The sequence below is a fragment of the Methylobacterium sp. TK26 genome (genome assembly GCF_055361565.1).
Genome location: NZ_CM143965.1, coordinates 1304843 through 1415593 on the forward strand (window position 1 = coordinate 1304843; position 110751 = coordinate 1415593).

Annotated in this window: 112 protein-coding genes (1 of these 112 running past the window's edge); 65 read left to right on the top strand and 47 right to left on the bottom strand. The window is 70.0% G+C overall.

Annotated features, from left to right (window positions below; genetic code table 11):
* Window positions 1–469: 469 nt before the first annotated feature.
* From rfbF to ACXJ1Y_RS06445, 11 genes are all read left to right on the top strand, one after another.
* Window positions 470–1261: a glucose-1-phosphate cytidylyltransferase gene (gene rfbF, locus ACXJ1Y_RS06395; RefSeq protein ID WP_463849271.1), complete on the top strand. Its 792-nt coding sequence runs from the start codon at window positions 470–472 to the stop codon at window positions 1259–1261.
* Window positions 1258–1830 carry a dTDP-4-dehydrorhamnose 3,5-epimerase family protein gene (locus ACXJ1Y_RS06400; protein WP_463849272.1) on the top strand — a complete coding sequence of 191 codons (573 nt, stop codon included), beginning with the start codon at window positions 1258–1260 and terminating at the stop codon, window positions 1828–1830. Before rfbF ends, ACXJ1Y_RS06400 begins: the two co-directional genes overlap by 4 nt.
* On the top strand, window positions 1827–3134 hold the full coding sequence (locus tag ACXJ1Y_RS06405) for a DUF4910 domain-containing protein (RefSeq protein ID WP_463849273.1): 1308 nt from the start codon (window positions 1827–1829) through the stop codon (window positions 3132–3134). The genes ACXJ1Y_RS06400 and ACXJ1Y_RS06405 overlap by 4 nt, the downstream gene beginning before the upstream one ends.
* Window positions 3131–4414 carry a methyltransferase domain-containing protein gene (locus tag ACXJ1Y_RS06410; RefSeq protein WP_463849274.1) on the top strand — a complete coding sequence of 428 codons (1284 nt, stop codon included), beginning with the start codon at window positions 3131–3133 and terminating at the stop codon, window positions 4412–4414. Before ACXJ1Y_RS06405 ends, ACXJ1Y_RS06410 begins: the two co-directional genes overlap by 4 nt.
* Window positions 4411–5358, top strand: coding sequence for a DUF707 domain-containing protein (locus ACXJ1Y_RS06415; protein WP_463849275.1), 948 nt, complete (start codon window positions 4411–4413; stop codon window positions 5356–5358). Before ACXJ1Y_RS06410 ends, ACXJ1Y_RS06415 begins: the two co-directional genes overlap by 4 nt.
* A 15-nt stretch (window positions 5359–5373) precedes the next feature.
* Entirely contained in the window at window positions 5374–6465 is a 1092-nt protein-coding gene (locus tag ACXJ1Y_RS06420; protein ID WP_463849276.1) for an NAD-dependent epimerase/dehydratase family protein, read from the top strand.
* Between the two features lie 31 nt (window positions 6466–6496).
* Window positions 6497–7828 carry a protoporphyrinogen/coproporphyrinogen oxidase gene (locus ACXJ1Y_RS06425; protein WP_463849277.1) on the top strand — a complete coding sequence of 444 codons (1332 nt, stop codon included), beginning with the start codon at window positions 6497–6499 and terminating at the stop codon, window positions 7826–7828.
* 1678 nt (window positions 7829–9506) lie between these two features.
* Window positions 9507–10823, top strand: coding sequence for an oxalate/formate MFS antiporter (oxlT, locus tag ACXJ1Y_RS06430; protein WP_463849278.1), 1317 nt, complete (start codon window positions 9507–9509; stop codon window positions 10821–10823).
* Between the two features lie 99 nt (window positions 10824–10922).
* Entirely contained in the window at window positions 10923–11105 is a 183-nt protein-coding gene (locus ACXJ1Y_RS06435; protein WP_463849279.1) for a hypothetical protein, read from the top strand.
* A gap of 128 nt (window positions 11106–11233) precedes the next feature.
* Entirely contained in the window at window positions 11234–12937 is a 1704-nt protein-coding gene (locus tag ACXJ1Y_RS06440; RefSeq protein WP_463849280.1) for a porin, read from the top strand.
* 222 nt (window positions 12938–13159) lie between these two features.
* A complete protein-coding gene (locus tag ACXJ1Y_RS06445) occupies window positions 13160–15130 on the top strand; it encodes a methyl-accepting chemotaxis protein (protein WP_463849281.1) in 1971 nt (656 codons plus the stop codon).
* Between the two features lie 33 nt (window positions 15131–15163).
* On the opposite strand, the gene ACXJ1Y_RS06450 is transcribed toward ACXJ1Y_RS06445, so the two are convergent.
* The 3 genes from ACXJ1Y_RS06450 to ACXJ1Y_RS06460 all read right to left on the bottom strand — a co-directional run bounded on the left by ACXJ1Y_RS06450 (window position 15164) and on the right by ACXJ1Y_RS06460 (window position 19015).
* Window positions 15164–15358 (bottom strand): hypothetical protein, encoded by a 195-nt coding sequence (locus ACXJ1Y_RS06450; RefSeq protein ID WP_243954180.1) that lies wholly within the window; start codon window positions 15356–15358, stop codon window positions 15164–15166.
* 148 nt (window positions 15359–15506) lie between these two features.
* Window positions 15507–17180 (bottom strand): putative bifunctional diguanylate cyclase/phosphodiesterase, encoded by a 1674-nt coding sequence (locus ACXJ1Y_RS06455; protein ID WP_463849282.1) that lies wholly within the window; start codon window positions 17178–17180, stop codon window positions 15507–15509.
* Between the two features lie 2 nt (window positions 17181–17182).
* Window positions 17183–19015, bottom strand: a complete 1833-nt coding sequence (locus ACXJ1Y_RS06460) for an ATP-binding protein (RefSeq protein WP_463849283.1) — start codon at window positions 19013–19015, stop codon at window positions 17183–17185.
* Window positions 19016–19307: 292 nt separating this feature from the next.
* Between ACXJ1Y_RS06460 and ACXJ1Y_RS06465 the strand changes: the two genes are divergently transcribed.
* From ACXJ1Y_RS06465 to ACXJ1Y_RS06480, 4 genes are all read left to right on the top strand, one after another.
* Entirely contained in the window at window positions 19308–19694 is a 387-nt protein-coding gene (locus ACXJ1Y_RS06465) for a hypothetical protein (RefSeq protein WP_463849284.1), read from the top strand.
* Window positions 19695–19786: 92 nt separating this feature from the next.
* A complete protein-coding gene (locus ACXJ1Y_RS06470; protein WP_463849285.1) occupies window positions 19787–21025 on the top strand; it encodes an efflux RND transporter periplasmic adaptor subunit in 1239 nt (412 codons plus the stop codon).
* Between the two features lie 11 nt (window positions 21026–21036).
* Window positions 21037–24285 (top strand): efflux RND transporter permease subunit, encoded by a 3249-nt coding sequence (locus ACXJ1Y_RS06475; protein WP_463849286.1) that lies wholly within the window; start codon window positions 21037–21039, stop codon window positions 24283–24285.
* 88 nt (window positions 24286–24373) lie between these two features.
* Entirely contained in the window at window positions 24374–25861 is a 1488-nt protein-coding gene (locus ACXJ1Y_RS06480) for a sensor domain-containing diguanylate cyclase (RefSeq protein WP_463849287.1), read from the top strand.
* 3 nt (window positions 25862–25864) lie between these two features.
* On the opposite strand, the gene ACXJ1Y_RS06485 is transcribed toward ACXJ1Y_RS06480, so the two are convergent.
* Complete coding sequence (locus ACXJ1Y_RS06485; protein ID WP_463849288.1) at window positions 25865–26611, bottom strand: Crp/Fnr family transcriptional regulator; 747 nt, start codon at window positions 26609–26611, stop codon at window positions 25865–25867.
* 164 nt (window positions 26612–26775) lie between these two features.
* Here ACXJ1Y_RS06485 and ccoN point away from each other — a divergent pair, with 164 nt between their 5' ends.
* The 15 genes from ccoN (at window position 26776) to ACXJ1Y_RS06560 (ending at window position 43792) form a co-directional block, all read left to right on the top strand.
* On the top strand, window positions 26776–28437 hold the full coding sequence (ccoN, locus tag ACXJ1Y_RS06490) for a cytochrome-c oxidase, cbb3-type subunit I (RefSeq protein ID WP_463849289.1): 1662 nt from the start codon (window positions 26776–26778) through the stop codon (window positions 28435–28437).
* Between the two features lie 62 nt (window positions 28438–28499).
* Window positions 28500–29246, top strand: a complete 747-nt coding sequence (gene ccoO, locus ACXJ1Y_RS06495) for a cytochrome-c oxidase, cbb3-type subunit II (protein WP_463849290.1) — start codon at window positions 28500–28502, stop codon at window positions 29244–29246.
* A 5-nt stretch (window positions 29247–29251) separates the two neighbouring features.
* The gene (locus ACXJ1Y_RS06500) at window positions 29252–29401 is read left to right on the top strand and encodes a cbb3-type cytochrome c oxidase subunit 3 (protein WP_463849291.1); all 150 of its coding nucleotides are present in this window, start codon (window positions 29252–29254) and stop codon (window positions 29399–29401) included.
* 3 nt (window positions 29402–29404) lie between these two features.
* Window positions 29405–30283 (top strand): cytochrome-c oxidase, cbb3-type subunit III, encoded by an 879-nt coding sequence (gene ccoP, locus ACXJ1Y_RS06505; protein WP_463849292.1) that lies wholly within the window; start codon window positions 29405–29407, stop codon window positions 30281–30283.
* A gap of 60 nt (window positions 30284–30343) precedes the next feature.
* The gene (locus ACXJ1Y_RS06510) at window positions 30344–30598 is read left to right on the top strand and encodes a type II toxin-antitoxin system Phd/YefM family antitoxin (protein WP_463849293.1); all 255 of its coding nucleotides are present in this window, start codon (window positions 30344–30346) and stop codon (window positions 30596–30598) included.
* A 22-nt stretch (window positions 30599–30620) separates the two neighbouring features.
* Window positions 30621–30740 (top strand): type II toxin-antitoxin system YoeB family toxin, encoded by a 120-nt coding sequence (locus ACXJ1Y_RS06515; protein WP_463850052.1) that lies wholly within the window; start codon window positions 30621–30623, stop codon window positions 30738–30740.
* Window positions 30741–30869: 129 nt separating this feature from the next.
* Complete coding sequence (gene ccoG, locus ACXJ1Y_RS06520; RefSeq protein WP_463849294.1) at window positions 30870–32354, top strand: cytochrome c oxidase accessory protein CcoG; 1485 nt, start codon at window positions 30870–30872, stop codon at window positions 32352–32354.
* A 2-nt stretch (window positions 32355–32356) separates the two neighbouring features.
* Window positions 32357–32839: a FixH family protein gene (locus tag ACXJ1Y_RS06525; protein WP_463849295.1), complete on the top strand. Its 483-nt coding sequence runs from the start codon at window positions 32357–32359 to the stop codon at window positions 32837–32839.
* A 12-nt stretch (window positions 32840–32851) separates the two neighbouring features.
* Window positions 32852–35092, top strand: coding sequence for a heavy metal translocating P-type ATPase (locus ACXJ1Y_RS06530; protein WP_463849296.1), 2241 nt, complete (start codon window positions 32852–32854; stop codon window positions 35090–35092).
* Window positions 35089–35226, top strand: coding sequence for a cbb3-type cytochrome oxidase assembly protein CcoS (gene ccoS / locus ACXJ1Y_RS06535; protein WP_463849297.1), 138 nt, complete (start codon window positions 35089–35091; stop codon window positions 35224–35226). Before ACXJ1Y_RS06530 ends, ccoS begins: the two co-directional genes overlap by 4 nt.
* 32 nt (window positions 35227–35258) lie before the next feature.
* Window positions 35259–36611: an oxygen-independent coproporphyrinogen III oxidase gene (hemN, locus tag ACXJ1Y_RS06540; protein WP_463849298.1), complete on the top strand. Its 1353-nt coding sequence runs from the start codon at window positions 35259–35261 to the stop codon at window positions 36609–36611.
* 103 nt (window positions 36612–36714) lie between these two features.
* Window positions 36715–37398, top strand: a complete 684-nt coding sequence (locus ACXJ1Y_RS06545) for an OmpW/AlkL family protein (protein ID WP_463849299.1) — start codon at window positions 36715–36717, stop codon at window positions 37396–37398.
* Window positions 37399–37645: 247 nt separating this feature from the next.
* A complete protein-coding gene (locus ACXJ1Y_RS06550; protein WP_463849300.1) occupies window positions 37646–39604 on the top strand; it encodes a putative bifunctional diguanylate cyclase/phosphodiesterase in 1959 nt (652 codons plus the stop codon).
* Window positions 39605–39777: 173 nt separating this feature from the next.
* On the top strand, window positions 39778–40338 hold the full coding sequence (locus tag ACXJ1Y_RS06555) for a PAS domain-containing protein (RefSeq protein WP_463849301.1): 561 nt from the start codon (window positions 39778–39780) through the stop codon (window positions 40336–40338).
* Window positions 40319–43792, top strand: a complete 3474-nt coding sequence (locus tag ACXJ1Y_RS06560; protein ID WP_463849302.1) for a CheR family methyltransferase — start codon at window positions 40319–40321, stop codon at window positions 43790–43792. The genes ACXJ1Y_RS06555 and ACXJ1Y_RS06560 overlap by 20 nt, the downstream gene beginning before the upstream one ends.
* Here ACXJ1Y_RS06560 and ACXJ1Y_RS06565 read toward each other — a convergent pair.
* The 9 genes from ACXJ1Y_RS06565 to ACXJ1Y_RS06605 form a co-directional block, all read right to left on the bottom strand.
* Window positions 43779–44717 (bottom strand): NAD(P)/FAD-dependent oxidoreductase, encoded by a 939-nt coding sequence (locus ACXJ1Y_RS06565; RefSeq protein WP_463849303.1) that lies wholly within the window; start codon window positions 44715–44717, stop codon window positions 43779–43781. The two genes, ACXJ1Y_RS06560 and ACXJ1Y_RS06565, sit on opposite strands and share 14 nt — an antisense overlap.
* A 17-nt stretch (window positions 44718–44734) precedes the next feature.
* Window positions 44735–45865: an FAD-binding domain-containing protein gene (locus tag ACXJ1Y_RS06570; RefSeq protein WP_463849304.1), complete on the bottom strand. Its 1131-nt coding sequence runs from the start codon at window positions 45863–45865 to the stop codon at window positions 44735–44737.
* Between the two features lie 33 nt (window positions 45866–45898).
* Entirely contained in the window at window positions 45899–47056 is a 1158-nt protein-coding gene (locus ACXJ1Y_RS06575) for a M20 aminoacylase family protein (RefSeq protein ID WP_463849305.1), read from the bottom strand.
* A 34-nt stretch (window positions 47057–47090) separates the two neighbouring features.
* Window positions 47091–48443 carry a DUF3100 domain-containing protein gene (locus ACXJ1Y_RS06580; protein WP_463849306.1) on the bottom strand — a complete coding sequence of 451 codons (1353 nt, stop codon included), beginning with the start codon at window positions 48441–48443 and terminating at the stop codon, window positions 47091–47093.
* A gap of 24 nt (window positions 48444–48467) precedes the next feature.
* Window positions 48468–50006, bottom strand: a complete 1539-nt coding sequence (locus tag ACXJ1Y_RS06585) for an aldehyde dehydrogenase family protein (RefSeq protein ID WP_463849307.1) — start codon at window positions 50004–50006, stop codon at window positions 48468–48470.
* Window positions 50006–50890 (bottom strand): NAD(P)-dependent oxidoreductase, encoded by an 885-nt coding sequence (locus ACXJ1Y_RS06590; RefSeq protein WP_463849308.1) that lies wholly within the window; start codon window positions 50888–50890, stop codon window positions 50006–50008. Before ACXJ1Y_RS06590 ends, ACXJ1Y_RS06585 begins: the two co-directional genes overlap by 1 nt.
* Before the next feature lie 100 nt (window positions 50891–50990).
* Complete coding sequence (locus ACXJ1Y_RS06595) at window positions 50991–51902, bottom strand: LysR family transcriptional regulator (protein ID WP_463849309.1); 912 nt, start codon at window positions 51900–51902, stop codon at window positions 50991–50993.
* The gene (locus ACXJ1Y_RS06600; protein ID WP_463849310.1) at window positions 51899–53086 is read right to left on the bottom strand and encodes an amidohydrolase; all 1188 of its coding nucleotides are present in this window, start codon (window positions 53084–53086) and stop codon (window positions 51899–51901) included. Before ACXJ1Y_RS06600 ends, ACXJ1Y_RS06595 begins: the two co-directional genes overlap by 4 nt.
* Entirely contained in the window at window positions 53083–53529 is a 447-nt protein-coding gene (locus tag ACXJ1Y_RS06605) for an Lrp/AsnC family transcriptional regulator (RefSeq protein ID WP_243954161.1), read from the bottom strand. The genes ACXJ1Y_RS06600 and ACXJ1Y_RS06605 overlap by 4 nt, the downstream gene beginning before the upstream one ends.
* A 126-nt stretch (window positions 53530–53655) precedes the next feature.
* On the opposite strand from ACXJ1Y_RS06605, the gene alr reads away from it, so the two are divergent.
* Together alr and ACXJ1Y_RS06615 are read left to right on the top strand one after the other, a co-directional pair.
* Window positions 53656–54780: an alanine racemase gene (gene alr, locus ACXJ1Y_RS06610; protein ID WP_463849311.1), complete on the top strand. Its 1125-nt coding sequence runs from the start codon at window positions 53656–53658 to the stop codon at window positions 54778–54780.
* A gap of 8 nt (window positions 54781–54788) precedes the next feature.
* Window positions 54789–56048 (top strand): D-amino acid dehydrogenase, encoded by a 1260-nt coding sequence (locus ACXJ1Y_RS06615; RefSeq protein ID WP_463849312.1) that lies wholly within the window; start codon window positions 54789–54791, stop codon window positions 56046–56048.
* Window positions 56049–56075: 27 nt separating this feature from the next.
* Here the strand turns inward: ACXJ1Y_RS06615 and ACXJ1Y_RS06620 are convergent, their stop codons facing one another.
* On the bottom strand, window positions 56076–56237 hold the full coding sequence (locus ACXJ1Y_RS06620; protein WP_463849313.1) for a hypothetical protein: 162 nt from the start codon (window positions 56235–56237) through the stop codon (window positions 56076–56078).
* Between the two features lie 209 nt (window positions 56238–56446).
* Between ACXJ1Y_RS06620 and ACXJ1Y_RS06625 the strand changes: the two genes are divergently transcribed.
* Entirely contained in the window at window positions 56447–56944 is a 498-nt protein-coding gene (locus tag ACXJ1Y_RS06625) for a peptide deformylase (protein WP_463849314.1), read from the top strand.
* A 13-nt stretch (window positions 56945–56957) separates the two neighbouring features.
* Here the strand turns inward: ACXJ1Y_RS06625 and ACXJ1Y_RS06630 are convergent, their stop codons facing one another.
* From ACXJ1Y_RS06630 to ACXJ1Y_RS06645, 4 genes are all read right to left on the bottom strand, one after another.
* Window positions 56958–57623 (bottom strand): response regulator transcription factor, encoded by a 666-nt coding sequence (locus tag ACXJ1Y_RS06630; protein ID WP_463849315.1) that lies wholly within the window; start codon window positions 57621–57623, stop codon window positions 56958–56960.
* A 17-nt stretch (window positions 57624–57640) separates the two neighbouring features.
* A complete protein-coding gene (locus tag ACXJ1Y_RS06635; RefSeq protein WP_463849316.1) occupies window positions 57641–59710 on the bottom strand; it encodes a sensor histidine kinase in 2070 nt (689 codons plus the stop codon).
* 69 nt (window positions 59711–59779) lie between these two features.
* Complete coding sequence (locus ACXJ1Y_RS06640) at window positions 59780–59980, bottom strand: ribosome modulation factor (RefSeq protein ID WP_463849317.1); 201 nt, start codon at window positions 59978–59980, stop codon at window positions 59780–59782.
* A gap of 181 nt (window positions 59981–60161) precedes the next feature.
* Window positions 60162–60413 (bottom strand): hypothetical protein, encoded by a 252-nt coding sequence (locus ACXJ1Y_RS06645; protein ID WP_463849318.1) that lies wholly within the window; start codon window positions 60411–60413, stop codon window positions 60162–60164.
* A gap of 204 nt (window positions 60414–60617) precedes the next feature.
* Between ACXJ1Y_RS06645 and ACXJ1Y_RS06650 the strand changes: the two genes are divergently transcribed.
* The 3 genes from ACXJ1Y_RS06650 (at window position 60618) to ACXJ1Y_RS06660 (ending at window position 63377) form a co-directional block, all read left to right on the top strand.
* Window positions 60618–60863, top strand: coding sequence for a hypothetical protein (locus tag ACXJ1Y_RS06650; protein ID WP_463849319.1), 246 nt, complete (start codon window positions 60618–60620; stop codon window positions 60861–60863).
* Entirely contained in the window at window positions 60841–61017 is a 177-nt protein-coding gene (locus ACXJ1Y_RS06655; RefSeq protein ID WP_463849320.1) for a hypothetical protein, read from the top strand. Before ACXJ1Y_RS06650 ends, ACXJ1Y_RS06655 begins: the two co-directional genes overlap by 23 nt.
* Window positions 61018–61214: 197 nt before the next feature.
* Entirely contained in the window at window positions 61215–63377 is a 2163-nt protein-coding gene (locus ACXJ1Y_RS06660) for a malate synthase G (RefSeq protein ID WP_463849321.1), read from the top strand.
* A 22-nt stretch (window positions 63378–63399) separates the two neighbouring features.
* On the opposite strand, the gene ACXJ1Y_RS06665 is transcribed toward ACXJ1Y_RS06660, so the two are convergent.
* On the bottom strand, window positions 63400–63792 hold the full coding sequence (locus tag ACXJ1Y_RS06665; RefSeq protein WP_463849322.1) for an ArsR/SmtB family transcription factor: 393 nt from the start codon (window positions 63790–63792) through the stop codon (window positions 63400–63402).
* On the bottom strand, window positions 63789–64382 hold the full coding sequence (locus tag ACXJ1Y_RS06670; protein WP_463850053.1) for a peroxiredoxin: 594 nt from the start codon (window positions 64380–64382) through the stop codon (window positions 63789–63791). The genes ACXJ1Y_RS06665 and ACXJ1Y_RS06670 overlap by 4 nt, the downstream gene beginning before the upstream one ends.
* Before the next feature lie 244 nt (window positions 64383–64626).
* On the opposite strand from ACXJ1Y_RS06670, the gene ACXJ1Y_RS06675 reads away from it, so the two are divergent.
* The 3 genes from ACXJ1Y_RS06675 to ACXJ1Y_RS06685 are packed head-to-tail and all read left to right on the top strand — an operon-like array spanning window position 64627 to window position 67150.
* Window positions 64627–66030, top strand: a complete 1404-nt coding sequence (locus ACXJ1Y_RS06675; RefSeq protein WP_463849323.1) for a cytochrome ubiquinol oxidase subunit I — start codon at window positions 64627–64629, stop codon at window positions 66028–66030.
* A gap of 11 nt (window positions 66031–66041) precedes the next feature.
* Window positions 66042–67052, top strand: coding sequence for a cytochrome d ubiquinol oxidase subunit II (cydB, locus tag ACXJ1Y_RS06680; protein WP_463849324.1), 1011 nt, complete (start codon window positions 66042–66044; stop codon window positions 67050–67052).
* Window positions 67052–67150 (top strand): DUF2474 family protein, encoded by a 99-nt coding sequence (locus tag ACXJ1Y_RS06685; RefSeq protein WP_243954145.1) that lies wholly within the window; start codon window positions 67052–67054, stop codon window positions 67148–67150. Before cydB ends, ACXJ1Y_RS06685 begins: the two co-directional genes overlap by 1 nt.
* A 299-nt stretch (window positions 67151–67449) precedes the next feature.
* Here the strand turns inward: ACXJ1Y_RS06685 and ACXJ1Y_RS06690 are convergent, their stop codons facing one another.
* From ACXJ1Y_RS06690 to ACXJ1Y_RS06710, 5 genes are all read right to left on the bottom strand, one after another.
* Window positions 67450–67833, bottom strand: a complete 384-nt coding sequence (locus ACXJ1Y_RS06690) for a CsbD family protein (RefSeq protein ID WP_342166409.1) — start codon at window positions 67831–67833, stop codon at window positions 67450–67452.
* Window positions 67834–67889: 56 nt separating this feature from the next.
* Window positions 67890–68093, bottom strand: a complete 204-nt coding sequence (locus tag ACXJ1Y_RS06695; protein WP_463849325.1) for a CsbD family protein — start codon at window positions 68091–68093, stop codon at window positions 67890–67892.
* Window positions 68094–68179: 86 nt separating this feature from the next.
* Window positions 68180–69106, bottom strand: a complete 927-nt coding sequence (locus tag ACXJ1Y_RS06700) for a PhnA-like protein (RefSeq protein ID WP_463849326.1) — start codon at window positions 69104–69106, stop codon at window positions 68180–68182.
* 47 nt (window positions 69107–69153) lie between these two features.
* Entirely contained in the window at window positions 69154–69654 is a 501-nt protein-coding gene (locus tag ACXJ1Y_RS06705) for a CsbD family protein (protein ID WP_463849327.1), read from the bottom strand.
* Between the two features lie 37 nt (window positions 69655–69691).
* The gene (locus ACXJ1Y_RS06710; protein WP_463849328.1) at window positions 69692–69865 is read right to left on the bottom strand and encodes a CsbD family protein; all 174 of its coding nucleotides are present in this window, start codon (window positions 69863–69865) and stop codon (window positions 69692–69694) included.
* 356 nt (window positions 69866–70221) lie between these two features.
* Between ACXJ1Y_RS06710 and ACXJ1Y_RS06715 the strand changes: the two genes are divergently transcribed.
* Both ACXJ1Y_RS06715 and ACXJ1Y_RS06720 read left to right on the top strand, forming a co-directional pair.
* Window positions 70222–70473 (top strand): hypothetical protein, encoded by a 252-nt coding sequence (locus ACXJ1Y_RS06715; RefSeq protein ID WP_463849329.1) that lies wholly within the window; start codon window positions 70222–70224, stop codon window positions 70471–70473.
* A gap of 91 nt (window positions 70474–70564) precedes the next feature.
* Window positions 70565–70771 (top strand): hypothetical protein, encoded by a 207-nt coding sequence (locus ACXJ1Y_RS06720; RefSeq protein ID WP_463849330.1) that lies wholly within the window; start codon window positions 70565–70567, stop codon window positions 70769–70771.
* Between the two features lie 50 nt (window positions 70772–70821).
* Here the strand turns inward: ACXJ1Y_RS06720 and ACXJ1Y_RS06725 are convergent, their stop codons facing one another.
* From ACXJ1Y_RS06725 to ACXJ1Y_RS06740, 4 genes are all read right to left on the bottom strand, one after another.
* Window positions 70822–70977: a hypothetical protein gene (locus ACXJ1Y_RS06725; protein WP_243953481.1), complete on the bottom strand. Its 156-nt coding sequence runs from the start codon at window positions 70975–70977 to the stop codon at window positions 70822–70824.
* Window positions 70978–71154: 177 nt separating this feature from the next.
* Window positions 71155–71391, bottom strand: a complete 237-nt coding sequence (locus ACXJ1Y_RS06730; RefSeq protein ID WP_463849331.1) for a hypothetical protein — start codon at window positions 71389–71391, stop codon at window positions 71155–71157.
* Between the two features lie 49 nt (window positions 71392–71440).
* Window positions 71441–73474: an ATP-binding protein gene (locus ACXJ1Y_RS06735; RefSeq protein ID WP_463849332.1), complete on the bottom strand. Its 2034-nt coding sequence runs from the start codon at window positions 73472–73474 to the stop codon at window positions 71441–71443.
* The gene (locus ACXJ1Y_RS06740) at window positions 73474–75000 is read right to left on the bottom strand and encodes an ATPase domain-containing protein (protein WP_463849333.1); all 1527 of its coding nucleotides are present in this window, start codon (window positions 74998–75000) and stop codon (window positions 73474–73476) included. Before ACXJ1Y_RS06740 ends, ACXJ1Y_RS06735 begins: the two co-directional genes overlap by 1 nt.
* A 258-nt stretch (window positions 75001–75258) precedes the next feature.
* Between ACXJ1Y_RS06740 and ACXJ1Y_RS06745 the strand changes: the two genes are divergently transcribed.
* Complete coding sequence (locus ACXJ1Y_RS06745) at window positions 75259–75519, top strand: hypothetical protein (RefSeq protein WP_463849334.1); 261 nt, start codon at window positions 75259–75261, stop codon at window positions 75517–75519.
* Between the two features lie 313 nt (window positions 75520–75832).
* Here ACXJ1Y_RS06745 and ACXJ1Y_RS06750 read toward each other — a convergent pair whose 3' ends face one another.
* From ACXJ1Y_RS06750 to ACXJ1Y_RS06760, 3 genes are all read right to left on the bottom strand, one after another.
* Window positions 75833–76255, bottom strand: coding sequence for a response regulator (locus ACXJ1Y_RS06750; RefSeq protein WP_463849335.1), 423 nt, complete (start codon window positions 76253–76255; stop codon window positions 75833–75835).
* Complete coding sequence (locus ACXJ1Y_RS06755; protein ID WP_463849336.1) at window positions 76252–76416, bottom strand: DUF3606 domain-containing protein; 165 nt, start codon at window positions 76414–76416, stop codon at window positions 76252–76254. Before ACXJ1Y_RS06755 ends, ACXJ1Y_RS06750 begins: the two co-directional genes overlap by 4 nt.
* 140 nt (window positions 76417–76556) lie before the next feature.
* Window positions 76557–76967: a response regulator gene (locus ACXJ1Y_RS06760; RefSeq protein WP_463850054.1), complete on the bottom strand. Its 411-nt coding sequence runs from the start codon at window positions 76965–76967 to the stop codon at window positions 76557–76559.
* A 168-nt stretch (window positions 76968–77135) separates the two neighbouring features.
* Here ACXJ1Y_RS06760 and ACXJ1Y_RS06765 point away from each other — a divergent pair, with 168 nt between their 5' ends.
* The 8 genes from ACXJ1Y_RS06765 (at window position 77136) to ACXJ1Y_RS06800 (ending at window position 82193) form a co-directional block, all read left to right on the top strand.
* The gene (locus tag ACXJ1Y_RS06765; protein ID WP_463849337.1) at window positions 77136–77996 is read left to right on the top strand and encodes a transglutaminase family protein; all 861 of its coding nucleotides are present in this window, start codon (window positions 77136–77138) and stop codon (window positions 77994–77996) included.
* Between the two features lie 123 nt (window positions 77997–78119).
* On the top strand, window positions 78120–79652 hold the full coding sequence (locus ACXJ1Y_RS06770) for a sensor histidine kinase (RefSeq protein WP_463849338.1): 1533 nt from the start codon (window positions 78120–78122) through the stop codon (window positions 79650–79652).
* Window positions 79653–79684: 32 nt separating this feature from the next.
* Window positions 79685–80056 carry a response regulator gene (locus ACXJ1Y_RS06775; protein WP_463849339.1) on the top strand — a complete coding sequence of 124 codons (372 nt, stop codon included), beginning with the start codon at window positions 79685–79687 and terminating at the stop codon, window positions 80054–80056.
* A 336-nt stretch (window positions 80057–80392) separates the two neighbouring features.
* Window positions 80393–80602: a cold-shock protein gene (locus ACXJ1Y_RS06780; RefSeq protein WP_243953490.1), complete on the top strand. Its 210-nt coding sequence runs from the start codon at window positions 80393–80395 to the stop codon at window positions 80600–80602.
* 104 nt (window positions 80603–80706) lie between these two features.
* The gene (locus ACXJ1Y_RS06785; RefSeq protein WP_463849340.1) at window positions 80707–81069 is read left to right on the top strand and encodes a DUF6481 family protein; all 363 of its coding nucleotides are present in this window, start codon (window positions 80707–80709) and stop codon (window positions 81067–81069) included.
* A 41-nt stretch (window positions 81070–81110) separates the two neighbouring features.
* Window positions 81111–81308 (top strand): hypothetical protein, encoded by a 198-nt coding sequence (locus tag ACXJ1Y_RS06790; protein WP_463849341.1) that lies wholly within the window; start codon window positions 81111–81113, stop codon window positions 81306–81308.
* 261 nt (window positions 81309–81569) lie between these two features.
* Window positions 81570–81782 carry a hypothetical protein gene (locus ACXJ1Y_RS06795; protein WP_463849342.1) on the top strand — a complete coding sequence of 71 codons (213 nt, stop codon included), beginning with the start codon at window positions 81570–81572 and terminating at the stop codon, window positions 81780–81782.
* A gap of 42 nt (window positions 81783–81824) precedes the next feature.
* Window positions 81825–82193 (top strand): hypothetical protein, encoded by a 369-nt coding sequence (locus tag ACXJ1Y_RS06800; protein ID WP_463849343.1) that lies wholly within the window; start codon window positions 81825–81827, stop codon window positions 82191–82193.
* Window positions 82194–82215: 22 nt separating this feature from the next.
* Here ACXJ1Y_RS06800 and ACXJ1Y_RS06805 read toward each other — a convergent pair whose 3' ends face one another.
* The 4 genes from ACXJ1Y_RS06805 to ACXJ1Y_RS06820 are packed head-to-tail and all read right to left on the bottom strand — an operon-like array spanning window position 82216 to window position 83230.
* Window positions 82216–82488 carry a hypothetical protein gene (locus ACXJ1Y_RS06805; RefSeq protein WP_463849344.1) on the bottom strand — a complete coding sequence of 91 codons (273 nt, stop codon included), beginning with the start codon at window positions 82486–82488 and terminating at the stop codon, window positions 82216–82218.
* 11 nt (window positions 82489–82499) lie between these two features.
* Window positions 82500–82745 (bottom strand): hypothetical protein, encoded by a 246-nt coding sequence (locus ACXJ1Y_RS06810; RefSeq protein ID WP_463849345.1) that lies wholly within the window; start codon window positions 82743–82745, stop codon window positions 82500–82502.
* Window positions 82746–82775: 30 nt separating this feature from the next.
* On the bottom strand, window positions 82776–82907 hold the full coding sequence (locus ACXJ1Y_RS06815; protein ID WP_463849346.1) for a hypothetical protein: 132 nt from the start codon (window positions 82905–82907) through the stop codon (window positions 82776–82778).
* A gap of 44 nt (window positions 82908–82951) precedes the next feature.
* Window positions 82952–83230: a hypothetical protein gene (locus ACXJ1Y_RS06820; protein WP_463849347.1), complete on the bottom strand. Its 279-nt coding sequence runs from the start codon at window positions 83228–83230 to the stop codon at window positions 82952–82954.
* A 306-nt stretch (window positions 83231–83536) separates the two neighbouring features.
* Between ACXJ1Y_RS06820 and ACXJ1Y_RS06825 the strand changes: the two genes are divergently transcribed.
* The 10 genes from ACXJ1Y_RS06825 to ACXJ1Y_RS06870 all read left to right on the top strand — a co-directional run bounded on the left by ACXJ1Y_RS06825 (window position 83537) and on the right by ACXJ1Y_RS06870 (window position 92371).
* Window positions 83537–83782: a DUF6894 family protein gene (locus ACXJ1Y_RS06825; protein WP_463849348.1), complete on the top strand. Its 246-nt coding sequence runs from the start codon at window positions 83537–83539 to the stop codon at window positions 83780–83782.
* Between the two features lie 192 nt (window positions 83783–83974).
* Window positions 83975–84694 (top strand): cytochrome c biogenesis CcdA family protein, encoded by a 720-nt coding sequence (locus ACXJ1Y_RS06830; protein ID WP_463849349.1) that lies wholly within the window; start codon window positions 83975–83977, stop codon window positions 84692–84694.
* A 199-nt stretch (window positions 84695–84893) separates the two neighbouring features.
* Window positions 84894–85763, top strand: coding sequence for a cobalamin B12-binding domain-containing protein (locus ACXJ1Y_RS06835; protein WP_463849350.1), 870 nt, complete (start codon window positions 84894–84896; stop codon window positions 85761–85763).
* A gap of 70 nt (window positions 85764–85833) precedes the next feature.
* The gene (locus tag ACXJ1Y_RS06840; RefSeq protein ID WP_463849351.1) at window positions 85834–86037 is read left to right on the top strand and encodes a hypothetical protein; all 204 of its coding nucleotides are present in this window, start codon (window positions 85834–85836) and stop codon (window positions 86035–86037) included.
* Between the two features lie 16 nt (window positions 86038–86053).
* Window positions 86054–87481, top strand: a complete 1428-nt coding sequence (locus ACXJ1Y_RS06845; protein WP_463849352.1) for an 8'-apo-carotenoid 13,14-cleaving dioxygenase — start codon at window positions 86054–86056, stop codon at window positions 87479–87481.
* 236 nt (window positions 87482–87717) lie between these two features.
* The gene (locus tag ACXJ1Y_RS06850) at window positions 87718–88410 is read left to right on the top strand and encodes an MgtC/SapB family protein (protein WP_463849353.1); all 693 of its coding nucleotides are present in this window, start codon (window positions 87718–87720) and stop codon (window positions 88408–88410) included.
* 222 nt (window positions 88411–88632) lie between these two features.
* A complete protein-coding gene (locus ACXJ1Y_RS06855; protein WP_463849354.1) occupies window positions 88633–88953 on the top strand; it encodes a hypothetical protein in 321 nt (106 codons plus the stop codon).
* Between the two features lie 33 nt (window positions 88954–88986).
* Window positions 88987–89241, top strand: coding sequence for a hypothetical protein (locus ACXJ1Y_RS06860; protein ID WP_463849355.1), 255 nt, complete (start codon window positions 88987–88989; stop codon window positions 89239–89241).
* A 91-nt stretch (window positions 89242–89332) separates the two neighbouring features.
* Window positions 89333–91846 (top strand): CheR family methyltransferase, encoded by a 2514-nt coding sequence (locus ACXJ1Y_RS06865; protein WP_463849356.1) that lies wholly within the window; start codon window positions 89333–89335, stop codon window positions 91844–91846.
* A gap of 246 nt (window positions 91847–92092) precedes the next feature.
* Window positions 92093–92371, top strand: a complete 279-nt coding sequence (locus ACXJ1Y_RS06870) for a DUF6894 family protein (RefSeq protein WP_463849357.1) — start codon at window positions 92093–92095, stop codon at window positions 92369–92371.
* Between the two features lie 10 nt (window positions 92372–92381).
* Here ACXJ1Y_RS06870 and ACXJ1Y_RS06875 read toward each other — a convergent pair whose 3' ends face one another.
* The 4 genes from ACXJ1Y_RS06875 to ACXJ1Y_RS06890 all read right to left on the bottom strand — a co-directional run bounded on the left by ACXJ1Y_RS06875 (window position 92382) and on the right by ACXJ1Y_RS06890 (window position 95671).
* Complete coding sequence (locus ACXJ1Y_RS06875) at window positions 92382–93251, bottom strand: Crp/Fnr family transcriptional regulator (RefSeq protein ID WP_463849358.1); 870 nt, start codon at window positions 93249–93251, stop codon at window positions 92382–92384.
* A 295-nt stretch (window positions 93252–93546) separates the two neighbouring features.
* The gene (locus ACXJ1Y_RS06880; protein WP_463849359.1) at window positions 93547–94842 is read right to left on the bottom strand and encodes an arsenic transporter; all 1296 of its coding nucleotides are present in this window, start codon (window positions 94840–94842) and stop codon (window positions 93547–93549) included.
* Window positions 94843–94881: 39 nt separating this feature from the next.
* On the bottom strand, window positions 94882–95319 hold the full coding sequence (arsC, locus tag ACXJ1Y_RS06885; RefSeq protein ID WP_463849360.1) for an arsenate reductase (glutaredoxin): 438 nt from the start codon (window positions 95317–95319) through the stop codon (window positions 94882–94884).
* Window positions 95312–95671: an ArsR/SmtB family transcription factor gene (locus ACXJ1Y_RS06890; RefSeq protein ID WP_463849361.1), complete on the bottom strand. Its 360-nt coding sequence runs from the start codon at window positions 95669–95671 to the stop codon at window positions 95312–95314. The genes arsC and ACXJ1Y_RS06890 overlap by 8 nt, the downstream gene beginning before the upstream one ends.
* Before the next feature lie 50 nt (window positions 95672–95721).
* Here ACXJ1Y_RS06890 and arsH point away from each other — a divergent pair, with 50 nt between their 5' ends.
* From arsH to ACXJ1Y_RS06905, 3 genes are all read left to right on the top strand, one after another.
* Window positions 95722–96456 (top strand): arsenical resistance protein ArsH, encoded by a 735-nt coding sequence (arsH, locus tag ACXJ1Y_RS06895; protein WP_463849362.1) that lies wholly within the window; start codon window positions 95722–95724, stop codon window positions 96454–96456.
* An 80-nt stretch (window positions 96457–96536) separates the two neighbouring features.
* The gene (locus ACXJ1Y_RS06900; protein WP_463849363.1) at window positions 96537–98624 is read left to right on the top strand and encodes a catalase; all 2088 of its coding nucleotides are present in this window, start codon (window positions 96537–96539) and stop codon (window positions 98622–98624) included.
* A gap of 125 nt (window positions 98625–98749) precedes the next feature.
* The gene (locus ACXJ1Y_RS06905) at window positions 98750–101287 is read left to right on the top strand and encodes an HWE histidine kinase domain-containing protein (RefSeq protein WP_463849364.1); all 2538 of its coding nucleotides are present in this window, start codon (window positions 98750–98752) and stop codon (window positions 101285–101287) included.
* Between the two features lie 70 nt (window positions 101288–101357).
* Here ACXJ1Y_RS06905 and ACXJ1Y_RS06910 read toward each other — a convergent pair whose 3' ends face one another.
* The 5 genes from ACXJ1Y_RS06910 to ACXJ1Y_RS06930 all read right to left on the bottom strand — a co-directional run bounded on the left by ACXJ1Y_RS06910 (window position 101358) and on the right by ACXJ1Y_RS06930 (window position 105240).
* A complete protein-coding gene (locus ACXJ1Y_RS06910) occupies window positions 101358–102218 on the bottom strand; it encodes a flagellar motor protein MotB (RefSeq protein WP_463849365.1) in 861 nt (286 codons plus the stop codon).
* 29 nt (window positions 102219–102247) lie between these two features.
* The gene (gene motA / locus ACXJ1Y_RS06915; RefSeq protein WP_463849366.1) at window positions 102248–103105 is read right to left on the bottom strand and encodes a flagellar motor stator protein MotA; all 858 of its coding nucleotides are present in this window, start codon (window positions 103103–103105) and stop codon (window positions 102248–102250) included.
* Window positions 103106–103454: 349 nt separating this feature from the next.
* Entirely contained in the window at window positions 103455–104219 is a 765-nt protein-coding gene (locus tag ACXJ1Y_RS06920) for a Crp/Fnr family transcriptional regulator (RefSeq protein WP_463849367.1), read from the bottom strand.
* A 2-nt stretch (window positions 104220–104221) separates the two neighbouring features.
* Window positions 104222–104467, bottom strand: a complete 246-nt coding sequence (locus ACXJ1Y_RS06925) for a DUF6894 family protein (protein WP_463849368.1) — start codon at window positions 104465–104467, stop codon at window positions 104222–104224.
* A gap of 74 nt (window positions 104468–104541) precedes the next feature.
* A complete protein-coding gene (locus ACXJ1Y_RS06930) occupies window positions 104542–105240 on the bottom strand; it encodes a cobalamin B12-binding domain-containing protein (RefSeq protein WP_463849369.1) in 699 nt (232 codons plus the stop codon).
* A 372-nt stretch (window positions 105241–105612) separates the two neighbouring features.
* Between ACXJ1Y_RS06930 and ACXJ1Y_RS06935 the strand changes: the two genes are divergently transcribed.
* Both ACXJ1Y_RS06935 and ACXJ1Y_RS06940 read left to right on the top strand, forming a co-directional pair.
* Window positions 105613–107241 carry an inorganic phosphate transporter gene (locus ACXJ1Y_RS06935; RefSeq protein WP_463849370.1) on the top strand — a complete coding sequence of 543 codons (1629 nt, stop codon included), beginning with the start codon at window positions 105613–105615 and terminating at the stop codon, window positions 107239–107241.
* 5 nt (window positions 107242–107246) lie between these two features.
* The gene (locus tag ACXJ1Y_RS06940; protein ID WP_463849371.1) at window positions 107247–108284 is read left to right on the top strand and encodes a CorA family divalent cation transporter; all 1038 of its coding nucleotides are present in this window, start codon (window positions 107247–107249) and stop codon (window positions 108282–108284) included.
* 9 nt (window positions 108285–108293) lie between these two features.
* Here the strand turns inward: ACXJ1Y_RS06940 and ACXJ1Y_RS06945 are convergent, their stop codons facing one another.
* Window positions 108294–109763 carry a carbohydrate porin gene (locus tag ACXJ1Y_RS06945; RefSeq protein ID WP_463849372.1) on the bottom strand — a complete coding sequence of 490 codons (1470 nt, stop codon included), beginning with the start codon at window positions 109761–109763 and terminating at the stop codon, window positions 108294–108296.
* A gap of 137 nt (window positions 109764–109900) precedes the next feature.
* Window positions 109901–110751: the 3' portion of an ATP-binding protein gene (locus tag ACXJ1Y_RS06950; RefSeq protein ID WP_463849373.1), read on the bottom strand. Its footprint extends 499 nt past the window's final position; the window shows 851 of its 1350 coding nt (coding positions 500–1350); the start codon falls outside the window, past its right edge — the gene reads right to left on this strand; the stop codon is at window positions 109901–109903.

The window sequence follows — 110751 nt, forward strand, 5'->3', positions numbered from 1 at the left end:
GTGCAATGACTGCGCCGAATGGTGACGCAACCCGGCAATGGAAGCACCCTTGGCGATCTAAATCCAAAATATAGAGTACATAATCTACACAAAATCAGCGCTAGTGGCGCGAGCAGCCCGCCATTTCAGGCGTATCTTTCGAATATTCTCTGAGCTAATTATCATTTCTCTCAACTAAGCAAATTGGGCAAATAACCTAAAAATACACAGGCCCATCACTATTATCTATTTTTGTATTATACAAATAAATCCAGGTTCGTTTTGCTTATTTCACGTGTAATATATGTTAATATTGTAAATAATGCTTGATTTTATGGCACGGTTCGGTGTAGAATATTATTTAGTCGGAATTATCTAAGTATATTTATCATATCGGGGCATGCGCTATCGCCGCCAATTCCGATGATATCGTGTTCTGAGCGCGCTTTTTTGTCGATCGGGAGTACACTTGTAACTGTGGGGTTTTGACATGAAGGCGGTGATCCTCGCAGGGGGGCTCGGAACGCGTTTGTCCGAGGAAACCTCCCTGACCCCGAAACCTCTGATCGAGATCGGCCAGGAGCCGATTCTCTGGCACATCATGAAGATATTTGCCTCACATGGGGTTACCGATTTCATCGTCTGTTGCGGTTATAGGGGCCACCTGATCAAAGAATACTTTCGAGACTATCGACAGCGACACTCAAGCGTGACTTTTGATGTCTCTTCATCGGAGGCTAAGTACTTTAATTATCGCGGCGAGAATTGGCGTGTCACGCTGCTAGATACCGGCTACGACACGATGACTGGCGGCCGACTCAAACGCGCCGCGCCGCTAATCGGCAACGAGCCGTTCTTCATGACCTATGGCGACGGCGTCGGCGACATTGACCTCAATGCCCTCCGCAAGTTCCACGAGAGTCACGGCAAGCTCGCCACCGTCACCGCGGTGCAGCCGACTGGACGCTTCGGGGCGATGTTCCTGACGGAGGAGGACCCCACCGTCACCTCTTTCAACGAGAAGCCCGAGGGTGACGGCGCCTGGATCAGTGGCGGGTACTTCCTGCTCGATCCAGCGACCCTCGACCTGATCGACGGCGATCACACAGTTTGGGAGCGCGGGCCGATGGTGACGCTGGCCGAGAGCGGGCAGCTCGTCGCCCACCGCCACCACGGTTTCTGGCATCCGATGGACACGCTGCGCGACAAGACCGTGCTCAACACACTCTGGGAGCAAGGCAAAGCGCCCTGGAAGATCTGGTCACTGGCGGACCACCGATGATGATCGAGGTCCTGGCTGATACGGATGCACGGTTGATCCATCCGGTCGTCCATCGCGACGAGCGAGGCAGCTTCGCGCGGACGTGGTGCGCCGGGACCTTCGCCTCAGCGGGCATCGCCTTCGTTCCCGCGCAGGGCAACAGCAGCCAAAGCACGGCGCGGGGTACGGTCCGCGGCATGCACTTCCAACGGGCGCCGAAGGCGGATGCCAAAATCGTGCGCTGCAGCCGGGGAAGCATCTACGACGTGATCGTGGACCTGCGCCCAGGCTCCCCCACCCGGGGGAGGGCCTACGCCTTGGAACTGACCGCCGCCACGGGCGCCATGCTCTACATCCCCAGCGGCTTCGCGCACGGCTTCCAGACCCTGGCCGACGACACCCTCGTTGAGTACCTGATGGGGGAGGCCTACGACGCAGACCTCTACGACGGCTTTCGCTTCGACGACCCGGCGCTGCCGGTTGCCTGGCCCGAACCGGTCAGCGCCATCTCCGACCGGGACCGGGACTGGCCCCATCTCGCGCCTCGCATGCCCTGGCTTGCCGACGCGGCGCGGGCAGGTGCCCCGTGAGTGGGGGCGACCCCCGCCCGGCGGAAGCTCCGCCCTTCGATCTGCATGCCTTCATCCGGCACATCTTCCCGTTCGCCCGCAGTCTGACCGGCAACGGGGTCCGCGAAACCCTTGCCGCGGTAGCCGCGCTCGCTCCTCTCGAAATCGTCGAAGTAGCCAGCGGCACCCCCGTCCTCGACTGGGAGGTGCCGGACGAGTGGACCATCCGCGGGGCTACGATCCGCAGTCTCGCGGGTGAGACCCTCGTCGACTTCGCCAAGAACAACCTCCACGTCCTAGGCTACAGCCAGCCTGTTCGGGGGATCTTCCTGCGCGAGGAATTGGCCGCCCACGTTCACACGCTGCCCGAGCAGCCGGACGCGATTCCCTACCGCACCGGGTACTATGCCCGGGACTGGGGCTTCTGCCTTGCCCACGACGTCTGGTCGCGGATGAGGGATGAGGCCTATCTGGTCGATATCGACACTACCCTCGCCCCCGGATTCCTGACCTACGGGGAGGCGTTCCTACCGGGAACCGGCGAAGGCGAGATCCTGATCTCGGTGCACGTCTGCCACCCGAGCCTCGCCAACGACAACCTCTCAGGAATCGCTCTCGCCACTGCGCTGGCGAACTGGGCGGCCCGGTCGCCCAGTCGTCGCCTCGGCCTCCGGTTCCTGTTCCTTCCCGCGACGATCGGGGCGATCACGTGGCTGGCGCGGAACGAGGAGCGCCTCGGCCGCATCCGGCACGGGCTTGTGCTAACCTGCCTCGGGGATGCGGGGCCGTTCCACTACAAGAGTAGCCGCAGCGGGGCACCCATTGACCGGGCCGTCGCCCATGTCCTGCGGGGGGCAGGCCATCCCTTCGCGGTGCTGCCGTTCTCGCCTTACGGCTACGACGAGCGCCAGTACGCCTCGCCGGGTTTCGACCTGCCGGTCGGCTGCCTGATGCGAGCAGTCCACGGGACGTTCCCGGAGTACCACACCTCTCGCGATGACCTCAATTTCGTCCAACCCGAGGCCCTCGATGCCAGCTTCGGCGTGCTCTGCGCACTCCTCGACCTCCTCGACGCGGACCGCGTCTACCGGCGCGTCGATGGGCGTGGGGAGCCTCAGCTCGGGCGGCGCGGCCTCTATCGGGCGATCGCCGGCCAGACAGAGGCGGGCGGCGCGAGCCAGCTCGACCTTCTCTGGTTCCTCAATCTTGCTGACGGCCGGCACAGCCTGCTCGACATGGCCGAACGTGCCAACATCCCCTTCCACCGCATCGCGGCCGCCGCCAGGCTCGCCCGCGAGGCCCATCTCGTCCAGGAGGCTCCGTGACCCCGCTGCCTTTGAACGATTCCTCGTCTGCGCCCAGGCTCGCCGGTGGCCAGCGGTTGACCGCCTGCCGCTCCTGCGGTGGGACCGACCTCGCGCTAGTCCTGGACCTTGGGCACCAGCCCATCGCCAACGCTTTGCTCAGCGCCGAGGAGCTTGACCGGCCACAGCCAGTCTTCCCCCTGGAGGTTATGGTCTGCGAGGCGTGCGGTCTCGCCCAGGTCAGCGAGACCATCCCCCCCGACGTCCTGTTCAGTGACGACTATCCCTACTTCTCCTCGTTCATCCCCACCCTGCTGCGCCACAGCCGGGAGCACGCGCTGATGCTCATCGAGGAGCGTCGGCTCGGGCAGGACGACCTCGTCGTCGAGGTAGCGAGCAACGACGGTTACCTGCTGCGCAACTTCGTGGATGCGGGCATCCCCGCCCTCGGCATCGATCCCGCGGCCGGTCCGGTGAAGGCAGCCAACACGGCGGGCGTGCCGACGCTGCAAGCCTTCTTTGGTGGGGAAACGGCCCGGCGCCTCGCGGCGGAGGGTCGGCGGGCCACGGTGATGCTCGCCAACAACGTGCTGGCCCACGTGACCGACATCAACGACTTCGTCTCGGGCTTCGCTGTTCTCCTCGCGGACGACGGTATCGCCGAATTTGAGTTCCCCTACGTTCGGGACCTCGTGGAGATTTGCGCCTTCGACACGATCTACCACGAGCATGTCTTCTACTACTCACTCACGGCCCTCGAACCCCTGTTCGCACGGCACGGCCTCCATCTCAACGACGTCTGGCGATTGTCGATCCACGGCGGGTCCCTACGCCTGCGTGTCAGCCTGAAGGAGGGGAAGAGCGAGCGGCTCGAGGCGCTGCAGGCCGAGGAGCGCGCCCTCGGGATCGATCGGGTTGGCTATTACCGCGACTTCGGGGACCGGGTCGCCGAGCTCCGCGCCAACCTGCGCACGATGCTCGGCACCTACCGGGCAGAAGGCAAGACTATCGCCGCCTACGGCGCCGCCGCCAAGGGCGCGACCCTGCTCAACTACGCGGATCTCGCGGACGGGACGATCGGGTTCATAGTAGACCGCAACACGCACAAGGTCGGCAAGTGGATGCCAGGCGTTCGTATACCGATCCGCGACGTTGCCGCCCTCCGTACGACGCCCCCGGATTACCTGTTGATCCTGACCTGGAACTTCGCGGCGGAGATTGTCGAGCAGCAGAGCGGCTACCACGCCGCGGGAGGCACCTTCCTGTGCGCGATCCCGACACCGCGAGTCATGACCCCATGAGCACCGGAACCGGCCCGCACCGGAACCTCGTCTTCGCCCGGGTCGGACAGAGTTCGGTCCATCCCTACTGGCTCGCGGAGCCCGCGGCCGACCGGACCTGGGACCTTCAACTCAGTACCTGGATCCAAGATCTCGCCGGCCTCACCGACGGCGACTTCCCCATGCACCTCGATACCGGGGTGAAGTGGGGCTGTGTTGGACGCTTCTTCGCGGAGCATCCCGATCTCCTGGACCGCTACGACTGCGTGTTCTTTCCCGACGATGACCTCTTGTTCGAGACCGGGGCGATCTCGCGCATCTTCGCCGTCTGCCGCGAGCACAGCCTTGCGATCGCCCAGCCTGCCCTGCGCCTGTCCAGCTACGCATCGTATCCCCTGCTGTTCGAGTGCCCGGCCTTCCGCCTACGCTTCACGAACTTCGTCGAGCCGATGGGCCCCGTCATCAGCACGCAGCACCTGCGCACGATCCTGCCCTACTTCTCTCGCTGGCAGACAGGCTGGGGACTCGACGATTTCTGGACCCTGGTGATGGACAACCCGTACCGGGCGGCCGCCATCATTGACAGCGAGCCGATGCTGCATGTCCGGCCCCTGCATACGGGGGCCATCTACACGAGCTTCCGCGCGCTTGGCCTCAATGTGCACCAGGAGGTCGAGGACATCCTGGCGAACTTTACGAACGTGGCGCAGGGAAGGTTCGCCTATGGCGGGATCCTCCGCGACGGGGGGCACCTCGGCCAGACGGTTACCAACCTACTCACTGCCCAGCATCTCCTGCGTGTTTCGACCGCCGCGCGGGATCCGTTCGGCGTCCGGCGCACCGGTCTCGGCATGATCGCGAAAATTGTCACCAAGGCGGGCTACCGCCCCACCCCAGTGCGCTTCCGGACGGCCCCCGCCCCCCATGCGGCCGACGCTCTGCATTCACGCATCAGTTTTCCCTGATTGGAGGGCCCGACCATGCGCGTCCTGATCACCGGCAACATGGGTTATGTCGGCCCCGTCGTAGTCGCGCACCTCCGCACGGTGTTTCCCGGGGCCGAGCTAACCGGGTACGACACCGCACTGTTCGGTGCACAGATGGTCGGTGACGAACCGCTCCCCGAGCGGCACCTGTCGCGGCAGGTGTTCGGGGACGTGCGCGACCTTCCGCCCGCGCTCCTCGAAGGGGTCGACGCTGTCGTCCACCTCTCCGCCATCTCCAACGATCCGATGGGCAACCTCTTCGAGGCCCCCACCGAGAGCATCAACTGCGCGGCGAGCGTGCGGCTGGCCGGGATCGCCCAGGCGGTCGGGGTCCGGCACTTCGTGTTCGCGTCGAGCTGCAGCGTCTACGGCGCTGCCGACGGTCCCGCCCGCTGCGAGGGCGACGCCCTGAACCCACTCACCGCCTATGCTCGCTCCAAGATCGGCACCGAGGAGGCGCTAATGCGGATGGAGGCGGGCGCGATGACAATCACCTGCTTACGCTTCGCCACTGCTTGCGGAATGTCGCCGCGCCTGCGCCTCGACCTTGTGCTCAACGATTTCGTCGCCGCGGCCCTGACCACGGGCCAGGTCAGCGTCCTTAGCGACGGCACTCCCTGGCGCCCACTGATTGATGTCGCCGACATGGCGCGCGCCATCGAGTGGGCGGTGGGTCGCGACCCGGCGGCTGGCGGCCGGTTTCTCACCATAAACACCGGGGCCGACCGACAGAACTATCAGGTCTGCGACCTCGCCGAGGCCGTGGCGAAGGCGGTCCCGGGGACCACGGTCTCGATCAATCGGGAGGCGCCCCCGGACCGGCGCTCGTACAAGGTCGATTTCGGCCTCTATCGCGCCCTCGCGCCCACGCACCAGCCCCAGGTTTCTCTCTCCACCTCGGTCGACCAGCTCTCCGCGGGCCTTCGCGGGACACGGTTGCTCTTGGCCGACTTCCGCAACTCAGATGCGATGCGCCTCTACACGCTGAAGCGCCACATCGAGGCCGGCCGGCTCGACCGCGACATCCGCTGGACCGACGCCCGTCGCGCGCCGGCCGAACCCGTCCCAGCCGCGCAGGTCGCGTGACGATCAACACGAACAGGAAAGCTTGCGCATCATGAACGACAAGGGCTTCGCGATCCTCGGCGGTGGCATGGGCGGTTTCGGCGCGGCCAACCAGCTGCACGAACTCGGCATTCGCCCCAAGCTCTACGACTCTCGTCCCCGCCCGGGCGGCCTGACCTCAAGCTTCGATTTCGGCGACAAATTTATCTTCGATGAGGGCGTCCACATCTCGTTCACGAAAAGCGAGCGCGTTAAAGAGATCTTCGCGCGCTCCGTCGAGGGGCGTTTCGAGAAGGGCAACGTCTACTGCAACAATTACTGGAAGGGCCACTGGATCAAGCATCCGGCCCAGGTCAACCTGCACGGCCTGCCGACCGACTTGGTCGTCAACTGCATCAAGGATTTTGTCGCGGCCAGCCAGATCAAGGTCCCGGTCATTGACAACTACGAGGATTGGCTGCTGGCGACCTTTGGGCCGACCTTCGCGAAGACCTTTCCGATGGTCTACACGCGCAAATACCACACAACCGACGCCGCCAACATGACGACCGACTGGCTTGGTCCTAGGCTCTACCGGCCCGACCTCGACGAGGTGCTGCGCGGCGCGCTCTCCCATGAACCGCTCGACGTCTTCTACGTCAACGAGTTCCGCTACCCAACGGAGGGCGGGTTCGAAGGCTTCATGCGTGGGCTGTTCGACAAGGCGGACATCCACAACGACCACGAGGTGACACGCATCGACATGCGCGAGCGCCAGCTACGGTTCCGCAACGGCACCAGTGCCGATTTCGGGACGCTGATCTCGTCCATCCCCCTGCCCAAGCTCATACCGCTGATCGCCGACGCATCCCGCGAGGTGCAGGATGCTGCGGCACGGCTCGCCTGCTCGCAAGCCGTGGTGGTCAATATCGGCCTCAACCGACCGGTCATCACCAAGCCGCAATGGTCCTACTTCTACGACGAGGACATCCCCTTCGCCCGGATTAGCTACCGGGCGAACCTCTCACCGAACGCGGTACCGCCGGGCTGTGGTGCCTTCCAGGCCGAAATTTACTTCTCCGACAAGTACCGCCCCATGACCGGCAGGCCGGAGGACTGGATCGAGCCGACGATCGACGCCATGGTCCGCTGTGGTCTCGTGGCCGACCGTAGCGAGGTGATCCACCAGAGCGCGATCTGGATCCCGTTCGGCAACGTGATCTTCGATCACGATCGGCGCCCCGCCCTCGAGATCGTCCACGGCTACCTCGACGACGTGGGCATTGCCTATTGCGGCCGCTTCGGAGTCTGGGGCTACATCTGGACCGATGCAGCCTTTCTGAGCGGGGAGAAAGCGGCGCGCCGGGCGGCCGGCCGCGCCAAAGTCGACGCACGGTTCGCCTGACCAGACTCCGTTCACGTATGTTTTATCGTCTTAAACATCCCACCTGAGCTATATTTACTTTTGCCGCGCCGTTTGAATATTGAATTTGCAGCCGGGGCGCAGCAGCCGCAGGCAGTGGAGCGTTTCAAAACGTAAAGTTCATCAATTGCCGACCTCTAATCGCGATGACGATGAGGTTTTTGCAGCACCTTGATTGGGGGCACAGCCAATCGGCCTTACTTCACGGATGTCGCGCCGTCATAATCTTGGCCAGCTGGTCCTCTTCTGGTAAGACATCAGAGCTTTGATCTCCAGCATGATCCGGCCGCGTAGGTTTTGACGGAGGCGCACCTCCCAATCCCCGACTTGTTGTCCGCGACGATTGTGTAAGTGGGAATGGCAAGCGCGAGCCTATCCGTGTGAACCCGCTGGCCATCAAGGGGTTCAGCGAGATCGCCGCAGTCGCCTGCACGCGGCCATCGCCAATGCCGTTCGCCACGCCACCCGCCGGCGCATCCTCATCGAGCGCTCGCTTTGACCGATAACACCGAAATTTGCGAATGCTGACGAAAGATCCTAGCCTTTAGAAGCATCGCGTCTGCTCTAGGATGGGGCACAAATTACAATGGATGGCTGGCGTGGGTACATCACCGCCATAACAAAGCCCCAGTGTACGTCTGCTTTCGGGAACAGTTTGGTCGCGTGTGAACGACTGTGTTGGGTCGGAATGGGACCGTCCGCAGTTGCGATCAGCCTGTTCCGAGGCAGACATTCTCCGCAAAGCCAGGGGCAGTCTTTCCCGATTGCCCGACGAGGTGCTGTGTTGGATCGGAAGCAGCCGTTCAAGGGTACTCTGTCTAGGCATCCTGTGGCTCCGAGCGCTGGGACAGGTACTCGCCACTAGTTATCGGTCTCCCCGCCACGAGTACGGGCCGCGAACACCAGTTCGAAGCCCGATTGGTCAGCCCACTCGGGAAGTCAGTGAAACCGGTTTCACTGGGATGCGGCATAGGTAAATGGCCCATCGGCCGGGATTGATAATTGCTACACCGGGCTGCTACACCGCAAGCGCAGCTCTCCTGTTTAAGTCGTTGATTTCACTGATGCTGGCGGCCGGGGACGATTGTCCCGCTCCCTCCGCCAGCGCTCGTTCTTAGGCCCGACAATCGGCGCTGAGCGAGACGGATCGTAAGCCTTCCTCGCCGGACGTTCGGACTTTGCTTCAGGCCCGTCTGAAGCAAGCAATATTATAAGTTTTCCTTATTTCAGCAAAATCCTAACGCGAGAGCGGTTCGGGACGGCCTTCTGTCGCCCATCTCTAAGTCCGCAATACCCCCACATCGTCGAATGCTGATTTGGCGGCCAGAGTGGGATCCGCGCCGGTCTTTCGCATCGCAAAAACGAATTGTTGCGACATGCGCTTGACGCTGACCTGTCATGCGATATCGTTGGTATACCACATACAAGAGTCGACAGGTGAGTCTGTCGTCGTATGGGGTCTGTCGTCCGCCGTGTTCCGGACGGAGTGAAGACTTGTGCACTCGTTCGATGCTGCTTCGGCCGGCGGTATCGATGCGCTTTATGCTTGTGATTACGCCAAACTAGCATCGCACACGCTGATAGAATTTGTCAGACTCATCAAAAAACAGAATCTAACGCTGCGGGCTGCGGTTCAGTCACTCAGCAGGGAGGTTATCCGATGCCACAACCAACTGAGGCAGTTCCGCAACGGGTCAGCGACGGGTTCCGCTGGATGCAGCTCGTCCTCGGCGTCGTCTGCATGGTCATGATCGCCAACCTGCAGTACGGCTGGACCTTCTTCGTCCCCGAGATCCAGAAGACGTTCGGCTTCGACCGCGCCGCGATCCAATGGGCCTTCACCCTGTTCGTGCTGTTCGAGACCTGGCTCGTGCCGGTCGAGGGCTGGTTCGTGGACAAGTACGGCCCCAAGGTCGTGGTCCTGTTCGGCGGTGCCCTCTGCGGCATCGGTTGGGTCATCAATGCCTATGCCGGGACGCTCGGCATGTTCTATCTCGGCCAGATCGTCGCCGGCATCGGCGCGGGCGCGGTCTACGGGACCTGCGTCGGCAACGCGCTGAAATGGTTCCCCGACAAGCGCGGTCTGGCCTCGGGCATCACCGCGGCGGGCTTCGGCGCCGGCTCCGCCCTCACCGTCGCCCCGATCCAGTGGATGATCGCCGACAAGGGCTTCCAGGCCGCGTTCTTCTACTTCGGCATCGGCCAGGGCCTGATCGTGGCCGCGCTGGCCTTCTTCCTGCTCTCCCCGAAGAGCGGGCAGGTCCCGGAGGCGACGACCAACTCCGCCGTCATCCAGACGCGGCGCAACTACACGCCGAGCGAGGTGGTGCGCCAGCCGATCTTCTGGCTCATGTACTTCATGTTCGTCATCGTGGGCGCCGGCGGCCTGATGATCACCGCCAACCTGAAGCCGATCGCCGCCGACATCCACGTCGACAAGGTGCCGGTGACGCTGTTCGGCGTGACGATGGTGGCCATCACCTTCGCCGCCACGATCGACCGCGTGCTCAACGGCCTGACGCGGCCGTTCTTCGGCTGGGTCTCGGACCGGATCGGGCGCGAGAACACGATGTTCATCGCCTTCGCGATGGAAGGGTTCGGCATCTACATGCTCTACCTCTGGGGCAGCGATCCCCTGTGGTTCGTGCTCCTGTCGGGGTTCGTGTTCTTCGCCTGGGGCGAGATCTACTCGCTGTTCCCCTCGACCTGCACCGACACGTTCGGCTCGAAGTTCGCCGCCACGAATGCCGGCCTGCTCTACACGGCCAAGGGGACGGCCGCCCTGCTCGTGCCCTTCGCCAACTACCTGCAGCAGAGCTCCGGCAACTGGGACGGCGTGTTCCTGGCGGCGGCCGGGGCCAACATCCTCGCCTCGGTCCTGGCGATCGCGGTGCTCAAGCCCTGGCGCAAGCGCGTCGTGGCGGAGGCGCAGCTCCCCGCCACGATCACCCCCCTGAACCGGGTCGCGACGGCCTGATCCGAGGGGTTCACCCCTCGCTGCACGAAGAGGAGGGTCCGGACCGGCGTCCGGGCCCTTTTCGTCGCCTTGACGCCCCGTCCGAGGGAGGACCGACCCATGCTGCCGCCCGTCCAGATCACCGACCTGCTGGGGCTCGGCTGTCTGATCCTCGCCCTTGCGGTGGCCGGCCTCGCGGGCGTCGGCGCGGGGAGGCGTCTGACGGAGGATTCGCGCGAGTATCTCGCGGGCGGGGCGCTGCTCGTCGCGATCCTCGGCCTCGTCTTCGTGCTCGCCGAATAGGGAGCCCGCACGGCGAGGTGCCATCGCGCTCTTGCAGGCGGTTCCCACCGCCGGGGGACGGCCCCAGGCCGGGATTGTTCCGTCGCCGCGAGACGTCCTGTTGAAGGGGGCAAGATGCGGATGGTGGAATGGTGGGCAAGAGGCGTGTGCGTGGCGTGAGACGTCCGGGGCACCGGGCAGGGCGGGGAACCAGGGGCCTTCTGGCGGGTGCGGCGGGGTTGCTGAGCCTGCCCGCGCAGGCGGCGGAACTGCCCGACCGGCGGGGCGCGCCGGCCTTCGAAAGCGTGCGGATCTGCTCGACCTACGGCGTCGCCTTCTTCTACATTCCCGGCACGGATACCTGCCTGCGCCTCTCGGGCCGGGCGCGCTTCGAATACGCCTACCAGCCCTCCTTCAGCCGCAGCGGCAACAATGCCGGCGCCACGCCGGGGGATTACAGCGGCTACCAAGCCCGCGCCCGCATCAACCTCGATGCCCGGACCCAGACGGACTACGGCACCCTGCGCTCCTTCCTGCGCCTCGATACCGGCAGCCGCACCGGCTTCGCCACGATGCATGCCGGGGCGCTGAACCGGATCGGCGGAGCCTTCCCCGCCACCGGCCTCGACCAAATCGGGCGGGTCCAGCAGCAATTCACCGTCGACAAGGCCTTCGTGCAGTTCGCCGGAGTCACCGCCGGCCGCGCCTCGTCGTTCTTCGACTTCTACGCCCACGATTTCGAGTTCATCGTCGCCACGATGGGCTCGGACATCCCCTCGACCAACCTCGCCGCCTACACGGCGACGATGGGCAAGGGTCTGTCCGCGACGCTCTCGGTGGAGGATCCCTCCTTCCGCCACACGCCTGTCTACTCGGCCCAGAACGCGGTGCCCCGGTCGGTGGTCGATTCCGGGGCCCAAGTCTTCGGCCCGGCGAACCCGGTCACGCCGATCTTCGTCGGGTTCGACGCCGCCGGCCGCCCGACCGGCCTCGGCTTCGTGGACACGGTCCAGCGCAACCGCATGCCGGACGTGATCGGCGTGCTGCGCTACGACCAATCCTGGGGCTCGGCGCAGGTCTCGGGCGCCCTGCACGAGGTCAATCACGGCCAGATGGACAGCTTCTCCTTCACGGGCACGAATCTCGGGGCACCCGTCACGCTCGGGAACAACCAAGCGCCGCGCGGCCCGGCCTCGGCCCTCGGCTTCGCGGTGCAGGGCGGCCTGAAGGTCAACCTGCCCTTCATCGCGGCGGGCGATTCCCTCTACCTGCAGGCCGCCTACGGGGAGGGCGCCGCGCTGTATACGGGGCTGCCGGCCTATAACGGGCCCTGGGCGCAGGCGGCCACGGCGATCCAGGGGGCGGCCTTCTCGCAGTTCTTCAACGACGGCGTGATCAACCCCTTCACCAACCGCCTCGAACTGACGTCGAGCATCTCCTTCACCGCCGCGATGCTGCATTACTGGACGCCCTCGGTGCGTTCGGCCCTCTTCGGCTCCTACGGCGCCATGACCTTCGCCCGGGGGGCGCGCGAGGCGCAGGGTGCGTTCTTCAGCTTCACCAACACGGGGCCGGGCACCCCCGGCACCCGGTTCTTCGACCTGAGCCAGGTGCTGCGCGACAGCTACCGCTTCGTCGTCGGCGCCAACCTGATCTGGTCGCCGGTCAAGGAGTTCGATATCGGCGTCGAGGCGATCTACACCCGCTACGGGCCGCAGAAGGGCCGCATCCTCGACCTCGGCCGGTTTCCCAACCAGAACCCGGCCTTCGTCAACAACGCCGCCAACCCGGTGGCGACCGCCAGCCAGGTCGATGCGGTCCAGGTGCGGGCGCGGGTGCAGCGGGACTTCTAGACCCCGCCCGGGGCCGGCGCCGACGGCGGGCGCCGGCCGAACGGCGCCGCTCACGCCATCTTCAGGGAGGCAAGTCCCCTCTCACGACATCTTGCTGATCTGAGTTATATTGCGTCAACAGCACGCAGCACAGGAGATAGTGAAGATAGTTCCGGTGATGATCGTTTAACGTCCATCCTCTAGAACTCGTCTTACAAGAGTTGCGGTGGTGGGGACGTTCGGGTGCGCCTCTTCGAAACAGACCTTCGCGCCCTGATGGCGGCGCTCGACAGGTCGCGGGCCCGGATCGAGTTCACACCGGACGGGACCATCCAGACCGCCAATGCCAACTTCCTCGCCCTGATGGGCTACACTCTGGCGGAGGTGGAGGGCCGGCACCACAGCCTGTTCGTGCCCCCGGCCGAGCACGCGAGCGACGCCTACCGCGCCTTCTGGGACGGGCTGCGACAGGGGCAAGCGCAGACGCGCGAGTTCCGGTGCATCACCAAGGACGGGCGGACGGTCTGGATCCAGGCAACCTACAACCCCGTGCTCGACAGGGCCGGGCGGGTCGTCCGCGTGGTCAAGTTCGCCTCCGACGTCACGGATCAGGTCCTGCGTGCCATCGACCACGACGGCCAGCTCGACGCCCTGCACCGCTCCCAGGCGGTCATCGAGTTCGCCCTCGACGGCACGATCCTGACCGCCAACGCCAATTTCCTCGCCGCGGTCGGCTACCGGCTCGACGAGATCCAGGGGCGCCACCACAGCCTGTTCGTGGATCCCGCCGAGCAGGCGGGCGCGGAGTATCGCGGCTTCTGGGACCGCCTCGGCCGGGGCGAGTTCGCCTCCGGCGAGTTCCGGCGCATCGCCAAGGGCCGGCGGGAGATCTGGATCCAGGCGACCTACAACCCGATCTGCGACCGCGACGGGGTGCCGATGAAGGTGGTGAAGTTCGCCACCGACATCACCGAGCAGAAGCTGCGCACCGCCGACGCCACCGGCCAGCTCGCCGCCGTGCACCGCTCCCAGGCGGTCATCGAGTTCGCGCCCGACGCCACGGTGCTCGATGCCAACGCTAACTTCCTCAAGACGGTCGGCTACACGATCGAGGAGGTGCGGGGGCGCGCGCACGCGATGTTCGTGGAGCCCGGCTACGCGCAATCCGCCGATTACGCCGCCTTCTGGGACCGGCTGCGCGGGGGCGCCTTCGCCGCCGGCCTGTTCCAGCGCGTCGGCAAGGGCGGCCGCGCGGTCTGGATCCAGGCGAGCTACAACCCGATCTTCGATCCGGCCGGGCGGCTGACCAAGATCGTGAAATACGCCACCGACGTCACCGCCAACATGACGGCGCGCTCGACGGCCATCGACGCGGCCGAGGGGACGCTGGCGCATGTCCAGGCCATCACCGGCGCGGCCGAGCACATGAACATCGCCGCGCACGCCATCACGGACAGCATGGCCCGCTCGAAGGAGGTCGTGGACGACATCCAGGGACGGGCGGGCGAGGCCGACCGGGCGACCGAACGGCTCACGGCGGCGGCGGGCGCGATGGGCGACGTCGCGACGATGATCGCGGGCATCGCCCAGCAGATCAATTTGCTGGCGCTGAACGCCACCATCGAGGCGGCGCGGGCGGGGGAGGCCGGCCGGGGCTTCGCCGTGGTCGCCACGGAGGTGAAGGCCCTGGCGGGGCAGGCCGCCGCCGCCACCGCCCGGATCGGCGGCGAGGTGGTGGGGATGCAGGCGGTCTCGGCGGAGGTGGCGGCGACGCTCGCCTCGATCACCGCCGCGATCGGCACGATCAGCGCCCATGTCGATGGGGTGAAGACCTCGATGGACGACCAGTCGCGCGCCACCGGGGACATCCTCGCCAGCATGCGGCAGGCGGCGGAGGGCGTCTCCACCATCGGCACCAGCCTGGACGATTGGACGGCGGGCATGGAGGAGCGCCGCTCGGAGCGCCGCAACCGTGTCCTCCTGCCGGCCCATATCCACGCGGCGGGGCAGGAGCCGCTCGCCTGCTCGATCCGCGACCTGACCCAGGGCGGCGCCCGGCTGCACGTGCCCGCGCACGGGCGGGTGCCGGAACGGTTCGACCTCGTCATCGACACGGATGGCCGCCGCTTCGCCTGCGCGACGCGGCACCGCGCGGCCTCGACGATGAACGTGCAGTTCCTCGATCCGGCGCAGGCGATCCCGGCGGCCGCGTGACCCCGGCCGGCCCTCGAACCGGGGGGATCGCCCTCAGAGGCGAAGGCCCCGGGCGAGGCGCTGCTGCGCCGTCCGGATGTCGAGAGTGCGGCCGGCCTCGTCGATGATGCGGATGGTCTGGTAGCCCTCCTCCGCCCAGCGCATGGCCAGGACCACCGCGCTCGATGGCTGCACCCGGGTCTCCGAGCGGGGTTGGGCATTCCGCTCGGCGCGGATCGTATAGGGCATGGCGACGCTCCCCGAATCGCACACCCGCGCTTTTACCAATCGTCGCGCTGAAGATCTATCTTCGATATATCATTTGCGCGATACTATCGTGCAAAATCGAAAAGCGCTTCAAACGTGTTGGCGCCCTCGGCGATACTGGTCGAATCCCTCACCCGTGCCGGCGCATCAGCGGCTCGCGCATCGTGCCGGCGCGGCGCTGGCGTTCCACCGGGCGCTCGCCGGTATGGCGGACGTGCTCCATGCGGATCTGGTCGATCAGCATCGGCCGGGCGAAGTAATAGCCCTGCGCGCAGCGGATCTGGGTGGCGGCGAGGAGGTAGGCGAGCTCCTCGTGGGTCTCGACGCCCTCGGCCACGACCGACATGCCGAGCGCCATCCCGAGGGACTCGATCGCCTTGAGCACGATCTGGCTGCGCGGGCGCTTGTGGATGTCCGTGATGAAGGACCGGTCGATCTTCAACTCGTCCGCCGTGATCTCGGCCAGCGCGGCCAGCGAGGAATAGCCCACCCCGAAATCGTCGATGGAGACGCGGGCGCCGATGGCGCGGATGCGCGGCAGCACCTCCCGCTGGAACCGGCCCTTGGTGAAGAACGCCTCCTCGGTCAGTTCGAGGATGAAGCGCGGGGCGAGGCCGGTCTGGCCGAGGGATTCGCAGAAGGCCGTCATGAACGGCACGTCGCAGGCCTGCTTGGCCGCGATGTTGAGGCTCACCGTGATCTCGGACCCGAACATGTCGTCGAGGTCGGGGATGGCGCGCACCGTCTCGGCGAGCACCTGCAGGGTGATCTCGTTGATGAGCCCGAGCTCGATGGCGAGGCCGACGAAATCTCCCGGCGCCTGGATCACGCCGAGTTCGTCGCGCCAGCGCAGCAGCACCTCCACGCCCTTCACGGCATGGGTGCGCATGTCGACCTTGGGCTGGAAGGCGCAGCAGAAGCAGCGGTCGCGGATGGCAAGCCGTAGGCGCTGCTCCACCGCCATGCGGGCGGTGGCCGCCTGGCTCATCGCCTCCTCGAAGACGCTGACGCCGCCCTTCACGCTGCCCTTCACCCGGTACATCGCGCTGTCGGCCTGGCGCCGCAGGGTCTCGTAGGCGGTGCCGTGGTCGGGGAAGAGGCTCAGGCCCATGGAGGCCGAGGCGAAGATCTCGTGGCCGTCGATGAAGAAGGGCTGCTTCAGCCGCTCCGAGATCTCGGAGACGCAGGCGAGCGTCGCGTCGCGGTCGAGGACCGGGTTGAGGAGCAGCACGAACTCGTCGCCGCCGAGGCGGGCGAGCATGTCGCTCGGGCGCAGAGAGCCCCGGATCCGGTCCGCCACCTTGCGCAGCAGCGTGTCGCCGGCCGCGTGGCTGTAATAGTCGTTGATGTGCTTGAAGTTGTCGAGGTCGATGAAGGCCAGGGCGAAGCGGTCCGAGAGCTGCGCCCCGGCGATCAGTTCCTCGATGCTCTGCTCGAACATCAGCCGGTTCGGCAGGCCGGTGAGCGCGTCGATATAGGCCCGGCCGATCAGGTCGCGCTGGATGCGGTGGTGCTGGGTGACGTCGAGGAGGGTGGTGAGGGTGAAGTCCTCGCTGTCCACGGAAAGGGGACGTGCCTGCGCCTCCACGACCCGGTCGCCGACCTCGGCCACCGCGCGGCCGGCGGCCGGGGGGCCGTCGGGGGCAGGCAGGTCGAGGGTCGCCTCGGGGTCGAGGAGCCGCGCGGCGGCGTTCGCCAGGATGCAATGGCCCTGCGCGTCGTGCACGACCATGCCCACGGGCAGCGCCTGGATGGCGCACTCGAGGAGGTGACGGCGGTGGCTGGGATGGGCCGGCTCGCTCACGCTCACTCCTGCTGCCACAGCGACCGGACGAGGCGGCTGCCGGCCTCGGCCGGGCCGGAGACGGTGTCGCCGGCTTCCAGCGGGCGGCGCAGCAGCCGGCGGTGGGCCTGGTCCAGGGCGGGGGCGTTGCCCTGCTCCGGGCCGGCCTCGCGGGCGAGCCGCGCGGCGACCGAACCTTCGCCGTCGAGGCCGGAGGGCTTGCTCATGGTGGCGGCGCGCCAGCGCTCCACCACCGCGCCGACGAAGGGGCCGCCGGCCTGCGCCCGCCCTTCCTCCGGCATCCGCCCGCTCACGTCGTTGCGCGGCTGGCGCCCCGGGGGCAGCTGGCTGAAGGTCATGCGCGCGGGCACCGGCACGCCCTCGCCGAAGGCGATCACCTCGCCCGTCCCGAGGGAGGGCACGAAGGCGAGGAGGTTCACCGCGTCCGACACGGCGGCGGCCAGGAAGGCCTGGTCGCGCTCGTTCGTCATGCGCATGGCGAACAGGGTGCTGCATTGGGAGATGATCGCCGGGTCGAGCTCGGCCGGGCGCTGGGTGACGAGGCCGAGGAAGACCCCATGCTTGCGGCCCTCGCGGGCGATCCGCGACAGGGCGCGGCGGGTGGGGGTGAAGCCGACGGAGCGGTCCGCCGAGGCGTAGCGGTGGGCCTCCTCGCAGACGAGGAGCAGCGGCACCGCGCCCTCGCTCCAGATCCCGAACTCGAAGGCGAGGCGGCAGAGGACGCAGACCACCGCATCGACCACCTCGGTCGGCAGGCCGGCGAGCTGCATGATGGTCATCGGCCGCCCGTCCGGTTCCAGCCGGAACAGGTGGGCCAGGAGTTCGCCCATCATGTCGCCGCCGACATTGGCGTTCTCGAACATGAACCCGTAGCGGGGATCGTTGCGGATCGTCTCGATCCGCGAGATCAGCCGGTGGTAGTGCATCCGCGAGGCGCGGTTCTCCAGGCGGCCCATCCGCTCGTCGATGAGGAGCGTCAGGTCCTGGAGGGTGTAGGGGACCGGCGTGTCGACGGTGAAGCCGGCGTTCTTGTTGAGGCCCCGCTTCACGATCTGCCGGTCGGCGACCTCCTTGTATTGGAGGTACTTGGTCTTCGCGAGGGGGATCACCTCGGCGAGGATCTCGATCTCCTCGTCGACCGGCGGGCGGCCGCCATAGATGACGTCGGTGATCTCTTCGAGGTTGAACAGCCAGAACGGCAGTTTGAGGTTGCGCGGGGTGACGATGTTCGCCCTGTCCCCGAAGCAGGAAGCGTATTCGTTGTGCACGTCGAGGAGGAAGACGCGCACGGACTGGTGCACCCCCATCACCCGGTCGAGGATCACCGCGACGCCGCTCGACTTGCCGACCCCGGTCGCCCCCAGCACGGCGAAGTGCTTGGACAGGAGGTCGTTGACCCGGATGCTCGCCGGGGTCTCGGGGTCCATGTAGAGGGTCCCGACCGGCACGTTGTCGCCGCCGGACACTTGGTAGATCGCGCGCACGTCGGCGCGCGGAAGCAAGTCGACCTCGTCGCCGATGGCCGGATAGCGGGCCACGCCCCGGCGGAACCGCTTCTCCCCGCCCTCGGTGAGGATTTCGCCCAGGAGGTCGAGGCCCGCGAAGGCAGACAGCCCGCCGCCGGGCTCGCTGCGCGAGGTGAGGGCGGTGATGATGCCGACGAGGATCGCGCCGCCGGCCTGGACGCGCACGAACCGTCCGACCGTGACCCGGTGGCTCGGCCGGCCGGCCTGCGATTCGAGGGCGAGGTTGACCTTCAGCCCGTCGATGGACGCCACCGTCCCGATCCGCGCCGCCGCCTCGGCCTCGTCGGAGATGCCTGCCGTGCTGAACATCCTGAAACCCCTGGCCGGCGTGTGGCCTGCGCGAGAGCGACACCGGGGAGCACGGCCGCGCCGCTTCCCGCCGGACACAATGCCCGGTTGTTGTTGACAATTCCTATACAGCGCCGCCGCGCAATCTCATTAACACGGTCTGAATTGTGCCGAGATCATTCTTGGCGTCGGTTTTAGGCGTGGCATCATATATCATCTTTGTTGATTATTTCGCGTGTTCTATCAATGTAACTCAAGCAATGAGAGGGGCATTGCTTGTGCCGACGCCGCACATCGCCCATAAGGAGGGAGGATGATCGCGGCACGTCGACAGGGGGCCTTCGGTGCCCCAGGAGCGGCTGGCGGGTGGTGGCAGGCCGCCGCCCGGATGATCGCGCTCGTCCTCGCCCTGGCCCTCGCGGCGCCGGCGGCCGGGCTCGCGGAGGATCTGGCCTTCCACGGGCACCATGACGGGGCCGAACTCGCCCTCGGACAGGCCGGCGCCGTTGCGGAGGCCGCGCATCAGGCAGCCGATCCTGGCCTCGTCTGCCATGCCCATTGCGGCTGCCACGTGAGCGCGACCCCCTGCGAGGCGGGCCTCGCCCCGCCCGCCGCCTCGCCGCGCCCGCGCTACGCCCGCACCCATGCGACGGCCTCCTCGGTCGTCCCCGACAGGCTCCCCCGGCCCCCCCGCGCCTGAGGCGACGCGGACCCGCGTGGGTCCGATCCGTCCCTTCCGTGCAACCGATCGCGCGAGGCCCTGACGCCCGCGATCCCGGCCGAGCCTGTTCCATGCGCATCCTTCCGAGCGCGGCCCTCGTGGCCGCCGGCCTCCTCGCGGGCGCCGCCATCCCCCTGTCCCTCGGCCCGGCCAGGGAGTCCCCGCCGGCCCCGACCCCGGCCGCCCACACTGACGATCACGATCACGGCCCGGCGGAGGCGGGCGAAGGGCTCGTCAGGATGACGCCGGAGCAGATCCGCGATCAGGAGATCGCGGTGGTGCCGGTGCGCGGCGGGATCCTGTCCCGTCACGTTCTCGTACCCGGCACGGTGACGCCCGACGCCGACCGCATCGCCCGCGTCCCGGCGCGGGTGGTCGGCACGGTCTCGCAGATGCGCAAGCGCCTGGGCGACACGGTCGCCAAGGGCGACGTGGTGGCGATCCTCGACAGCCGCGAGGTCGCCGACGCCAAGAGCGACTACCTGACGGCCCTCGTCCAGTCGGAGCTGCAGAAGGCCAATTTCGAGCGCCAGGAGAAGCTGCTCGCCTCCCGCGCCGTCTCCGAGGCCGCGTGGCAGAACGCCCGCGCCCTGTTCCAGGAGAACCAGCTGCGCCTGGACCTCGCCCGGCAGAAGCTTTCGGCGCTCGGCCTCAACGCCGCCGAGGTCGCCGCCGCGCAGAAGCGCGACGAGGCGACCCCCAACGCCTCGACCCTGCGTCAGTACGAGTTGCGCGCGCCGCTCGGCGGGCGGATCGTGGAGCGCAAGGTCGATGTCGGCACGGCGGTGGGCAAGGAGGGCGACCCCGCCGACCTCTACACGGTCGCCGACCTGTCGAGCGTCTGGATCGACCTCGCGGTCTCGACCGCCGACCTCCCGGACGTGCGCGACGGCGCCCCCGTGGCGGTGCGGCGGGGGCAGGGGGCCGAGGCGCCGGTCGGCCGGGGCCGGGTGATCTTCGTGAGCCCGCTCCTCAACACCGAGACCCGCTCGGCGCGTGTCGTCGTGGCGCTGCCGAACGAGGACATGGCGTGGCGCCCCGGCACCTACGTCACCGCCGAGATCGGGATCGCGGAGGATGCCGTCGCCGTGCGCCTGCCGAAGTCGGCGCTCCAGACGATCGAGGGCAAGCGCGTGGTCTTCGTGCGGGTGCCCGACGGCTTCGCCAAGCGCGAGGTCGAACTCGGCCGCGCCGACGACGACGCGGTGGAGGTCGTCTCCGGCCTGTCGCCGGGGGAAGAGGTCGTCGTCGGCAACAGCTTCCTCCTCAAGGCCGAGCTCGGGAAGAGCGAAGCCGAGCACGGCCACTGAGGAGACCGGACATGATCGACCGCATCCTCGACGTCGCCGTGCAGCGCCGCTGGCTGGTGCTGCTCCTCACCCTGCTCGCCGCCGGCTTCGGGCTCTACGCGGCGACGCGCCTGCCCATCGACGCGGTGCCCGACATCACCAACAACCAGGTGCAGATCAACACGATCGCCCCCTCGCTCTCGCCGGTCGATATCGAGAAGCAGGTCACTTACCCGATCGAGGCCGCCCTCGCCGGGATCAAGGGGCTCGACTACACCCGCTCGCTCTCGCGCAACGGCTTCTCGCAGGTCACGGCGGTCTTCGCGGAAAAGCTCGACATCTACTTCGCCCGCCAGCAGGTGGCCGAACGCCTCGCGCAGGTGGCGCGGGACCTTCCCCCCGGCGCCCAGGCCGCCATGGGGCCGATCTCCACCGGCCTCGGGGAGATCGTGATGTGGTCGGTGCGCTTCGCGGAAGCCGGCGCGCCCCGGCCCGCCGCCGCCGGCAAGCCCGGCTGGCAGGAGGATGGCAGCTACCGCACCCCCGAGGGCCAGCGCCTGGCCAGCGACCTCGAACGGAAGGCGTATCTGCGCACCGTGCAGGATTGGATCGTCCGGCCGCAGATCAGGACCGTGCCGGGGGTGGCGGGGGTCGACAGCATCGGCGGGTTCGAGAAGCAGTACCACGTCCAGCCCGATCCGACCGTGCTCGCCTCGCTGGACCTGTCCTTCGCGGATGTGGCGCGGGCGCTGGAGGCGAACAACGCCAACCAGGGCGCCCGCTACCTGGAGGACAACGGCGAGAGCTACGTGGTGCGCGCCGCCGGCCGGCTGGAGGGCATGGCCGACATCGGCAACGTGGTCGTGGCCACCCGCGGCGGCGTGCCGGTGCGGATCTCGGACGTGGCGAGCGTGCGTATCGGGCGCGACCTGCGCACCGGCTCCGGCAGCGAGGACGGCGCCGAGGCGGTGATCGGCACCGCGCTCATGCTCATCGGCGAGAACAGCCGCACGGTGGCCGAGGCCGTCACGGCGCGGATGGACGCGATCCGCCGCTCCCTGCCCCCCGGCATCGAGATCCGCATCGTCCTCGACCGCACGCAACTCGTGGAGGCCACGGTGCGGACGGTGGGCAGGAACCTCTCCGAGGGGGCGCTCCTCGTCGTCGTGATCCTGTTCCTGCTGCTCGGCAACATCCGCGCCGCCCTGGTGACGGCCCTCGTCATCCCCGTCGCCATGCTGATGACGATGACCGGGATGGTCGAGGCGAAGATCTCGGCCAACCTCATGAGCCTCGGCGCCCTCGATTTCGGGCTGATCGTCGACGGCGCCGTGATCATCAGCGAGAACGCCCTGCGCCACGTCGCGGAGCGCCAGCACGCCCTCGGGCGGCCCCTCGCCCTGGAGGAACGGCTCGACACCGTGCGGGATTCGGCCCGCGAGATGATCGCCCCCTCCCTCTACGGGCAGGCGATCATCATCCTCGTCTACGTGCCGCTCCTCACCTTCACCGGGGTGGAGGGCAAGATGTTCGAGCCGATGGCGCTCACCGTCATCATCGCGCTGGCCTGCGCCTTCGTCCTGTCGCTGACCTTCGTGCCCGCGCTCCTCGCCATCGTCCTCACCGGACGGGTGAGCGAGACGGACAACGCCCTGGTCCGGGGGATGAAGGCCGCCTACCGGCCGGTCCTCGACGCCGCGATCCGGGCGCCCTCCGCCTTCGCCGTTTTCGCCCTGGCGCTCCTCGCGGGGGCGGGAATCCTCGCGACCCGGCTCGGCACCGAGTTCATCCCGCAACTCGACGAGGAGGCCATCGCGCTGAACGCCACGCGCATCCCCTCGACCTCCCTCACCCAGTCTCAGGCGATGCAACTGAAGGTCGAGAAGGCGGTGCTGGCCTTCCCCGAGGTCGCGACGGTCTTCTCCAAGACCGGCACGGCCGAGGTCGCCTCCGATCCGATGCCGCCGAACTCCTCGGACACCTTCGTCATCCTGAAGCCGCGCGGGCAGTGGCCGGATCCGGCCCTGCCCAAGGCGGAGCTGCAGGAGCGGATCGAGACGGCGGTCGGGCAGCTCGCGGGCAACGTCTACGAGTTCTCGCAGCCGATCCAGCTCCGCTTCAACGAGTTGCTCGCGGGCACCCGCGGCGACCTCGCGGTGAAGGTGTTCGGCGACGAGTTCGAGCCCCTGCTCGCCACGGCGAACCGCATCGCCGGGATCCTGCGCGGCATCGCGGGCGCCGAGGACGTGAAGGTCGAGCAGATCGAGGGCCTGCCGGTCCTCGACATCACGATCGACAAGGCCGAGGCCGCCCGCTACGGCCTCAGCACCGGGGCGATCCAGGACGTGATCGGCGCCGCCATCGGCGGGCGCGAGGCCGGGGTGGTGTTCGAGGGCGACCGCCGCTTCCCCATCGTCATGCGCCTCACCGACCGGGTCCGCGAGGATCGCGAGACGCTGGAGAACATCCCCGTGCCCCTGCCGCCCGGCGCCGGGGGGAGGGCGGGCTCGGTCCTGCTCAAGCAGGTCGCGTCCTTTTCCGTCACCGAGGGGCCGAACCAGATCAGCCGCGAGAACGGCCGCCGCCGGGTGGTGGTGACGGCCAACGTGCGCGGGCGGGACATCGGCTCTGTGGTCGCCGAGGCGCAGGCCAGGGTGGGACGGGAGGTGTCCCTGCCGGCCGGCTCCTCCCTGACCTGGGGCGGGCAGTTCGAGAACCTCGCCTCGGCCAAGCGACGGCTCGCGGCGGTGGTCCCGGCCTGCTTCCTCTTGATCCTCCTGCTCCTCGGTTCGGCGCTCGGCTCGGTTCGCGACGCACTCCTCGTGTTCAGCGCCGTGCCCCTGGCGCTGACCGGGGGCATCCTCGCCCTGTGGCTGCGGGACATGCCGGTCTCGGTGCCGGCGGCGGTGGGCTTCATCGCCCTGTCCGGCGTCGCGGTCCTGAACGGCCTCGTGATGATCAGCGCCATCCGCCACCTCGCCGCCGGGGGGCTTCCCCTGCGCGAGGCGATCCGCGAGGGCGCCGCGACCCGGCTGCGGCCGGTGGCCATGACGGCGCTCGTCGCCTCGCTCGGCTTCGTGCCGATGGCGCTCGCCACCGGGACGGGGGCCGAGATCCAGCGCCCCCTCGCCACGGTGGTGATCGGCGGGCTGATCAGCGCGACGCTCCTCACCCTCGTGGTGCTGCCGGGCCTCTATGCCCGGTTCGGCCGGCCCCCCGGCGCGAAGAGATCGGCGGAAAGCGAACAGCAAGAGCGGCCGGTCGAGGGGATAAGGGCGTAGGGGACCGCAATCCGCAAGTCTTCCCTAACCTCCGGTGAGCAACCTGTGGTGAGGAACGGGCTGCATTCGGCCGAGCCGACGAGGGACGATGCGCGATAGCGGGGCTGCAGAGACGGGGGCTTTCGACGAGGCGGCGGGGGTTTCGGCGCCCGCCACCCCGCGCCGGCTTCTGGCCGCCCTCGCCCTCGTGGTCGTCGGCGGCATGTGGATCTACACCGCCTGGACGATCCACGACATGCGCCGGCAGGCCTGGGACAGCGCCCGCCACGACGCCCTCGGCTTGCTCGGCACCAGCGAGCGGGCGATCGCGCGCGACATCGAACTCTACGACCTGTCGCTGATGACCGTGTCGAGCCGCCTGAACCTGCCGGCCCTCGACGGGGCCTCGCCGGACCTGCGCCACCTCGGCCTGTTCGACCGGGTGTCGCAGGCGCGGGGCTACGGCTCGATCCTCGTCCTCGACGAGTCGGGCAAGGCCTTCCTCGATTCCGGCTCCATCGTGCCGCGCCGCCTCGACGGGTCCGACCGGCTCTATTTCACGATCCACCGGGATGCGCCGGAGACCGGCCTGTTCATCGGCCGCCCGTGGCGCACGCGGCTGAGCGGGCGGGAGATGATCCCCCTGAGCCGCCGCTTCGCCTACGCGGACGGCAGCTTCGCCGGCGTCATCGTGGGCGCGATCGAGCTGGCCTATTTCCGGGAGGTGCTCGACCGTCTGAAGGGCAGCCGCGACTTCACCGTCACCCTCGACTTCACGGACGGGAGCGAGGTGATGAACATCGGGCAGCCCGCCGCCGCCGCCGACGCGCCGGGCCTGCGGGAGGAACGGCAGGTCGCCCCCTGGCCGCTGCGCCTGTCGGTGTTCCTGCCGGCCTCGGCCATCGACCGGGCCTGGAGGCCGCAGACCCGCATCGTCCTGGCGCTGGCCCTGCTCCTGAGCCTCGGGATCCTTGGCGTCGTCGGGCTGCTGCACCGGGAGTTCAGCCGGCGGGAGCGCGCGGAGCGGCAGGCCCTGGCCGCGCGGGCCGAACTCGAACGGCTCGCCGCCACCGACGCCCTGACCGGCCTGTGGAACTGGCGGCATTTCGAGCGGAGCGTCGCCCGCTGCGCCGAGCCCGCCGAGCGGGCGCGCTGGGCGCTGCTCAGCATCGACGCCGACCATTTCAAGGGCTTCAACGACCGCTACGGACACCCGGCCGGCGACCGGGTGCTGAAGCAGGTCGCCGCCGTGCTGTGCGGGCGCGCGGCGCAGGCCGGCGGCAGCGCCTTCCGGGTCGGGGGCGAGGAATTCGCCCTCCTCGTCCGCTGCGAGCCCGGCGAGGCCGCGATGCTGGCGGAATCGGTGCGCGCGGGCGTCGCCGCCCTGGCCCTGCCCCATGCCGACCATCCGCGCGGCATCCTCACCCTCAGCGTCGGCATGGCCCATGGCGGGCTCGCCCCCGCCGCGAGCCTGCAGGGCTGGATCGACGCCGCCGACGCGGCCCTCTACGCCGCCAAGCGGCAGGGGCGGGACCGCGTCTGCCATGCCGGGGCGCAGGAAAGCCACCTCCCGCCGCGCCTCTCGGCGGCCGGCTGAGGCTCAGCCGTCCGTGTGGCGCAGGTGGAGGTAGGTGGGATCGAACTCGCCGGCCTTGGCGAGGGCGTCCCAATCGTGGATCGTCAGGCGACCGCTCCCGAGGGTGATGAGGCCGCTCTCGCGCAACTCCTTCAGGATCCGGTTCACGTGGACCGAGGTGATGCCGAGCGCGTCGCCGAGTTCGTACTGCGTCAGGGGCAGGCCGCAGGAATTGCCGGCCGCGAGGCCGACCATCTCCAGGCGGATCATCAATTCGCAGAACAGGTGGGCCATGCGCGGGTAGGATTCCCGCCGGCCGTTGTTGAGCATCCATTCCCGGGCGAGTGAGCCCTCGATCAGCGTCGTGCGCCAGAACGCGTCGCCGAGGCGGGGCTCGGCGGCAAACAGCGCGCGCAGGGCCTCGTGCGGCACGAAGCCGATGCGCAGCGGCGCCACGGCGCAGATGCTGAAATCGAGCACCTCCAGGTGCAGGCTCTGGAAATCCGGCACGTCGCCGGGGACATGGTAGGCCGTGACCTGCCGCCGCCCGTCCTCGGTGGTCTTGTAGGTCGCCGCGATCCCGCTGAGCACCGCGAAGCACCGGTTCGGCCGGTCGTGCTCCACCACGATGTCCTGCCCGGTCTCGTACTCCGCGACGTGCAGCGGCAGCCCGACCAGCGCCGCCCGCTCGGAGTCCGACAGGTCGAACAGCGCCACGCTCTCGATCTTGCGGACGAAGGGATTGGTGTCCGCCCGGATCGTCTCTGCCATCGCTGACCCCCTTCGTGACGGCAGCGATTATAGGGCATTCGCCCGGCCCTTCCGCCCCCTTTCGCAGGGGCTGCGGGACCTTTTGATTCAGGTCAAGGCCCGCGGCCGGGCCGCCGCCTAAGCGCGACAGGATCGATCCCTCCGCGAGGCGTCACGAGCGAGCCATGGCCGCCATTTCCGGTCGCAAATACATGACGGAGGGGGAGGCGGGCTTGAGCCTGTTCCTCCTCGTCGGCAGTTTCCTCTGCGCCATCGCCTCGGCGCGGGCGGTGGATACGCCCTTCGGCATCCATATGGCCGTCTTCGCCCTTGCCGGGGCGGCGGGGCTCGCGGTGCTGCTCAAGCGCTACGAGGCGCGGCCCCTCGCGCCCCCGCCGCAGGAGATCGACGGCCGGCCGAACTACACCCTCGGGCCGGTCAAGTTCGCCGCCATCGCCGCGATGGGCTGGGGCATCGCCGGATTCACGGTGGGCTGCATCATCGCCTTCCAGCTCTGGGCGCCGGCCCTGAATTTCGGGCTCGAATACACGACCTTCGGGCGCCTGCGGCCGCTGCACACCTCGGCGGTGATCTTCGCCTTCGGCGGCAACGTGCTGATCGGGACCTCGCTCTACGTGGTGCAGCGCACCTGCCGGGCGCGGCTCGCGGGCGACCTCGCGCCCTGGTTCGTGGTGCTCGGCTACAACCTGTTCATCGTCATCGCCGGCACCGGCTACCTGATGGGCGTGACCCAATCGAAGGAATACGCCGAGCCCGAATGGTACGCCGACCTGTGGCTCACCCTCGTCTGGGTCGTCTACCTGCTGGTGTTCCTGGGCACGATCTGGAAGCGCCGCGAACCCCACATCTTCGTGGCGAACTGGTTTACCCTCGCCTTCATCGTCACCGTCGCGATGCTGCACATCGTGAACAACCTCGCCCTGCCGGTGACGGTGTTCGGCTCGAAATCCTACCCGGTCTTCTCAGGGGTGCAGGATGCCCTGATCCAGTGGTGGTACGGGCACAACGCGGTCGGCTTCTTCCTCACCGCCGGCTTCCTCGCCATCATGTACTACTTCGTCCCGAAGCGCGCTGAGCGGCCGATCTACTCCTACCGGCTGTCGATCATCCACTTCTGGGCGCTGATCTTCATGTACATCTGGGCGGGGCCGCACCACCTGCACTACACGGCGCTGCCGGACTGGGCGCAGACGCTGGGCATGACCTTCTCGATCATGCTGTGGATGCCCTCCTGGGGCGGCATGATCAACGGGCTGATGACCCTCTCGGGCGCCTGGGACCGCTTACGCACCGACCCGATCCTGCGCTTCATGGTCGTCTCGCTCGCCTTCTACGGCATGGCGACCTTCGAGGGGCCGATGATGGCGATCAAGGCGGTCAACGCCCTGTCGCACTACACCGACTGGACCATCGGCCACGTCCATTCCGGGGCGCTCGGCTGGGTCGCCTACATCTCCTTCGGCGCCCTGTACTGCCTCGTGCCCTGGCTGTGGAACCGCAAGGAGGTCTACTCCCTCAAGCTGGTGGAGTGGCACTTCTGGATCTCGACGCTCGGCATCGTGCTGTACATCTCCTCGATGTGGGTCGCGGGGATCATGCAGGGCCTGATGTGGCGCGCCTATAACGCGCTCGGCTTCCTCGAATACTCCTTCGTGGAGACCGTCGAGGCGATGCAGCCCTACTACCTCGTGCGGGCGATGGGCGGGGTGCTGTTCCTGATCGGCGCGCTGATCATGGCCTACAACCTCGCCATGACGATCGCCGGCAAGACGGCCTCCGCCGACGAGGCGCTGCCCGGCCCGGTCGCCCTCGCCCCGGCCGAGTGAACCCGACCCGGGGCCGCCGACCCGGGCGGCCCCCACCTCCCGCGCATCACGGAACCAGCCCGATGGCCACCGCCCAGCCCGGCCTCTGGAAGAGGCACGAGATCTTCGAGAAGAACTCCATCGTCCTGCTGCTCGGCGCGCTCCTCGTCGTCGCCATCGGCGGCCTCGTGGAGATCACGCCGCTCTTCTACCTGAAGAGCACGATCGAGACGGTGGAGGGCGTCCGCCCCTACACGCCCCTCGAACTCGCCGGCCGCTCCATCTACATCCGCGAGGGCTGCTACCTCTGCCACAGCCAGATGATCCGGCCGATGCGCGACGAGGTGGAGCGCTACGGCCACTTCTCGCTGGCCGCCGAGAGCCTCTACGACCACCCGTTCCAATGGGGTTCGAAGCGCACCGGGCCGGACCTCGCCCGCGTCGGGGGCAAGTATTCGGACGAGTGGCACCGGGAGCACCTGCGCGATCCCCGCGCCGTGGTGCCGGCCTCGATCATGCCGCCCTACGCCTTCCTCGACCGGCCGCTGGACGCCGACGCGATCGCCGACGACCTCAAGGCCAACCGGGCGCTCGGCGTCCCCTACGACGACGCGATGGTGGCGCTGGCCGCCGCCGACCTGAAGGCCCAGCTCGATCCCGAAGGGCCCGGCGCCGCCGAGTTCCAGCGCCGCTATCCCGGCGCCGCCCTGCACGCTGTCTCGGGCGAGAAGGGCCGCGTCGCCGAGATCGACGCCCTCGTCGCCTACCTGCAGGTGCTCGGCACGATGGTCGACTTCAAGATCTACGACGACAAGAAGAACCTGAGGTGAGCGCCATGACCTACGAAAGCGCCGCCGCCTTCGCGCAGACAAGCGGCCTCCTCTACTTCGTCGGCGTCTTCGCCGCCGTCGCCGCCTACGCCTTCTGGCCGCGCAACCGCTCCCGGTTCGATGCGGCCGCCCATCTCCCCCTGATCGAGGATTGAGCCGTGGCCGAGACGAGCGCTTCGGGCCAGCCCGCCGACGGCCCGCAGACCACGGGCCATGCCTGGGACGGCATCCGCGAATACAACAACCCCCTGCCGCGCTGGTGGCTCTACACGCTCTACGCGACGATCGTCTGGTCGATGGGCTACTGGGTGCTCTACCCGGCCTGGCCGATGGTGAGCGGCTACACGGCGGGCCTGCTGGGTTACTCCCAGCGCGCGACGGTGCTGGGCGAGATCGAGGCGGTGCGCCACGCGCGCGATGCCCGCGGCCGGACGCAGCTCGCCAGCGCCACGGTGGCGGAGATCCGCGCCGACCCGGCCCTGCTGCGCCTCGCGCTCGCCACCGGCAAGGCGGCCTTCGGCGACAATTGCGCCGCCTGCCACGGCACCTCAGCGACGGGGCGGATCGGCTACCCGAACCTGCAGGACGACGACTGGCTGTGGGGCGGCACCCCGGAGGAGATCGAGCGCACGATCCGCTTCGGCGCCCGCTCCGCCCACGGGGAGACGCATCTCGGCGACATGCCGGCCTTCGGCCGCGACGGCATCCTCACCCGCCCGGAGGTCGAGGCGGCGGCGACCTATGTGCTCTCGCTCTCGGGCAAGCCGGGGGTGGCGGGCGCGAGTGTCGAGAAGGGCGCGGAGGTCTTCGCGGGCAATTGCGCCGCCTGCCACGGCGCCGAGGCGAAGGGCAACCCGGAGATGGGCGCCCCGAACCTCACGGACGCGATCTGGCTCTACGGCTCGGCGCCGGAGCAGGTGGTCGCCACGATCACCGGCGGCCGCAGGGGCGTGATGCCCGCCTGGGAAGGCCGCCTCGATCCGGCGACGATCAAGTCCCTGGCCGTCTACGTCCACGGGCTGGGTGGGGGACGGTAGGGCTTGGCAGGGGCTCCGAGTCTTCCTCTGTACAGGAAGCTGTACAGAGGGAGGCCGGGCGTGGCGCAGGTCAGCTACACCGAGTTTCGGGCGCACCTCGCAACGCATCTCGATCAGGTCGAGCGGGACCGGACCGAGTTGGTGATCACCCAGCAGAACCGCGCCGACATGGTGGTGATGCCGCTCTCCGAGTTGGAGGGCCTGCGGGAAACGATGCACCTGCTCTCGACTCCGGCGAATGCCCGGCGCCTGCTCGACAGCATCGCCGAACTCGATGCCGGAGCCGAGACGGAGCGGGGGCTCATCGAGCCGTGAGGCTCATCTGGTCTGAGAAGGCCTGAAAGGCGGGTGGTCGCGCCGGATCACCGGCACCCACCGGCTGGTCTACCGGGCGAGGGGAGCCGGCGAGGAACAGGCCCTGAAGATCGCCCAGTGCCGCTGGCACTACGCCGACTGAGCCGGCGTCCACCGAAGCCTACGACGGCGCCCGGCCGGGGCCCCGTTTGAGCGAGATCAAAGCCCCGCTCGCCCGCGCGGCCTAGGGCTTCCGGACCCCGTCCACTCGCGGACGGAGGATGGTCCGCCGATGCCCCTCGCCCAGCGTACAGACACGCAAGCCGTCCGCCCCAGGAAGCAATTCGGCACGGCGGCGACCCGCGCCGCCATTCCCGCCGCCGACGGGTCGCTCTACGCGGCGCGGACCAAGATCCAGCCGCGGCTGGTTCATGGCACCTTCCGGCGGATCAAGTGGATGATCCTCGCCGTTGCTCTCGGCATCTACTACTTCGTGCCCTTCCTGCGCTGGCATCGCGGGCCGAACGAGCCGTCCCAGGCGGTGCTGCTCGATCTCGACAAGGGCCGCTTCTATTTCTTCTCCATCGAGCTGTGGCCGCAGGACGTGACCTACGTGATGGGTCTCCTGATCCTCGCGGCCTTCATCCTGTTCCTGATGAACGCGGTCGCGGGCCGCCTCTGGTGCGGCTACCTCTGCCCGCAGACCGTCTGGACCGACCTGTTCCTCGCCGTGGAGCGGCTGATCGAGGGCGACCGGCGCGAGCGCTTGAAGCTCGACGCCGCCCCGTGGTCCATGGAGAAGATCGCCCTGCGGACCATGAAGCACGCGATCTGGCTGCTGATCGCGTGGTGGACCGGCGGCGCCTGGGTGCTCTACTTCGCCGACGCGCCGACGCTGGTCGTGAGGCTCGCGACCTATCAGGCCCCGCCCGTGGCCTATGGCGCGATCCTGACGCTGACCGCCACCACCTACCTGCTGGCCGGCCACATGCGCGAGCAGGTCTGCACTTACATGTGCCCCTGGCCGCGCATCCAGGCGGCGCTCACCGACGAGCACGCCTACAACATCCTCTACCGGGACGAGCGCGGCGAGCCCCGCGTCTCGGCCAAGAAGACCGAGGCCCTGCGCGCGGCGGGCCAGAAGGCCGGCGATTGCGTCGATTGCTTCGCCTGCGTCACGGCCTGCCCGATGGGCGTCGACATCCGCGACGGCCTGCAGATGGATTGCATCCAGTGCGGCCTGTGCATCGATGCCTGCGACACCACCATGGGCAAGCTCGGGCGCCCCACCGGCCTCATCGGCTACGACACCGAGGCCAACCGCCGGAGCCGCGCCGCCGGCCACGGGCCGGTGAGCCGCATCGTCCGCCCCCGGACGATCCTCTACGCGGTGCTGGTCGCCGGGACCGGCGGCTTCATGCTCATGAGCCTCGCCACCCGCAGCGTCACGGGGGTGAGCGTCCTGCACGACCGCAACCCGCAATTCGTGACCCTCTCGGACGGCTCCGTGCGCAACGGCTTCACCCTGCGCATCGCCAACAAGCGCCCCGTGGCGCGGGACTTCGCCCTCGCGGTGGAGGGCGTCGCGGGCGCCCGTGTCGAGGTGGTCGGCGGCACCGCCGACGACCTGCCGGTGCCCGCCGATTCCACGCAGGAATTCCGCATCCTCGTCTTCGCCCCGGCGGGGCTGGAGGCCCCCGTCTCGCCCCTGTCCTTCCGCATCGCCGACGCCTCCGGCGAGGGCGCGGCGGCGCAGGACCATTTCAAGGCCCGCTGAACATGAGCGCCCCCCTCACCGGCACCCGCATCCTGGCGATGTTCGCCGCCTTCTTCGGCACCGTCGCGGCGGCGGACGCCGTCCTCGTCACCTCGGCGCTGCGGACGTGGTCGGGGCTCGACGAGGCCTCGCCCTATCAGGCGAGCCAGCGCTACAACGCCGAACTCGGCCGGGCGCGGGCGCAGGACGGCCTCGGCTGGAGCCTCGACGCCGCCGCCTCCCGCCTGCCCGAGGGCGGGACCGCGATCGCCGCGACCCTCGCCGCCCGCGACGGCCTTCCCCTGGCGGGGAGGGCGGTGCGGGCACGGCTGGAGCGCCCTACCGACAAGCGGGAGGACCGGGCGGTGGATCTCACGGAGGGCCGGCCCGGCGCCTACGCGGTCCGCACCGCCGCCGTGCCGCCCGGCCAGTGGGACCTCGTCGTGGAGGTGATGGGCGAGGATGGGGTCGCGTTCCGGCGCCGCCACCGTCTGTTCCTGGACTGAGGGATCGGCCCGATGTGCTGCACCGACACCGCGCTCGCCTATATCGAGGCCCACGCCTCGTGGAGCGAGGCGAACACCACGCCCTCGCTGGGCCGCGACTACGCCGCCTTCGTCACCCGCGACGGGGAGGGCGCGGCGCGGGCCGCCTTCGCCGTGGAGGGCATCCGCTGCGCCGGCTGCATGGCCACGATCGAGCGCGGGCTGGCGCGGGTGCCGGGCGTCGCGCGGGCGCGGCTGAACTTCTCGGATCGGCGCCTGTCCGTCACCTGGGTGCCGGAGGCCGAGCCCGACATCGCCGCGATCCTCGCCGAACTCGACGCGCTCGGCTTCACCGGCCGCCCCTTCGATCCCGGCCGGGTCTCGCGGGAGGAGCAGGAAGAGACGCAGCGGCTCATCCGGGCGCTGGCGGTGGCGGGCTTCGCCGCCATGAACGTGATGCTGCTCGCAGTCTCGGTCTGGGCCGGCGCCCTCTCGGACATGACCCCTGAGAACCGCGACCTCTTCCACTGGATCCAGGCCGTGATCGCCCTGCCGGCCGCCGCCTATGCCGGGCGGCCCTTCTACGAGGGGGCGCTGAAGGGCCTGCGCTCGGGCCGCGTGACCATGGACTTCCCGATCACCCTCGGCGTGGTCCTGACGCTGGCCATGTCGGTGGTGGAGACCCTGTCGGGGGCGACCCACGCCTATTTCGACGGCGCGGTGATGCTGCTGTTCTTCCTGCTGATCGGCCGCGTGCTCGATCAGGCGATGCGGCGGCGCACCCGCGCCTTCGCGGAGAACCTCGCCGCCTTGCGCAGCACCGGCGCCACCCTCGTCGCCCCGGACGGGTCGTTGCGCGACGTGCCGGTCTCCGATCTCGACCCCGGCGCGCGGATCCTCCTGCGCCCCGGCGAGCGGGTGCCGGCGGATGGCGTGGTGGAGCAGGGCCTCTCCGACCTCGACCAGAGCCTCGTCACCGGCGAGACCGCCGCCGTCACCGTGCGGGCGGGGGCGCGGGTCTTCGCCGGGGCGCTCAACGGCAGCGGCGCGCTCACGATCCGCGTCACCGCCCCGGCGGGGCGCAGCCTCCTCGACGAGGTCGAGGCGCTGATGGGCCGGGCGCTGGAGGCGCGCTCCCGCGCCCTCGTCCTCGCCGACCGGGCCACGCGCCTCTACGTGCCCCTCGTCCACGCGGCGGCGGCCCTCACCCTGGCGGGCTGGCTCGCCGCCGGGGCCGGCTGGCACGGGGCGCTCCTGAACGCCGTGGCGGTTCTGATCGTCACCTGTCCCTGCGCGCTCGGCCTCGCGATTCCCGCCGTGCAGGTGGTGGCGGCGGGCGCCCTGTTCCGCGAGGGCGTGCTCCTCAACGACGGCACGGCGCTCGAACGCTTCGCGGCCATCGACACGGTGGTGTTCGACAAGACCGGCACCCTGACCCTGCCCGAACCCGTCCTCGCCGGGGACCTGACCGACGCGCGCGCGGCCCGCCTCGCCCTGTCGAGCCGGCACCCGATGGCCCTGGCGCTGGCGGCCTCCGCAGGGGGCGCGGCGCCGTTTCCGGGGGCGCAGGAGGCGGCGGGCCTCGGGGTGCGCGCGAGCGTCGAGGGCGTCGCGCTGCGCCTCGGCTCGCCGGCCTTCTGCGGGGCGGAGACGCAAGCCGCCGCTACGCTGGCCGCGCATCCCGACGCCTCGGTGATCTGCTTCCGGGCGGGGGAGGGCGTGCCCATGGCCTTCCCCGTGCGCCAGGATCTCCGGCCCGACGCGGCCGAGGTCGTCGCCTCCTTACGGGAATCGGGACGCCGGGTGCTGATCTTCTCCGGCGACCGCGCCGCCGCCGTCGCGGCGGTGGCGGGCCGGCTCGGCGTGGCGGAATGGGAGGCGGGCCTCGCGCCCCAGGACAAGATCGCCCGGATCGAGGCGTTGCAGCGGGGCGGGGCGCGGGTGCTGATGGTGGGCGACGGGCTCAACGACGCCCCGGCGCTCGCCGCCGCTCACGCCTCGCTCTCCCCCGCCACGGCGGCCCATGTCAGCCAGGCGGCAGCCGACGCCCTGTTCCTCGGGCGCTCCCTCACGCCGGTCCTGGCGGTGCTGAAGGCCGGCCGCCGGGCGCGGCGGCTCATGCTGCAGAACCTGTGGTTCTCGGGCGCCTACAACCTGCTCGCGGTGCCGCTGGCCGCCATCGGCCTGCTCACCCCGCTGATCGCGGCGCTCGCCATGTCGGGCTCGTCCGTCGCCGTCACCCTGAACGCCCTGCGCGCCCGAGGCCGCCCGTGACCGTCCTGCTCCTCGTCATCCCCCTGGCGCTGGCCTTCGGCCTCGCGGGGCTCGCCGCCTTCCTCTGGGCGCTGCGCAACGGCCAGTACGACGACATCGAGGGCGCGGAGCACCGCGCGCTGCGGGACGACTGAACGCGATCGGGATCACGGGGGAGGGACGCGCGATGCGGGACGATGTGCGGGCGCGCTACGCGGACGAGCGCCTGCCGCGCTACACGAGCTACCCGGCGAGCCCGCATTTCACCGGGGCCGTCGGGGACAGGACCTACGCCGCCTGGCTCAGGGCGCAGGAGCCGGGGACGCGGGCGTCGCTCTATCTCCACGTCCCGTTCTGCCGGTCGATGTGCTGGTATTGCGGGTGCCACACCGCCATCACCCGGCACGATTCCCCGATCGCGGAGTATGTCGGCCTGCTCCGGCGGGAGATCGACCTCGTGGCCGGGCTCCTGCCACGGGCGATGCCGGTGGGGCACATCCATGTCGGCGGCGGCACGCCGACCGTGATGCGGCCGGAGGCGTTCGAGGGTCTCGTCGGCGCCCTGCGGTCGCGGTTCCTGGTGAGTCCCGATGCGGAGATCGCCCTCGAGATCGACCCGCGCACCCTCGCCCCGGCCATGATCGCGGCCCTGGGGCGGGCCGGCGTGACGCGGGCGAGCCTCGGGGTGCAGAGCTTCGATCCGACGGTGCAGGAGGCGATCCGCCGCCGGCAGGGCTTTTCCGTCACCGAGGCGGCGGTGATCGGCCTGCGCGAGGCCGGGATCGGCGGCATCAACCTCGACCTGATCTACGGCCTGCCGCATCAGGACGTGGAGAGTTGCCGCGACACGGTATGGCAATGCCTCGCCCTGAAACCGGACCGGCTCTCCGTGTTCGGCTACGCCCATGTGCCCGGCTTCAAGCGGCACCAGCGCCGCATCGACGAGGCCGCCCTCCCGGACGGGGAGGCCCGCCGCGCCCAGGCCGAGGCCATCGCGGACCTGCTCGTCGCGGCGGGCTACCGGCGGATCGGCCTCGACCATTACGCCCTGCCGGAGGATGCCATGGCCGTCGCCCACGGGGAGGGGCGCCTGCGCCGCAACTTCCAGGGCTATACGACCGACCCGTGCGATCTCCTCCTCGGCCTGGGCGCCTCGTCCATCGGGCGGCTGCCGCAGGGCTTCGTGCAGAACGAGCCGGGCCTGCGGGCCTATGCCGAGCGCATCGCGCGCGGCGAACTCGCCACCGTGCGGGGCCATGCCCTCACCCCCGACGACCGCCTGCGCACCGCCCTGATCGAGCGCATCATGTGCGACGGCGCGGTCGATGTCGGTGCCCTCTGCCGGGCGCAGGGGCGCGCGGCCGAACCCTTCCTCGCGGGCCTGCCCCGCCTGCCCGCCCTGGTGGCGGACGGGCTCGTGCGGCGCGAGGGCGACAGGCTCGTCGTCACCGACCCGGCGCGGGGCCTCGTCCGCGCGGTGGCGGCGGCGTTCGACGCCTATCTCGGCACCGCGGCGGCGCTGCACAGCCGCGCGGCGTGATCTGTTTTTGATCCCGATCAAGGACGCGCTCCACCCCGGGGGTCTTCTTGGGCGGGCCGGCAGCCCGGCATTCCCGTCCCCGATTCCCGGAACGACCGAAACCATGTCCAGAAGGATCGCCGTCCTCGCCGCGGCCGCCCTCGCCCTCGGATCGCCCGCCGCCCAGGCGGCCGACCTGCCCCGCTTCGCCGCCGCCCCCGTGCCGGCCCCGGTCCCCGCCGAATGGTCGCCCTGGATGGTGCGCGTGCGGGTGCTCGGCGTGCTGCCGGATCCGGGTGCGCGCCTCAGTGCCGGCGGTGCCCCGCTCAACGGCGCGAAGGTGTCGATCAGCGATTCGGTCATCCCCGAACTCGACATCTCCTACTTCTTCACCCGCACCCTCGCCGCCGAACTCATCCTCGGCGTCACCCGCCACAGGATCGAGGGCGCGGGCACGCTGGCGGGCACGAAGATCGGCTCCACCTGGATCCTGCCGCCGACCCTCACCCTGCAATACCATTTCGACGGGTTCGGCGCGTTCAAGCCCTATGTCGGCGCGGGCGTGAACTATTCGGTCTTCTTCGGCGAGAAGGAGCGCGGTCCCTTCACCAGCTTCCGGCTGACGAGCAGCGTCGCCCCCGCCCTTCAGGTCGGCTTCGACTACATGATCGATCAGCATTGGGGCTTCAACGTCGACGTGAAGAAGCTCTTCCTCGACACCAAGGTGAAGCTCAATGCCGGCGCGGTGCGCGGCCGGGTCGACATCGATCCCTGGATCGTCGGCGCGGGCCTCACCTACCGGTTCTGACCACGACGCCCGCCGGGATGCTCCGATCCGGGCGGGCGGCCCTCCGTCTTCACGAAGGCGGTCCCAGATCACCCCAAGTCCGCCCGATCGATCCCGCGAATGGATAGTTATGGATTCTCACATTTGCGCGATAGATTGATGATGAAATGATAAATTCTATATCTTCCAATGCGATGTCGCGGAATCGCGCAAGCGAACATTAATTAATCGAGATCACATTGCGAACGACCATTTCGGCGCGGGCGCAATGTTCAGGCGAATTCGTTTCCACCACCCGCTGTCCGCCTTCCTCGTCCGGCGCGCCGAGACGCTGCCGGCCACGCGGCAGGTGTCGGAGCTGCGCAAGCAGATCCCGACCCTCTACGGCCTGCTCTGCGTCAATTCCTGGACGCTCGCCGCCACGCATCTGCGCGTCGCCCCGGCCGTCCTGACCCTGGTCTTCCCGGCGTTCGCGGCCGTCATCTGCATCGTGCGGGCGACGACGTGGTGGCGGATCCGGCCGGAGACGCTGACCGAGGCGCAGGCGATCCGGCAACTGAACGTCACGACGAGCCTGACCGGCATCCTCTCGGCGGTGTTCGTGGTCTGGGCGGTGGCCCTGTTCGGCTATGGCGGCCCCTACGAGCAATGCCACGTGGCGCTCTTCATCAACGTCACCATCATCGCCTGCACCTTCTGCCTGACGCACCTGCCGGCCGCCGCTTATGTCAGCACCGGCACGGTGCTCGGCATCTTCCTCGTCTGCTGCCTGTTGAGCGGGAACGACGTCTTCCTGGCGGTCGCCATCGACACCGCCTTCGTGACGGCGGTGATGGTGCGCATCCTCACCAACAACTACCGGGATTTCGTGGAACTCGTCGCCTCGAAGGCCGAGGCGAGCCGGCTCTCCGACGAGAATGCCCGCCTCGCCCATACCGACAGCCTCACCGGCCTGCCGAACCGGCGCTACTTCTTCCAGTACCTCGAAGACCTGACCCGGTCCTGTGCCCCCGAGGACAAGCGCTTCGCCCTGGCGATCTTCGACCTCGACCAGTTCAAGCCGATCAACGACACCTACGGTCACACGGCGGGCGACCGGGTTCTGGCCGAGACCGGGCGGCGCCTCGCCGCCTTCGCGGGGCCCGGCGTGACCCTCGCCCGCCTCGGCGGCGACGAGTTCGGCGTCCTCATCCGCGATCCGGCCGCGCCCGCGACGGTGATCGCCTTCTGCGACCGGATCTGCGCGGCTCTGCAGGAGCCGATCCGGCTGGCGGAGATCCGGGTGGTGGCCGGATGCTCCTGCGGCCTCGCCAAGTTCCCGAGCGCCGGCCGCGAGGCGGCGGCCCTGTTCGACCGCGCCGATTACGCGCTCTACCATTCCAAGCTGCACCGCCGGGGCCGGACGACCCTGTTCTCGCAGGTCCACGAGGACGCGATCCGCGCCGAGCAGGCGGTGGAGACCGCCCTGCGCACCGCCGACCTGCCCGCCGAGATGCAGATGCACTACCAGCCGATCCTCGACACCGAGACCGGGGCGATCACCCTGGTGGAGGCCCTGGCGCGCTGGACGAGCCCCATCCTCGGGCCAGTTCCGCCGGACCGCTTCGTGGCCGCCGCCGAGCGCTGCGGCATGATCCACGCCGTCACGCTCCTGCTCCTGCGCAAGGCGCTCGCCGACGCCGCCCGCCTGCCGCACCGGATCGGCCTGTCCTTCAACCTCTCCGCGCATGACCTCGCCACCCCCGAGACGGTGGACGCGATCATCGCCGCCGTGCGCGAGGGCGGCCTCGACCCCCGGCGGCTCACCCTCGAACTCACCGAGACCGCGCTGATGCGCGACTTCGAGCAGGCCAAGACCGCGATCGTCGCCCTGCGGGCGCTGGGCATCAAGATCGCCCTCGACGATTTCGGGACCGGCTATTCGAGCCTCGGCTACGTCCACCGCCTGCCCCTCGACAAGATCAAGATCGACCGCAGCTTCATGGCCGCCGCCGACACCGAGGTCGGCGGGAGCGTGATCGCCACGATCCTCAGCCTGTGCCGCAACCTCGGCCTCGACGGGATCGCGGAGGGGATCGAGACGGAGGACCAGCGCGACGCGGCCCACCGCCACGGCTGCCGCTACATCCAGGGCTACCTCGTCGGCCGCCCGATGCCGATCGGCGACCTCCTCGCCCGCCTCGCCGCAGAGGGGCCCCGGGGCGAGCCCCTGCGCCTCACCGCCTGACGGGACGGCCCGCCCCCGCCCGTGGCGCATCGACCGCCCGCCCTGGCCAAGGCGGCGATGCTTGCCATATCCGCCCCGTGCCCGCATGAGGCGACGGGCTTCCGCCTGCACGCGCTGGTTGTTCGGGCGGCGCCTGCGCGGATCCCGCGAGCGGAGGCGATCGAGGAGCGGCCGTGCCCAGCCAAGACATTCCCGGCGAACTCCGGCAGTATTTCGAGGCCTCGCACATCGCGCTCGCCCTGGCGGACGTGACCGAGGACAACCCGCTGCTGCTCGTCAACCAGCCGTTCCGCACGCTCACCGGCTACGACGACGCCGAGGTCATCGGCCGGAACTGCCGGATGCTCCAGCGCGACGCCGAGAACCGGCAGCCGCGCGCCAAGATCCGCAGCTTCCTCGAGGCCGGGCGGCAGGCCTCGGTGCGGACCACGATCCTCAATTTCCGCAAGGACGGGAAGCCCTTCGTCAACCTCCTCTACATGTCGAAACTGACGGCTCTCTCGGGGGAGGTGCGCTTTCTTTTCGCATCCCAATTCGATGTCAGTCGCTCGCAACCGGAGCTACTTTCCGCCTACGATAGCGAACTGGGACGGACCCTCTCCCGGCTCGGCCCGGCCTTGGCCGAAAGCGGCATGGTCATCGAGGGGTCGCTGATGACCATCGCCAACACCGTCGCCACCGTCGCGCAGGCGAAGCTCACCCTCGCGGATCTCGATGCACCAGGATTTCCTTGACGACGCCGGGGCGGGCGCCTCCGAAATCCACGACGGTCCCGAGGAGGCCGAATCCGTGCCGTTCGCCGGCCCCGTCGTCGGGATCGGCGCCTCCGCCGGCGGCCTGGAAGCCCTGCGCGAGATGCTGGCCCGTGCCCGCTTCCCGACGGGCATGGCCTTCGTCATCGTCCAGCACCTCGACCCCAACCACGAGAGCATGCTGGCCCAGCTCCTCGACCGCCACACCGAGCTGGCGGTGCATCAGTGCGAGGGCGGCGAGCGGATCGCGGGCGACCGCGTCTACATCATCCCGCCGGGCCGGGGGCTCGCCATCCAGAACGGGGTGCTCGAACTCACGCAGTTCGTGCAGCCGCGCGGCCTGCGCCGGCCCATCGACGACTTCTTCCTCTCGCTCGCCGTCGACCAGCAGGCGAACGCCGCCTGCGTGATCCTCTCCGGGACGGGGGCGGACGGCACGACGGGCCTGCGCGCCGTGAAGGAGCATGGCGGCGTCTGCGTGGTGCAGCAGCCGGATTCCGCCCGCTACGACGGCATGCCGCTCTCGGCGGTCGGCACGGGGCTCGTGGATTTCGTCCAGCCGCCGGGCGAGATCGTGGATTGCCTCGCCGCCTTCTTCCGCCGCCGCAGCCACGACGGCGCGGGCGAGCAGGCCGACCTCGTCGCCGACCACGTGGACGACCTCTGCCGGGTGATCCGCGCCGCCGTGGGGCACGATTTCGCGGGCTACAAGCGCACCACCCTGGTGCGCCGGGTCGAGCGGCGGATGCACGTCCTCGGGCTCGATTCGGGCCGGGCCTACCTCGCCCGCGTCCGGGCCGACAAGGACGAGTGCGAGGCGCTGTTCCGCGACCTCCTCATCAACGTCACCCGCTTCTTCCGCGACACGGAGATGTTCGAGGTGCTGCGCGAGCGGGCGATCGAGCCCCTGCTGCGCACCCGCAACCCCGACGAGGACCTGCGCGTCTGGATTCCCGGCTGCTCCAGCGGCGAGGAGGCCTACAGCATCGCCATGCTGTTCGCCGACGCCGCCCGGCGGATGGATGGGCCGGCGGCGGTGCAGATCTTCGCCACCGACATCGACGAGCGGATGCTCCAGATCGCCCGCGACGCGACCTATCCGGCCGCCGCGCTCGCCGACATCCCCGCCCATCTGCGCGAGCGCTACGTGGTGCTCCATGCCGAGCGCTTCACCATCGCGCCCGAGATCCGCGACCTGATCCGTTTCTCCAGCCACAGCCTCGTGAAGGACCCGCCCTTCTCGCGGGTGGACCTTCTCTCCTGCCGCAACCTGCTGATCTATTTCGATGACCGGCTGCAGCAATCGGTGGTGCCGCTGTTCCACTACGCGGTGCGGCCCGGCGGCTACTTGTTCCTCGGCCCCTCCGAGAGCGTGAGCCGGTTCGAGCAGCTCTTCCCGGCCATCGACCAGCATGTCCGCCTGTTCGAGCGCCCGCCCGGCGCCCCGAAATACCCGATCGACCTGCCCGGCAGCGCCCGCCGGGGCGAGGTCCCGCGCGGCGAGCGCCCGGAGCGCCGCGAGCCCTCCATCGGCGACGAGACCGTCGCCGTGCGCCGGGTGGTGGAGCGCTACGCCCCGCCGAGCATGGTGCTGAACGAGGATGGCGGCATCATCAGTGCCTACGGACGGCTGAGCCGCTACTTCGACTTCCCCGTGAGCCGCGCGGGCGGCACCAGCGCCATCACCCTGGCCCGGCCCGGCCTGCGCGACGTGATCGGCCCGCTGCTGCGCCAGACCCGCGACGCCCGCAAGCGCGTGGTGGTGCGCGACGTCGACGTCCAGTCGGAATACGGCATCCAGACGGTGGAGGCGATCTGCGATCCCCTGCCGGACGGCTCGATGCTGCTGATCATCCGCGACATCGGCCCGTTCAAGCCGGCGGGCGACCTCGACCTGATGGAGATGGACACCGGCGGCGACCATGTGGAAGCGCTGGAAGAGGAATTGCTGCGCACCCGCTACAAGCTGCGCTCGACCGTCGAGGAACTGGAGACGACGAACGAGGAGCTGAAGAGCTCCAACGAAGAAATGATGTCGATGAACGAGGAGCTCCAATCGACCAACGAGGAGCTCTCCACCGTCAACGACGAGCTGAAGACCAAGGTCGAGGCGCTGACCATCGCCAACGCCGACCTGCGCAACTTCTTCGAATCGACCGACCTCGCGGTCATCGTCCTCGACCGGGCCCTGCGCGTGCGCAGCTTCACCACGGCGGCGACCACGATCTTCCCGCTCCAGCCGGGCGACCGGGGGCGGCCGCTGGCCGACGTGTCGAGCCGGCTCGCGGGGCAGGATTACCTGCACGACGCCGAGGCGATCGTCGCCGGCGGCACGGTGATCCAGCGCCGCATCCTCACCCGCGACGGCGCGCGCACCCTGTCGCTGCGCGTGCTGCCCTACCGGCAGCAGAACGGCAGCATCGACGGCGCCACCCTGGTCCTCACCGACATCACCGAGGCCCTGGCGCTGGAGCTCCAGCTCGCCTCCGAGCGGGAACGGCTCGACCTCGCGGTCAAGGCCGGCGGCATCGGCGTGTGGGAATACAGCCCCGATTCCGCGACCATCGTCTTCGACGGCACGGCCGGGGGGATGTTCGGCCTCGCCCCCGACACGCCGCACGGCACCGAGACCCTGGTCTCCCGCGTCTTCCCCGAGGACCGCGAGGCGCTGGAGACGGCTTTGGGCGAGGTCGCGCACGGGCTCGACGAGTTCGAGGCGCGGCTGCGGGTGCGGGCGGGCAAGCACGCCTCCCGCCATATCCGCAGCTACGGACGCCTGACCCGCAGCGGCGACCGCAAGCGGGTGGTGGGCGTCTGCATCGACGTGTCGCCGGAATACGCCTTGGCCGAGACCCGCGACCTGATGCTGCGGGAGATGAACCACCGGGTGAAGAACCTCTTCGCCATCATCGGCGGGATGATCTCGGCGGGCGCGCGCACGCACAAGGAGATCGGCGTGTTCGCTTCGGACATGCGCGACCGCATCTCCGCCCTCGGCCGCGCGCATTCGCTGGCCGACCCCACGGGCACGCAGGGGATGAGCGACCTCGCGGGGCTCATCAACGCGACGCTCAGGCCCTACCGCGATCACGTCCCGACGACGATCGACGGGCCGCTGGTCGCCGTCGACTGGCGCCACGTCTCGTCGCTGGCGATGATCCTGCACGAATGGGCGACGAACTCCGTGAAGTACGGGGCGCTCGGCTCCAACGACGGGTCCCTCTCCGTCACCTGGGAGCGGGTCCCGGACGGGCTCACCCTCACCTGGATCGAGCGCGTGACCAGCGTCGCCAGCCCGCGCCCCGGCCGGGGGTTCGGCTCGCTGCTGGTGGAGATGTCGCTGCGCCAGCTCGAAGCCTCGGTGGAGCGCGAGCACGACGACACCGGCCTCAAGCTCGTCCTGAACCTGCCGGGCCTCGTCCTCACCCGGTCCTGACGGCCTCCGCGAGGCGGCGGCCGGAGAGCCACGCATTCTCGACGCGGGGGCCGGTGAGCCAGTCGCCGCAGGCGCCGAGGCGCGCGCGCGGGTCCCACAGCACCTCGCGCCGCGCGGCGCCGGAGCGCGCGTAGCGCCAGCGATGGGCCTTCAGCAAAGCGGGCGCCACCGGGGCGAGGCCGGCGGCGGCGAAGAACGCTGCGAGCAGGGCTTGCGCCACGGCCTCCGCCTCCTCCTCGAGATGGGCGCGGGACCAGTCCGGCCCCGCCTGGATCACCCAGGCTTCGGTGGCCGGGCGGCCGGGCTTGGCGGAATTGCGCGCCGCCCAGCCGATGGCGCCGTCCGTGCGCAGCACGTCCCCCGCGACATCGAGCCGTTCGGGGAAGGCGGCCATCGCCGTCCAGCACGGCGCGGAGGGCGTGCCCCGCGCGACCTCGGCGAGGGCGGGGGCGGTCTCGGCGAGGAGGGGGCCCGTCTGCTCGGCGGGGATCGCCGTGAGCACCGCCGAGAACCCGCCCTCGTCGAGTCCGTCGCCCCGCAGCCGCCAGCCGGCCTCCTCGCGGACGAGGGCGTCGACCCGCGTCTCCCAGCGCACGGGCAGGTCGCGGGCGAGCGCCACGAGGGGCGCGTTCATGGCCGGCACCCCGACCCAGGCATCCGCCCCGGCGGCGGGCCAGGGCGCCACGATCCCCGCCTCCCGCCAGGCCGCCAGCCGGGCGACGAAGGCGGGATCGCGCCCGGTCATGTATTGCGCGCCGTGATCGAACCCGACCGGCCCGGCCGGGCTGTCCCCCGACCGGCTCGACATCCGCCCGCCGGGCTTGCGGCCCTTGTCGAACAGGGATGCCGCCAAGCCCTGCTCGCGCAGGGCCTCCGCGCAAGCGAGGCCCGCCATCCCGGCGCCGACGATCGCGATCCGCTCCATCCGTCCGAACCTCCCCGTCAGCCGTGCAGGATCGTGGGAATGGCGCTGCGCAGGCGGGAATAGCCCCGGTTCGCGCGCGGCCACGCCCGCTCGTCCCAGTCGCGGCGAAGGCGCAGGCAGCCCGCCGGCAGGGCGTCGGCCGAGGGGCCGACCGGCGCCCAGGCCGTCACCACCGGAAGACCCTCCGCCCACCCCTCGGAGACGGGCGCGGCCGGGCAGCCGAAATGCGCCCCGGCGCGGGCGAGGGCGTCGGCCATCGCCGCCGCGTCGGCCTCGCGCACCCGCGCCACCGCCTCCTCGGCATGGACGACGAGGCCGCCCACCCGCGTCACCCGGGCCGGGCCGAGATCCAGGCTCTCCGGGTTCAGGTCATCGAGGTGCAGGAGCAGGGCGACCTCCCCGGCGGGCGGGGCATCGGCCCGCGCGAGCGTTACCTCGCGGGGCGGCGTCGCCTCGTCCAGGGAGTCGGCGTCCTCATCGAGGCCGTCGGGATCGTAGCCCTCGCTCGTGTAGCGGCGGATGTTGTCGCGCCGGGCGAGGTAGTGCTTGCCCCGCGTGTGCAGGCCGGCGACCCAGCGCCAGGACAGGGTGTTGCTGGCGGGATCGCCATCGAGGAGATGCGCCAGGAAGAAGGCGGCCCCGAGCTCCCAGGGCAGACGCAGGGTGAAGATCCAGATCGAGGCGAACCACATCCGCGTGTGGTTGTGCAGCCAGCCCTCCTCCACGAGCTGCCGCGCCCAGGCGTCGAACCCGTCGATCCCCGTCTCCCCGGCGATGGCTTGGTCGTGGATGCGCCGCAGGCCGGGTTCGGCGTCGAGGCGGGCGCGGGCAGCGTCGCGCCCCTCGCGGTAGCCGGTCCAGGCGGCGGGATGGGTTTCGAGATGGCCCTTGAAGTAGGTCCGCCAGAACACCTCCGAGACGAACTTCTCCGCGCCCTCGTCGCCGTAGGCGTGGAGGGCGGCGCGCGCCACCTCCTCCTCGGTGACGAGGCGGCGGCGCAGGTAGGGCGAGAGCGCGGAGGTCGTGGGCGTCTCGCCCCGCCCGCGATCCGTGTTGCGGGCGGCGGCGTAGTCCGCGCCGGGGCCGTCGAGGAAGGCGGCGAGCGCGGCGAGCCCGGCGTCGCGGGTGAGGGGGAGCGGATGCGGCATGGGCCTCATCTAGGCCCGCGCCGCGATCCGGCATCAGCGCGGGTGCAGGAACCGCGTCGCCAGGGTGGCCCAATACGCCGCGCCCAGGGGCAGCACCGCGTCGTTGAAATTGTAGGCCGGGTTGTGGAGCGGCACGCCGGGCTCGGCCCCGTCCGCCCCGATCCAGGCATAGGCGCCGGGGCATTCCCCGAGCATGTAGGAGAAGTCCTCCGAGCCCATGGAGGGGGCGATCTCGTCCTTCACGTCCGTGAGGCCGCCGACGGCGCCGGCCGCGTCGAGGGCGAGGCGCACCGGGCCGGCGGCGTTGATCGTGGCCGGATAGCCGATCGTGTAGGTGATCTCGGCCGTCGCCCCGTGGGTCGCGGCGACGCCCTTGGCCAGGGCCTCGACAAGCCCGGCGATGCGCTGGCGCGTCGCCTCGCCGAGGCAGCGCACCGTCCCCCGGATCACCGCCCGGTCGGGGATCACGTTGTAGGCCTCGCCGCCATGGATCTGCGTCACGCTGAGCACGGTGGGCTCGGTGGGGGCGATCCGGCGGCTCACCACCGTCTGCAGGGCCAGGACGAGCTCGGCCGTCGCCACGAGCGGGTCGATGCCGCGCTCCGGCATGGCCGCATGGGTGCCGTAGCCGTGGATCGTGATCTCGAACGTGTCGAGGGAGGCCATGATCGGCCCGACGCGGGTGGCGAAGGTGCCGACCGGCAGGCCCGGCCAATTGTGCAGGCCGAACACCGCCTCGCAGGGGAAGTCCCGGAACAGCCCGTCCTCCACCATGGCCCGGCCGCCGCCCTCGCATTCCTCCGCCGGCTGGAAGATGACGTGGACCGTGCCCGCGAGGTCGTCCCGCGCCGCGAGGTGGCGCGCCGCGCCGAGCAGCATCGCCACGTGGCCGTCATGCCCGCAGGCATGCATCACGCCGGGCGTCGTCGAGGCGTAGGGCAGGCCGGTGGCCTCGCGGATCGGCAGGGCGTCCATGTCGGCGCGCAGGCCGATGGCGGGGCCGGCGCCCCGGCTCAGCGTCCCGACGATCCCGGTGCGGCCGAGGCCCGTCTTCACCGCGTAGCCGCAGGCGGCCAGTTCCCGCGCCACGAGATCCGCCGTGCGGGTCTCCTGGAAGGCGAGTTCGGGATGGGCGTGGAGGTCGTGCCGCCACGCCACCATGCGCTCGACGATGTCCGCCGCGATGCTCATTCCGTCACTCCCGTTGCCGCCCCCGCCCGCCTTGCTACCCCAAAGGCGCGTGCAGGAAGAACTGTGCGATCAGGGTCGCGCCGAGGAACGTGCCGGCATTGGCCATGAACGAGACCACGACGATGCGCCAGCCGAGGCGGCGGAAGGCGGGCACGTCCTTGGCGACCGACAGGCCCGCGAAGGTGAGGATCGGCGTTGCCAGGGCGAGGAAGTTGATCTTGCCCGTCATGGCCGCGATCTCGGCCGCATAGGGCGTGGCGGGATAGGTGAGCGCCATGCCGATCAGCGAGACCCAGAGCACGGCGGGCAGCTTCCGGCCGCAGGCGAGGTACAGGCCGTAGCCCGCCAGCACCGCGCCGACGATGATCGCCATGCCCGCGACGACATTCCGGTCCGGCGCGACGCCGTAGGTCAGCCAGTTGCCGATGAGGCCGTAGGCGCCGATCAGGACCCAGGCGAGCACCGTCTCGGGCAGGCCGATCCGCGCCTCCTCGTGGACCGGCGCGTCCAGGGCCGCCGGGGCGGGACCGGCCGCGTCGGGCCGGTTGCGGCCGAGGATGGGCTCCAGCTTGCCGTAGGCCCAGATCGTGAAGGGCAGGGACAGGAACAGGGTGAAATACGTGCCGATGGTAGTGGTGACGAGGTTGCTCGCCGCCGCGAAGGTCGCGACCTCCTTGGCCACCTCGGGCGTCTGCTGCGCGGCGATGGCGCCGGAGGCGGCGGCCATCATGCTGCCGGAGCCGACCCCGGCGCCCATGGCGAGCGCCAGGGGGTTGAAGATCCCGAGGCTGGTGATGAGCCCGGCCAGCAGGGCGATGAACACCGCCCCGAACACCGTGCCGGTGAGGTATTCCGCCAGCACGCCGCGCCCTTCCGGCGAATCCATGCCGTAGCGCTCGCCGATGATGGCGAGGCTCGGCTCGCGGCCTACCGAGAAGGTCGCGCCGATGGCCTCGCGCTTGATGCCGAGCAGCAGCGCCACCGGCAGGCCGAACACCATCGTCCCGAAGAAGTGGCCGAATTCCTGGAAGACCAGCGCCCAGCCCGAGGCGAGGATCTTCGGCAGCGAGCCGCCCACCAGCAGGCCGAGCTTGGCGATGAAGATCAGGAGCGCCGGCTGCAGATAGGCGGAGGCCGCGTTCTGCATCGCGCCGGAGAGGCGCAGCGGCGGCGGCAGGCGGGGGCTCAGGAGGCCGATGGCCCCGCCCAGCAGCAGCGCCCAGAGGAGGGGGAGCAGGATGATCTTGCCCGTCCCCACCGGGATGCTGACGTTGCCGATCGCCTCCGCGATGACGACGATGACGAGAGCCAGCAGGAACAGCAGCAGCTTCCCGCCCCCCGTGACGGGCCGCGCCCTCGTCCCCGCCGCCAGCACGTCCGTCGTCATCGCCGTCTCCCCCGTCCGTCCCGATTATCCCACGTAGCCGAAGGCCACCGCCGGTTGCGCGGCCGTCTCGACCCACACGCTCTTCGTCTGGGTATAGGCCATCAGCGCCTCCCGGCCGGAGGAGCGCCCGAAGCCCGAGCGCCCGAAGCCGCCGAAGGGCGAGGCCACGTTGATCGTCTTGTAGCCGTTGACCCAGAAGGTCCCCGCCCGCACGGCGGCCGCGACCCGGTGCCCGCGCCCGATGTCGCCGGTCCAGACCGCCCCCGCGAGCCCATAGGGGGTCGCGTTGGCGAGCGCCACCGCCTCGTCCTCGTCGTCGAAGGGCAGGACGGTGAGGACCGGGCCGAACACCTCCTCGCGGGCGATCTCCGCCTCCGGGCCGACCCCGTCCACGATGGTCGGGCCGTAATAGAAGCCGCCCGTGTCCCGCAGGGCGTCCGGGCAGGCGCCGCCCGCCGCGATGCGCCCGCCCGCCGCCGCGGCGGCCTCGACCATGCCGGCGATCTTGTCCCGCTGGCGGCGGTTGTTGATCGGCCCGATCTGCGTCGCCGGGTCGGTCGGGGCGCCGACCGGGATGCGCCCGGCCGCATGAGCGAGGCGGGCCACGAAATCCGCGTGGACCGAGCGGTGGACGAGGAGGCGCGAGCCCGCGACGCAGCTCTGCCCGGCGCCGCCGAAGATCGCCGCCTGGGCGCCGAGCAGCGCGCGGCCGAGATCGGCGTCGGCGAAGACGATGTTGGCGGACTTGCCGCCGAGTTCGAGGACGCTCGGGACGATGTTGCGCGCCGCCGCCGCCGCGATCTGCGCCCCCGCCTCGGCCGAGCCGACGAAGACGACGAGGCGGGTGTCGGCATGGGCGACCGCCGCCGCGCCGGTGGTCGGGCCGGCGCCGGCCAGCACCGAGACGAGGCCGCGCGGCATCCCCTCGGCCTTGGCGCAGAGCACGCCCAGGGCCAGGGAGGTGAGGGGGGTGAGTTCGGAGGGCTTCAGCACCACCGCGTTGCCGGCGCAGATCGCCGGGGCGATCTGCCAGCCCGCCGTGAAGATCGGTGCGTTCCAGGGGGTGATCTGCACCACGGTGCCGTAGGGCTCGTGGCGGGTGTAGTTCAGGTGCGAGGTCGGGACCGGGATGACCTCGCCGTGGAGCTTGTCGCACCAGCCGGCATAGTACTCGAACATCTCCGCGACCTTGGCGACCTCGCCGCGCGTGTCGCGGATCGGCTTGCCGGCCGAGAGGGTCTCCAGTTCGGCCAGGGCCTCGGCGTGGCGGCGGACCAGGGCGGCGACGGCCCACATCGCCCGGCCCCGCGCGGCGGCGCTCATCGCCCCCCACGCGCGCTGGCCCTCGCGGGCCGCCGCCATGGCGGCCTCCACGACGGAGGGCCCGGCATCGGCGAAATGGGCGAGCACGCCGCCATCGGCCGGGTTGACCAGGGCGAGGGCCTCGCCCGTGCCGGCCAGCACCTCGCCGGCCACGACGCTGCCGATCCTCCCGCCGGGCAGGAGGTCGGCGAGGAGGTCGGCGACGCGGGCGGCGGCGTCGGAGCGCGTGGGTGCGGACATCAGAGGACTCCCTCGTTCGCGCGGTAATCGGCCATGCGGGTGAAATCGGCGGTGTCGGGGATGCTCACGCGGCTCTCTCGCCAGATCCGCCCGACCTCGTCGGAGAGGGGCAGTTCGACGCCGCTCTGCGCGGCGAGTTCGAGGGCGAGGCGCACGTCCTTGCGCATCAGCCCGGCGGAGAAGCCGCTGTCGAAGGTGTCCGGCACGACCCAGCGGGGCACCATCACCTCGCTGACGGCGCTGCGGCCGGTGGCGGTGTTGACGACCTTCACCGCCTCCTCGGCGGAGAGCCCCGCCGCCTGCGACAGGCGCAGGGCCTCGCCCGTGGTGACGAGATGGGCCGCGACCAGGAGGTTGTTCACGAGCTTGACGATGTTGCCCGCCCCCGAGGGGCCGACATGCGGCGCGCGGGCCGACATCGTCTCCAGCACCGGCCGGGCGAGGGCGTAATCCTCCTCCGCGCCGCCGACCATCATGGTGAGGGTCCCCTCGGCGGCGCCGGACGGGCCGCCGCTGACGGGGGCGTCGAGGAGGGCGTGCCCGGCCTCGGCCAGCCGCGCGGCGAGGCGGCGCGTCGTGCCGGGATCGGAGGTCGAGGTGTCGATCACCACGACCTTGCGGTCGCTGCGGGCGAGGAGCCCGCCCTCGGCGATCACGACCGCCTCAACGTCCCTGGCGAAGGGCAGGGAGAAGACCAGGGCGTCGGCCCGGCGCAGCACCTCCGTCAGGGAGGGCACGAAGGCGACGCCCGCCGCCTCGACCGCCGCCCGGCGGTCGGCCGCGATGTCGAAGCCCAGCACCGTGAAGCCCTTGCGGGCCAGCGTCGCGGCCATGCCCCGGCCCATGTTGCCGAGCCCGACGACGCCTATCGTTGCGATGTCCATGCCGATCGATTCCCGTGGTCAGCTTCGAATGTCCCTCCGCGGGAGTGTTGCGACAAGAAGGGAATTCGGCACGAGCCGTGCGGAAATCGCGAACGGTCGCTCAGGCGGCGGTGGGCCGGAAGGCGACCATCCGCTCCGCGAGCCAGCCGATCAGCCGCCCCATCGCCTCCGGCAGGCGCCGCCCGGCGCGCACGACGAGATGCGCGCTCGCCTCGGAGAGGATCGGTTCGCGCAGGGGCACGGCCGCGAGGCTGTGGGCCTGCAGTTCCGCCGCCACCACGAAGCGCGGCAGGAAGGCGATGCCCATCCCCGCCGTGACGAAGCGGCGGTGCAGTTCGAAGGCGCCGGTCTCTAGGCGCGGGACGAGGCGGAAGCCGCCATCGGCCTCGGCGCGGCCGAGCATCTGCCGTACCCCGTGATCGGGCGGCAGCAGGATCGCGGGCTCGGTGGCGAAGGCGCGCAGGGGCACCGGGCCGGAGGCGCGGGCGAGGGGGTGGCCCTTCGGCAGGATGGCGAGGAGGGGCTGGCGCGCCGAGACCACGCCGCAGACATCCGGCCGGGCCGGGGGGTTGTAGGCGAGGCCGAGATCCGCCTCGCCCTGCGCGACGGCGGCGAGGATGCCGTCCGTGGTGCCGCCCTCGATCTGGTAGGCGATGCCGGGATGGGCCTGCGCGAAATCCGCCAGGGCGTTGTCCACGAGGTCGATGAGGAAGCCCGCCCCGCAGCGCAGGCGGATCGTGCCCTGCTGCACCCCGCGCAGGCGCTTCAGCCGGTCCTCCAACAGGGTGGCCTCGTCGGCTTGCCGCTGGGCGTGCTCGGCCACCATCCGCCCGGCTTCCGTGGGCACGACGCCGCGCGGCAGCCGTTCGAGCAGCGCCTCGCCGACCTGCGCCTCCAGGTCGATGATCTGGCGGCTCACCGCCGAGGCGGCGACGTTCAGGGTCTCGGCGGCGGCCCGCACCGATCCGGCGCGCACCACGGCCAGGAAGTAGCGCAGGGCCCGGTCGGTCATGGGGCCTCCCAGGCCGTCGCGCCCTGGGCGATGACGCGGCGGGGCTGGCGCCGCTCCACGATCACCTCGGCCGCGCAGGAGGCCTCGAACAGGGCGAGGTCGGCGGGCAGGCCCGGTGCCACCGCGCCGGGGCCGAGGCCGAGGGCGCCGGCCGGGATCGCCGTGGCATGGTCGAGGAGGGCGGCCAGCGCCGCGTCCGTGCGGCAATCGAAGCGGTGGGCGGCGAGCATCGCCCGGTCGATCATGCCGGTGACGCCGGCCGGGTTCCAGGAATCGCGCACGTTGTCGGTGCCGAAGCAGATCGCGACGCCGAGCTCCCGCAGGCGGGGCAGGGGAGGGCAGCGGGCCCCGCCCGGCACACTGCTCACTAGGGTGATGCCCGCCCGCGCCAGGCCCTCAGCGATCCGGCCGAGGCGGTGATCGTCGGCCTCGGCCAGGGCGAAGGCGTGGCTGATCGCGACCCGGCCCTGCAGGCCCGCCGCCAGGGTGCGGGCGATGATCGCCTCGATCTCGGACAGCCCGCCCTCCCCGCCATCGTGGAGATGGATGTCGAGGCCGCGCCCGTGGCGCTCGGCCAGGGCGAAGACGAGGGCGAGGGGCGCTTGCGCGTCCCCGTCGATGCCGAGGGGGTCGAGGCCGCCGACGAGGTCGGCGCCCATCCGCATCGCTTCGTCGAGGTAATCCGCCGCCGGGGGGCAGGCGAGGAGGCCGCTCTGCGGGAAGGCGACGATCTCGATCCGCATCCGGCCGGACCAGCGGGCGCGCAGGTCGAGGATCTGCGCGAGATGGCCGGTCCCCGTCACGTCGTCGATGTCGACATGGGTGCGCAGGCTCGTGGTGCCCCCGCGCAGCATCCGCTCCAGCAGGGCCTCGGCGCCCTGCTCGGCCAGGGGCACGCGGCTCTCCCGGCGGAAGGCCTTCTCGTCCTCGATCCGCGCGCGCACCGAGCCCGCCGCCCGGTGGGGGCGCCAGGGGAGCCCGAGCAGGCACTTGTCGAGATGGACATGCGCGTCGGTGAGGCCGGGCAGGACGAGCGCCCCGGCGCAGTCGATCTCCCGCGCCGCCTCCGGGCGCGCCTCGCCGGGCACGCGGATCGCCGCGATGCGGCCCCCGGCGATGTCGATGACCCGCTCCCGTCCGTCGAGATTCGCGCGCAGGAGGCGCAGGTCGGGGGCGGCGCTCATGCGCGCCCCGCCGCCACGACGGTGCGGATGGCGAAGCTCGATTGCAGCCGCGCCACGCCGGGCAGGCGGGACAGCACCTCCTTGTGCAGCCGCTCGTAATCGGCCGCGTCGCTGATCTTGAGCTTCACGAGGTAATCGGCCGTGCCGGTCATCAGGTAGCAATCCTGCACCTCGGGGCAGCGCCGCACGGCGGCCTCGAAGCGGTTCAGGTAATCCTCCGTCTGTCGGTCGAGGGTGAATTGCGTCAGCACCACCAGCCCCGGCTCGTCGGTGACGCCGCCGATGATGGCGGTGTAGCCCCGGATCACGCCGCTCTCCTCCAGCACCCGCACCCGGCGGTGGCAGGCGGACGCCGACAGGCCGACCTTCCCCGCAAGGTCGGCGTTGCTGATGCGCCCGTCGGCCCGCAGGGCCCGGATAATGCGGTGGTCGATCTCGTCCATGGCGGAAACGTCCGAATATCCGCAGAAAGTTGCACCGCCACGCTTAGAACGCAATCACCTGCAGCGGAATCGCCGGAAATTCGGTGATCCTGCGTGTAGCGTAGCCCTGTCGTCGCGGAGGCGGGCATGGGCATTGTCGATCGGGTCATGAGGCAGGACACGAGCCTCGCCGCCGCCTTCCTGGGCATCGACCTCGGCGCCCTCCGGGACAATTACCGCCTCCTCGCCCGCCGCGCCGGCCCGGCCGCCTGCGCCGCCGTGGTGAAGGCCGACGCCTACGGCCTCGGGGTCGCCCGCGTCGCCCCGGTCCTCGCAGAGGCCGGTTGCCGCCAGTTCTTCGTCGCCCAGGTGGGGGAGGGGGTGAGCCTGCGGGCGATCCTCGGGCCCGGCCCTGCGATCGGCATCCTCAACGGCACGACCCCCGGCAGCGAGGCGGCCTGCGCCGCGAGCGACCTCGTCCCCGTCCTCAACGACGGCGCGCAGCGGGAAGCCTGGGCCGGGCTGGCGCGGCATCTCGGGCGCCGCCTGCCCGCGATCCTGCAGGTCGATTCCGGCATGACGCGCTTCGGCTTCGACCCGGCGGAAGCCCTCGCCCTGCTCGATGATCCCGATGCCTTCGCGGGGCTCACCCTCACGCTGGTGATGAGCCACCTCGCCTGCGCCGACACGCCGGAGCATCCGGCCAACGCGGCCCAGCTTGCGGCCTTCTCGGCCGTCCGCGCCCGCCTGCCCCGCGTGCCGGCGAGCCTCGCCGCCTCGTCGGGGATCGTCCTCGGGCCGGATTTTCATTTCGACATGGTCCGCCCCGGCGCCGCCCTCTACGGGATCGCGCCCCAGCCGGGCCGGGACAACCCGATGCGGCCGGTCGTCTCCCTGCGCGCGCGGGTGATGCAATTGCGCGCCGTGCCGGCGGGCACGCCGGTCGGCTACGGCCATGCGGGCGTCACGGCGCGGGACTCGCGCCTCGCCACTGTGGCGGTCGGCTACGCGGACGGGTTCCCGCGCGGCACCGAGGGCGCGGCGGGCTTCCTCGCCGGGGTGCGGCTGCCCCTCGTCGGGCGGGTCTCCATGGACAGCCTCGTCCTCGATGCCACCGACCTGCCCCCCGGCGCCATCGGGCCGGGGGCGCTCGTGGACCTGATCGGGCCGGAGCAGGGGGTGGATGCCCTCGCGGCGGCCTCCGGCACCATCGGCTACGAGGTGCTCACGCGCCTCGGCCAGCGCTTCCACCGCACCTATACCGGAGCCTGAGGCAGGCCATGCATGTCACGATCCTCGGCGGCGGCGTCGTCGGCGTCACCTCGGCCTATTACCTCGCCCGCGCCGGGCATCAGGTCACGGTGGTGGAGCGCCAGCCCGGCGCGGGGCTGGAGACCAGCTTCGCCAATGCGGGGCAGGTCTCGCCGGGCTATTCCGCCCCCTGGGCGGCGCCGGGCATCCCCGTGAAGGCGATGAAGTGGCTGATGATGCGCCACCGCCCCCTCGTCCTGTGGCCGAGGCTGGAGCCGCGCCTCTACGGCTGGCTGGCACGGATGCTCGCGAACTGCACGGAGGACGCCTACACCCGCAACAAGGGCCGGATGGTGCGGCTGGCGGAATACAGCCGCGACGTGCTGCGCGACCTGCGCGCCGAGACCGGCATCGCCTACGATCACCGCGAGAAGGGCACGCTCCAGCTCTTCCGCACGCAGAAGCAGCTCGACCATGTGGGCGACGACACCCGCGTCCTCGACGCCTACGGCGTGCCCTACGCGGTGCTGGACGCCGCCGGCTGCATCGCCGCCGAGCCGGCGCTCGCGCGGGTCGGCGGGGTGTTCGTGGGCGGCCTGCGCCTGCCCGGCGACGAGACCGGCGACGCCCATCTCTTCACGCAACGCCTCGCCGCGCTCTGCGAGGGCCTCGGCGTCACCTTCCGCTACGGCGTCTCCATCGCGCGGCTCCATCACGAGGGCGGGCGGGTCACGGCGGTGGAGACCAGTGCCGGCGAACGGCTCGCGGCGGATGCCTATGTCGCGGCACTCGGCAGCTACACCCCGGCCCTGCTGCGGCCCTTGGGCATCGCCCTGCCGGTCTATCCGGTGAAGGGCTATTCCCTGACCCTGCCGGTCACGGACCCGGAGGCCGCGCCGGTCTCGACGGTGATGGACGAGACCTACAAGGTCGGGATCACCCGGCTGGGCGAGCGCATCCGCGTCGGCGGCACGGCCGAACTCGCGGGGTTCAGCAGCCTCCTGCGCGAGCCCCGCCGCGAGACCCTGGCCCGCTCGGTCGGCGACCTCTTCCCCGGGGGCGGCGACCTCTCGCGGGCGACGTTCTGGACGGGCCTGCGCCCGATGACGCCGGACGGCACGCCCATCGTCGGGGCGACGCCGCTCACGAACCTGTTCACGAATACCGGCCACGGCACGCTGGGCTGGACCATGGCCTGCGGCTCGGGGCGGCTGCTCGCGGACATCGTCACCGGCCGCACCCCGGAGATCGCGGGCGACGACCTCGCCGTCGCCCGCTACGCGGCGTGAGGACGCGCGGGTGCGCCCCCCGGGACGCTAGACCAACGTGTCTTCCCACTCCTCGACCGCGCGGGCTTGGGCCTCTGGATCGTTCGGATACGAGTCGACCGCTATGGCGTCGAACATCACCCTCCGGAGCGTCGGGTCGGCGCCGTAGGCGAAGGCCGGAAGGCTGTCACTGATCGCGTTGACGAACACGTGGCAGGTTGGGTCCGAAAGGCCGTGCGTCCATGGGGTTGGACGATCCCTGTGGGCCCTGGTTGCTCAACGGGAAAGTCGACTGCGGAATCCACCGATCGAGGAGGCCGTGGCCTGTTCCTTCCGTAAAGACGGTCCAGCCTGAGGCATGAAGCTGACGGCAACCTCCCGGCCTCGCCCTTACGGATCGCACGGCGTAAACGGGCGCCATGCCCGCGCGCCCCCTCCTCCTGTTCCCCGATTCCCGCCTTTCCGCCAGGGCGGCGCCGGAGGAGACGTTCGGCCCCGACCTCCGGGCCGTGGCGGACGACGTCCGGGAGACCCTGCTCGCCGTCTCGGCCCTCGGCCTGACGGCGCCGCATATCGGGATCCTGCGGCGGGTCGTCGTCGCCCGCATGGCGCCGGAGGACGCGCCGCGGGTCTACGTGAACCCCGTCGTCCTCTGGGCCTCCCCCGAGACGGCGACCCACGACGAGGGCAGCGTGAGCATGCCGGGCGTCCGCGAGCGGATCACCCGCCCCGCCCGTATCCGCCTCGGCTACCGGGACCTCGCGGGCGACGCCCACGAGGAGGAGGCAGCCGACTTCTCGGCCGCGATCCTGCAGCATGAGATCGACCAACTCGACGGCCTGTTCTGGATCGACCGCCTCTCGCGCCTCAAGCGGGATCGCCTGCTCAAGCGCTTCGCCAAGGTGAAGCCGGCCTGAGCCGGGCGGCGGGTCAGGTCCGCAGGGCGAGGGCGTCGAGCCAGCCCCGCGCGGCGGCGTAGCGGATGATCTCGGCCCGCGTCCGCAGGCCCAGCTTCTCGGCGGCCCGCGCCTTGTAGGTCTCGACCGACTTGACGCTCACGTCGAGGCGCCGGGCGATCTCCTTGTTGCTGAAGCCCTGCGCGATGAGCCGCAGGGTCTCGGTCTCGCGGGGACTCAGGGCCTCGCCGCCCTCGGCCGCCTCCGCCCGCCCCGCCGCGCCGGACGGGTCCAGGGCATGGCCGGCGATGGACGGGTCGAGATAGACCCCGCCCGCCGCCACCGCGTGGACCGCGCGGAGCAGGTCGTCCGCCGCCGAGCGCTTCAGCAGGTAGCCGCGCGCCCCCGCCTTCAGCAGCGGCTGCACGTAGGCCGCGTCCTCGTGGACGGTGAGGATCAGCACCCGCGTGCCGGGGCATTCGCCCGTGACCCGCTCGGTGAGTTCGAGCCCGTTGAGCCCCGGCATGGAGACGTCGATCACCGCCACGTCCGGCCCGGCGGCACGGATCATCGGCAGGGCGTCGCTGCCGCTCGTCGCCTCGCCCACGAGGTCGATCTCCGGGTCGGCGGTCAGGAGCGTGCGGATGCCCGCGAGCACGATCGGGTGGTCGTCGGCCAGGGCGACGCGGATGCGGTCCATGATGGTCTCCTTGCGCCTCAGGCCGCCTGCGGCACGGGGATGTCCACGAACAACGCCGTGCCGATGCCGGGGGACGTCTCCAGGGTGAGCGTGCCGTCGAGGAGGGCCAGCCGCTCGCGGATCCCCGACAGGCCGAGGCGCGGCTTGCCCGGCGCCCCGGCCCCGCCGGGCCGCGCGGCATTGTCCGCGTCGAAGCCGATCCCGTCATCCTCCACGATCACCCGCATCGCGTCGGCGCGGTGCTCCACCGCGACGCTGACGGTCGCCGCCCCCGCGTGCTTCAGCACGTTGGTCAGCGCCTCCTGCACGATGCGGTAGACGGCGGTCTCCACCGGCGCCGGCACCCGCGCCGCGTCGCCGAGGAATTCGAGGTCGGCCCGGATGCCGTGCCGCCGGCTCCACTCCCGCAGCAGCGTGGCGAGGGCCTCGCGCAGGCCGAGATCGTCGAGGGCGGTCGGGCGCAGGTCGACGGCGGCGCGGTGGATGTCGCGGCCGATCTCCCCGGCGAGCCCCTGCAGCCACTGGACCTGCCGGCCCGCCTCCGGCCCGCTGCCGGCCACGAGCCGTTCCAGGCTCTTGAGGCCCAGCGACAGGCCCGTCACCGTCTGCCCGACCTGATCGTGCAGCTCGCGGGCGATGCGGCGCTGCTCGTTCTCCTGCGCCTCGCCGAGGCGCCGGAGCAGTTCCAGCCGCTCGGCCTCGGCGCGCTTGCGCGGCTCGATATCCGACACCACGCCGTAGATGAGCCCGGCCGGCGCCTCCCCGTGCAGCTGTGGCGCCCGGCCGGCGAGGCGCACCCAGCGCGGCCCGCCCGTCCCGTCGGCGACGCGGAACTCCTCATCGACGGGCCCGCCCTCCGCGAGGCTCCGGCCGATGGCGTCGGCGAGGCGCGCCCGGTCCTCGGCGAGGACGGCGCCCAGGGCCCCGGCGAGGCCGGTCTCGGTCTCGCGGCCCTCCGCGACCTCGCCCCGCCAGCCGAGCAGCGTGGCGGCGCGGGCGGAGGCCGTCACCCGCCCGCGCCCGGCATCCCAGCGCAGGGTGCCGAGTTCGGCGGCCTCGGCGGCGACGGCCCCCTGTTCCTCGCTCGACCGCAGGGCGAGGGTGAAGCGCGCCTGCTCGCCCGCCCGGCGCTGGGCCATGTCGCGCCCCACCAGCCCGACGAGGGCCAGGGCGAGGCCGATGCTGAGGACGCTGCCCCCCGCGAGCACCGCGTAGGAGCGCGAGACCGGGGCGTTCAGCGCGGCGACCGGCATCCCGAAATGCACCGACCAGCCGCCCGTGTCCTTGAGGGTGCGGTAGACGACCTCGACATTCGCGCCCTCCAGGGTCGGGCCGGTGTAGAAGCCCTGCGGCGCCCGGCGGATCGCCGCCTGCAGGGCCGCGTTCGCGGGCTGGCCCAGTTCCTCCGCTTCGGCGCGGGTGCGGGCGATGGTGATGCCGTCCGAATCCACGATGGTCCCGACCCAGCCCTCCGGCGCCCCCGCATCCCGCAGGATCGAGCTGACCGCGTTGGTGGCGAGGCGCACCGAGAGGACGTAGCGCAGCCCGTCGTCCCGGATCACCGGCACCCGCAGGGCGATGAGGCGCTTGCCCGAGACCGTGCCCACCGGCCCGATCCCGCCGATCGCCGGCTTGCCCGTGCGCACGACGGCGTCGAAGCTCGTCCGGTCCGAGGTGGGCCCGAGGGTCTCGTCCAGCGAGCGCAGGAGGTTGACCACCTGCCCGCCGTCCGGCCCGGCCAGCTCGATCGTCTCCCAGAGGGGATGAGCCTGCCGCAGGCGCTCGGCCTCGGCGTAGAAGGCGGCGAGGTCGGGCGTGTCGAGGGTGGCCGAGGCGGCCTCCGCCTCCAGCACCGTGACCTGCGAGGCGATGTCGGAGGCGACGCGCTCGGCGACGCGGGTCGCGCTGGCCACGGCCGCGCGCCGGTCGAGGTCGCGCTGCTGCTGCGCCATCAGGGTCGCGACCCAGCCGCTGAGCAGCAGGACCGGGATCGCGGCGGCGAAGACCAGGGCGACGAAGGTGCGGCCGTTGCCGCGACTCAGGTGGTGCTCGCCGCCCGGGACCCCTCCTGTTCTGCGGATGTTCATGGGGTGCGCCGGGCGAACCTTCCCTCCGGGACAATCCCCGCGAGCCTACCCCGTCCGGGGCGCGTCAGGTCAAGCCGGCACCCGGGCGGGTGCGGTAGTGGGGCGGGTGAGGGCGGGGTGGGGCGCCCGCGCGCCGAGGTCGCTGACCGACCCGTCGAACCCCTCGAACCACGCGCGCCGCTCGCGGGATTCCCCCGGATAGGGGCAGGCGTCACGCGGCCGTCCGAGGGTGCGGGCACGGGCGCCCTGCTTGATGATTTCCATGATCATGGACCCGATCCTCCCGCCTGTCGAAACGTAGCGGTAACAGGAGGGCCCATGATCGTCGTTCGGACAAGTATTTTCGGCGTAAGCACCGGTCTCTCCGACACCTGTCGGGGTCATCCCGACAGGATCGACGGATGAATCGTCTTGACCGTTGCCTGCCGATGACTGTCCTTCGTGGCCGCGCTCAGTAGCTGTAGGGCCCGTAGCCGAAGCCGATGCCCCGGAAGCCGCGAGGATGGCGGCCGTAATGCCGACGGTGATGCCGGTGGCCGAAATGGCGGTGGTGGCGCAGGCCGTGATGGCGCCCGCGGAATCCGTGATGGTGCCCGGCGTGATGCCCGCCGAGCCCGTGACCCCGGACAGGCCGTGCCTCGCTCGACGGCGAGAACAGGACGAGGCTCGATGCCGCCGCGAGGGCGATCGCAAGGTGTTTCATCGGGATGGCTCCTTTGTCTTCACCACCCCTGATCTGGGCGCGGGGGGCCGCTCTCGCAGTCGGAGAGACCCGCGAGCCTGTCGGGACAACCCTGACAGCCCCTCTGCCGCCCCTCCGGGCGGGGGTTGCGAGGGTGGGGTCGATTGACGAAGCGTTAAGCATGGCCCTGGGATTCTGCACCGCATCGCATGGACGAGGAGCGACATGACGACAGCGAAGGCCTTCACCGCCCGGTTCACCCTGGGCTGGCGTCAGCGGGACCGGGATGCGTCTCCCGACGCGGCGGGCGCGGTGGCGCAGGCGATGCGCAACGCCTCGCCCGAGGATTGGGCGCGCTACGGCGGCGGCCTCGTCGCCCCGGACCTCGCGGAGCAGGGGGCCCCCCTCCACGCCGGCCGCATCGATGACGGAATGGACGATGCCGGACATGACCTGTCCGCGTCCGTTTGATCCCGGTTCCGTCGGGGTCCGCCCCTCCGGCAAGCCGCCCCGCGCCGCCAACGACAACGGCCACCACGCCATCACCTGGACCCTGCACGCGGTCGGCGGGGCCTCCCTCGGCCTTGCCGTCCTCTGCGGACTCGCGGCCATCCTGACGGCCTGACCGGCGGGCCGACCCCGTGCGGCGCCGGGCTACAGACGGCGGCCGTCGCAATCTGAATGCTGTATACGGCGGGTGCCATCCGGCCGGGGGTTTGCTATGCGGACCCCGCCCGGACCCTGCCGCGCCGACAGGTTCGGGCTCTCGGCACCGTCTGCAACGGGCGGCCCCGGCCGCCGAACCCCCCGAGTGTTTCGAAGATGGATCGACTGACCATTGGCGGCCTCGCCGTCGCGCGGGTGCTCCACGATTTCATCGCGGAGGAGGCCCTGCCCGGCACCGGCATCTCGCCCGAGGTGTTCTGGGGCGGCCTCGGCGCCATCGTCCGCGATCTCACCCCGAAGAACCGGGCCCTGCTGGCCAAGCGCGACGAGCTTCAGGCCAAGATCGACGCCTGGCACCGGGAGCGGGCGGGCAAGCCCGTCGATCCGGCGGCCTACAAGGCGTTCCTGACCGAGATCGGCTATCTCCTGCCGCCCCCCGGCCCGGTGCAGGTGCGCACCGAGAACGTGGACGACGAGATCGCCCGGATCAGCGGGCCGCAGCTCGTGGTGCCGGTCTCGAACGCCCGCTACGCGCTGAACGCCGCCAACGCCCGCTGGGGCTCCCTCTACGACGCCCTCTACGGCACCGACGCGGTGTCGGAGGAGGGCGGGGCGGTGCGCGGCGGCGGCTACAACCGCGCCCGCGGCGCCCGCGTCGTCACCCGCGCCCGCAGCACGCTGGACCGCTTCGTGCCGCTGGCGGGCGGACGCCACGCCGACGTCGTGACCTATGCCGTCGAGGACGGGCAGCTCGTCGGCAACATGAACACCGGCGAGACCGTGCCGCTGGCGCGGCCGGACCTGTTCGCGGGCTATCGCGGCCGGGCGAGCATGCCCTCGGCCCTGCTCCTGCGCCACCACAACCTGCACATCGAGGTCGTGATCGACCGCACCCACCGGATCGGCCGGTTCGACGCCTCGGGCGTCGCCGACATCCTGCTCGAATCCGCCGTCTCCACGATCATGGATCTGGAGGATTCGGTGGCGACGGTGGATGCCGAGGACAAGGTCGTCGTCTACCGCAACTGGCTCGGCCTGATGAACGGCACCCTCGCGGCCGGCTTCGAGAAGGACGGCCGCCGCCAGGAGCGCCGCCTCAACCCCGACCGGCACTACATCGCCCCGAACGGCGGCGAGGTGGTGGTGCCCGGCCGCTCACTGATGCTGGTGCGCAATGTCGGCCACCACATGGACACCGACGCGGTGCTCGACGGGCAGGGCCGCGAGATCCCCGAGGGGATGCTCGACGCCGCCGTGACGGCGATGATCGCGATCCACGATTTGAAGGGCGATTCCGGCCTGCGCAACAGCCGGAAGGGCTCGGTCTACATCGTCAAGCCGAAGATGCACGGGCCGGAGGAGGTCGCCTTCGCGGTCGAATTGTTCGACCGGGTCGAGGCGATGCTGGGCCTGGAGGCCAACACCCTCAAGATGGGCATCATGGACGAGGAGCGCCGCACCACGGTGAACCTCGCCGCCTGCATCGCGGCGGCCTCGAGCCGCGTGGTGTTCATCAACACCGGCTTCCTCGACCGCACGGGCGACGAGATCCATACCTCGATGGAGGCCGGCCCGGTCATCCGCAAGAATGACATGAAGGCGACGCTCTGGATCAAGGGCTACGAGGAGAACAACGTCGATGTCGGCCTCGCCTGCGGCCTGAAGGACCGGGCGCAGATCGGCAAGGGCATGTGGGCGGCCCCCGACGCCATGGCCGAGATGCTGATGCAGAAGGGCGCCCACCCGCGGGCCGGCGCCTCGACGGCCTGGGTGCCCTCGCCCACCGCCGCGACCCTGCACGCGCTCCACTATCACGAGATCGAGGTCGCGGCGCGGCAGGCGGAGCTCGCCCGACGCCCCCGCTCGGCCCTGGACGAGATCCTGGAGATCCCCCTCGCCCGCTCGAACTTCGCCCCCGACGACGTGCAGCAGGAGATCGACAACAACGCGCAGGGCATCCTGGGCTACGTGGTCCGCTGGGTGAACCAGGGCGTCGGCTGCTCCAAGGTGCCGGACATCCACGATGTCGGCCTGATGGAGGACCGGGCGACCCTGCGCATCTCCTCGCAGCACATCGCCAACTGGCTGCACCACGGGGTGGTGAGCGAGGAGCAGGTGATGGAGACGCTGAAGCGGATGGCCAAGGTGGTGGACCGCCAGAATGCCGGCGACCCGCTCTACACGCCGATGGCCCCCGGCTTCGACGGCCCGGCCTTCCAGGCGGCGAAGGACCTCGTGCTCAAGGGCCGGGCGCAGCCGAACGGCTACACCGAGTGGGTCCTCACCGCCCGCCGCCGCGAGGCGAAGGCAGCCGGCTAGGCCGCCGGCCGGGGAGGGGCGCTCAAGGCTCGTCCCCGACCTGTCCGAACATGGCGGCCTGCCCCAGGGCGCGGGCCCGCGCCTCGGGGCCCCGCGCCGTCGCCCGGCGCTGGGGGCGGCCCGCGATCAGGATGTCCTCGATCGCGCCGAGGAGGGCGATCATGCGCGGGTCGGTCAGGCTGTAGAACACCACCTTGTGCTCCCGCCGGGTGGCGACGATCGCGGCGTTGCGCAACTCGCCGAGCTGCTGTGACAGGGTCGGCTGGCGGATGCCCAGGCGCTGCTCGATCTCCGAGACCGCGCATTCGCCCCGCGCCAGCAGGGCGAGGATCCGCAGGCGGTTGGGGTTGGCGACCAGCTTGAGCCGTTCGGCGGCGGCGGTCGCGGCCGCCTCGTCGGGGCCGGGGAGCGTCACAGGCGCTCCAGCCGGTGATACCAATCGGCCCCCCAGGCGCCGACCTCGTCCCCCGTCATCGGCGGATGGGAGAGGACCGGCTCGCCCGGCCGCCAGCCCTCGGGCGTCGAGACGTCGGCCGCGTCGCTCGCCTGGAGCGCCCCCACCAGCCGCAGGATCTCGGCGACGCTGCGCCCGACCGTGAGCGGGTAGGCGGTGAGGGCGCGCACGACGCCCTCGGGATCGATGACGTAGGTGGTGCGCACCGTCGCGGTGGAGGTCGCCCCCGCCGGCAGCATCCCGTAGGCGCGGGCGATGCCCATCCCCGGATCCTCCACGATGGGGAAGGGGATCCGCACGCCGAAATTCTGCGCGATGCTCTGCTGCCACGCGAGATGCGACGACAGGCTGTCGACCGAGAGGGCGAGGAGATCGCACCCGAGCGCCTGGAACGCCGGATGGGCCTGCGCGAAGGCGATGAACTCGCTGGTGCAGACGGGGGTGAAATCCGCCGGGTGCGAGAAGAACACCAACCAGCGCCCGCGATAGGCATTGAGGGTGCGCAGCCCCATCGTGGTGCGGGCGCGGAAGGACGGCGCGGCATCCCCGATCAGCGGCGGCGGGCCGGGCGGCACGGCGGCTTCGATGGTCACGACGCAAGGCTCTCGGACATGGCGGCCGCAATGATGGCGGCCGCCGTCCCAAGGGTCAATCTATCTTCTCGCGATATGGCGAAGCTCGCCCATGAGAAACATGGATTGACAGCGCGGCGCTGCGGCGCACACTGCGCGGCGATGTGTCGCTGAGTCGGCCGGGTCCGGCCGTCTCCGGCCATCCCTGTGGGGGACAGATCCGATGCTGGCCGACCATCTCCCGAGCGCGCTCGATCTCGCCCGCAGCCAGTTCGCCTTCACCGTGGTCTGGCACTTCCTGTTCCCCTCCTTCACCATCGGCCTGGCGAGCTACCTCTGCGTGCTCGAGGCGTTCTGGCTCGCCACGGGGCGGGACGTCTTCCTCGACACCTACCGCTACTGGCTGAAGATCTTCGCCGTCGCCTTCGCCATGGGCGTCGTGTCCGGCTTGGTGATGAGCTACCAGTTCGGCACCAACTGGTCGGTCTTCTCGGACAGGACCGGCCCGGTCCTCGGCCCGCTCCTGGGCTACGAGGTCCTGACGGCCTTCTTCCTGGAGGCGGGCTTCCTCGGGGTGATGCTGTTCGGCCTGGAGCGGGTCGGGCCACGCCTGCACTTCCTCGCCACGGGGCTCGTGGCCTTCGGCACGCTGATCTCCGCCTTCTGGATCCTCTCGGCCAATTCATGGATGCAGACGCCCGCCGGCTACAGCCTCGATGCCGAGGGCCGGTTCGTGCCGGAGGATTGGTGGGCGGTGGTGTTCAACCCGTCCTTCCCCTACCGCTTCGCCCATACGGTCACGGCGGCCTACCTGACGACGGCGATGATCGTCGGCGCCGTGGGGGCGTGGCACCTGCTGCGCGACCGCGCCAATCCCCGCGCCCGGCTGATGTTCTCCATGGCGATGTGGATGGCGGCCCTGGTCGCGCCCTGCCAGATGGTGCTCGGCGACCTCCACGGGGGCAACACCTACCACCACCAGCCCGCCAAGGTGGCGGCGATGGAGGGCCATTTCGACAGCGTGGCCCGCGCCCCCTCGATCCTGTTCGGCTGGCCGGACGCGCAGGCCGCCGAGACGAAGTACGAGATCGGCATCCCCGGCCTCGCGAGCCTCTACCTCGCCCACGACCTCGACGCGAAGGTCACGGGGCTGAAGGACCTGCCCCGCGAGACGTGGCCCACCAACCTGCCCCTCGTTTTCTGGGCGTTCCGCGTGATGGTCGGCCTCGGCCTCATGATGATCGCCCTCGGCCTGTGGTCCCTCGTGCTGCGCGCCCGGGGCCGGCTCTACGAGACGCCCTGGCTGCACCGCTTCGCCGTGGCGATGGGACCCTCCGGCCTGATCGCCGTGACGGCGGGGTGGGTCGTGACGGAATCCGGCCGCCAGCCCTTCACGGTCTACGGCCTGCTGCGCACGGCCGACAGCGTCTCGCCCATCGCGGCGCCCGCCGTGGCGGCCTCGCTCGCGGCCTTCGCGCTGGTCTACTTCGCCGTGTTCGGGGCGGGCATCTGGTACCTGTTCCACCTGTTCGACCAGGCCCCGCGCCCGCACGAATCCGGCCCGCCCGTCGGCCAGCCGGTGCGGACCGCCGGCATCACCCCGGCCCCCGCCCTGGCGGCCGAGTGACGGAGGCTGTCATGGACATCGACCTCACCCTGATCTGGGCCTTCCTGATCGCCACCGCCGTGTTCCTCTACGTGGCGATGGACGGGTTCGACCTCGGCATCGGCATCCTCTTCCCGGCGATCCGCGCCAAGGCCGACCGGGACGTGATGGTGAACTCGGTCGCCCCCGTCTGGGACGGCAACGAGACGTGGCTGGTGCTCGGCGGCGGCGGGCTGTTCGCGGTCTTCCCGCTCGCCTACGCCACGATCCTGCCGGCCCTCTACATGCCGCTCATCCTGATGCTGCTCGCCCTGGTGTTCCGGGGCGTGGCCTTCGAGATGCGCTTCCGGGTCGCCACGCCGCGCGGGCAGCTCTGGTGGGACCGGGCCTTCTCCTGGGGAAGCGTCGTCGCGGCCTTCTGCCAGGGCATCGCGCTCGGCGCCTTCGTCCAGGGAATCCGCATCGAGGGCCGTGCCTATGCCGGCGGGTGGTGGGACTGGCTGACCCCGTTCTCGCTGCTCACCGGCATCGCCCTGGTGGTGGGCTACGGCCTCCTCGGCGCCTGCTGGCTGATCTGGAAGACGGGCGGCGAATTGCAGATCCGCGCCTATCGCCTCGCCAAGCCCCTCGCGGTGGCGACGCTCGTCCTCATCGCCGTGGTCTCGGCGACGATGCTCGGGGTGAGCGCCGCCTTCCGCGCGCGCTGGCTCGGCCTGCCGGGCATGCTGGTGGGGGCGCCGGTGCCGCTCCTCGTCGGGGTGCTGGCGTGGCGCTTCGCGAAGGCCCTGGAGCGGCGGGAGGAGGTCTCGCCCTTCCTCTGCGCGCTGGGCTTCTTCCTGCTGTCCTATATCGGGCTCGGCATCAGCATGTGGCCCTACATCGTGCCGCCGAGCGTCACGATCTGGCAGGCGGCGACCCACCCGAAATCCCAGGCCTTCCTGCTCTACGGGGCGGCGGTGCTGGTGCCGCTGATCCTGGCCTACACGGCCTACGTCTACTGGCTGTTCCGCGGGAAGGTCACGGCGGAAGCGGGGTACCATTGATGCGCCGGCTCGGCTGGTTCGTCCTGCTCTGGGGCCTGAGCGTCGCGAGCCTCGCGGCGGTCGCCCTGCCGCTGCGATGGCTCCTGAAGGCCGTGTGACGGAGGCGGGGACCCGAGGACCCCGCGCTCTCCCTACGATCCGGCGAGCAGGCCGGCGGATTGGACCACGACCGCGACGAGCGTGCACAGGGCCGCCGCCGCCACGACATACGATACGATCTTCATGAGGGCTGGCATCGTGGGGCTCCTGGCGTCGTGGGGGGCGAGGGTCAGTAGCCCCGGCGCGGCGGGGTGGTCGCCCGGCCGGTGACGCGGCGCGTGACGAAGGCGATCAGCTTCGGCAGCAGGAAGGCGGTGAGAATCTTGCGGATCATCGGGATCTCCAGGATGCGAGGATGTCAGCGCGAGGGGCGGGCGAGCCAGCCCAGGGCGAAGGCGACGCCCACCAGCGCGAGCAGCGTCGTGCCGCGGTTGGCGTCGGCGTAGCGGACGGCGCTCCGGCCGTGGGTGGTCGCCCGGCGGCGGGCTTCCTGGGCGTAGTGCCGGCCGTCCTCGATGAGATGGTCGGCCCGCTCACGGGCCTCGTGGGCGAGGTGGCGGCCATCCTCGGCGAGGTCCTCGGCGCGGTCGCGGGCGCGGCCATAGGCGTATTGGGCACCGCCCGCCACCTGGTTCACGGCGCCGCGCACCTGGCGGGCCGGATCGCCGGTCAGGCCACCGAGGGTGGTCTGCGCGCGACCCTTGAGGTGACGGGACGCGCCACGGATCTGGTCGCGGTTCATGAGTCTCTCCTGTGCGGGTTGGGGGGGCGCCGGCCGGGCCGGCGCCGCAGAGGGGATCAGTGCTTGCCGGTGATCTTGTCCGCGACGTTCTTGGCGCCGTCCTTGACGTCGCCGACGGTCTTCTGCGCCTCGCCCTTCAGCTCCTGCGCCTTGCCCTCGGCCACGAGCTTGTCGTTGCCCGTCACGTTGCCCACGCCCTGCTTGACGTTGCCGACGGCCTCGTTGGCCAGGCCCTTGAGCTTGTCGGTGGTGCTGCTCATCGTGTGCGCTCCTGCTTGGTGGAAGAAGGCCGGAGGCTCCGGCCGGGGATGACCCCCGCCCTGGGGCGGGGGCCGGTGGAAGGGGATCAGACGCGGCGGGCGTCGTAGGTCGAGAGCAGCGTCGCGGGCTTCGGGGCGCCGAGGCGGCCGCCGAGGAACGCGGCCAGCGCGCCGAGGACCAGGGCGATGGCGGCGTAGAAGGCGCCCTGCGTGGCGGCCGACTTCGCCGTGACGGCAGCGGCCTCGGCCTTCTGCTTGGCGGTGGCGACGGCCTGATCGTACTGCTTCTCGTAGTCGTTGATCTGCGTCTTGGCCTGATCGGGCGAGATGCCCTGGGCCTTGGCCAGCGCGTCGGCGGCGCGGTTCTTGGCCTGCTCCTTCTGGGCCGGATCACCGGTCAGCACGGCGCGCACGGCCGCCACGGCGGCGTCCTTGGCGGCCTGCGGGTCCTGGCCGGCGGCCTGCTGGCGGACCGTCTGCTCGATGCCGTCGATCGGGTTCGAGATCTTCGACAGCGAGGGCGCAGCGGCCTGCGCGGCGGTCTGGACGGTGCCGCCGACGAGGTTGCCCGCGCCGCCCAGCGCGCCCGAGACGGTGCTCAGGGTGCCGCCGACGAGGCCGCTGGCGGCGGAGGTCAGCAGGTAGAGCACGACGAGGGTCGTCACCGCCCAGGAGACGAGGCCGTGCAGGGCGGCCGCGCCCGGCAGGGGCTTGCCGGAGAGGCGGCCGGCGATGAGGCCGCCGGCCAGCGAGGCGACGATGCCCGAGGCCACGAACCAGATCCCGGCGCCGGCCGAGACGGTCGAGGCGGCCGGGTTGTCGGTGGCGTTGACCCCGACACTGGCGAGGCCCACCCCGACGCCGACGAGGTTCACGATCACCTGGGTCACGAGGGCCGTGACGGCGCCGGCGAAGATGGCGCCCCAGGACACCTCGTTGAGCAGGACGGCCCGCGTATGGGCTTCCGCCGACGGGGCGGCGAGGGGGGTACCGGTGGTCTGGATGGTGGTCACACTGTCACTCCGGGTGTTGGCAAACCGTGGTCGCCGGGGGCGGCGGCTCAGTCGCGGGTCGTCTTGACGAGAAGGGCGAGGCCGAAGCCGACGGCCCCCGCGATCAGCAGCGAGGCGAGGGGATACTCGGCGACCTGTCCGCTGACCCCGCCATGGCGCAGGGCGCGGCTGCCGCGTCCGTAGGCGTCCTGGGCGTAGTCGGAGACCTCGCCGGCGGTACGGCGCGCGGAGTGGCGGGCGCGGTCGAACTGGTCCTCGGCGGCACCCTGCGCGCGGCGGGCGCGGTCCTCGATGTCGTCGGAGCCGACGATGCCGCCGACCGTCTCGCGGATCCGGCCGCCGAGGTCGCGGGCGGTGTCGGCGACCTGCTCGGCCGCGTCGCGCACCGTGTCCTTGGCCTGGCCGTAGAGGTTCTCGGCCTTGCCGGCCGCCTCGTGGGCGCGGCCCTCGACCGAGTCCCGCTTCGAGCCGGTGAGGTCGCCCACCGCGCCCTGCACCTTGCCGCCGAACTCCTTGGCGGCACCCGTGATCCGGTCCGTATCGACCATGTTCGTGCTCCTGTCTCTTCGTATCGCGATGGCAGCGTCAGCCGCTGTCCCGCCCGTGGGGCTTGGACCGGCCGGGCTTGGGGGAGGGGGCGCCCCGTTTCTGGCGCCGGCCCTCGGCCTCGATCCGGGTGTCGCCGGTGAGCTTCCCGAGGGCTTCCTTGACCGAGCCCCTGAGGTGCTCGACGGAAGTAGAATGTCTGTCTCCGGCCATGGGCGCTCCGTAATCAGCAAGAAAACCCGGGACCGACCGTGAGATGATGGCTCGCTACTGGAATTCAATGAGCATTCCATACTAGTAAAATGATCATTTTGTTCCAGGATTGTAGGTTCGAAATCCGCCTCCTTGCGGCGAGCACCGAGCCCGCACGGATCGCCGCGCGCCATGCGGCAGCGTGCCAAGAACTGGTTGCGCGCAAGGCGGTTCCAAAATTTATGTTATGATCGTGGTACGCACGTATCATCGGCGCGGACGGCGGGATCGTGTGAGGCGCCGCCATCACGCCAGCACAGACAGGCCAAGCGTCGCAGAGGCTGTCGCCGTGAGCGCGGAGCGGATATCAGCCGCGCATGACCAAGCGCACCAAATCCGCACCGAAGCTCCAGGGCTTCGTCCTTTTCGATGTCGTGTACGAGGATGGCAGCCGTGCCTCGAACCGGCGCGTGCCCGTCGAGATCCTCGGCGGGCTGGATGGGGACGCGCCCGCGCGCGATCTCATCACCGCCCAGGACAGCGAGGTCGCCCAGAAGTCGGGGCGACCGGTCCGGGAGATCGCGAGCCTGACCCGCTCGCCGCTGCCGACCCCGAAGATCGGCGTGTGAGCGCGACCCGGAACAGACCGTCGTCTCTGGAAGAAACGGCCGCTTCGTGTAAGTTCGGCGGATGATAGAGCCTAATCAAACCGCCTTCATCGTGAAGGTCGCGCTGCCGGACGAGGCCGCACCGGAGAACGCGATCACGCTGTTCTATGCCGTCATTGCGGACAGTTCGGACCGCGGCGTCGAGATCGTCCGGGGCGCCGTCAAGGAAGGCGCCGAGGTGACGATGACCGAGGTGCGCCTCTCCCAGGCGACGGCCCAGGCGATCGAACTGCTTCCGGGCTACGCACGGGCCCTCTAGCGGGGACGGGACGGACCCCGTTCCCCGCACCCTCTGTGCCCGGCGGGACGTCAGTCCTTCACGGGCGGCTTGCTGTTCTTGAAGCCCTTGGTCTTCACCTCGGCCTTCCGGGGATCCGGCTTGTCCGCCATCAGGCGCTTCACACGTTCGTTGAAGTCCTGGGTGGAAACGCCCTGAGCGCGCCCGGTGGTGAGTTCGCGTGCCATGTCGGCCTCTCGATCATCGGCCCAGGCACGATATTGCGCGAAGGGTCCATCATATATCGGGTTGTAACGACCAATTACAATCGCTGAAAGCGCGGGTAAAACTTGTCGAACGCGCCATGATGCCCACGTCTTGCCGGTCGATCCACTGCCGTTTTCAAGGCTGCGGGCAACTCAGTCTTACCGGCGCCGCTCGTGGCGCCAGAGGGCGACTGCGACCCGGCGGGCCTCGTAGCTGCGGCGCAGATCCGTTCCGAGGTCGCCCTGGGCTTCCGGCGTGAAGCCGTGGATCAGGACCCCGTCGGGACCGTAGCTGCGGCGCATCTCGGCGCGCCAACGCCGGTCGGCCGTTGCGAGCGCCGCCTCCGTGAGGCCGAGCCGGTCGGGGTTGGGTGAGGGGAGGGAGGGGGCGCTCATCCCGGTCAACGCGCCGATCGGCGCCGGGGTCCCGCGAGGGCCACGGCGATCACGAGGCCTTGCCCCCGAGGACCATCCGCAGCGAGCGCGCCAGCTCGTCCCGGCGGTAGGGCTTGTTGAGGACCGGCAGGTCGCCCCGCCCGAGGACCTGCCCCTCGTCGAGGTTGGCCACGTAACCGGAGGTGAGGAGGACCTTGAGACCCGGCCGCAGCTTCTTGGCCTCGGCGGCGAGTTCCGATCCGTTCATGCCGCCCGGCATCATCACGTCGGAGAACAGGATGTCGATCCGCCCGATGCCCTGGAGGTGGATCAACGCCTCGGGGGCGTTCCGGGCCACCACCACCCGGTAATGGAGTTCTTCCAGGCTTTCGACCGCCATCCCGAGCACCTGCTCGTCGTCCTCGACGAGGAGCACGGTGTCGCCGTCGGTCGCCCGGCGCAGCGGCAGGCTGCCCATGGCGCCGGGCCCCCGCTCCTCGCCCGCCGGGTCGCGCGACCGGGGGAACAGGAGGCGGAAGGTCGTCCCGAGGCCGATTTCGGTGGCGATGCCGACGAACCCTCCGGCGCTGCGGGTGAAGCCGTAGACCTGCGACAGGCCGAGGCCCGTGCCCTTGCCGACCTCCTTCGTGGTGAAGAACGGCTCGAACACCCGGGCGAGGGTTTCGGGGGTCATGCCGCTGCCCTGGTCGGCGACCGAGACTTCGACATAGGCCCCCGGCTGGACGCCGTAATCCGCCACGGCGGCGGTATCGAGATGCACGTTCCGGCTTCGGATCTCGATCCGCGAGCCGTCCCCCTCCATCGCGTCGCGGGCGTTGACGACAAGGTTCAGCACGGCCGCCTCGAACTGCGCCGGGTCGATGCGGATCGGGTCCAGGGCCGGGTCGAGGTCGAAGGCGACCTCGATGGCGCCCCCGGCGGCCCGTTCGGCCAGGGGCCGGAAGTCGATGAGGAGCCGGTTCGGGTTCAGGGTCTGCGGCCGCAGCATCTGCCGCCGCGAGAAGGCCAGGAGCTGCTGGGTGAGCTGCTCGCCGCGCCGGGCCGCGCTCATGGCGGCCTCCCCCAGGCGCACGACCCGGTCGAGGTTGTCCGGCCGGCGCAGGATCATGTCGAGGCCGCCGACGATGACGGTGAGCAGGTTGTTGAAATCGTGCGCGACGCCCCCGGTCAATTGCCCGATGGCCTCCATCTTCTGCGCCTGCCGCAGGGCCTCCTCGGTGTTGCGCTGGTCGGTCCTGTCCAGCACGATCCCGGCCATGCGGACGGGCTGCCCGTCGGTGCGGTACTCGGCCCGGCCCTTGGCGGCGATCCAGCGGACGCTGCCGTCCGGCCGGCGGATGCGATATTCGAGATCGAGGGAGCCGCTCTCGACGGCGCGGGCGAACGCGGCCTCGACGACGCCCTGGTCCTCCGGGACGGCATGGGTCACGAAGTCGGCCCGGCGCCACGACGGCAACGGCGCGTCGTAGCCGAAGATGGCGTCGTGCCGGCGCGAGCGCCGCACGGTGTCGTGGATGAGATCGAGGTCCCACGAGCCCATCCCGGCCGAATCGAGGGCGAAGGCCAGGGTCTCGCGCGCCGCCTCGACGGCCCGCGTCCGGTCCTCCACCCGCCGTTCGAGCAGGTCGTTGGCCGCCCGCAGCCGCTCCTGGGCTTCCTCGCGCTCGCGGATATGGGCCCGCGCCTGGTACTGGCGCCGACGGACCCGGAGGGCCGAGGACACCGCGCTGGCCAGGGTCTCGGCGTTGACCGGCCGTTCCAGCAGCACGACGTTGCCGAGCCGGTCGATGACCGTGGCCGCCCTCGCGGTGCGCCGGCCGGGCTGCCGGGTGGCCAGCACCACGAACGGGAAGTCCGACCAGGGCGGCTGATCGGCGATCCAGGCATCGAGGGCGTCGTGGTCGACGTCGAGAAGCGCCTCCTCCGTGACGATGGAGGTCGCCGCCGCGTCGCGGAGGCCGTCGAGCCACGCAGTGGCGTCCGGGCAGACCGCGACGGCGTGGCCCGACCGCGCCAGCAGGCTCGACACCACGGCGGCGTCCCGCCCGCGCGGGGCGAGGATCAGGATGCGGTCCTCGTCCATCACCGCGTCTCGGGGGGATTGGACCCCGGCAACGCCGCCCCGCCCGCGAGGAGCGGGCCGTCGCCGCCATAGGTCGGCACGCCGGAGAGGACGCCGAGGAAGTCGGTGAGGGCGTCGCCGACCTTCAGGCCGACCGGCGTGAGGGTCAGTTCCCGGATGGTGCGTTCGTGCGCGTTGACCCGGCTCTTCAGGACCGACAGGGCGGTGCGGACCTCGCCCTTCGCCTCGAAGTAGCGGAACAGCAGGATGCCGTCGCTGAGATAGCTGAGGTCGATGTCGGAGCGCACGTCGCCGACGACCCCGTGCTGGCCGAGGACCAGCAGGGTCGTGACCCCTTTCTGGTTCAGGTAGTTGAGGAGCTCGTGCATCTGCAGCACGAGGAATTCCTCGCCGGGCATGGCGTGGATGTAGGCGTTGAGGCTGTCGAAGACGACGAAGCTGGCGCCCCCGGCCTCGACCGTCCTGCGGACCCGGCAGGCGAATTCCCCCGGCGAGAACTCCGCCGGCTCGATCTCGTCGATGACCAGCGCGCCGCTCGCGAGATGGGCATCGAGGCTCATCCCCAGGGAGCGGGCCCGCGCCAGCATCGTCTGGCGCCCCTCGTCGAACAGGAAGTAGGAGGCCCGCTGCCCGCGCTCCAGCGCTTCCAGCATGCAGCGAATCGCCGTCGTGGTCTTGCCGACGCCCGAGGGGCCGAGGAGCAGGGTGTTGGTCGCCGGGACCAGCCCGCCCCCCAGGAGGGCATCGAGCTCCCGCGAGCCGGTGGAGGCGGGCGCCATCGAGAAGACCGCGCCGTGATCGTCTGCCACGAGGCTGGGGAAGACCTCGACGCCGCCGGTATCGAGGGTGAAGTCGTGCATCCCGCCGTGGAACTTGACGCCGCGCAACTTCAGGACGTGAAGCCGCCGCCGCGCGGCCCCGAACCCCCGCCGCGACTGCTCCAGCACGATCACCCCATGGGCGATGCTGTGCAGCTGCGTGTCGGCGGTGCCGTCGTCGAGCATGATGACCGTGCATCCGCGCGCGGCGAACATCTGCTTCAGCGCCAGGATCTGGCGGCGGTAGCGCAGGGGGTTCTGGGCGAGGAGGCGCAGCTCCGACAGGCTGTCGAACACCACGCGATCCGGCCGGAGGTCGTCGATCCGCGCGATCACCTCCCGGACGGTCTCGCCGAGTTCGACCTCGGACGGGTGCAGCACCGATTGTTCGCTGTCGGGGTCGAGCCCCATCTCGTTGACGAGTTCGTAGAGTTCGAGGCCGTCCAGACTCCACCCGTGCGAAGCGGCGCTCGCCCGCAACTCGTCGGCGCTCTCCGACAGGGTGACGTAGAGGGCCTTCTCGCCCCGGGCGACGCCTTCGAGCAGGAATTGCAGGCCCAGGGTGGTCTTGCCCGTGCCGGGCGTCCCCTCCAGGAGGTAGAGCCGCGCCCGGGTCAGCCCGCCCGCGAGGATCTCGTCGAGGCCGGGCACGCCCACCGGAATGGTGTCTCGCGGGCTCAAGGCCGTCATCGTCTGGAGGTCGGCCATCGGGCACCCGCGGCTCGGTATCCGGCGGCCGTGTCGTCGGCTCGTGGGCACCAGGGAAAACACATTCGCAGGACAACGTCGCCCGCACGGTTTGGTCCCCTCGCGACATCCCTCGCCGCGACGGGCTCGGCCACGCGGGGGCCCGCCCCGTCCGCATTGCCAATGTATCGCCGATTCACATATCCTGCCGCCGTGCTTGCGCACGAGAACAAAGCGGATACAAGCGATGTCTCTCGTTCACCGGTCAGGGGCCTGCCCATGGACACCGACCCTTTGCCCGATCCGAACGAGGCCGTGGCGCGGGAATACCGCGCGATCACCCTTGCCCATGACGGGCGCGTGAGGGAGGTCCGGTTGCTGTGGGCCGGGTCGGATTCGGAGGCCATCGCGCAGGCGGAGACGCTGGTGCGGGATTGTGCCCTGGACCTCTGGGACGGCTTACGCTTCGTGGAGCATGTCGCGGGACGGCCCATCCGGACGGGGGGCCTGCTCGCCGCCGGCCTGATCGCCAGCGGTTGAACTCAGCCACCGGAGCACGTGGCGCGGATGCTGGGGGACCGGAAAGAGTTCGCTCAACCCGTCGGCGACGCCACGCAGGACCGCATCGTCTGGCGCGTCGCCCTGACGCGTGGGTACAACTATAAATTTCATGCCGTCCCCCAGGGCGATTACCTGCGTCAAACGACCGGATTGCCTATGGTTCCCAGACGGTAAACGGATTTGGCCGAGTGTGGCCCGCGCGCCGCGCGCGCCGGCACGGGCTGATTGGAGAAGCCAGCCTGGCTTCAATCAGTCGTTGAATATGAACAGGGCGTCGGGCCGATGCGGCGTCCTAGATCGACCCGCTCTGCTGAGACACGAAAGCGAACACGCTTCCGACCAGGGAACGGGGTTCGCACGGCTTGGTCAGGAAGCGCGCGCCCTCCGGCAGGTCGCTCGCCCTGGGGCGGTTCTGGCCGGAGATGATCAGCAGGCCGATCTCCGGCCAGCGCATCGCGATCAGTCGCGCCAACTGGAATCCGTCGAGGCTGCCGTCGCGCATGTCGACGTCGGTGATCGTCATCAGCACGTCGGGCTCGGTGGCGAGCACCTGTAGCGCCTCGTCGGCGTTGCGGGCCTCGAACACGACGAGGCCGGCATCGGTGAGGGACTGGGCCATGTCCATCAAGACGATGGGGTCGTCGTCCACGAGAAGGACGCCGATCTTCCGCGCGGACGAGGACGCCTGCTGATCCGGGGCGAGCGCGGCACTCATGACGCGGACCCCATGCGAAGATGGTTCGAGAGCGTGCCGATCCGCGAGCCGACCATCCGCACGGCCTTGCGCAGTTGCGCCTCTGTGATCCCGTAGCGCTGAATCCATGCCGAGCGCACTGCGCGATCGTGAATATCGATGTGCGTGGTGGTGCGACTCACCCGCGGCGTCGGAGTGAAAGACATAGGTTCTACCTCGCGACTTCTTGCGGAAGTTGCGCCTCATGCAGTCGATTGCGTGGATACTCACCAACGGACGCAAGAGATTTAAGTTGCATCACCCAGAAATCGGCATAGGGGCGCTACTCCTTGAGCATCCTCGGCTGCCTCTCGTCCGGCATCGAATTCCGCACGTGATGCCGCACGATCTCGGCGCTGAACGGCTTGCTGATGAAGGTCGCGCCCTGGGGCAGGTCGCCCGGCGTCGGCGCGGCGCGGCCGGAGGCGACCACGACCGCGATGTGGGGCCAGCGCTCGGCGGTCTGGCGGGCCAGGTCGAAGCCGTCCTGGCCACCCGGCATCTGCACATCGGTGAAGAGCAACTGCACCATGGGGTGGTGCCGTTCGAGGACATCAAGTGCCTGGGCGACGTTCATCGCCTCCAACACTTGAAAGCCCGCATCTTCGAGGATGCTGGTCGCGTCCATCAAGATCAGGGCATCGTCATCGACGACAACGGCGTGGGGCGCATCGCGCGAATTTTTCTGTGTCACGTCATTCAACGCGCATCGCGGCCGAAAAAGCATCCTGCCTGCATAAAATACATGAAGTGAGCGTCTGGACGGCAATTGGGCCCTGGGTCGGCCTCGGCGTCGTGCTAAGGCTCGGGGGCGAAGGTCGGGGCGTCCATGCCCGGCCATGGCAGATCCGGGGATGGTCCGTTGGTCGAGGTCAGCATCCGGCACCGGACCACCTATCGCTACCGCCAGCCGGTCAGCCTGGGGCCGCACCAGCTGATGATGCGGCCCCGCGAAAGCCGCGAGCTGCGCCTCCTGTCGAGCGTGCTCACCCTGGCGCCGGAGGCCAGCGTGACCTGGGCGCAGGATGTCGCCGGCAATGCCGTGGCGACAGCCCTGTTCGGATCGCCGTCCGAGACCCTGGTCGTGGAATGCCTGTCGCGGGTGGAACTCTCGGCCAGCGCCTATCCGGTCTTCGACATCGCCGCCTCGGCGATCACCTTCCCGTTCCGGTACACCGACGACGCCTGGGCGGATCTCGGGGCTCTGACCATCCTGCAATATCCGGAGGGCCATCCGAGCCTGCGGGACTGGGCCCAGGGATTCGTCGCGTCCTGGCCCACCGACACCCTGTCCCTGCTCAAGGACCTGAATACCGGGGTCGGGAGCGCGATCACCTATCAGGCCCGCGAGGACGAGGGCACGCAATCGCCGAGCGAGACCCTGTCGCGCGGGACGGGCTCCTGCCGGGACTTGGCGACGCTCCTCGCCGAGGCGGTGCGCAGCCTGGGCTTCGGGGCCCGGCTGGTCTCGGGCTATCTCCACGATCCGACACGGACCCTGCTCGGCTCGGCGGATGCGGGCGCCACCCACGCCTGGGTGGAGATCTTCCTGCCGGGGGCGGGTTGGATCACGTTCGATCCTACGAACCGGGCCGTCGGCGGTGCGAACCTCATCCCGGTGGCGGTCGCCCGCGACATTCGCCTCGCCATGCCGCTGATCGGAAGCTACGCCGGGCCGGCCGGCGCGTTCCTCGACATGGCGGTGGAAGTGAGCGTCGATTGAACAGGCTGCATTGTGACCGATGCGCCGCTCCGCGGTCGATCCTGATGAAGATGAAGTTTGCCGGGTGGCGAAGATCGGCACTTCCGGCTACGAATACTCTCCGCCCTGGCACACACTTGATCGATGAATGACCCGAGCGGGCACGCGCGCAAAACCGCCTTAACCAGCTACGACATCCTCCAGACACCCGCCGAGCACGGCTTCGACGACCTCGTCGCCCTCGCCACCCAGATCTGCGACGCGCCGGTCGGCCTCATCAGCTTCGTGTCCAGCGACCGGCAATGGTTCAAGGCGCGGATCGGCTTCGCCCCCTGCGAGACGCCCCTCAGCCAATCCGTCTGCGCCCATGCGCTGGCCGAGGGGGATATCCTCATCATCCCCGATCTGACGCAGGACTCCCGCACCCGCGACAACACACTCGTGACGGACGAGCCGTTCATCCGGTTCTACGCGGGCGCCGTGCTGAAGGCGGACAACGGCGTCGCGATCGGCACGTTGTGCGTGATCGACACGGTGCCCCGGCCGGACGGCCTGACCCCGCAGCAGAGGTCCGGCCTGCAGGCTCTGGCCCGTCAGGTGATGTCCCAGCTCGAACTGCGGCGGGCCATCGGTGAGCGGGACCGCGCGCTCACCCTCTCCGACGAGGTCCGCGACGCCCTGCAGGTCAGCGAGGAGCGGTTCCGGCTGTCCTCGCGCGCCACCACGGACGTGATGTGGGATTGGGATCGGGAGGGCGACACGTTCCACTGGGACGGCGCCCTGACGCGCGTCTACGGCCACGCGGCCTCGACCGTCGCGCCCACGGCCGCATGGTGGTTCGAGCGCATCCACCCGGAGGATCGCGAGCGCGTCCGCCGGAGGGTCCTCGGCGCCGACGAGGCCGGCTCCCGGTGGGCCGACGCATACCGTTTCCAGCGGGCGGACGGCTCCTACGCGGACGTGCTCAATCAGGCGTTCCTGATCCGCAACAAGGCCGGCCGCGTGGTGCGCATGACGGGCGTCATGCTGGACAACAGCGCGCGGGTGGCGGCGGACGAGCACCAGACCCTGCTCAACCACGAACTCAGCCACCGGTTGAAGAACACGCTCGCCATGGTGCAAGCCATCGCGGCGCAGACCCTGCGCAATGCCGCGAGCCTCGACGACGCGCGCGACGCCCTGCTGCGGCGCCTGATCGCCCTCGGCAAGGCGCACGACATCCTCCTGGCCAGCAACACCGAGCAGGCCGGCATGGAGGCCGTGATCCGGGGGGCGCTGGCGCTGCACGACAACCAGCAGGCGGGGCGCTTCCGGATCGAGGGGCCGGCCCTGGAGATCGGCCCGAAAGCCGCGCTGGCGCTCGCCCTCATGATCCACGAACTGGCGACGAACGCCGCCAAGTACGGGTCGCTCTCGACCGAGACGGGGCATATCGGCATCCGGTGGCGGATCGAGGAGGCGGACGACGCCCCGCAGGTGCGGCTCAGCTGGACCGAGGAGGGCGGCCCGCCCGTGGCGACGCCGACGCGGGCGGGGTTCGGCACCCGCCTGATCGAGCGCGGCCTCGCCGGGACCATCGGCGGGGTGGTCAAGCTGGCGTATCTCCCAGGCGGCGTCACCTGCGATCTCGTGGCGCCCCTCGCAGGTTTTCAGGAAAAAGCCGAGATTTTAAATTGAACAAAAATTATTTGGAGCGCTTGCTCTAGGCTATGGAAAAAATTGTTTCAAAGCCGACCGCTCTGATCGTCGAGGACGAGAACATCACTCGGATGGAGACGGTGGACATTTTCGCCGATGCGGGATTCGAGGTGATCGAAGCCTGGACCGGGGACATGGCTCTGCTCCTGCTCGAAAACTCACCGCACATTGAGGTGGTGTTCACCGATGTGCGCATGCCTGGCCGGGTGGACGGCCTGCGTCTCGCGCAGCTGATCGCCCAGCGTTGGCCCGAGACCGCCGTGATGGTGTGCTCCGGTCCGGTGACGTTCCGGCCGCGAACCCTCCCGGACAAGGCGCGGTTCTTTCCCAAGCCCTTCAGCCTGAGCGAGGTCTCGGCGACGGCACGCGCCCTGGTCGCCTGAATCCTGCTCTCGCTGCCGCACTCATCGAGAGCTGAGCGGTATTTTCACGAGAGAAACAGGCGCAGTTTTATCTTTCTTTTTGGCAGTTTTATTATGCGCGGCGAGACGCGCTTTATCACAGCGCGGCCGCTCATTTCCGTCGAAATGAATTTAGTGCTTGTGATTGTCTCGTCGGTGGCGTACAACAAATACATCGATCTTTGGCCAGATATTCGGCCGTATCGCCCCTCAGGGGCGAGCGCTCTGCATCTCTCCCATCTTCGACGATCAGCGATTGAGCGCGTGGACCCCATGCGCTCGGCACATTCGTTCGCCTAAAATAGATACGGAATACCTATGACCATCGGCACCGTTAAGTGGTTCAACGACACCAAGGGTTTCGGTTTCATCCAGCCGGATGACGGCGGCAAGGACGTGTTCGTCCACATCTCCGCCGTCGAGCGCGCCGGCATGAACAACCTGGTCGAGGGCCAGAAGGTCTCCTACGAGATGGAGTCCGACCGTCGCACCGGCAAGCAGTCGGCCGGCAGCCTCCAGGCTGTCTGAGCCACGCTCGCCTGTTAGCGAGTCATTTCGAGGCCGCTCCGTCGGGAGCGGCTTCACCTGTTTTTCGGCACCCCGGTTGAGCCGCGGTGCATAAAGGAATCCTTGTGGGTCAATCCAGAACAGACCAGCTCGTCGATCGTCTCGAAGCCACGGCCAAGGCGCGGGAGGCCATGCTGGCCCGCTTCCGGTCTCGCCCCGCCGCCGACGATCCGGCCGTGATCGCCCGCCAGGCGGCGCGTCGTGCCATCGTCGAGGCGCGGGACGTGCGGACGGCCGAGCGGGAAGTGGCGCGGCTCGCCGCCGAAGCCGCGCGCGAGGCCGAGGCGCTCGCCGAGAAGGAGCGGGCCGAGGCCGAGATCATCCGCCAGGCGGCCGAGAAGGTCGAACGGCAGGCGGCGCTCGCCGCCGAGCAGAAGGCCGCGCGCGATGCGCGCTTCGCGGCCCGCAAGGCGCGCGCCCGCCGCTAGGCGGGAGTGCCCGCACCCGCCATCACCCTGGAGGACGAGTCATGTCTCACAAGTTCAAGATCGGCCAGCATGTCCGCCAGCTGGGGACCAGCTATGCCGGCAGCAAGAGCATCGTCGACGGCCTCTTCGAGGTGGTGCGCCTGACGCCGGACGACCGCTCCGGCGAGCCGACCTACCGGATCAAGTCCGCGAGCGGCGAGCGCGCCGTGCGGGAAGGCGAGCTCACGCACGCGAGCTGACCGGTTCGACCGGTCGCACGCGGCCGCGCAGCGAGGACCAAGACGATCGCGAGCGAGACACGGGCCTGTGGGCCCTGCACCCTGTGCTGTTCCGTCCTGGAGATCCAGGTCCTCGACAAGCCGGCGGGCGTCCTGTGCCGCCACAACACCGGGACTGGATGCGGGATCTACCGCGACCGCCCGGAGGTCTGCGCACGGTGGAATTGCCTGTGGCGCAGGATCGACGCCCTGCCGGACGGGCTCAGGCCCGACCGATCCGGCGTGATGTTCTCGCTGGAGAACCGGCCGCCCGCGTCCGACGCGCCGGAGGGCGCCTGTATCGTCGGCCGCGCCGTGCGTGACGCCGCCGACGTCGACGGGCCGGACATTGCCGAAGCCTTCGCCATGTTCGTGCGCGAGGGCTCCCTGCCGGTGTGGAAGGTCTCCGAGCGGGGGGCGACCCTGGTGCATCCGGGCCCGCGGTTCCCCTCGTAACGCCCGGCGGCGCACCCCATGCGGCCTGCCCAGGAGGATCCGATGTCCGTCATCCGGTGGCTGCTCACCAAGGCGATCCAGTTCTTCTTCGGCAGCGCTCACGAGCGGAAATCCGACGTGATCGCGAAGGAGAAGGAGGAGGGGACCTTCGAGGGTGCGTCCGCGCCCCAGGCCAGGACCTTCGAGGACAATTACGCGGCGGCCGCAAGGCTTCTCAGGACGCGGATCGACCGGCAATTCCCGGACGCCTATTACGCGCGGCTGAGCCCGGGCCGGAACAGTTCCTACGATTACGGGCAGGACCGGGCACAGGCCATCGACACCATCTCCGTCGCCATCGCCATGGCTCTGCGCAACGGCGCCACCGTCCAGCAGGCCGCCGAGGCCGGCGCCGAGAGCGTCGGCATCTGAGGCGAGGAGACGGCGCGGGGCGTCACCCTTGCCGCGTTCCCGCCATCTCGCGGGTCCGCTCGATCATCGCGCACAGAACCGCGCGGAAGGCGTCCTGCTCCTGGGAGCGGGACCCCGCGCGGTCGTCGTCCTGGAATTCGGCCAGAAGCGCGTCGAGGGCTTGGTTGCGCCGCTCCGCGCCGTCCTCGCGCAGGATCGTCTGCAGCAGGATGTCCTGGGCGGCGGCGAGATCGTTCCGGTCCGCCCTGTCGGCGAGCGTGCGAAGGGCGTCGAGCCCCGCGTCGCGTTCGTTCATGCTCTTGTCCATCAATGACCGCGCGGGAGAGACGGCCTCGGCATAAGGCTCTCGACGCGTAGCTTCAAGCGGGTGGCCCGGATCGCCTCGACCGTCCGCCACGGGACGTTACGGGCGAGGCTCTCGGCCTCGAGGTCCGTCAGCCGGTCGATCAGCTGCCCCCGTTCCTGCAGGCCGGGGTGCAGCGACATCTGGCCGATCATCGCGATCAGCCTGCGCATCAGCGGGCAGATCCGCGCGCGTGTGGCCTCGCTCATGCGGCGGCGTCTCGACGGTCGCGCATCGGCTCAGCTCCGGCCGGCGGTCTTCATGACCGAGGCGACGGTCCCCTTGGCCGAGGGCGCCGCCGCGTTGGACTTCGGCACGGGCTTCTTCGGCTTCTTGGTCTCGCGGTTCCCGCGCTTCTTTTCGATCGCCATGGTCTCGCTCCTCGCTCCGCGTGGCAGGCCCGACAGGGCCGACGTCACGCCTCTGTCGTCGGCCGTTCCGCGAGCATCCGGATCGTGGTCGCGATCGGGAAGTCGAACCCGCCGAGCACGGCGACGAGGCGGTTGCTGGCCCAGAGTTCGGTGCGGTGTCCCGCGGTCAAACCCTTCGCCTGGCGCTGCGCGTCACCGTCGTTGCGGGCGGTGATGATGCAGGTCGTGACCACGCCGCCGCTCGGGGCGAGCCGATGCACCTGATAGGCGCGGCGCGCGTGCCGGGAGCGGGGTTGGGCGGGGAATGCGATGAGGTCTGCCACGCGCGCCTGTCCCTTGCAGGCGGGGGCACGGACCCTCAGCCACCGGAGCCTGGATCAACCGATCCGGTGATGCCGGCACTGTGCGCCTTCGTGCACCGCAAAGATAGCCCCGCCTCGGCCTCGTTCTTCGGCCGCGCTTGAGGTGATGATCGCAATGAAACAGTAATCATAGGATGAAGCTCGCAAATCCGAAGGAAGACGCAAGCTGATCCAGGTGAGCGCGCCCGTCCGGGAATGGGGTCAGGTTCGTCCCGGTCGACGCCCGGCGCGTCGGCAGGGGGGCATTCCAGTCGGACGGGAACGCCGATGCCGCGTTATTTCTTCAACACCGCGAGCGAACGGCTCGTTCTGGAGGACGAGGAAGGGACCGAACTGTCCGGTACGGACGCGCTGCACGACATGGTTCGCGCGACGCTGGCCAACATGTTCGACGCCGAGTGCAACCGCGAGGACGCGCTGCAGAGCTTCTCGATCCACGCGCTGGACGAGGACGGCAACGAGGTCATGGCGGCGATCCTGAAGCTGACGATCCGAACCGCCTCGCACAGCTAGGCTTTCGCCGGCGCGCCCGGCTCGAAGGGCCCGGGCCGCCGGCCCGCTGCGGCGGATCGGCATGGCATCACCCCGCACCGGAAATGTTACGAGCGTCGGGCCCGTCCGGTCCCTCGGGAGTGACACGATGCGCCGCCTCGCCTTAAGCGTCCTGCTCGCCGCCCTCTTCGCCACGGCGACCTGACCTCCCCCATGATCGGCACCCTCGGCCTCGCCTTCCTCGCCGGCATCCTGTCGGTCCTGTCCCCCTGCGTGCTGCCCCTGCTGCCGCTGGTGCTGGGCGCGGCGGCGTCCGAGCACCGGCTCGGGCCGGCGGCGCTGGCGGCGGGGCTGGCGCTCTCCTTCGTGGCCATCGGGCTGTTCGTGGCGACGATCGGCTTCACCATCGGCCTCGATGCCGGCCTCTTCCGCCTCGTCGCGTCCCTCCTGCTGGTGCTCGTCGGCCTCGTGCTGATGGTGCCCGCCGCGCAGACGCGCCTCGCCGCCGCCGCCGGGCCGGTGAGCGACTGGACCGAACGCCGCTTCGGCGGCTTCTCCTCCGCCGGGCTCGCCGGCCAGTTCGGCGTCGGCCTGCTGCTCGGGGCGGTGTGGAGCCCCTGCGTCGGGCCGACCCTCGGGGCGGCCTCGCTCCTCGCCTCGCAGGGGCGGGACCTCGGCGCCGTGGCGCTCACGATGCTGCTGTTCGGCCTGGGTGCGGCCCTGCCGCTGCTCCTGCTCGGCCTCCTCTCCCGCGAAGTGCTGATGCGCTGGCGCGACCGGATGATGGGGCTCGGCAAGGGGCTGAAGGCCGCCCTCGGCCTGATCCTCGTGGCGACCGGCCTGATGATCGCCACCGGCTACGACAAGGCGGCCGAGACCGCCCTGGTGAATGCCTCGCCGGACTGGCTCACCGCCCTGACCACCCGGCTCTGACTGTCCGTAGGAATATTGGGGCGGTCTTTACATCGGCGTCCGGCGCGGCTCTCATAGGTTGCGGTGATCGAGCGGCCGGTAAGGCCGCCGCTGCCTCCGCAAAGGGGGGACGATGCGCGACTTCGGTTCGTCCGGACGCCGTTGGGAGGACGCTCCTCCTCGCGATTCCCACCATGCGGCGGAAGCCCGCCAACGCTACGTGCGCAAGCGTGCCGCCGAGGCCGCGCGCCTGCGCTGCCTCGCCCTCGGACAGGTCGTCCAGGCCGAGATCATTCCGCAGTTGGTTCTCCGCCATCGCGATTCGCGGGCCGAGCCCGCCGAACCGGCCGCCGGTTTCGCCGAGGGACAGGTCGCCGCCTTCACCGATCTCGCCCTGGCGGCGGATGACGAGCCCGTGGTCGCGGCCTTCACGGCCCTGATGGCGGCGGGGCACTGCGCCGACCGCCTGTTCCTCGACCTGCTGGCGCCCTGCGCGGCCCTCCTGGGCCGCATGTGGGACGAGGATCTGTGCGACTTCATCGAGGTGACGACGGGCGTGGCCCGGCTCCAGCGCCTCGTGGCGCGGTTCCGCCTGGGGGAGGGGACGGCCTCCCCGGATGAGCGGCGGCGCCTGCTGCTGCTGGGCGCCCCGGACGAGCAACACACGCTCGGCGTGCGGGTCGTCGAGCAATTCCTCCGCAGGGCGGGCTGGGACGTGGTGATCGGCCTGTCCGCGAGCCGGGAGGAGATCGCCGCCCGGGTCGCCGCCGAATGGTTCGGCGTGGTCGGCCTGACGCTCAGCAGCGTCACCCGCGTCGAGCCGCTCGCCGCGATCATCCGCGCCGTGCGGGAGGCCTCGTGCAACCGCGCCATCGGCGTGATGGTCGGCGGCCCGATGTTCCTGCGGCACCCGGACCTCGTTCACCGGGTGGGCGCGGACGCCTCGGCGGTCGATGCGGCCACCGCCGTGCTTCTTGCGCAGCGGCTGCTTGATCTTGCCGCCGATCAGGCCAAGTCGTCAGGACCGAACGAAGGTCCGAACGCCTTCGGGGCAGGGACGGGCGGCGAGGCGGGCCGCCCGGAGGCCTGAACGGCGGTGTGGGATCGAACCGGCGATCCACGCCGCACCAGTCACGACGTGCAGCGAGGACCCGACACCCATGAACACCGAGGAAGTCGAAGACCTGCGACGGGCGCGCGGCGCCCTGGCCCGCCAGCGCAACTACATCGCCAAGCGCATGGGCGGGATCGAGTTGGCGCCGGTGTCCATGGCCGAGGATTTCAGGAAGATCCTGACCGCGATCGAGGCGCTGGACCGCGCCCTCGCGGATGCCGGGCATCCGCACATGGACGGGGCGGACTGACGGATCGCGGCCGGTGGTGCCGAACCGCGTCCAGTCGGCGCTCCGGCTCGCGGCCGAGGGCGGCGTCGGCCTGTGGGCGGCCTGCAACCGGCTGCGCCTGCCGGGAACGGCGAACCCCTTCGTGGTCGGCGTCCACGCGCCGATGCGCGAGGAACTGACGGTGACGGACCTGCCCGTCACCGGAGCCATCCCCCCCGGGTTCGACGGGCTCTACCTCAAGATGGGGGCGAACCCCGTCGCTCCGACCACGCGGGGCCACGACTGGTTCCTCGGCGACGGCATGGTGCATGGTCTGGCCATCGAGGGTGGCCGGGCGCCGTGGTACCGCAACCGGTGGATCGGCTCCCGCACGGCTTCGGCCGCCCTCGGACGCCCCGCCGCGCCCGGACCGCGCCGGGCCGGCAACGACACCGTGAACACCAACGTCGTCGAGATCGGCGGACGGATCTTCGCCGTGGTGGAGGCGGGCAGCTTTCCCGTCGAACTCTCCCGGACCCTGGAGGAGCAGCGCTACAACCCGTTCGACGGGACGCTGGCCGGGTCCTTCACGGGGCATCCGCACCGCGACCCGCTCACCGGCGAGACCCACGCCATCGCCTATGACGGCCGCGTCTGGGACAGCGTCCGCCACGTCGTCCTCGCGCCGACGGGGCAGGTCGTGCGGGAGGTGCCGGTCGCGGTCGAGCACGGGCCCTGCATCCACGATTGCGCGATCACCGCGCGCTACGCGATCGTTCTGGACCTGCCGGTCACGTTCTCGTTCCGCGCCCTGCTCGCGGGCTATCGCTTCCCGTTCCGCTGGAATCCGGCGCATAAGGCCCGCGTGGGTCTCCTCCCCCGGCGGGGGGAGGGTGGCGACATCCTGTGGTGCGACGTCGATCCCTGCTTCGTGTTCCACGTCGCCAACGCCTACGACGACGCGGACGGGCGGGTGATCCTCGATGTCGTCGCCTACGAGTCGGTGTTCACCGCCGTCGGCGGCGGCCTCGACCGGCCGGGCCGGCTCGAACGCTGGACCGTCGACCCCGCGACGCGGCGGGTCGCGCGGCGGTTGCTCGATCCGGACGCGCAGGAATTTCCCCGCATCGACGAGCGGCGTTTCGGGCAGCCTCACCGCTTCGTCTACACGGTCAGCGTCCCCGCCGACGGCAACACGCAGCTTGCCGGGGCGACGGAGATCTACAAGCACGACCTCGCGATGGGGGAGCGGCAGGTTCACGCGTTCGGCCCCGACCGCATCCCGGGGGAGTTCGTCTTCGTGCCCGCCCATGCCGGGGCCGGCGAGGACGAAGGCTGGCTCGTCGGGCTCGTCCTCGACACAGCCCGCGACACGACGGATTTCACCATCCTCGATGCGCGCGCGTTCGCGGCGCCGCCCGTCGCCACGGTGCGCCTCGCGCACCGGATCCCGCCGGGCTTCCACGGCAACTGGTTCCCGGCGTGATCCGCTGTGCAACGGTGTGATGAAGGATCGCGGCGTCCGCCTACCCGCCGCAGGCCTCGACGCTCCATGACCCGGAACATCCGGGACCGGGTCTGAGCCGCGGGCGACGCAGGGGCTCGGGAGCCCCTAAATTCCGGTTCATTCAGGAACGCGGGGGTGGGCTCAGCCTTCCTGTCATCGCCCGTGCCCCCGAAGGGCCGAGGCCGGGCATCGACAGTGCAAACCATGGAGCTTGAGTGACAGCCGATCTCACCTTCGATGTCGTGATGGTGCGTCTCGCGTTGAGTTTCGCCGCCGCGTTCCTGCTGGGCTGGAACCGGGAGGAGTTGGGTCATCCGGCGGGCATGCGTACCATCGTGCTGCTCTGCCTCGCGGCGTGCACCGCGATGCTGCTCGGCAGCTCGCTCCTCACCGAAACCCGAGGCGACGCCGCCGGCCTGTCCCGCCTCGACCTGATGCGGCTGCCCCACGGCATCCTCGCCGGCATCGGGTTCATCGGCGCGGGGACGATCCTGAAGCAGGGTAGCACGGTGCGGGGCGTCACCACGGCCGCGACGGTCTGGCTGGCGACGGTGGTCGGCCTCTGCTTCGGGGCCGGCGCTTGGCCGCTCGGACTGGCGGCGACGCTTCTCTCCCTCGCCACGCTGCAGGGGCTCGGCCTGGTCGAACAGCGTCTCAGACAGAGAAGCTACGGCACCGTCACGCTCGCGTTCGACGCCGGGGAGACATCCCACGCCGCCCTCTTGAAGCGCCTGCGCGCCGAAGGGCTCGCCATCCGGTCGAGCACCCTGGAGCAGGAGGCCGGGAAAGGCACGCTGCGCTGCCTCGGCGCCCATCGCGGGGACGACCCGGACTGGGCGCTGTCCCTCATCGCCACCCTTCGAAACGCGGACGGCGTCCAGCGCATCTCGTGGGAAGACATGGCCTGAATGCGGCCGGCAGCGCGCGCCTCAATGACAAGTCTATCGCTCGCCAATCTTAAGAAAATTATCTTTATGACTTTCGCCGACTGAATACAAATTCGGCCCCATCAGTTGTGTTGGCCGCCTACTCAATTTGCCACATTCGCGGATTGAGTGCATGGTCGATACGGCCGGTGGGTCGTCTCTTCATGCGCGTTCACTGAGGCTTGGAGCGTCACGATGGACCGCATGCGCGCAGACCGGTGCCTCGAAGTCGCCCGCGCGCTGCGCGCGGCGGCCGAGGAGACGCGGCGGACGCTTCAGACATCGCGCGATCTCGTCCGGCGCTCGTCGGAGCAGTCGCTCTCGGCGGCGGCACCCGCGCCGTGCCGCGACGACGACCTCCCGCCCTCGAAGGACTTGGTGGAGTCCGTCATCGACGCCTACGAGACGGCGCAGGACGAGGCGGACGCGCAGACCTGCCTGCTCCTGGGCCATGTGCTCCAGCATCTGGGTCGGCGCATCCTGAATACGGTCGGCCCGAACGGGATGGGTATCGCCGTGCACTGATCGCACCGTTGCGGCCGCCAGCGAAGAGGGCACATGATCGGTGAAGATCCGCACGGCGAGGGTCACGCCAACGCGCTGGGCCGCATCGCCTCCACCCTCGGGGTGCCGGTCGAGGCCTTCCTCGCCGCCGACCCGGCGGCCGGTCCGGACATCGCGACGGCCGGGATGGACCTGGACGCGTCGGCCCAGGTCCTTGCGCTGCTGCGCCTGTTCGTGCGGTTGAAAAGTCCCGAGGCACGGGCCCGCTGCCTGTCCTATGTCGTGCAGGAAGCCATTCACGACGGTTGATCGGGAACGCCGTCCCCGACACATGGCCAAGCCCGGCGATGCTCGGCTCGATCGGCGCCGTGGCATCGGCCGTGAGGTTTAGAACACGATCATGGACCAGGATCACTTCCCGATCATCGGCATCGGCGCGTCGGCCGGCGGCATCGAGGCCATGCGCGGCTTCTTCCGCGGGGTGCCGGAGACGCTCGCGGCGGCCTTCGTCGTCGTGACGCATCTCAGCCCGCAGCATGAAAGCCTCCTCCCGGATGTTCTGGCCCGCTTCACCCCGCTCACGGTCGTGGCCGCCACCGCCGGCGTGGCGGTGCGGCCGGGCCACGTCTACGTCATGCCCTCCGGCCATACCCTCGGCATCGCGGACGGCCGGCTGACCCTGAGGCCGCTCGGGCCGGAAGGCCGGGAGACGAAGCCGATCGACCTGTTCCTCACCGCCCTGGCGATCGACCAGGGCGAGCGTGCGGTCGGCGTGATCCTGTCCGGCGGGGACGGCGACGGCGCCATCGGCGTCAAGGCGATCAAGGAATATGGCGGCCTGACGCTGGCCCAGGTGGCGGACGGCTACGGCCCGGAAGCCGCCGACATGCCGATCAGCGCGATGCGCACCGGCTTCGTCGATTTCGGCGAGACGGCCGAGCGGATGGGGGACCGGATCGCCGCCCACATCCTCACGGATCGCGCCGCCTCCCCGGCCTCGGATGAGGACCTGGCGAACGACGAGATCGACGCCGAATTCCTCAAGGAAACCTTCGGCATCCTGCGGCGGCAGGTCGGCCACGACTTCTCCGGCTACAAGCCCAGCACCTTCATCCGCCGCCTGCAACGGCGCATCAGCATCATCGGGGCCTCCGGGCCGAGCGGCTACCTCAAGCTGCTGCGCGTGGATTCGGCCGAGGTCGGGGCGCTGTTCCGGGACCTGCTGATCGGCGTGACCAACTTCTTCCGCGACACCGCCGCCTTCGACGCCCTCGCGACGCAGGTCGTCCCGAAGCTGTTCGAGAACCGGTCGTCGTCCGACGTGGTGCGGATCTGGGTGCCGGCCTGCTCCACGGGCGAGGAGGTCTACTCGCTGGCCATCCTCCTGCGCGAGCACATGGCGGCCCTTTCCGATCCGCCGCGCGTGCAGATCTTCGCCACGGACATCGACGAGCGCTCCCTCACCGTCGCCCGCGCCGGGCGATACCCGCGGGCCTATCTCGACGCCGTCTCGCCCGAGCGGATCGCGAGGAACTTCGTGACCGAGGGCAGCAGCGTGATGGTCGGCAAGGACCTGCGCGACCTGTGCACCTTCGCCCCGCACAGCGTCCTGCGCGATCCGCCGTTCTCCCGGCTCGATCTCGTCTCCTGCCGCAACCTGTTGATCTATCTCGGGGTCGAGGCGCAGCAGCAATTGATGCCGGTGCTGCACTATGCGCTGCGTCCGCGCGGATACCTGTTCATCGGCATGGCCGAGAACGTGACGCGCTTCGAGGACCTGTTCGATACGATCGACAAGCGGCACCGCATCTTCCAGGCCCGCGACGCGGTGGTGCTCGCGCGGCTGCCGGCGATGTCCGGCCCCGAGACGCCGAGCTTCGCCAGCGTCGGACAGCACCGGCGGCGCAACGCGACGACACACATGGCCCTGCGGCACGCGGTGGAGGCCCAGATGCTGGCCGAGTTCACCCCGCCGCACGCGGTCGTGACGCGGACGGGCGAAGCCGTGCACTACTCGTCGCGGATCGGCGACCACCTGGAGGTCGTCGCGGGCCAGCCGACCCGCGAATTGGCCGCGATGGCGCGCAAGGGGCTGCGCCTGGAATTGCGGACGGCTCTGCGCGAGGCGATCGAGGGGAATACGCGGGTCGTGCGCGGGGGCATCGGCGTCGAACTGCCCGATGGCCGTCTCCAGACGGTCTCCCTCGTCGTCAAGCCGCTGCCCTCGCCCGGCGAGACCGAGCCGTTGTTCCTCGTCGTGTTCAATGAGGCGGCCCCCCCGGTCACGCGGGAGCGGCAGCAGAGCCTGGAGTCGGACGAGCGGGACGCCGTGATCCAGGGGCTGGAGCGCGAACTGACCAGCATGCGCGAGCGGCTTCAGGCCGTCATCGAGGAGTACGAGACGTCCCTGGAGGAGCTGAAATCCTCGAACGAGGAACTCTACTCCGTCAACGAGGAGATGCAGGCGGCGAACGAGGAACTCGAAGCCTCGAAGGAGGAGACGCAGTCGCTGAACGAGGAGCTTCAGACGGTCAATTCCGAGCTGGCGGCGAAGATCGAAGCCATCGACCAGATGACCGACGACCAGTCGTTGCTGTTCGAGGGCACGAATATGGCGAGCGTGCTGCTGACGCCCGATCTCCGGATCCGCATGTTCACGAATGCGGCGGCACAGATCTTCGGCCTTCAGCCCAGCGATGTCGGCCGCTCTCTGCGCAATTTCTCGGCGCCGATCCCCCTGTCCTGGCTGGAGGACGAAATCCCGGCGGTGCTCATGGAGAACCAGCCGTGCGAGCGGACGGTCGATGGGGCGGATGGCGCGCGATACCGGGTCCGGCTGATCGCCTCGACCCGGAAGGGCAACCGGTTGCCCGGAATCGTCGCGAACTTCACCAACCTGCGCGAAGAGTCATGATCGGGGAGGGGCCGTCCGGCCCCCTATGATCCGGCTTCGTCAAAAAAAGCTGCGCTCTTGAGAAAATGATCTTGGCGGAGCACCTTTAAAGAACTGGCGCGATAGCGGCGGCATGCTCGCAAAAACTCACTATTGTGAGTGAAACGGCTGAGGAACTGCTATATAACTGCATTATCGCGGGCAGCGTAATATGGGCGCCGGCGGCTGGTAGACGCATGCGCTCCCGCCCCGAACAGTGGGAGAGGCATGCCTCGCTACTTCTTCGATATTCACGACGGCCTATCGCTGCGTCGCGACGCGATCGGGTTGGAATGCGATGGCTTCCGCGGCGTTCGCTTCGAGGCCATGCAGACGCTGCCGCAGATCGCCTGCGACCTGATTCCGATGGATGGCGACCGGCAGGCCTTCACCGTGCTCGTGCGGGACGAGAACGACAGTACCGTCTACACGGCGACGCTGACCTTCGCCGGGTTGTGGATGGGCGACACGCCGATACCCGAGGTCGAGACGGACGCCTTCGGCTGACCGGCCGGCGTCACTCGATGCGCCGGCTGAGGTGCAGGTAATCGGGATTGAAGTCGCAATAGGCTTTCAGGCGATCCACGTCGGGAATGATGAGCCGGCGCCTGCGCAGGACGATCAGTCCATCGTCGCGCAGATATTGCAGCGTCCGGTTGACGTGGACGGATGTGAGGCCGAGCACCTCCGCGAGTTCCTGCTGGGTGAGGGGGAACGGATAGCTGTTCGCATCGCCCACACCCGCCGTCCGGAGGCGGACGAGCAACTCGCAGAACAGATGCGCGATCTGCTGCGGCGCCTCGCGCAGGGCCATGTTCACCAGCCATTCGCGCAGGATCGCCCCGTCGACCAGGGTCGCCCAGTGGAAGGCGTGGCAGATCCGCGGATGGTTCTCGATCAATTCGAGGATCGCGGTGCGCGGCAGTTCCGCGACGGTGCAGGCCGACACGGCCATGATGCCGTGATCCATCGTCCCGAGGACCGCGCCGTGCAGGTCGGTGAAGTCGCCGGGAACGAGCAGGGCCATGATCTGGCTCTTGCCCTGGCGCAGGACCTTGTAGCGGCAGGCGAACCCGTCGAGGACGACGTAGACGTTCTCGGGGCGGTCGCCCTGCAGGACGATCTGCTGGCGCGCGCCGATCCGCCGGATCCCCGCGAGCCGTGCCAGCCGGTCGCAATCGGCCTCCTTGAGGTCCGCGCCGTGCCTGAGCTTGCTGATGAGGGGCTCGAAGACCGCGTGTCCCGCGTGATCGCCCGGGCGACCGTCCTCGCTCCCGTCGAGCAGGGCCGGGACGCTTCGCTTGACCTCCTGCCGGACCGTGCTCAGCACCCGCCGACGCCCCTGCACGTCCGCGATGCCGATATAGGCGCGAAGGAGACCGATCATCTCTTCCACGGCCGCAGGCGCGGTTTCGGCGTGAAGTTGCTCGACAGTGATGCCGAGAACGGACGCGATTTCCTTTGAATGCATCCCAAACTGGGCTGCAGAACCAGATCCCTGGGACATGCCACAGAGTAGTAGGCTGAAGCCCCCACGTATACAACTTACTTTATTTCTATTCTCAGATCGGTCCCATTGCTAAGACAATTTGCCGTTATTCCTGCCGTTTGGTGTGTGGCGACAGATGAAAAGGTGATCGATTTCCTCGCCTGATGTCGGGCCGAATCATCCGGCCGCGCGACTAACGCGCACCGAGGAGGGGCAGCCAGGCCGCCAGCGCCAGCAGCGTGACCAGCAGCACGGGCGGCGTGATGACCAGGCCGACCTTCATGTACTGGCCCCAGGTGATCCTCTGGCCCTTGCTGGCGAGGACATGCAGCCAGAGCAGGGTGGCGAGGCTGCCGATGGGCGTGAACTTCGGCCCGAGGTCGCATCCGATCACGTTGGCGTAGACCATCAACTCACGGGTCAGCGGCGACAGGTCCGGCGCCTGCTGGATCGAGAGCGCCCCGATCAGCACGCTCGGCATGTTGTTCATCACCGACGACAGGATCGCGGCGGCAAAGCCGGTGCCGAGGGTGGCGATCCACGGGCCATGCCCGGCGAGCCACACCAGCCCCGTCGCCAGCGCCTCCGTCAGGCCGGCATTCCTCAGGCCGTAGACCACGAGATACATGCCGAGGCTGAACAGGACGATCTGCCAGGGGGCGCCGGCCAGCACCCTGCGGATGGGAATGATCCCGCCCCGGTTCGCCAGGAGCAGGAGCACCGCCGCGCCGGCACAGGTGACGGCCGAGACCGGCACGCCGAACGGCGCCGTGAGGAAGTAGGCGAGCAGCAGCAGGCCGAGCAGCGGGAACGCCGCCCGGAACACCAGCGGATCGCGGATCGCGGAGGCCGGGCGTTCCAGGGCCTCCACCGGGTAGGCCGCCGGCACGTCGCGCCGGAAATAGGCCCACAACACCCCCAGCGTCACCGCCAGGGAGACGAGGTTCACCGGGACCATCACCGCCGCGTACCGGCCGAAGGTCACGTCGAAGAAGTTGGCGGAGACGATGTTGACGAGGTTGGAGATCACCAGCGGCAGGGAGGTCGAGTCGGCCACGAACCCGCAGGCGACGATGAACGCCAGGGCCGCCGACGGCGGGAAATCGAGCCGGAGCAGGATCGCCAGCACGATCGGGGTCAGCAGCAGCGCCGCCCCGTCGTTGGCGAACACCGCCGCGATGGCCGCCCCGAGGAGCACGACCAGCGGGAACAGGAGCCGGCCCCGGCCGCCGCCCCAGCGTGCGATGTGCAGGGCCGCCCAGTGGAAGAACCCGGCCTCGTCGAGCAGCAGCGAGATGACGATCAGCGCCACGAAGGTGAACGTCGCGTCCCAGACGATGTGCCAGACCACGGGAATGTCGCCCGGCTGGATGACGCCCGTGGCGAGGGCCACGCCCGCGCCGGCGAGCGCGCTCCACCCGATCCCGAGGCCCCCGGGCTGCCAGATGACGAACACGAGGGTGACGAGGAAGAGGGCGAGCGCGAGCATCCGGGCGGTGTCTTCGTGTGGGCTGGGCTGGGGTGGGGCTCAGGCGGTGGCGACGCGGCGGCCGTGCGCGTCCACGACCGGCTCGCCATCCTCCTTGACGAACTCGCCCCGCTGCGGCGGCAGGAGGTCGAGCACGGCCTCGGAGGGCCGGCACAGGCGCACGCCCCTGGGGCTCACCACCAGCGGTCGGTTGAGGAGGATCGGGTGGGCCGCGATGGCATCGAGCCGTTGCGCGTCCGTCAGCGCCGGATCGCCGAGGTTCAGGTCCGCGAAGGGCGTGCCCTTCTCCCGCAGCACGGCGCGCACCGGCAGGCCGGCCCGGTCCAGGAGCTGCACGAGCAGCGCCCGCGCGGGCGGCGTCTTGAGGTACTCGATCACATGCGGCTCGACGCCCGCATTGCGGATCATCGCCAGGGTGTTGCGGGACGTGCCGCATTCCGGGTTGTGGTAGATCACGACATCGAACGGCTCAGGCATGGGCGGTGTCTCCGGCGGCGGGGCAGCAGGTGGCCAACGCGGCCAGGGCCGGGGTGCAGACCTCCGGGCGGCCTTGGCAGCAATCGCTCATCAGGAAGGCGATCAGGTCGGACAGGACCGGGTAGGCGGCGCTGTAGATGATCGAGCGCCCCTCCCGCCGGGAGGCGACCAGCCCGGCATGGCTCAACTCCTTGAGGTGATGCGACACGCTGGCGGCGGAGACGCCCACCGCTTCGGCCAGAACGCCGGACGCCAGGCCCTCGGGGCCGGCGATCACGAGCGCCCGCACCAGACGCAGGCGGTGTTCCTGGGCCAGGGCCGCGAACGCGGCGAGGGCTTGCGGCTCGTCCATTTTCGCTACAATCTTCAAACGATCGTTTGATCGTATGAAAAGGAGCGTCCTTGAGCAAGCCCTCGCAGCCCTTCACGGATGGCCTTCCGAACGTGAGCCCGGCGCATTTCGCGGTGCCAGCCCGAGACGACGGGGAGGCGGCGCCCTTCGCGCACGCGCCGCGTATCCTGATCCTCTACGGGTCGCTCCGCACGCGCTCGTTCAGCCGCTTCCTGGCCTACGAGGCCGCCCGGCTCCTCGAAGCCATGGGCGCCGAGGTGCGGATCTTCCACGCGGACGGCCTTCCGCTGCCCGACGACACCACCGCCGATCATCCGAAGGTGCGGGAACTCCTCGGTCTCTCGCTCTGGTCCGAGGGCCACGTGTGGGTGTCGCCGGAGCGGCACGGCACCCTGACCGGCGTGATGAAGAGCCAGATCGACTGGCTCCCCCTGGGCGAGGGCAGCGTGCGGCCGACCCAGGGGCGCACCCTCGCCGTCATGCAGGTGTCCGGCGGCTCGCAGAGCTTTAACGCCGTCAACGCCCTGCGCATCCTCGGCCGCTGGATGCGGATGATCACCATCCCGAACCAGTCCAGCGTGCCGATGGCCTACAAGGAGTTCGACGAGGCCGGCCGGATGAAGCCGGGGCCGCTCTACGACCGCGTCGTGGACGTGTGCGAGGAACTGATGAAGTTCACGCTCCTGACCCGGGAGCGGGCCGACGCCCTCGTGGACCGCTACAGCGAGCGGAAGGAGCGCGACCCGCATCGCGCCTCGCCCCGCCCTTCGGCGGGCGCCGCGTGAGAACCGTGGCCGCGACGTTCGATGGCCGGGATACTTGAGGGCTCGGCCTCGGTTGGCAACCTGGACCATGAAGGGATGCCATGACCGAACTCACCTCGCTCAACGCCGGCCACGGTGGCGAGACCCACCAGAATGCCGACGCCGACCACCCCGTGCTGACCACCAACCACGGCACGCCGGTCTCCGATAACCAGAACCAGCTCAAGGCCGGGCCGCGCGGGCCCGTCCTCCTCGAGGACGAGGTCTACCGCGAGAAGATCAACCACTTCGATCACGAGCGCATCCCGGAGCGGATCGTCCATGCGCGCGGCTCGGCCGCCCATGGCTACTTCGAGTGCACGGAGAGCCTTGCGGACGTCACCGCCGCCGACCTGTTCCAGAAGAAGGGCCAGCGCACCGAGGTGTTCACCCGCTTCTCCACCGTGGCGGGCGGCGCGGGCTCGATCGACACGCCGCGCGACGTGCGCGGCTTCGCCGTCAAGTTCTACACCCGCGAGGGCAACTGGGACCTCGTCGGCAACAACATCCCGGTCTTCTTCATCCAGGATGCGATCAAGTTCCCGGACCTGATCCACGCCGCCAAGATGGAGGCCGACCGGGGCTATCCGCAGGCGGCCACCGCCCACGACACGTTCTGGGACTTCATCAGCCTCATGCCCGAATCGACCCACATGATCATGTGGGCGATGTCGGACCGGACGCTGCCGCGCACCTTCGCCAACATGGAGGGCTTCGGCGTCCACACCTTCCGGTTCATCAACAAGGAAGGGAAGAGCACCTTCGTCAAGTTCCACTGGAAGCCCAAGGCCGGCCTCGCCTCGACCATCTGGGACGAGACCGTGAAGATCGCCGGAGCCGATCCGGACTTCCAGCGCCGCGACCTGTTCGAGCGCATCGGGCGCGGCGACTTCCCGACCTGGGAACTCGGCGTCCAGCTGTTCGACGAGGAATTCGCCAACAGCCAGCCCTACGACGTCCTCGACGCCACCAAGATCATCCCCGAGGAGGTGCTTCCCGTCCGCATCGTCGGCAAGATGGTCCTCGACCGCTACCCGGACAACTACTTCGCGGAAACCGAGCAGGCGGCCTTCGTGCCGAGCCACGTGGTGCCGGGCATCGGCTTCTCGAACGATCCGCTGCTCCAGGGCCGGCTGTTCAGCTACACGGACACCCAGCTCTCGCGGCTCGGCTCGGTGAACTTCCACCAGCTGCCGATCAACGCCGCGAAGGGGCGCGCGGCGGCGGCGGGCTGCCCGTTCATGAACCAGCAGCGGGACGGCCACATGCAGATGGCGGTGCCGAAGGGCCGCGCCAACTACGAGCCGAACAGCCTCGCCCGCGCGGGCGAGCCGGGCGGCGCCCGCGAGGACGCCTCCAAGGGCTACGTGACCTTCCCGTCGGAGGAGGAGGGGCAGAAGCTGCGCATCCGGCCGGAGAGCTTCGCCGACCATTACAGCCAGGCGCGGCTGTTCTTCCGGTCCATGGACCCGGCCGAACAGGCGCACATCGCCTCCGCGCTGGTCTTCGAACTGTCCAAGGTGAGCCTGGAGCACATCCGGCTGACGATGCTCGCCAACCTGCGCAACGTCGATGAGGATCTGGCGACCCGCGTCGCCGACGGGCTGGCGATGGACCTGCCCCCCGCCTCGCCGACCGCCGCGCCGGTCCTGGACATGGCGCCGTCGCCGGCCCTGCGCATCATCCGGGGTCCCCTCGAGCGGCACACGCTGGAAGGCCGCACCATCGGCATCTTGATCGCCGACGGGACGGATGCGGGCGAGCTGAAGGCGCTGAAGAAGGCGATCAAGGCGGCGGGCGGCCACGCGATGACCATCGCCCCGAAGGTCGGCAAGGTGCCGCTCTCCGACGGCTCGGCCATCGCCGCCGACGCGCAACTGTTCGGCCAGCCCTCGGTGACGGTCGATGGCTGCGCGGTGATCCTCTCCGAGAAGGCCGCCGGCAAGCTCGTGAAGGAAGCCGCTGCGGTGCAGTGGGTGATGGACGCCTTCGGGCACCTGAAGGCCATCGGCGCCAACGCCGCCGCCAAGCCGCTGCTCGATAAGGCGGGCGTCGAGGCGGACGAGGGCGTCACCGATCTCGGCGGCTTCGTCGAGGCGGCGAAGAAGCGGTACTGGGACCGCGAGCCGAAGGTCCGCACCCTGGCCTGACCGCACGAGGGGGACGATCGCCCGGGATGATGATAATCTCGGGCGATCGTCCCGTCTCGACCGCGCCGGACTCGATCGACGCTGCAAGGACTTCCCGTGACCAGTCCCGAAACGCCGCGGCGCGGATGAAGCCGAGCCCGGACGAACGCGGTCAGACCATCGACCTCACCACCTGCGACCGCGAGCCGATCCACGTGCTCGGCGCGATCCAGCCGTTCGGCTTCCTGCTCGCCGTCTCGGCCGACTGGATCGTCACCCGCGCCAGCGCCAACGTGGCGGACCCGCTCGGACGCGCGGCGGAGGACCTGCTCGGCCTGCCCCTCGACGCGATCCTCGACGGCGAGGCCATCCACCTCCTGCGCGGCCACCTTCAAACCCTGCGCGGCCCGGACGCCTTCGACCGGGTGTTCGGGGTGAACCTGATTCCCGGCCGGCCGCCCTTCGACGTCGCCCTGCACGTGTCCGGCGGATCCATCGTCATCGAGGCCGAGCCCTGCGCCACGGAGCACCTCAGCGCCGGCAACCTCGTCCGCTCGATGGTCGCCCGTCTCCAGCATACGGCCGACTTCGAGCCCCTGTGCCGCGAGGCCGCCCGCCAGATGCGGGCGCTGATCGGGTTCGACCGCGTCATGGTCTACCGCTTCGCCCCCGACGGCTCGGGGGAGGTCATCGCGGAGGCGGTGCGCTCCGGTCTCGACCGCTATCTCGGCCTCCATTATCCCGCCTCGGACATCCCGAAGCAGGCGAGGGCGCTCTACGAGCGGAACTGGCTGCGCATCATCGCCGACGTCGATGCCCCGGCCATCCCCGTCGTGCCGCCCCGCGACCCCACGGGCGAGCCCCTCGACCTGTCGCTCTCGACGCTGCGTACGGTCTCGCCGATCCATCTCGAATATCTGCGCAACATGGGTGTGGCCGCCTCGCTCTCCGTCTCGATCATGCGGGGCGGGCGCCTGTGGGGCCTGTTAGCCTGCCATCACACCGAGCCGCGCCACATCTCCCTGGAGCGGCGCACGGCGGCGGAGTTGTTCGGCCAGATGTTCTCCTGGATCCTGGAGAGCCGCGAACGGGAGGTCGTGGCCGCGCAGGAAGCCCTGTCGCGGGAGACGCACAACCGCCTGATGAGCGCCATGGCCTCCGGCGGCACGGGCCTCGACGGCCTGTCCGATTTCGCCGAGGAACTGTCCGGCATCGTCGCCTGCGACGGGCTCGGCCTGTGGGTGAACGGCGCGATCACCCTGCAGGGGATGACGCCGACCCGCGAGGAGTTCACCGGCCTCGTCCGCTTCCTCAACCGCACGGCCGCGAGCCGGATCTACGCCGTCGATGAGATCGGACGCTTCCACGAGCCGGCCCGCGACTTCACCGAGCGTGCGGCCGGGATGCTCGCGGTGCCGGTCTCGCGCACCCCGCGCTACTTCCTCGTGTTCTTCCGCAAGGAGGTGGCGCGCACGGTGACCTGGGCCGGCAACCCGGAGAAGCCCGCCAATCCCGGCCCGAACGGCGTGCGCCTCAGCCCGCGCAAGAGCTTCGAGGCGTGGCAGGAGGTCGTGCGGGGGCGCTCGCTGCCCTGGTCGGAGGCCGAGGCCCGCACGGCGGAGGCGCTGCGGGTGACGCTGCTCGAAGTGATCCTGCGCTTGAGCGATTCGGCGGAGCGCGAGCGCAAGGAGGCGCAGGAGCGGCAGGAACTCCTGATCGCCGAGTTGAACCACCGGGTGCGCAACATCCTCAACCTCATCCGGGGCGTGGTCACACAGAGCCGGGCCGGCGCGGCGGATGCGGAGACCTTCACCGCCCTGGTCGGGGACCGCATCCAGGCGCTCGCCCGGGCCCACGATCAGGTCACGTCCGCCAATTGGGGACCCGGCTCCCTCGCCGAGCTTTTGACCGTCGAGGCCGCCGCCTATCTCGGCGCCAAGGCGGACCGCGTCGTCCTCGACGGGACCGACGTGCTGCTCGAGCCGCAGGCCTTCACGACGATGGCGCTGGTGGTCCACGAACTCGTCACCAACTCGGCCAAGTACGGCGCCTTGAGCGACAGCGCCGGGCGGGTGGATGTGCGCTGGGAGCGGGACGCCTTCGACGCTCTGGTCATCCACTGGTCCGAATCGGGCGGCCCCGCCGTCACGGCCCCCCGCCGCCGGGGCTTCGGCTCGACCATCATCGAGCGCTCGATCCCCTACGAACTCACCGGCGAGGCCGAAATCCGCTACGCCCTGACCGGGCTGACCGCGCGCTTCGCGATCCCCGCCACCTTCGTCCGGGCCGCGCCGCCCCGGGCCGTGCGGACGGCGAAAGCCGAGAAGCAAGTGCCGTTCGCCCTGTCGGGCACGGTGCTGGTGGTCGAGGACAACATGATCATCGCCCTGGAGGCGGAAGAGGTGCTCACCGCCATGGGGGCGGAGACGGTGGACATGGCGGCCTCCGTGCGGGAAGCGCTCCGCCTGATCGAGACGTCGCCGCCCGACCGGGCGTTGCTCGACGTGAACCTCGGCTCCGAGACGAGCGTGGCGGTGGCGACCAAGCTCGCCGCCCTCGGCATCCCCTTCGCCTTCGCCACCGGCTACGGCGAGAGCTTCAAGGTCCCGCCCGAACTCGGCGACGTCCCGGTGGTGAAGAAGCCGTACGGGGCTGACAGCCTGAGGATCGCCTTCGGCCGGTAGGCCACGCGCGGTGCGACGGCTCCGGAGCCGGGATTTCGGGCCGCTGGCGTCGGTGCGACCCGCCGCGTCGTCAGCGGAGGAGGTTCGGGGGGGCCGGCGGGCTCGCGTTGAGCAGGGTGATCGTCACCCGACGGTTCGACGCGATGTAGGGATCGTCAGGGAAAACCGGCTCGGTGTCGGCGCGTCCCACCACGGACGCGAAGTTGTCGTTGGGCACCCCGGCACCCGACAGGATCTCCCGCACGGCGAGGGCACGCCCGGCGGTAAGGTTCCAGGGTTCGACGGCCGGCGCCGCGCCCGGACGCGCGGTGGCAGTGTGGCCGGTGATCGTCAGGCGGTTGGGCAGGCGGCGCAGTGTGGGCGCGATCGTCTCCAGCACGCGCCGGGTGCGCTCGTAGGGCTGGACGGAGCCGTCGCGGAACATGGAGCGGCCGTTCTCGTCCACGAGGGACACGTTCACGCCGTCCTTGGTCGGCTCGATGACGATGTTGTGCGACAGCTCGTTGATGTCCGGCATCGTCTGGAGCGCCTGCCGAAGGCTGGCCATGGCGTTGAAGTTGGCCTGCGCGATGGAGGCCGAGCGGGAGGTATCGAGTTCGCCGGAGCGCGACCGCTTGGTCATGCGCGCCGTGTCGTCCGGTTCGTCGGAACCCGTCTCCGCGTCGCGGGGCGTGGACGACTTCTTGCCGGACGAATCGAGGGCGGTGCCGTACATCATGCCGCCCGCGCCGCTGCTCGTGGGGCTCAGCGCCGATGGCGCGAAGTATTCCGCCAAGCCGATCTTCTGCTCCTGCGTCGTCATGCTGATCAGCCACATCAGCAGGAAGAACGCCATCATGGCGGTCACGAAATCTGCATAGGCGATCTTCCAGGCCCCGCCGTGATGGCCATGGGCGGCCTTCTTGACCTTCTTGACGATAATCGTGGCCATGGACGTCCCTGCTGGAGATTGAGTCCGGTCTAGGCGGGCAGCGCGGCGGTCGCTTCTTCGACTTCGTTGAAGGTCGGACGGACTTCGCTCATCAGGGACTTGCGGGCGAATTCGATCGACATGACCGGCGGCTGGCCGCCGATATGGGCGAGCAGGCCCGCCTTGAGGGACAGGTAGTACTTGGCTTCGGCCGCGAAGAGGCTCTTCAGCGACTGCGCCATCGGCCCGAAGAAGCCATAGGCGACGAACACGCCAAAGAAGGTGCCGACGAGGGCGCCGCCGATCAGGTGTCCCAGCACCTCCGGCGGCTCCTTGATCGCGCCCATCGTCTTGATGACGCCGAGCACGGCGGCGACGATGCCGAGGGCCGGCGTGCCGTCGGCGAGGGACTGCATGGCCGACACGAGACGCTCCTGCTCCTCGTGGTGCGTCTCCAACTCCTCATCCATGAGGACTTCGATTTCGTAGACGTTGTTGACGCCCAGCGTCACCATCCGCATGTAATCGCAGACGAACTCGACCGCGTGATGGTTCGCGGCGAAGGTCGGGAAGGCGTTGAACAGCGTCGATTCGCTCGGGTTTTCGATGTGCGGCTCGAGCGCCATCGCCCCCTTCGACTTCACGAACTTGAACAGGGAATACTGCATCCCCAGCAATTCGAGATAGGATTGCTGGTTGTACTTGGGGCCCTTCACGAGCGTGAGCAGCATGCCGGGCACGGCCTTGAGCACCGGCCCGATGTTCCCGATGATGAAGGCGCCGATGGCCGCGCCGAGGATGATGACGAACTCGTATGGCTGCCACAGGACGGCCAGATGGCCACCCATCTGCGAGTAGCTGCCGAAGACGCAGGCGAAGACGACCAGTGTGCCGACGATCAGCCGCATGATTTGCCATCCTTGCGTGGCGGCAGAGACGGCCCGCGCGACGCTACCAGTGGGGAGCATCGTCTCACCGAGCTTCTAACCCACCCTTTCTCGAAGTGCGGAGTCACGCCGGTGCCGTGCCAGACCGAGTTTCACGCTACGGATTTCTCGCAAGTCGATTAAAAATCCGTGTGCGAGAAATGAACCGCAATCATCCATTTCTAGCAATGAGCAGAAGAGAGGATGACGCCTCTACACCGTAAGCTGATTTGTTTCGCTGCCGACCTGCCCGAGGCAGGCGTGTCCATTACCGCGACCCGTCTTCCCGCCGATGCCGATGCTCCGGGCCCTTCTGGCGACGCCGGAGCTCCTAGGCCGAAGCGCGTTCGCCGGAGCGGCGCCGATCCTCATCGAAATGCAGGTAGACGGGATCGAACTCGGCCGTGGTCACGAGGCCGGGCCAGTCGCCGATGGTCAGGTGGCCGCCCTGGAGGACGATGCGGCACTGCGCCCGCAACGTCCGCAGCGACCGGTTGAAATGCACCGCCGTGACGCCGACGGCGTCGGCGAGTTCCGCCTGCGTCGGCGGCAGCGGACAGCACAAATTGTCCGCGAGGCCCACGGCGCGCTGGCGCAGGTACATCTCGCAAAACAGATGCGCCGTGCGGCCCATGGACTGACGGCGGCCGAGGGTCATGATCCGCTCGCGGTAGACCGAGGCATCGACCAGCGTGTCGCGCCAGAGCGCCGCCATGACCCCCGGCCGGCCGACGACGAGGGCGCGCATCGCCTCGTGCGGGATGAAGGCCAGGGTGCAGGCGGTGAGGCTCGCCAGGGAATGGTCCATCACCGGCAGATAGAGATGCTGCAGGTCGGGGATATCCCCGGCGATATAGAAGGATAGGATCTGGCGGTCGCCCGCCACGGTGTAGCCGTAGCGATGGGCCCAGCCCTCCAGCACGAGGCAGCAATGGGCGGCCCGTTCCCCGACCGTGGCGACGTCTTCATGGGGGCCGACCTGCCGGATCGTGTGCGGCAGAGCGAGCACGGCCCGCCGCTCCTCGTCGTCGAGGCGGATGACGCTGTCGAGCTTGCGGAGGAGGGGCGTCAGGGTCTGGGGGTGGGATCCCGCCACGGCTACGCCTCAGCCCGGCGCGACCACGCGGCCGTCAAGGTCAGGGTCACATCGAGGACGGAGGCCCCGGCCGCATCGCGGACGGCGACCGCGATCGTATGCCGGTCGTGGAGGACGGCCTCTTCCGCCGCGATGCCCGTGAGCGTCCGCACGGCGATGGCCCGGACCTCGTCGAGGTCGCGGCATTCCGCGCCCGTATCGTCCCTGTGCAGGCCGCCATTCTCGATTTCGAAGAAGTAGCGGGCCAAGGCGACGGTCTCGGGGCGTGATGGTCCGGGCCAACCGGGCATGACCGGAATGGTTGCAGGTCGGCCGGGGCCATTCACACGGCCGGTTGCACCGGCGACAGCAGGGCAGGGTCGGTGAGGCAGGCGTCGGCGCCCCACAGGCCGGGCTCCGCTCCGCCCCGGGCGACGAGGGCGCCTCCGACGACGACGCGCAAGGCGGGATTGCGCGAAGCCCGGCGGATCACCGGCATCGCCCGCCGCAGGGCGGGCGAATGGGCGTCGCTGGCCAGGGAGAGGCCGAGGACGTCGTACCAGCCCGTGGCGAGCGCCGCCGCGAGGGCCGCCAGGGGATCGCGGCCGGTTCCCGCGACCATCGTCGTCGTCCAGCCCGCATCGCGGAGCAGCCCGGCGACGTGGCAGAGGCCGTAGGTGTGGGTTTCCCCCGGCGCCCCGGCGAGGAGGATGCTGCTGCCGGGCCGTGCTCCGCCGCGCCCGACCTGGGGCCCGATCGCATCCCGCAGGACGGACTGGAGTCGGCCCATCGCCTCCGTCACGTCGAGGAAGTCACAGAGGTCCTCCTCCCACATCACGCCAAGATCGCGCGCCACCGGAGCCAGCATCTCCGCGGCGAGGACGGGCCAAGGGGTCCCGCGCAGCGTCTGCCGCGTGACCTCCGCCCGGAAACGAGCGGGATCATCGAGCAGGAGCCTCGCCAGCTTGCGGGAATCCTGATCGGCTACCTGGAGCTGTTCGCGATGGAGGCCGCGCAGCGTCGGCAGGATATCGCGGTCCATGAGGCCCGAGAGGATCGTCCTCGATCGGCCGGGAACGGGACGGTTCACCCATTCCTGCGATTCTTCCGGAACTCTGCATACTCTTGCTACGCCATGTCTAGATGACAATCCTTGTCTCCGGCTATCATCTGCTAAAACTGGCGTATGAATCGGAGATATTAGTGCCGGATCCTGGGATTAGGCGCATTGATAAAAATCAAGCGCCCCTCATGCGGGTGCGGATGGCCTGGCGGTGAGCAATCAACGCATCGTCCCGGTCGGGCTGTGATCGGCCTGTCCAGCGGAACGGCACTGCGATGCTGTCCACAGCGCGTCACCCAAGCGTCACCGTCCGACTTTAATCCCTTGGCAACCGTGATTTTTGAGGTTTCCATGGCCGACGCCGCCCTTGCTCCGAGCGGAGCGGTTGGACCTTCGCCTGCGGGCAAGTCTCGACTCGACCACGGCATGCATCCGGGGGGCGTGATCGCCTTCCTGCTCGTCCTCGTGGCGGGATTGGCCTACGCGGTCGTCAGCCTGATCACCGACATGAGCGCGGTCGGCGAGGCGCCGCTTGCCTACGGCGCCTTCGCCCTGCTGGGCCTCGCCCTGCTGATCGCCCTGGGCTTCGAGTTCGTGAACGGCTTCCACGACACGGCCAACGCGGTCGCCACGGTCATCTACACCCACTCCATGCCGCCCCTCGTCGCGGTGATCTGGTCGGGGACGTTCAACTTCCTCGGCGTGATGCTTTCCTCGGGCGCGGTGGCCTACGCCATCGTCACGCTCCTTCCGGTGGAGTTGATCCTCCAGGTCGGCTCGGGGGCGGGCTACGCGATGATCTTCGCCCTGCTCCTCGCGGCGATCATCTGGAACCTCGGCACCTGGACCCTCGGCCTGCCGAACTCCTCGTCCCACGCGCTGATCGGCTCGGTGCTCGGTGTCGGCCTCGCCAACCAGCTCATGGGCGGGCAGGACGGCACCTCCGGCGTCGATTGGAACCAAGCGTTCGGGGTGTTCAAGGCGCTCGCCTTCAGCCCGGTCTGCGGCTTCGTGCTGGCCGCACTGCTGCTGCTGGCCCTGAAGTTCACGGTGCGGCGCAAGGACCTCTACGAGGCGCCCAAGGGCGATGCCCCGCCGCCCCTGTGGATCCGCAGCTTGCTGATCCTGACCTGCACGCTGGTCTCCTTCTTCCACGGCGGCAACGACGGGCAGAAGGGCATGGGCCTCATCATGCTGATCCTGATCGGCGCCGCCCCGACCGCCTACGCCCTGAACCGCACCATGACCGCCGACGCCACGCCGGCCTTCGTGCAATCCTCGCAGGCCGCGAGCGGCGTCTTCGCGCCACGGGCGAACGGCGCGGCCCAGCCGGATCCGGCCCAAGCCCGCAAGGTCGTCAGCGACGCCCTGAAGGCCAAGGAACTGGACACACCGCCGGTCTACGCGGCGCTGGCCGCCCTCTCCACCGACATCGCCAAGGCCGTGCAGGGCTACGGCTCGATCCGGCAGGTCCCGGCGGCGGCGACCTCCAACATCCGCAACGACATGTACCTCGCCTCGGACGCGATCCGCCTGCTGCCGAAGACCGGCGCCAGCTTCTCGGAGGCCGAGACCAAGACCCTCAAGGGCTACACCGACCTCCTCAACGCCGGGACGCGCTACATCCCCGATTGGGTGAAGGTCTGCGTCGCCCTGGCGCTGGGCCTCGGCACGATGGTCGGCTGGAAGCGCATCGTCGTCACCGTCGGCGAGCGGATCGGCAAGACCCACCTCACCTACGCGCAGGGCGCGTCCGCCGAGATCGTCGCGGCGGGCACGATCGGGCTCGCCGAGCTCTACGGCCTGCCGGTCTCCACCACGCACATCCTGTCCTCCGGCGTCGCGGGGACGATGGCCGCCAACGGCTCCGGATTGCAGGTCGCCACCGTGCGCAACATGGCGCTCGCCTGGGTGACGACGCTGCCGGCCGCCATCCTCATCGCCGGCACGCTGTTCTTCATCCTCCGCCACGTCTTTTGACGGTCATGGAGGCCCTGGCCGGCGCGGCTCCCCGCCGCCTCTGCGACGAGCCGCCCCTGCCGGGGCTGCTCTGGGCGATGCGGTTCGATGACACCGGACGGGGGCATCCCGTGGACAGCGAGGCGCCGCCGCTCCATCCGGGAGGCTTCGGCGAAGGCTTCACCTGGCTGCACTTCAACCTGAACGACGCGCGCCTGCCGGCCCTGGTCGCGGAGGGGCGCCTCGGCCCGCCGCATCTCGCGGCGGCTTCCTTCGCGAGCGATCCGCACCAGCGCATCGTCGTCGAGGCGGGTCACATCGGCGGCGTGGTCGCCGATCTCGTCCGCGAGGCCGGCGAGGGCCGCACCGTCGATGCGGGCGGGCGGCTGCACTTCGTGATGGGGCCTCGGCTCCTCGCCAGCGGCCGCCGCCATCCCGTGCTCGGTCCGGATCTCGCCCGGGACGCGGCGGCCCAGGGGCATTGCATCCTCGCGCCGGTCCACCTGTTGGAGGGGATCGTCGATCACGTCATCACCGCCATGGTCGGGACGGGCAGCCGCCTGGCGGACGAACTCGATGAGATCGAGGATCACATCCTCGACGAGCGCGTGCGCGGCGAGCGCCGCAGGCTCGGGCCGATCCGGCGGGATGCCGTGCGGCTTCACCGGCAATTGCTCGGCCTGCGGGCCGTCTTCCACCGCCTCGAAACCGCCGACGAAGACGTTCCGCCCGCCGCGACCGCTGCGGCCGCGCGGATCGCGCAACGCCTCGATGCCCTCGACCGGGACATGATGATGCTGGCCGACCGCAGCCGTCTGATGCAGGAGGAACTGTCCTCCTACCTTGCGCAGGCCTCGAACCGGCAGCTCTACACCCTGTCGGTGATGACCGCCCTGTTCCTGCCCCCGACCCTCGTGACGGGCCTGTTCGGCATGAACACCAAGAGCCTGCCGCTCACCGAAGCCGAGGGGGGCTCCTTCGTGGCGATGGCCTTCGCCGCCCTCTCCGCGCTCGCGGCCTTCGGCGTGATCCGCGGCCTCGGCATCCGCCCCCCGCGGGACTGAACCGCCCGCTCAGTAGCGGGTGATGAAGCGCAGGCCCAACACCGTGGCGTTGCGGACCCGCTTGCCGTCCGCATCGCGCGGGTTGGCGATCCCGCCGCCCGGATGGACGACATATTGAACGATCGGCTGCAGGGCGATGCCGGGGGCGAGCACGGCCTGATAGGTCGCCTCCACCAGCGTCTCGGCGCTGCGGCGGGGGGTGGGTGCATCACCCAGCACCGCGGCGATCGTATCGAGGCGCCGTGCGGCGCGGGAGATCCGGGTGAGGCCGACGGCGAGGCCCAGCGTGTCGTCGGAACGGCCGGGGAACAGGCCGCGATAGGCGAGTCCGGCGTCGAGATAGAGATCCACGAGGTTGCGGTCGCCGGGGGAGGCGGAGGCGCGCAGGAAGACGCTGGCGCCGTCGTTGGGATCGTCCGGCTCCTGGTAGACCGTCTGGTCGATCAGCCCATAGAGACCGGAATCCCCCGAGACCCGTCGAGAGAGGCCGCTCGCCGGATCGGGGGTGAGGGCCTCGACGCGGCCGAACCGGTGCCAGCCTCCGAGCGTCACGGTGCCCGGCCGGCCCTGGGCACCGGGGCGGGTGTTGTAGGCGTAGGAGACCTCCCCGATGACGAGCGGCGGATCGGAGACGGGGAAGCGGAGGCCGCTCGGGTTGCGGCGCTGCGGGTCGATCCCCGAGCGCGGATCGCCGCCGCCCGGCGTGCCGTCGATCAGGCTCGCCTGGAAGGACAGTTCCGGCGTCGGCACGTATTTCAGGCGCACGGTCGGCGCGGATAGGGGATAGGACGGGCCGCCATCCACCATGTTCGCCGCAAAGATCTCCGGCCAGCCGAACGTGCCGTTGCCGAACAGGATGCTGGTCTGGCTCACCATGTACTCGGTGTCGGCGGAGAGCTGGCCGACCCGGAGGAACAAAGTGTCGTCGAACAGGCTCTGCTCCAGCCAGATCTCCGACAGGCGCGAGGCGGGCAGGGCCTCGATCTCGCTGGCGGTCATGAGGTTGCCGACCCGGCTACGCGAGGTCCCGCTCCCCTGGATCTGGTAGAGCGTGGCGTGGGCCGTGGCCCCCTTCCAGCCGGCGACGGTGTCGAGATCGACATCGACGTCGAGATCGAGGAGCGTCAGGCCGGTGGGACCCCGCCGCAGGCCGCCGCGCACGTTGCGGTAGGTCTCGGCCACCGCGATCAGCCCGAAGGTGATCCCGTGCCGCTCGAGGAAGGCGCGATAGCCGCCGGGGTCGCCCGCCGGACCCAGGAGCGGCTGGAACGAGGTCGTCACCTCCGCCGCGCGTCCCACCGAAAAGACCGGCTGGGCCACCGATGTCTGCGGATCGCCGCCCGCGCCGGTCGGCGCGCCGATGGCGATGCCCTCGGCAGCGACCCGGGCGGCCTCGGTCTGCGCTGCGGCGGGGCCGGACTGAAGCCACAGGCCGAACGCGGCCAGGAAACAGAGGATGATGCGGGACGCGGAACGCACCTCGAATCTCCGGCCTGGATGGGACGGGCGAGCAACGCCACAGCTTCATCACCGTTCGACGACAGGACAAGCAGGCCGCGTGCCTCGCCGACACCGCCGGCCGGGCGGCCTGTCACCTGGAGCAGGGGCTGGTGACGTCAGTCGGCATTCCAGAGCACTTGCACCGCCAGCCCCCCAGCGGGAGCGACGCCAAACTCCATCCGCGCGCCCGCCGCCTCTGCCACGTCGCGGGCGATGGCCAACCCGAATCCGGTGCCCGGACGGCTTTCGTCCCAGCGTACCCCGCGCCCCAACCCCGCCAGCGCCGTCTGGCTCATCCCCGGTCCGTCGTCGCTGACGGACAGGCAGCCGCGTGACCCGTCCCCCGTGCCGGTCACCCGAACGCGCCGATGGGCCCATTTCCGGGCGTTGTCGAGGAGGTTGCCCAACACCTCCATCAACTCACCCTCGTCGCCCGGATAGATCAGCTCGGCCGGGATCGCGACATCCCAACTCAGCGAGCCCCCCTCGGGCAGTCGCCGCATCGTCGCGATCAGCCGCTCGGCGACGGGCGCCGCCGCACAGACCCGTTTCTGCAGATTCGCCCGCTCCGTCAGGCGGGCGCGGGCCAGGGCGCGCTCGACCTGCCCGTTCATCGCCCGCGTCTGCTCGGCGATCTCCTCCGCCAGCACCGGCTCCGCGGCGGAGAGGCGGCGCTTGACGGCGTCGAGCACGGCCAGCGGCGTCTTCAGCCCGTGCGCCATGTCCGCCGCACCGGCGCGGGCGCGCACGAGGGCCCGCTCCTGGGCGTCGAGCAACCGGTTGAGATCGGACACCAGCGGGCGCACCTCGTCGGGAAAGGCCTCGGGCAGCCGCTCCCGCGTCCCGGCATGGATCGCCGCGAGGTCGGCCCGGAGGGCGCGGAACGGCGCGAGCGCCCGATGCACGAACACCGCCATCGCCAAAGTGAGGGCCCCGAACAGAGCCGCGAGCGAGGGCACCAGCAGGC

Excerpts from the sequence above, each read along its gene's own strand:
- rfbF (WP_463849271.1), top strand. The coding sequence starts at position 470 with ATGAAGGCGGTGATCCTCGCAGGGGGGCTCGGAACGCGTTTGTCCGAG.
- ACXJ1Y_RS06400 (WP_463849272.1), top strand. The coding sequence starts at position 1,258 with ATGATGATCGAGGTCCTGGCTGATACGGATGCACGGTTGATCCATCCG.
- ACXJ1Y_RS06415 (WP_463849275.1), top strand. The coding sequence starts at position 4,411 with ATGAGCACCGGAACCGGCCCGCACCGGAACCTCGTCTTCGCCCGGGTC.
- ACXJ1Y_RS06420 (WP_463849276.1), top strand. The coding sequence starts at position 5,374 with ATGCGCGTCCTGATCACCGGCAACATGGGTTATGTCGGCCCCGTCGTA.
- ACXJ1Y_RS06425 (WP_463849277.1), top strand. The coding sequence starts at position 6,497 with ATGAACGACAAGGGCTTCGCGATCCTCGGCGGTGGCATGGGCGGTTTC.
- oxlT (WP_463849278.1), top strand. The coding sequence starts at position 9,507 with ATGCCACAACCAACTGAGGCAGTTCCGCAACGGGTCAGCGACGGGTTC.
- ACXJ1Y_RS06435 (WP_463849279.1), top strand. The coding sequence starts at position 10,923 with ATGCTGCCGCCCGTCCAGATCACCGACCTGCTGGGGCTCGGCTGTCTG.
- ACXJ1Y_RS06440 (WP_463849280.1), top strand. The coding sequence starts at position 11,234 with ATGGTGGGCAAGAGGCGTGTGCGTGGCGTGAGACGTCCGGGGCACCGG.
- ACXJ1Y_RS06450 (WP_243954180.1), bottom strand. The coding sequence starts at position 15,358 with ATGCCCTATACGATCCGCGCCGAGCGGAATGCCCAACCCCGCTCGGAG.
- ACXJ1Y_RS06460 (WP_463849283.1), bottom strand. The coding sequence starts at position 19,015 with ATGTTCAGCACGGCAGGCATCTCCGACGAGGCCGAGGCGGCGGCGCGG.
- ACXJ1Y_RS06465 (WP_463849284.1), top strand. The coding sequence starts at position 19,308 with ATGATCGCGGCACGTCGACAGGGGGCCTTCGGTGCCCCAGGAGCGGCT.
- ACXJ1Y_RS06470 (WP_463849285.1), top strand. The coding sequence starts at position 19,787 with ATGCGCATCCTTCCGAGCGCGGCCCTCGTGGCCGCCGGCCTCCTCGCG.
- ACXJ1Y_RS06475 (WP_463849286.1), top strand. The coding sequence starts at position 21,037 with ATGATCGACCGCATCCTCGACGTCGCCGTGCAGCGCCGCTGGCTGGTG.
- ACXJ1Y_RS06480 (WP_463849287.1), top strand. The coding sequence starts at position 24,374 with ATGCGCGATAGCGGGGCTGCAGAGACGGGGGCTTTCGACGAGGCGGCG.
- ACXJ1Y_RS06485 (WP_463849288.1), bottom strand. The coding sequence starts at position 26,611 with ATGGCAGAGACGATCCGGGCGGACACCAATCCCTTCGTCCGCAAGATC.
- ccoN (WP_463849289.1), top strand. The coding sequence starts at position 26,776 with ATGGCCGCCATTTCCGGTCGCAAATACATGACGGAGGGGGAGGCGGGC.
- ccoO (WP_463849290.1), top strand. The coding sequence starts at position 28,500 with ATGGCCACCGCCCAGCCCGGCCTCTGGAAGAGGCACGAGATCTTCGAG.
- ACXJ1Y_RS06500 (WP_463849291.1), top strand. The coding sequence starts at position 29,252 with ATGACCTACGAAAGCGCCGCCGCCTTCGCGCAGACAAGCGGCCTCCTC.
- ccoG (WP_463849294.1), top strand. The coding sequence starts at position 30,870 with ATGCCCCTCGCCCAGCGTACAGACACGCAAGCCGTCCGCCCCAGGAAG.
- ACXJ1Y_RS06525 (WP_463849295.1), top strand. The coding sequence starts at position 32,357 with ATGAGCGCCCCCCTCACCGGCACCCGCATCCTGGCGATGTTCGCCGCC.
- ACXJ1Y_RS06530 (WP_463849296.1), top strand. The coding sequence starts at position 32,852 with ATGTGCTGCACCGACACCGCGCTCGCCTATATCGAGGCCCACGCCTCG.
- hemN (WP_463849298.1), top strand. The coding sequence starts at position 35,259 with ATGCGGGACGATGTGCGGGCGCGCTACGCGGACGAGCGCCTGCCGCGC.
- ACXJ1Y_RS06545 (WP_463849299.1), top strand. The coding sequence starts at position 36,715 with ATGTCCAGAAGGATCGCCGTCCTCGCCGCGGCCGCCCTCGCCCTCGGA.
- ACXJ1Y_RS06550 (WP_463849300.1), top strand. The coding sequence starts at position 37,646 with ATGTTCAGGCGAATTCGTTTCCACCACCCGCTGTCCGCCTTCCTCGTC.
- ACXJ1Y_RS06560 (WP_463849302.1), top strand. The coding sequence starts at position 40,319 with ATGCACCAGGATTTCCTTGACGACGCCGGGGCGGGCGCCTCCGAAATC.
- ACXJ1Y_RS06565 (WP_463849303.1), bottom strand. The coding sequence starts at position 44,717 with ATGGAGCGGATCGCGATCGTCGGCGCCGGGATGGCGGGCCTCGCTTGC.
- ACXJ1Y_RS06570 (WP_463849304.1), bottom strand. The coding sequence starts at position 45,865 with ATGCCGCATCCGCTCCCCCTCACCCGCGACGCCGGGCTCGCCGCGCTC.
- ACXJ1Y_RS06575 (WP_463849305.1), bottom strand. The coding sequence starts at position 47,056 with ATGAGCATCGCGGCGGACATCGTCGAGCGCATGGTGGCGTGGCGGCAC.
- ACXJ1Y_RS06580 (WP_463849306.1), bottom strand. The coding sequence starts at position 48,443 with ATGACGACGGACGTGCTGGCGGCGGGGACGAGGGCGCGGCCCGTCACG.
- ACXJ1Y_RS06585 (WP_463849307.1), bottom strand. The coding sequence starts at position 50,006 with ATGTCCGCACCCACGCGCTCCGACGCCGCCGCCCGCGTCGCCGACCTC.
- ACXJ1Y_RS06590 (WP_463849308.1), bottom strand. The coding sequence starts at position 50,890 with ATGGACATCGCAACGATAGGCGTCGTCGGGCTCGGCAACATGGGCCGG.
- ACXJ1Y_RS06595 (WP_463849309.1), bottom strand. The coding sequence starts at position 51,902 with ATGACCGACCGGGCCCTGCGCTACTTCCTGGCCGTGGTGCGCGCCGGA.
- ACXJ1Y_RS06600 (WP_463849310.1), bottom strand. The coding sequence starts at position 53,086 with ATGAGCGCCGCCCCCGACCTGCGCCTCCTGCGCGCGAATCTCGACGGA.
- ACXJ1Y_RS06605 (WP_243954161.1), bottom strand. The coding sequence starts at position 53,529 with ATGGACGAGATCGACCACCGCATTATCCGGGCCCTGCGGGCCGACGGG.
- alr (WP_463849311.1), top strand. The coding sequence starts at position 53,656 with ATGGGCATTGTCGATCGGGTCATGAGGCAGGACACGAGCCTCGCCGCC.
- ACXJ1Y_RS06615 (WP_463849312.1), top strand. The coding sequence starts at position 54,789 with ATGCATGTCACGATCCTCGGCGGCGGCGTCGTCGGCGTCACCTCGGCC.
- ACXJ1Y_RS06625 (WP_463849314.1), top strand. The coding sequence starts at position 56,447 with ATGCCCGCGCGCCCCCTCCTCCTGTTCCCCGATTCCCGCCTTTCCGCC.
- ACXJ1Y_RS06630 (WP_463849315.1), bottom strand. The coding sequence starts at position 57,623 with ATGGACCGCATCCGCGTCGCCCTGGCCGACGACCACCCGATCGTGCTC.
- ACXJ1Y_RS06635 (WP_463849316.1), bottom strand. The coding sequence starts at position 59,710 with ATGAACATCCGCAGAACAGGAGGGGTCCCGGGCGGCGAGCACCACCTG.
- ACXJ1Y_RS06640 (WP_463849317.1), bottom strand. The coding sequence starts at position 59,980 with ATGATCATGGAAATCATCAAGCAGGGCGCCCGTGCCCGCACCCTCGGA.
- ACXJ1Y_RS06645 (WP_463849318.1), bottom strand. The coding sequence starts at position 60,413 with ATGAAACACCTTGCGATCGCCCTCGCGGCGGCATCGAGCCTCGTCCTG.
- ACXJ1Y_RS06650 (WP_463849319.1), top strand. The coding sequence starts at position 60,618 with ATGACGACAGCGAAGGCCTTCACCGCCCGGTTCACCCTGGGCTGGCGT.
- ACXJ1Y_RS06655 (WP_463849320.1), top strand. The coding sequence starts at position 60,841 with ATGACCTGTCCGCGTCCGTTTGATCCCGGTTCCGTCGGGGTCCGCCCC.
- ACXJ1Y_RS06660 (WP_463849321.1), top strand. The coding sequence starts at position 61,215 with ATGGATCGACTGACCATTGGCGGCCTCGCCGTCGCGCGGGTGCTCCAC.
- ACXJ1Y_RS06675 (WP_463849323.1), top strand. The coding sequence starts at position 64,627 with ATGCTGGCCGACCATCTCCCGAGCGCGCTCGATCTCGCCCGCAGCCAG.
- cydB (WP_463849324.1), top strand. The coding sequence starts at position 66,042 with ATGGACATCGACCTCACCCTGATCTGGGCCTTCCTGATCGCCACCGCC.
- ACXJ1Y_RS06685 (WP_243954145.1), top strand. The coding sequence starts at position 67,052 with ATGCGCCGGCTCGGCTGGTTCGTCCTGCTCTGGGGCCTGAGCGTCGCG.
- ACXJ1Y_RS06690 (WP_342166409.1), bottom strand. The coding sequence starts at position 67,833 with ATGAACCGCGACCAGATCCGTGGCGCGTCCCGTCACCTCAAGGGTCGC.
- ACXJ1Y_RS06695 (WP_463849325.1), bottom strand. The coding sequence starts at position 68,093 with ATGAGCAGCACCACCGACAAGCTCAAGGGCCTGGCCAACGAGGCCGTC.
- ACXJ1Y_RS06705 (WP_463849327.1), bottom strand. The coding sequence starts at position 69,654 with ATGGTCGATACGGACCGGATCACGGGTGCCGCCAAGGAGTTCGGCGGC.
- ACXJ1Y_RS06710 (WP_463849328.1), bottom strand. The coding sequence starts at position 69,865 with ATGGCCGGAGACAGACATTCTACTTCCGTCGAGCACCTCAGGGGCTCG.
- ACXJ1Y_RS06715 (WP_463849329.1), top strand. The coding sequence starts at position 70,222 with ATGACCAAGCGCACCAAATCCGCACCGAAGCTCCAGGGCTTCGTCCTT.
- ACXJ1Y_RS06725 (WP_243953481.1), bottom strand. The coding sequence starts at position 70,977 with ATGGCACGCGAACTCACCACCGGGCGCGCTCAGGGCGTTTCCACCCAG.
- ACXJ1Y_RS06730 (WP_463849331.1), bottom strand. The coding sequence starts at position 71,391 with ATGAGCGCCCCCTCCCTCCCCTCACCCAACCCCGACCGGCTCGGCCTC.
- ACXJ1Y_RS06735 (WP_463849332.1), bottom strand. The coding sequence starts at position 73,474 with ATGGACGAGGACCGCATCCTGATCCTCGCCCCGCGCGGGCGGGACGCC.
- ACXJ1Y_RS06740 (WP_463849333.1), bottom strand. The coding sequence starts at position 75,000 with ATGGCCGACCTCCAGACGATGACGGCCTTGAGCCCGCGAGACACCATT.
- ACXJ1Y_RS06745 (WP_463849334.1), top strand. The coding sequence starts at position 75,259 with ATGGACACCGACCCTTTGCCCGATCCGAACGAGGCCGTGGCGCGGGAA.
- ACXJ1Y_RS06750 (WP_463849335.1), bottom strand. The coding sequence starts at position 76,255 with ATGAGTGCCGCGCTCGCCCCGGATCAGCAGGCGTCCTCGTCCGCGCGG.
- ACXJ1Y_RS06770 (WP_463849338.1), top strand. The coding sequence starts at position 78,120 with ATGAATGACCCGAGCGGGCACGCGCGCAAAACCGCCTTAACCAGCTAC.
- ACXJ1Y_RS06775 (WP_463849339.1), top strand. The coding sequence starts at position 79,685 with ATGGAAAAAATTGTTTCAAAGCCGACCGCTCTGATCGTCGAGGACGAG.
- ACXJ1Y_RS06780 (WP_243953490.1), top strand. The coding sequence starts at position 80,393 with ATGACCATCGGCACCGTTAAGTGGTTCAACGACACCAAGGGTTTCGGT.
- ACXJ1Y_RS06790 (WP_463849341.1), top strand. The coding sequence starts at position 81,111 with ATGTCTCACAAGTTCAAGATCGGCCAGCATGTCCGCCAGCTGGGGACC.
- ACXJ1Y_RS06800 (WP_463849343.1), top strand. The coding sequence starts at position 81,825 with ATGTCCGTCATCCGGTGGCTGCTCACCAAGGCGATCCAGTTCTTCTTC.
- ACXJ1Y_RS06805 (WP_463849344.1), bottom strand. The coding sequence starts at position 82,488 with ATGAACGAACGCGACGCGGGGCTCGACGCCCTTCGCACGCTCGCCGAC.
- ACXJ1Y_RS06810 (WP_463849345.1), bottom strand. The coding sequence starts at position 82,745 with ATGAGCGAGGCCACACGCGCGCGGATCTGCCCGCTGATGCGCAGGCTG.
- ACXJ1Y_RS06815 (WP_463849346.1), bottom strand. The coding sequence starts at position 82,907 with ATGGCGATCGAAAAGAAGCGCGGGAACCGCGAGACCAAGAAGCCGAAG.
- ACXJ1Y_RS06825 (WP_463849348.1), top strand. The coding sequence starts at position 83,537 with ATGCCGCGTTATTTCTTCAACACCGCGAGCGAACGGCTCGTTCTGGAG.
- ACXJ1Y_RS06830 (WP_463849349.1), top strand. The coding sequence starts at position 83,975 with ATGATCGGCACCCTCGGCCTCGCCTTCCTCGCCGGCATCCTGTCGGTC.
- ACXJ1Y_RS06840 (WP_463849351.1), top strand. The coding sequence starts at position 85,834 with ATGAACACCGAGGAAGTCGAAGACCTGCGACGGGCGCGCGGCGCCCTG.
- ACXJ1Y_RS06855 (WP_463849354.1), top strand. The coding sequence starts at position 88,633 with ATGCGCGCAGACCGGTGCCTCGAAGTCGCCCGCGCGCTGCGCGCGGCG.
- ACXJ1Y_RS06860 (WP_463849355.1), top strand. The coding sequence starts at position 88,987 with ATGATCGGTGAAGATCCGCACGGCGAGGGTCACGCCAACGCGCTGGGC.
- ACXJ1Y_RS06865 (WP_463849356.1), top strand. The coding sequence starts at position 89,333 with ATGGACCAGGATCACTTCCCGATCATCGGCATCGGCGCGTCGGCCGGC.
- ACXJ1Y_RS06870 (WP_463849357.1), top strand. The coding sequence starts at position 92,093 with ATGCCTCGCTACTTCTTCGATATTCACGACGGCCTATCGCTGCGTCGC.
- ACXJ1Y_RS06875 (WP_463849358.1), bottom strand. The coding sequence starts at position 93,251 with ATGATCGGTCTCCTTCGCGCCTATATCGGCATCGCGGACGTGCAGGGG.
- ACXJ1Y_RS06880 (WP_463849359.1), bottom strand. The coding sequence starts at position 94,842 with ATGCTCGCGCTCGCCCTCTTCCTCGTCACCCTCGTGTTCGTCATCTGG.
- arsC (WP_463849360.1), bottom strand. The coding sequence starts at position 95,319 with ATGCCTGAGCCGTTCGATGTCGTGATCTACCACAACCCGGAATGCGGC.
- ACXJ1Y_RS06890 (WP_463849361.1), bottom strand. The coding sequence starts at position 95,671 with ATGGACGAGCCGCAAGCCCTCGCCGCGTTCGCGGCCCTGGCCCAGGAA.
- ACXJ1Y_RS06900 (WP_463849363.1), top strand. The coding sequence starts at position 96,537 with ATGACCGAACTCACCTCGCTCAACGCCGGCCACGGTGGCGAGACCCAC.
- ACXJ1Y_RS06905 (WP_463849364.1), top strand. The coding sequence starts at position 98,750 with ATGAAGCCGAGCCCGGACGAACGCGGTCAGACCATCGACCTCACCACC.
- ACXJ1Y_RS06910 (WP_463849365.1), bottom strand. The coding sequence starts at position 102,218 with ATGGCCACGATTATCGTCAAGAAGGTCAAGAAGGCCGCCCATGGCCAT.
- motA (WP_463849366.1), bottom strand. The coding sequence starts at position 103,105 with ATGCGGCTGATCGTCGGCACACTGGTCGTCTTCGCCTGCGTCTTCGGC.
- ACXJ1Y_RS06930 (WP_463849369.1), bottom strand. The coding sequence starts at position 105,240 with ATGGACCGCGATATCCTGCCGACGCTGCGCGGCCTCCATCGCGAACAG.
- ACXJ1Y_RS06935 (WP_463849370.1), top strand. The coding sequence starts at position 105,613 with ATGGCCGACGCCGCCCTTGCTCCGAGCGGAGCGGTTGGACCTTCGCCT.
- ACXJ1Y_RS06940 (WP_463849371.1), top strand. The coding sequence starts at position 107,247 with ATGGAGGCCCTGGCCGGCGCGGCTCCCCGCCGCCTCTGCGACGAGCCG.